At 74.9% G+C, this 112,017-nt stretch carries 101 protein-coding genes and 1 pseudogene (2 of these 102 running past the window's edge); 43 read left to right on the forward strand and 59 right to left on the reverse strand.

Annotated features, from left to right (window positions below; genetic code table 11):
• The 4 genes from ACZ45Q_RS12485 to ACZ45Q_RS12500 all read left to right on the forward strand — a co-directional run.
• Positions 1-559 carry the 3' end of a hypothetical protein gene (locus ACZ45Q_RS12485; protein ID WP_468258909.1) on the forward strand. It extends 836 nt beyond the left edge of the window, so only the last 559 of its 1,395 coding nucleotides appear in the window; its start codon lies beyond the left edge, outside the window; its stop codon occupies positions 557-559.
• Positions 560-657: 98 nt separating this feature from the next.
• Positions 658-1,569, forward strand: a complete 912-nt coding sequence (locus ACZ45Q_RS12490) for a polysaccharide pyruvyl transferase family protein (RefSeq protein ID WP_468258912.1) — start codon at positions 658-660, stop codon at positions 1,567-1,569.
• Positions 1,570-1,628: 59 nt separating this feature from the next.
• The gene (locus tag ACZ45Q_RS12495) at positions 1,629-1,928 is read left to right on the forward strand and encodes a DUF3040 domain-containing protein (protein ID WP_468258914.1); all 300 of its coding nucleotides are present in this window, start codon (positions 1,629-1,631) and stop codon (positions 1,926-1,928) included.
• 60 nt (positions 1,929-1,988) lie between these two features.
• Positions 1,989-2,189, forward strand: coding sequence for a hypothetical protein (locus ACZ45Q_RS12500; protein WP_468258917.1), 201 nt, complete (start codon positions 1,989-1,991; stop codon positions 2,187-2,189).
• Positions 2,190-2,354: 165 nt separating this feature from the next.
• On the opposite strand, the gene ACZ45Q_RS12505 is transcribed toward ACZ45Q_RS12500, so the two are convergent.
• From ACZ45Q_RS12505 to ACZ45Q_RS12560, 12 genes and pseudogenes are all read right to left on the reverse strand, one after another.
• Positions 2,355-3,251, reverse strand: coding sequence for a glycosyltransferase family 2 protein (locus ACZ45Q_RS12505; protein WP_468258920.1), 897 nt, complete (start codon positions 3,249-3,251; stop codon positions 2,355-2,357).
• Positions 3,248-4,162 (reverse strand): glycosyltransferase family 2 protein, encoded by a 915-nt coding sequence (locus ACZ45Q_RS12510; protein ID WP_468258923.1) that lies wholly within the window; start codon positions 4,160-4,162, stop codon positions 3,248-3,250. Before ACZ45Q_RS12510 ends, ACZ45Q_RS12505 begins: the two co-directional genes overlap by 4 nt.
• On the reverse strand, positions 4,159-5,124 hold the full coding sequence (locus tag ACZ45Q_RS12515) for a glycosyltransferase family 9 protein (RefSeq protein ID WP_468258925.1): 966 nt from the start codon (positions 5,122-5,124) through the stop codon (positions 4,159-4,161). The genes ACZ45Q_RS12510 and ACZ45Q_RS12515 overlap by 4 nt, the downstream gene beginning before the upstream one ends.
• Entirely contained in the window at positions 5,121-6,503 is a 1,383-nt protein-coding gene (gene rfaE2 / locus ACZ45Q_RS12520) for a D-glycero-beta-D-manno-heptose 1-phosphate adenylyltransferase (protein WP_468258927.1), read from the reverse strand. Before rfaE2 ends, ACZ45Q_RS12515 begins: the two co-directional genes overlap by 4 nt.
• Positions 6,496-7,104 (reverse strand): D-sedoheptulose-7-phosphate isomerase, encoded by a 609-nt coding sequence (locus tag ACZ45Q_RS12525; protein WP_468258929.1) that lies wholly within the window; start codon positions 7,102-7,104, stop codon positions 6,496-6,498. Before ACZ45Q_RS12525 ends, rfaE2 begins: the two co-directional genes overlap by 8 nt.
• Positions 7,104-8,321, reverse strand: coding sequence for a glycosyltransferase (locus ACZ45Q_RS12530; protein ID WP_468258931.1), 1,218 nt, complete (start codon positions 8,319-8,321; stop codon positions 7,104-7,106). Before ACZ45Q_RS12530 ends, ACZ45Q_RS12525 begins: the two co-directional genes overlap by 1 nt.
• On the reverse strand, positions 8,318-9,271 hold the full coding sequence (locus ACZ45Q_RS12535) for a glycosyltransferase (RefSeq protein ID WP_468258934.1): 954 nt from the start codon (positions 9,269-9,271) through the stop codon (positions 8,318-8,320). The genes ACZ45Q_RS12530 and ACZ45Q_RS12535 overlap by 4 nt, the downstream gene beginning before the upstream one ends.
• Complete coding sequence (locus ACZ45Q_RS12540; RefSeq protein ID WP_468258936.1) at positions 9,268-10,266, reverse strand: glycosyltransferase family 9 protein; 999 nt, start codon at positions 10,264-10,266, stop codon at positions 9,268-9,270. Before ACZ45Q_RS12540 ends, ACZ45Q_RS12535 begins: the two co-directional genes overlap by 4 nt.
• Before the next feature lie 206 nt (positions 10,267-10,472).
• A pseudogene (locus tag ACZ45Q_RS12545) lies at positions 10,473-11,063 on the reverse strand (D-glycero-alpha-D-manno-heptose-1,7-bisphosphate 7-phosphatase); the annotation flags it as partial.
• Complete coding sequence (locus tag ACZ45Q_RS12550; protein ID WP_468258938.1) at positions 11,060-12,064, reverse strand: glycosyltransferase family 2 protein; 1,005 nt, start codon at positions 12,062-12,064, stop codon at positions 11,060-11,062. The pseudogene ACZ45Q_RS12545 and the gene ACZ45Q_RS12550, both read right to left, overlap by 4 nt.
• The gene (locus ACZ45Q_RS12555; protein ID WP_468258941.1) at positions 12,061-13,701 is read right to left on the reverse strand and encodes a carbamoyltransferase family protein; all 1,641 of its coding nucleotides are present in this window, start codon (positions 13,699-13,701) and stop codon (positions 12,061-12,063) included. Before ACZ45Q_RS12555 ends, ACZ45Q_RS12550 begins: the two co-directional genes overlap by 4 nt.
• A gap of 183 nt (positions 13,702-13,884) precedes the next feature.
• The gene (locus ACZ45Q_RS12560; protein ID WP_468258943.1) at positions 13,885-14,847 is read right to left on the reverse strand and encodes a UDP-glucuronic acid decarboxylase family protein; all 963 of its coding nucleotides are present in this window, start codon (positions 14,845-14,847) and stop codon (positions 13,885-13,887) included.
• A 151-nt stretch (positions 14,848-14,998) separates the two neighbouring features.
• On the opposite strand from ACZ45Q_RS12560, the gene ACZ45Q_RS12565 reads away from it, so the two are divergent.
• The 3 genes from ACZ45Q_RS12565 (at position 14,999) to ACZ45Q_RS12575 (ending at position 17,061) form a co-directional block, all read left to right on the forward strand.
• The gene (locus tag ACZ45Q_RS12565; protein WP_468258946.1) at positions 14,999-15,784 is read left to right on the forward strand and encodes a polysaccharide deacetylase family protein; all 786 of its coding nucleotides are present in this window, start codon (positions 14,999-15,001) and stop codon (positions 15,782-15,784) included.
• Between the two features lie 51 nt (positions 15,785-15,835).
• Entirely contained in the window at positions 15,836-16,276 is a 441-nt protein-coding gene (locus ACZ45Q_RS12570) for an SRPBCC family protein (RefSeq protein WP_468258949.1), read from the forward strand.
• Positions 16,277-16,353: 77 nt separating this feature from the next.
• Positions 16,354-17,061, forward strand: a complete 708-nt coding sequence (locus ACZ45Q_RS12575) for a bleomycin resistance protein (protein ID WP_468258952.1) — start codon at positions 16,354-16,356, stop codon at positions 17,059-17,061.
• Here ACZ45Q_RS12575 and ACZ45Q_RS12580 read toward each other — a convergent pair.
• From ACZ45Q_RS12580 to ACZ45Q_RS12600, 5 genes are all read right to left on the reverse strand, one after another.
• Positions 17,058-18,209: an XdhC family protein gene (locus ACZ45Q_RS12580; RefSeq protein ID WP_468258955.1), complete on the reverse strand. Its 1,152-nt coding sequence runs from the start codon at positions 18,207-18,209 to the stop codon at positions 17,058-17,060. The two genes, ACZ45Q_RS12575 and ACZ45Q_RS12580, sit on opposite strands and share 4 nt — an antisense overlap.
• Before the next feature lie 48 nt (positions 18,210-18,257).
• The gene (locus tag ACZ45Q_RS12585) at positions 18,258-19,715 is read right to left on the reverse strand and encodes an NCS2 family permease (protein ID WP_468258957.1); all 1,458 of its coding nucleotides are present in this window, start codon (positions 19,713-19,715) and stop codon (positions 18,258-18,260) included.
• A 204-nt stretch (positions 19,716-19,919) separates the two neighbouring features.
• Positions 19,920-22,304, reverse strand: coding sequence for a xanthine dehydrogenase family protein molybdopterin-binding subunit (locus ACZ45Q_RS12590; RefSeq protein WP_468258959.1), 2,385 nt, complete (start codon positions 22,302-22,304; stop codon positions 19,920-19,922).
• 2 nt (positions 22,305-22,306) lie between these two features.
• Positions 22,307-22,897, reverse strand: a complete 591-nt coding sequence (locus ACZ45Q_RS12595) for a (2Fe-2S)-binding protein (RefSeq protein WP_468258962.1) — start codon at positions 22,895-22,897, stop codon at positions 22,307-22,309.
• Complete coding sequence (locus ACZ45Q_RS12600; protein ID WP_468258964.1) at positions 22,897-23,787, reverse strand: FAD binding domain-containing protein; 891 nt, start codon at positions 23,785-23,787, stop codon at positions 22,897-22,899. Before ACZ45Q_RS12600 ends, ACZ45Q_RS12595 begins: the two co-directional genes overlap by 1 nt.
• A gap of 378 nt (positions 23,788-24,165) precedes the next feature.
• On the opposite strand from ACZ45Q_RS12600, the gene ACZ45Q_RS12605 reads away from it, so the two are divergent.
• Both ACZ45Q_RS12605 and ACZ45Q_RS12610 read left to right on the forward strand, forming a co-directional pair.
• Positions 24,166-25,869, forward strand: coding sequence for a PucR family transcriptional regulator (locus ACZ45Q_RS12605; protein ID WP_468258966.1), 1,704 nt, complete (start codon positions 24,166-24,168; stop codon positions 25,867-25,869).
• A 271-nt stretch (positions 25,870-26,140) separates the two neighbouring features.
• The gene (locus tag ACZ45Q_RS12610) at positions 26,141-26,914 is read left to right on the forward strand and encodes a hypothetical protein (protein WP_468258968.1); all 774 of its coding nucleotides are present in this window, start codon (positions 26,141-26,143) and stop codon (positions 26,912-26,914) included.
• Positions 26,915-27,194: 280 nt separating this feature from the next.
• Here the strand turns inward: ACZ45Q_RS12610 and ACZ45Q_RS12615 are convergent, their stop codons facing one another.
• The 4 genes from ACZ45Q_RS12615 to ACZ45Q_RS12630 form a co-directional block, all read right to left on the reverse strand.
• Entirely contained in the window at positions 27,195-27,818 is a 624-nt protein-coding gene (locus tag ACZ45Q_RS12615) for an Rv1733c family protein (RefSeq protein ID WP_468258970.1), read from the reverse strand.
• Between the two features lie 546 nt (positions 27,819-28,364).
• The gene (locus ACZ45Q_RS12620; protein ID WP_468258973.1) at positions 28,365-29,171 is read right to left on the reverse strand and encodes a rod shape-determining protein; all 807 of its coding nucleotides are present in this window, start codon (positions 29,169-29,171) and stop codon (positions 28,365-28,367) included.
• Positions 29,168-29,542 carry a TraR/DksA family transcriptional regulator gene (locus ACZ45Q_RS12625; RefSeq protein ID WP_468258976.1) on the reverse strand — a complete coding sequence of 125 codons (375 nt, stop codon included), beginning with the start codon at positions 29,540-29,542 and terminating at the stop codon, positions 29,168-29,170. Before ACZ45Q_RS12625 ends, ACZ45Q_RS12620 begins: the two co-directional genes overlap by 4 nt.
• 49 nt (positions 29,543-29,591) lie before the next feature.
• Complete coding sequence (locus ACZ45Q_RS12630; RefSeq protein WP_468258979.1) at positions 29,592-29,921, reverse strand: TraR/DksA C4-type zinc finger protein; 330 nt, start codon at positions 29,919-29,921, stop codon at positions 29,592-29,594.
• A 343-nt stretch (positions 29,922-30,264) separates the two neighbouring features.
• On the opposite strand from ACZ45Q_RS12630, the gene ACZ45Q_RS12635 reads away from it, so the two are divergent.
• The 4 genes from ACZ45Q_RS12635 to secD all read left to right on the forward strand — a co-directional run bounded on the left by ACZ45Q_RS12635 (position 30,265) and on the right by secD (position 34,722).
• The gene (locus ACZ45Q_RS12635) at positions 30,265-31,227 is read left to right on the forward strand and encodes a sensor histidine kinase (RefSeq protein ID WP_468258981.1); all 963 of its coding nucleotides are present in this window, start codon (positions 30,265-30,267) and stop codon (positions 31,225-31,227) included.
• A gap of 2 nt (positions 31,228-31,229) precedes the next feature.
• Positions 31,230-31,904, forward strand: a complete 675-nt coding sequence (locus ACZ45Q_RS12640) for a response regulator (protein WP_468259499.1) — start codon at positions 31,230-31,232, stop codon at positions 31,902-31,904.
• Positions 31,905-31,963: 59 nt separating this feature from the next.
• On the forward strand, positions 31,964-32,356 hold the full coding sequence (locus ACZ45Q_RS12645; RefSeq protein ID WP_468258983.1) for a hypothetical protein: 393 nt from the start codon (positions 31,964-31,966) through the stop codon (positions 32,354-32,356).
• Positions 32,357-32,433: 77 nt separating this feature from the next.
• A complete protein-coding gene (gene secD / locus ACZ45Q_RS12650) occupies positions 32,434-34,722 on the forward strand; it encodes a protein translocase subunit SecD (protein ID WP_468258986.1) in 2,289 nt (762 codons plus the stop codon).
• 42 nt (positions 34,723-34,764) lie between these two features.
• Here secD and ACZ45Q_RS12655 read toward each other — a convergent pair whose 3' ends face one another.
• A complete protein-coding gene (locus tag ACZ45Q_RS12655) occupies positions 34,765-35,586 on the reverse strand; it encodes a GntR family transcriptional regulator (RefSeq protein WP_468258989.1) in 822 nt (273 codons plus the stop codon).
• A gap of 201 nt (positions 35,587-35,787) precedes the next feature.
• Between ACZ45Q_RS12655 and ACZ45Q_RS12660 the strand changes: the two genes are divergently transcribed.
• Both ACZ45Q_RS12660 and ACZ45Q_RS12665 read left to right on the forward strand, forming a co-directional pair.
• Complete coding sequence (locus ACZ45Q_RS12660) at positions 35,788-36,633, forward strand: (2Fe-2S)-binding protein (RefSeq protein WP_468258992.1); 846 nt, start codon at positions 35,788-35,790, stop codon at positions 36,631-36,633.
• Positions 36,634-37,000: 367 nt separating this feature from the next.
• On the forward strand, positions 37,001-38,053 hold the full coding sequence (locus ACZ45Q_RS12665; RefSeq protein ID WP_468258994.1) for a DUF2637 domain-containing protein: 1,053 nt from the start codon (positions 37,001-37,003) through the stop codon (positions 38,051-38,053).
• A gap of 110 nt (positions 38,054-38,163) precedes the next feature.
• Here ACZ45Q_RS12665 and ACZ45Q_RS12670 read toward each other — a convergent pair whose 3' ends face one another.
• From ACZ45Q_RS12670 to ACZ45Q_RS12680, 3 genes are all read right to left on the reverse strand, one after another.
• On the reverse strand, positions 38,164-38,616 hold the full coding sequence (locus ACZ45Q_RS12670; protein ID WP_468258997.1) for an ATP-binding protein: 453 nt from the start codon (positions 38,614-38,616) through the stop codon (positions 38,164-38,166).
• Between the two features lie 182 nt (positions 38,617-38,798).
• Positions 38,799-40,541, reverse strand: coding sequence for a pyruvate dehydrogenase (locus ACZ45Q_RS12675; RefSeq protein ID WP_468258999.1), 1,743 nt, complete (start codon positions 40,539-40,541; stop codon positions 38,799-38,801).
• An 85-nt stretch (positions 40,542-40,626) separates the two neighbouring features.
• Positions 40,627-42,384, reverse strand: coding sequence for a protein phosphatase 2C domain-containing protein (locus ACZ45Q_RS12680; protein WP_468259002.1), 1,758 nt, complete (start codon positions 42,382-42,384; stop codon positions 40,627-40,629).
• Between the two features lie 155 nt (positions 42,385-42,539).
• Between ACZ45Q_RS12680 and ACZ45Q_RS12685 the strand changes: the two genes are divergently transcribed.
• Positions 42,540-43,022, forward strand: a complete 483-nt coding sequence (locus ACZ45Q_RS12685; RefSeq protein ID WP_468259004.1) for a DUF456 domain-containing protein — start codon at positions 42,540-42,542, stop codon at positions 43,020-43,022.
• A gap of 42 nt (positions 43,023-43,064) precedes the next feature.
• On the opposite strand, the gene ACZ45Q_RS12690 is transcribed toward ACZ45Q_RS12685, so the two are convergent.
• From ACZ45Q_RS12690 to ACZ45Q_RS12710, 5 genes are all read right to left on the reverse strand, one after another.
• Positions 43,065-43,577: a methylated-DNA--[protein]-cysteine S-methyltransferase gene (locus ACZ45Q_RS12690; protein WP_468259007.1), complete on the reverse strand. Its 513-nt coding sequence runs from the start codon at positions 43,575-43,577 to the stop codon at positions 43,065-43,067.
• Positions 43,574-44,962 (reverse strand): DNA-3-methyladenine glycosylase 2 family protein, encoded by a 1,389-nt coding sequence (locus ACZ45Q_RS12695; protein ID WP_468259010.1) that lies wholly within the window; start codon positions 44,960-44,962, stop codon positions 43,574-43,576. Before ACZ45Q_RS12695 ends, ACZ45Q_RS12690 begins: the two co-directional genes overlap by 4 nt.
• Before the next feature lie 115 nt (positions 44,963-45,077).
• Positions 45,078-46,193, reverse strand: coding sequence for a ribosome small subunit-dependent GTPase A (gene rsgA / locus ACZ45Q_RS12700; protein WP_468259012.1), 1,116 nt, complete (start codon positions 46,191-46,193; stop codon positions 45,078-45,080).
• Positions 46,194-46,467: 274 nt separating this feature from the next.
• The gene (locus ACZ45Q_RS12705) at positions 46,468-47,946 is read right to left on the reverse strand and encodes a cellulose binding domain-containing protein (protein WP_468259015.1); all 1,479 of its coding nucleotides are present in this window, start codon (positions 47,944-47,946) and stop codon (positions 46,468-46,470) included.
• A gap of 186 nt (positions 47,947-48,132) precedes the next feature.
• The gene (locus ACZ45Q_RS12710; RefSeq protein WP_468259018.1) at positions 48,133-49,452 is read right to left on the reverse strand and encodes a radical SAM protein; all 1,320 of its coding nucleotides are present in this window, start codon (positions 49,450-49,452) and stop codon (positions 48,133-48,135) included.
• 132 nt (positions 49,453-49,584) lie between these two features.
• Between ACZ45Q_RS12710 and ACZ45Q_RS12715 the strand changes: the two genes are divergently transcribed.
• A complete protein-coding gene (locus tag ACZ45Q_RS12715; protein WP_468259021.1) occupies positions 49,585-50,841 on the forward strand; it encodes a D-arabinono-1,4-lactone oxidase in 1,257 nt (418 codons plus the stop codon).
• Positions 50,842-50,916: 75 nt separating this feature from the next.
• Here ACZ45Q_RS12715 and ACZ45Q_RS12720 read toward each other — a convergent pair whose 3' ends face one another.
• The 3 genes from ACZ45Q_RS12720 to ACZ45Q_RS12730 all read right to left on the reverse strand — a co-directional run bounded on the left by ACZ45Q_RS12720 (position 50,917) and on the right by ACZ45Q_RS12730 (position 54,246).
• Positions 50,917-51,447, reverse strand: a complete 531-nt coding sequence (locus tag ACZ45Q_RS12720) for a hypothetical protein (protein WP_468259023.1) — start codon at positions 51,445-51,447, stop codon at positions 50,917-50,919.
• The gene (locus ACZ45Q_RS12725; protein WP_468259025.1) at positions 51,444-53,174 is read right to left on the reverse strand and encodes a PHP domain-containing protein; all 1,731 of its coding nucleotides are present in this window, start codon (positions 53,172-53,174) and stop codon (positions 51,444-51,446) included. The genes ACZ45Q_RS12720 and ACZ45Q_RS12725 overlap by 4 nt, the downstream gene beginning before the upstream one ends.
• Positions 53,175-53,463: 289 nt before the next feature.
• Entirely contained in the window at positions 53,464-54,246 is a 783-nt protein-coding gene (locus ACZ45Q_RS12730) for an isocitrate lyase/PEP mutase family protein (protein ID WP_468259027.1), read from the reverse strand.
• 121 nt (positions 54,247-54,367) lie between these two features.
• Between ACZ45Q_RS12730 and ACZ45Q_RS12735 the strand changes: the two genes are divergently transcribed.
• The gene (locus tag ACZ45Q_RS12735) at positions 54,368-54,907 is read left to right on the forward strand and encodes a hypothetical protein (RefSeq protein WP_468259030.1); all 540 of its coding nucleotides are present in this window, start codon (positions 54,368-54,370) and stop codon (positions 54,905-54,907) included.
• A 7-nt stretch (positions 54,908-54,914) separates the two neighbouring features.
• Here ACZ45Q_RS12735 and ACZ45Q_RS12740 read toward each other — a convergent pair whose 3' ends face one another.
• Positions 54,915-56,054, reverse strand: coding sequence for a glycoside hydrolase family 43 protein (locus ACZ45Q_RS12740; protein WP_468259032.1), 1,140 nt, complete (start codon positions 56,052-56,054; stop codon positions 54,915-54,917).
• Between the two features lie 146 nt (positions 56,055-56,200).
• Here ACZ45Q_RS12740 and mmuM point away from each other — a divergent pair, with 146 nt between their 5' ends.
• Positions 56,201-57,115: a homocysteine S-methyltransferase gene (gene mmuM / locus ACZ45Q_RS12745; protein WP_468259035.1), complete on the forward strand. Its 915-nt coding sequence runs from the start codon at positions 56,201-56,203 to the stop codon at positions 57,113-57,115.
• A gap of 177 nt (positions 57,116-57,292) precedes the next feature.
• Here the strand turns inward: mmuM and ACZ45Q_RS12750 are convergent, their stop codons facing one another.
• Positions 57,293-58,825, reverse strand: a complete 1,533-nt coding sequence (locus ACZ45Q_RS12750; RefSeq protein WP_468259038.1) for a carboxylesterase/lipase family protein — start codon at positions 58,823-58,825, stop codon at positions 57,293-57,295.
• A 212-nt stretch (positions 58,826-59,037) separates the two neighbouring features.
• On the opposite strand from ACZ45Q_RS12750, the gene ACZ45Q_RS12755 reads away from it, so the two are divergent.
• Positions 59,038-60,192: a hypothetical protein gene (locus ACZ45Q_RS12755; RefSeq protein ID WP_468259040.1), complete on the forward strand. Its 1,155-nt coding sequence runs from the start codon at positions 59,038-59,040 to the stop codon at positions 60,190-60,192.
• Entirely contained in the window at positions 60,189-61,598 is a 1,410-nt protein-coding gene (locus ACZ45Q_RS12760; protein WP_468259042.1) for a hypothetical protein, read from the forward strand. Before ACZ45Q_RS12755 ends, ACZ45Q_RS12760 begins: the two co-directional genes overlap by 4 nt.
• Positions 61,599-61,635: 37 nt before the next feature.
• On the opposite strand, the gene ACZ45Q_RS12765 is transcribed toward ACZ45Q_RS12760, so the two are convergent.
• Positions 61,636-62,289 carry a hypothetical protein gene (locus ACZ45Q_RS12765; RefSeq protein WP_468259045.1) on the reverse strand — a complete coding sequence of 218 codons (654 nt, stop codon included), beginning with the start codon at positions 62,287-62,289 and terminating at the stop codon, positions 61,636-61,638.
• Between the two features lie 90 nt (positions 62,290-62,379).
• Here ACZ45Q_RS12765 and ACZ45Q_RS12770 point away from each other — a divergent pair, with 90 nt between their 5' ends.
• A complete protein-coding gene (locus ACZ45Q_RS12770) occupies positions 62,380-62,778 on the forward strand; it encodes a VOC family protein (protein WP_468259047.1) in 399 nt (132 codons plus the stop codon).
• An 84-nt stretch (positions 62,779-62,862) separates the two neighbouring features.
• Here ACZ45Q_RS12770 and ACZ45Q_RS12775 read toward each other — a convergent pair whose 3' ends face one another.
• The 3 genes from ACZ45Q_RS12775 to ACZ45Q_RS12785 are packed head-to-tail and all read right to left on the reverse strand — an operon-like array spanning position 62,863 to position 65,789.
• Complete coding sequence (locus ACZ45Q_RS12775; protein ID WP_468259050.1) at positions 62,863-63,543, reverse strand: helix-turn-helix domain-containing protein; 681 nt, start codon at positions 63,541-63,543, stop codon at positions 62,863-62,865.
• A 13-nt stretch (positions 63,544-63,556) separates the two neighbouring features.
• A complete protein-coding gene (locus ACZ45Q_RS12780; protein ID WP_468259053.1) occupies positions 63,557-64,492 on the reverse strand; it encodes an AraC family transcriptional regulator in 936 nt (311 codons plus the stop codon).
• Between the two features lie 19 nt (positions 64,493-64,511).
• Positions 64,512-65,789, reverse strand: a complete 1,278-nt coding sequence (locus ACZ45Q_RS12785) for a YihY/virulence factor BrkB family protein (RefSeq protein WP_468259055.1) — start codon at positions 65,787-65,789, stop codon at positions 64,512-64,514.
• An 86-nt stretch (positions 65,790-65,875) separates the two neighbouring features.
• Between ACZ45Q_RS12785 and ACZ45Q_RS12790 the strand changes: the two genes are divergently transcribed.
• The 15 genes from ACZ45Q_RS12790 (at position 65,876) to ACZ45Q_RS12860 (ending at position 80,957) form a co-directional block, all read left to right on the forward strand.
• Positions 65,876-67,522, forward strand: coding sequence for an acyl-CoA dehydrogenase family protein (locus tag ACZ45Q_RS12790; RefSeq protein ID WP_468259058.1), 1,647 nt, complete (start codon positions 65,876-65,878; stop codon positions 67,520-67,522).
• Between the two features lie 301 nt (positions 67,523-67,823).
• Positions 67,824-69,116, forward strand: a complete 1,293-nt coding sequence (locus ACZ45Q_RS12795; RefSeq protein WP_468259061.1) for a GAF domain-containing protein — start codon at positions 67,824-67,826, stop codon at positions 69,114-69,116.
• A 182-nt stretch (positions 69,117-69,298) separates the two neighbouring features.
• Positions 69,299-70,615 carry a hypothetical protein gene (locus tag ACZ45Q_RS12800; RefSeq protein WP_468259063.1) on the forward strand — a complete coding sequence of 439 codons (1,317 nt, stop codon included), beginning with the start codon at positions 69,299-69,301 and terminating at the stop codon, positions 70,613-70,615.
• A 37-nt stretch (positions 70,616-70,652) separates the two neighbouring features.
• Positions 70,653-71,240, forward strand: coding sequence for a GNAT family N-acetyltransferase (locus ACZ45Q_RS12805; protein ID WP_468259065.1), 588 nt, complete (start codon positions 70,653-70,655; stop codon positions 71,238-71,240).
• A 127-nt stretch (positions 71,241-71,367) separates the two neighbouring features.
• Positions 71,368-71,451, forward strand: a complete 84-nt coding sequence (locus ACZ45Q_RS12810; protein WP_360558067.1) for a putative leader peptide — start codon at positions 71,368-71,370, stop codon at positions 71,449-71,451.
• 138 nt (positions 71,452-71,589) lie between these two features.
• A complete protein-coding gene (locus ACZ45Q_RS12815; protein ID WP_468259068.1) occupies positions 71,590-73,287 on the forward strand; it encodes a nitrite/sulfite reductase in 1,698 nt (565 codons plus the stop codon).
• Positions 73,284-73,463: a hypothetical protein gene (locus ACZ45Q_RS12820; protein ID WP_468259070.1), complete on the forward strand. Its 180-nt coding sequence runs from the start codon at positions 73,284-73,286 to the stop codon at positions 73,461-73,463. Before ACZ45Q_RS12815 ends, ACZ45Q_RS12820 begins: the two co-directional genes overlap by 4 nt.
• Entirely contained in the window at positions 73,460-74,170 is a 711-nt protein-coding gene (locus ACZ45Q_RS12825) for a phosphoadenylyl-sulfate reductase (protein WP_468259073.1), read from the forward strand. The genes ACZ45Q_RS12820 and ACZ45Q_RS12825 overlap by 4 nt, the downstream gene beginning before the upstream one ends.
• 110 nt (positions 74,171-74,280) lie before the next feature.
• Entirely contained in the window at positions 74,281-74,817 is a 537-nt protein-coding gene (gene cysC, locus ACZ45Q_RS12830) for an adenylyl-sulfate kinase (protein ID WP_468259502.1), read from the forward strand.
• On the forward strand, positions 74,814-75,758 hold the full coding sequence (gene cysD / locus ACZ45Q_RS12835) for a sulfate adenylyltransferase subunit CysD (RefSeq protein WP_468259075.1): 945 nt from the start codon (positions 74,814-74,816) through the stop codon (positions 75,756-75,758). The genes cysC and cysD overlap by 4 nt, the downstream gene beginning before the upstream one ends.
• Positions 75,759-75,760: 2 nt before the next feature.
• Positions 75,761-77,116 (forward strand): sulfate adenylyltransferase subunit 1, encoded by a 1,356-nt coding sequence (locus tag ACZ45Q_RS12840; RefSeq protein ID WP_468259078.1) that lies wholly within the window; start codon positions 75,761-75,763, stop codon positions 77,114-77,116.
• 263 nt (positions 77,117-77,379) lie between these two features.
• Complete coding sequence (locus tag ACZ45Q_RS12845) at positions 77,380-78,489, forward strand: aliphatic sulfonate ABC transporter substrate-binding protein (protein WP_468259081.1); 1,110 nt, start codon at positions 77,380-77,382, stop codon at positions 78,487-78,489.
• A gap of 36 nt (positions 78,490-78,525) precedes the next feature.
• Positions 78,526-79,320, forward strand: a complete 795-nt coding sequence (locus ACZ45Q_RS12850) for an ABC transporter ATP-binding protein (protein ID WP_468259084.1) — start codon at positions 78,526-78,528, stop codon at positions 79,318-79,320.
• Positions 79,307-80,200 (forward strand): ABC transporter permease, encoded by an 894-nt coding sequence (locus ACZ45Q_RS12855; RefSeq protein WP_468259087.1) that lies wholly within the window; start codon positions 79,307-79,309, stop codon positions 80,198-80,200. Before ACZ45Q_RS12850 ends, ACZ45Q_RS12855 begins: the two co-directional genes overlap by 14 nt.
• Before the next feature lie 7 nt (positions 80,201-80,207).
• The gene (locus ACZ45Q_RS12860) at positions 80,208-80,957 is read left to right on the forward strand and encodes a sirohydrochlorin chelatase (RefSeq protein ID WP_468259090.1); all 750 of its coding nucleotides are present in this window, start codon (positions 80,208-80,210) and stop codon (positions 80,955-80,957) included.
• Between the two features lie 63 nt (positions 80,958-81,020).
• Here ACZ45Q_RS12860 and ACZ45Q_RS12865 read toward each other — a convergent pair whose 3' ends face one another.
• The 3 genes from ACZ45Q_RS12865 to erm(O) all read right to left on the reverse strand — a co-directional run bounded on the left by ACZ45Q_RS12865 (position 81,021) and on the right by erm(O) (position 83,943).
• A complete protein-coding gene (locus ACZ45Q_RS12865) occupies positions 81,021-81,575 on the reverse strand; it encodes a DUF1697 domain-containing protein (RefSeq protein WP_468259093.1) in 555 nt (184 codons plus the stop codon).
• A 326-nt stretch (positions 81,576-81,901) separates the two neighbouring features.
• Positions 81,902-83,167, reverse strand: a complete 1,266-nt coding sequence (mgt, locus tag ACZ45Q_RS12870) for a macrolide-inactivating glycosyltransferase (RefSeq protein WP_468259095.1) — start codon at positions 83,165-83,167, stop codon at positions 81,902-81,904.
• Complete coding sequence (gene erm(O), locus ACZ45Q_RS12875) at positions 83,164-83,943, reverse strand: 23S rRNA (adenine(2058)-N(6))-methyltransferase Erm(O) (RefSeq protein ID WP_468259098.1); 780 nt, start codon at positions 83,941-83,943, stop codon at positions 83,164-83,166. The genes mgt and erm(O) overlap by 4 nt, the downstream gene beginning before the upstream one ends.
• A gap of 726 nt (positions 83,944-84,669) precedes the next feature.
• Between erm(O) and ACZ45Q_RS12880 the strand changes: the two genes are divergently transcribed.
• Positions 84,670-85,533 carry a phosphotransferase enzyme family protein gene (locus ACZ45Q_RS12880; RefSeq protein ID WP_468259100.1) on the forward strand — a complete coding sequence of 288 codons (864 nt, stop codon included), beginning with the start codon at positions 84,670-84,672 and terminating at the stop codon, positions 85,531-85,533.
• A gap of 10 nt (positions 85,534-85,543) precedes the next feature.
• On the opposite strand, the gene ACZ45Q_RS12885 is transcribed toward ACZ45Q_RS12880, so the two are convergent.
• Together ACZ45Q_RS12885 and ACZ45Q_RS12890 are read right to left on the reverse strand one after the other, a co-directional pair.
• Positions 85,544-86,266 carry an exonuclease domain-containing protein gene (locus tag ACZ45Q_RS12885; RefSeq protein ID WP_468259102.1) on the reverse strand — a complete coding sequence of 241 codons (723 nt, stop codon included), beginning with the start codon at positions 86,264-86,266 and terminating at the stop codon, positions 85,544-85,546.
• A 114-nt stretch (positions 86,267-86,380) separates the two neighbouring features.
• Complete coding sequence (locus ACZ45Q_RS12890; RefSeq protein WP_468259104.1) at positions 86,381-87,628, reverse strand: SAV2148 family HEPN domain-containing protein; 1,248 nt, start codon at positions 87,626-87,628, stop codon at positions 86,381-86,383.
• A gap of 377 nt (positions 87,629-88,005) precedes the next feature.
• Between ACZ45Q_RS12890 and glgX the strand changes: the two genes are divergently transcribed.
• Positions 88,006-90,126: a glycogen debranching protein GlgX gene (glgX, locus tag ACZ45Q_RS12895; protein WP_468259106.1), complete on the forward strand. Its 2,121-nt coding sequence runs from the start codon at positions 88,006-88,008 to the stop codon at positions 90,124-90,126.
• Here glgX and ACZ45Q_RS12900 read toward each other — a convergent pair.
• Positions 90,123-91,457 (reverse strand): MFS transporter, encoded by a 1,335-nt coding sequence (locus ACZ45Q_RS12900; protein ID WP_468259108.1) that lies wholly within the window; start codon positions 91,455-91,457, stop codon positions 90,123-90,125. The two genes, glgX and ACZ45Q_RS12900, sit on opposite strands and share 4 nt — an antisense overlap.
• A gap of 81 nt (positions 91,458-91,538) precedes the next feature.
• On the opposite strand from ACZ45Q_RS12900, the gene treY reads away from it, so the two are divergent.
• Complete coding sequence (gene treY, locus ACZ45Q_RS12905) at positions 91,539-93,929, forward strand: malto-oligosyltrehalose synthase (RefSeq protein ID WP_468259109.1); 2,391 nt, start codon at positions 91,539-91,541, stop codon at positions 93,927-93,929.
• Between the two features lie 92 nt (positions 93,930-94,021).
• On the opposite strand, the gene ACZ45Q_RS12910 is transcribed toward treY, so the two are convergent.
• The 3 genes from ACZ45Q_RS12910 to ACZ45Q_RS12920 form a co-directional block, all read right to left on the reverse strand.
• Positions 94,022-94,501 carry an SSI family serine proteinase inhibitor gene (locus ACZ45Q_RS12910; RefSeq protein ID WP_468259111.1) on the reverse strand — a complete coding sequence of 160 codons (480 nt, stop codon included), beginning with the start codon at positions 94,499-94,501 and terminating at the stop codon, positions 94,022-94,024.
• Positions 94,498-95,850, reverse strand: coding sequence for a M14 family zinc carboxypeptidase (locus tag ACZ45Q_RS12915; RefSeq protein ID WP_468259505.1), 1,353 nt, complete (start codon positions 95,848-95,850; stop codon positions 94,498-94,500). The genes ACZ45Q_RS12910 and ACZ45Q_RS12915 overlap by 4 nt, the downstream gene beginning before the upstream one ends.
• 185 nt (positions 95,851-96,035) lie before the next feature.
• A complete protein-coding gene (locus tag ACZ45Q_RS12920) occupies positions 96,036-96,587 on the reverse strand; it encodes an FHA domain-containing protein (RefSeq protein WP_468259114.1) in 552 nt (183 codons plus the stop codon).
• A gap of 173 nt (positions 96,588-96,760) precedes the next feature.
• Between ACZ45Q_RS12920 and treZ the strand changes: the two genes are divergently transcribed.
• Positions 96,761-98,506, forward strand: coding sequence for a malto-oligosyltrehalose trehalohydrolase (treZ, locus tag ACZ45Q_RS12925; protein WP_468259118.1), 1,746 nt, complete (start codon positions 96,761-96,763; stop codon positions 98,504-98,506).
• A 211-nt stretch (positions 98,507-98,717) separates the two neighbouring features.
• On the opposite strand, the gene ACZ45Q_RS12930 is transcribed toward treZ, so the two are convergent.
• From ACZ45Q_RS12930 to ACZ45Q_RS12970, 9 genes are all read right to left on the reverse strand, one after another.
• Positions 98,718-99,656, reverse strand: a complete 939-nt coding sequence (locus tag ACZ45Q_RS12930; RefSeq protein WP_468259121.1) for an aminoglycoside phosphotransferase family protein — start codon at positions 99,654-99,656, stop codon at positions 98,718-98,720.
• A 73-nt stretch (positions 99,657-99,729) separates the two neighbouring features.
• Positions 99,730-100,857, reverse strand: coding sequence for an aminopeptidase P family protein (locus ACZ45Q_RS12935; RefSeq protein ID WP_468259124.1), 1,128 nt, complete (start codon positions 100,855-100,857; stop codon positions 99,730-99,732).
• Between the two features lie 170 nt (positions 100,858-101,027).
• Positions 101,028-101,600: a PDZ domain-containing protein gene (locus ACZ45Q_RS12940; protein ID WP_468259127.1), complete on the reverse strand. Its 573-nt coding sequence runs from the start codon at positions 101,598-101,600 to the stop codon at positions 101,028-101,030.
• Between the two features lie 101 nt (positions 101,601-101,701).
• On the reverse strand, positions 101,702-103,885 hold the full coding sequence (cyc2, locus tag ACZ45Q_RS12945; protein WP_468259129.1) for a germacradienol/geosmin synthase Cyc2: 2,184 nt from the start codon (positions 103,883-103,885) through the stop codon (positions 101,702-101,704).
• Positions 103,886-103,994: 109 nt separating this feature from the next.
• Positions 103,995-104,642, reverse strand: coding sequence for a ScbR family autoregulator-binding transcription factor (locus ACZ45Q_RS12950; RefSeq protein ID WP_468259132.1), 648 nt, complete (start codon positions 104,640-104,642; stop codon positions 103,995-103,997).
• 98 nt (positions 104,643-104,740) lie between these two features.
• Positions 104,741-105,697, reverse strand: a complete 957-nt coding sequence (locus ACZ45Q_RS12955) for an ABC transporter substrate-binding protein (protein WP_468259135.1) — start codon at positions 105,695-105,697, stop codon at positions 104,741-104,743.
• Between the two features lie 85 nt (positions 105,698-105,782).
• Positions 105,783-106,448 carry an ABC transporter permease gene (locus tag ACZ45Q_RS12960; RefSeq protein ID WP_468259138.1) on the reverse strand — a complete coding sequence of 222 codons (666 nt, stop codon included), beginning with the start codon at positions 106,446-106,448 and terminating at the stop codon, positions 105,783-105,785.
• On the reverse strand, positions 106,445-107,149 hold the full coding sequence (locus tag ACZ45Q_RS12965; protein ID WP_468259140.1) for an ABC transporter permease: 705 nt from the start codon (positions 107,147-107,149) through the stop codon (positions 106,445-106,447). The genes ACZ45Q_RS12960 and ACZ45Q_RS12965 overlap by 4 nt, the downstream gene beginning before the upstream one ends.
• Positions 107,146-108,270, reverse strand: coding sequence for an ABC transporter ATP-binding protein (locus ACZ45Q_RS12970; RefSeq protein WP_468259143.1), 1,125 nt, complete (start codon positions 108,268-108,270; stop codon positions 107,146-107,148). The genes ACZ45Q_RS12965 and ACZ45Q_RS12970 overlap by 4 nt, the downstream gene beginning before the upstream one ends.
• A 184-nt stretch (positions 108,271-108,454) precedes the next feature.
• On the opposite strand from ACZ45Q_RS12970, the gene ACZ45Q_RS12975 reads away from it, so the two are divergent.
• Positions 108,455-109,441, forward strand: a complete 987-nt coding sequence (locus tag ACZ45Q_RS12975) for an NAD-dependent epimerase/dehydratase family protein (protein ID WP_468259145.1) — start codon at positions 108,455-108,457, stop codon at positions 109,439-109,441.
• A gap of 3 nt (positions 109,442-109,444) precedes the next feature.
• Here the strand turns inward: ACZ45Q_RS12975 and ACZ45Q_RS12980 are convergent, their stop codons facing one another.
• Complete coding sequence (locus tag ACZ45Q_RS12980; protein ID WP_468259148.1) at positions 109,445-110,557, reverse strand: sensor histidine kinase; 1,113 nt, start codon at positions 110,555-110,557, stop codon at positions 109,445-109,447.
• Between the two features lie 2 nt (positions 110,558-110,559).
• On the reverse strand, positions 110,560-111,303 hold the full coding sequence (locus ACZ45Q_RS12985) for a response regulator transcription factor (protein ID WP_468259151.1): 744 nt from the start codon (positions 111,301-111,303) through the stop codon (positions 110,560-110,562).
• Positions 111,304-111,502: 199 nt separating this feature from the next.
• Between ACZ45Q_RS12985 and ACZ45Q_RS12990 the strand changes: the two genes are divergently transcribed.
• A protein-coding gene (locus tag ACZ45Q_RS12990) for a glycosyltransferase family 2 protein (protein WP_468259158.1) crosses the window boundary here: on the forward strand, positions 111,503-112,017 show its 5' portion. The gene runs 268 nt beyond the window's last position; the window shows 515 of its 783 coding nt (coding positions 1-515); its start codon is at positions 111,503-111,505; the stop codon falls past the right edge of the window.

The following is a 112,017-nucleotide window of genomic DNA, read 5'->3' on the forward strand; positions in this document are numbered from 1 at the left end:
CCAGCGGCTGCTCGACGACCACCCCGACGACGACCGGGCGGACGCGGCCCGCAAGGGGATCAGGAAGGCCGTCCTCGGTCTCCAGCTCGACCGTGTCGAGCGCCTGCTCGCCGGCCCGGTCGGCGCGGACGGCGGCTACTGCGCCCGGCCCGCGAAGTACGAGGGCGCGCCCGCCCGCCGCAAGGGCGCGAACCCCGCGGTCTTCCGGGGCGCCGCGACCTACACGGACAAGCTGCCCGGCGGGTGGCGCGTCACCGACCCGGCCAAGGCGTCGCTGATCGTGTGCGCGGAGGAGACCGGTCGCGGCGCCGCCGTGGAGACCTGCGCCTACCGGGACCACGAGCGGCGCATCCGGAACGTCACCTTCTACAAGATCGGGATACGGGTGAAGGTGTACGAGCTGCGCACCGGCAAGCGGGTGACCGACCGCACGGTCCAGCTCGGCGGTTCCAGCTGCCCGGGGATCATCACCTACTACGGGTCGGCCCCGTCGTACGAGTACGTGGAGCCCGCCGCGTCCGACATCCGCCGGGCGTTCGGGCCGGTCGTCGGGCGGTGACCGCGGTGCGGGGCGGCCGGGGCCGACCGGCCGGCGGCGGGGATCGACCGGCCGGCGGCGGGGATTGACCGGCCGGGGGCGGGGCACCCGGGGGCACTGTGCACGGACGACGCAAGATCCTGGTGACCGGCTGGTTCAGCTTCCTGCACGGGGAGGCCACGGCCGGGGACGTACTGGCGCTGCACCGCGTGGAGGAGGTCCTGCGGCGTGCGGGGCAGGCGTACGACGTGGTGTGGAGCCCCGGCTTCCGGGCGGACGGCCCGCACTTCGCGGACCTGGACCCGGCCGCGTACTCGCATCTGGTGTTCGTGTGCGGCCCGTTGCACGGGCCGCAGGTCGAGGAGGTGCACCGGCGGTTCGCGCACTGCGTGCGGATCGCCGTCGGCACGTCGGTGATCGACCCCGGCTCCGCCGCCGTCACCGGTTTCCACCGCGTGCTGGCCCGTGACGCCCCCGGCGCCGAGCCCTCCCTCGACCTCGCCGCCCGCGCCCCGGAGCCGCCCGCCCGGCCCGTGGTCGGCGTGATCCTCACCCACGGACAGCGCGAGTACGGCCGGCAGCGGCGGCACGACCAGGTCGCCGAGGCGGTGACCGGCTGGCTGGCCGGGCGGGACTGTGCCCGCCTGGAGCTGGACACCCGGCTGGACACGCACGACTGGCGGCTGTGCGCGACGCCGGACCAGCTGGAGGCGGTGCTGGCCCGGCTGGACCTGGTGGTCACCGACCGGCTGCACGGGCTGGTGCTGGCGCTGCGGGCCGGTACCCCGGCGCTGGCGGTGGACCCGGTGGCGGGCGGCGCCAAGGTCACGGCCCAGGCCCGTGCCTGCGGCTGGCCCGCGCTGATCGCCGCGGAGCAGGTGGCGGCGGGGGCGCTGGAACGCTGGTGGGACTGGTGCCTGACCACCGGCCGGGCGGAGGCCCGGCGGATCGGCGCGGCCTTCCGCGCGGACGGCGCGCCGGACTCCGCGGACGGTCTGCTCGAGGCGCTCGGGCTGCGGCCGGTCGGTTAGGCGCCGTGGCGGCGCGGGCACTCGGTGGGGCGTCGGTCCACCCCCTTCTGGAGGACACCGTGAGCATCGGCCGGCTTCCCGATCACGAGCAGCGCGCTCTGGACGAGATCGAGCGCGAGCTGCGCCGCGACCGCCGGCTCGACCGGCGCCTGCGCACCTTCCGGCCCGGCCTCTTGGCCCGGCCGGCGGCCTACCGCCCGCGCACCCCGACCGTTCTGCTGCTGCTCGCCCTGTCCGTGACGCTGATGGTGGCGGGCATCGTCACCTCGGAGCCCGGCGTGATCTGGGCCTTCGCGGCGGTGTGGCCGGTGACGCTGTTCGCCGTGTTCCGGCTGCTGTGCCGCTGGACGGAGGGGTGAGGCGGGCGGTTGTTTGCCCGGGAGGGCGCACGGGGACCCGGGGCGCAGGAGGTGGTCGACGTGCCCGAGCCCGGAAGCAAGAAGTACGACACCCGGCGGGCCAGGGCCCGCAAGGAGGCGGAGCGGTCGGGGATCTCCGACCAGGACGCCGGCCGTGCGGCCGAGGAGGAGCTCCAGGAGGGCGAGGGCCGGCGCAGCCGCGGCCCGCGGACGGAACGCGGCCGGGGCCCGAAGGGCGAACGCCCCGCCGGCTCCGAGTAGCCCCCCGAGGTCCCTGCCGTCGCAGTAGCACGAGTCCCTGGCGTCGGACGACCGTGGGCGTCGGACGACCGTGCGGCTCGTACGTGCGGCCCCGTGCTCCGGCACGGGGCCGCACGCGTCGCCCGGGGTCAGTCTTCGGGTCGTCGGTCGTCGGTCGTCCGGGCGTCAGCCCGTGTAGCTGCGTGCCGTCGAGGCGCGCTGTTCCGGTTCCAGCAGGCGCAGCCGGGCCTCGACCTCGGGCGGCAGGACCCGGCGCTCCCGCAGGACCCACGGCAGGGCGGCCGTCGCCTCGGCGAAGGCGCGCAGGGACGCGGTGTCGCGCGGGACCGTGCGGGCCAGGTGCAGGGTGCGGCGCAGGGCGGGCCCCGCCGGTCGGCGCAGCCAGGTGAACCACAGGGTGTTGCGGATGCCGTGTGCCCGGCGGAGCGTGGAGTCCCGTACCACCGAAGGCTGGTGATGGATCGTCAGGTGGTCGGCGTACGTCAGCCACCAGCCGTTCGCCGCCAGGTCGGCGGCGAGCAGTTCCTCCTCGCCGCCCAGCCACAGCCTGGGGTGGAAGCCGCCCGCGGCGCGGAAGGCGTCGGTGCGCAGCACGGTCGCGGCGGCCAGGAAGGAGCCGAGCGCGGGGCCGGGCAGCCAGTCGGGGCCGGGCACGGGCGAGTCGCGGAGTTCCTGGACGATGGGGTCCTCGGTGCCGTCCGGTTCGACGAGGATGCGGGCCGTCACCGTGCCGAGGGCGGGGTGGGCGTCGAGCAGGTCGGCGGCCCCGGACAGCGAGCCGGGCGCCCACCAGGAGTCGTCGTCGCAGAACGCCACGTAGGGTGTGCGGACATGACGGATCGCCAGGTTGCGGCCGACGGCGCCGAGGTTGCGGCCCGGGCGCAGCAGTTCGACCCGCGGGTGGTGGCGGGCGACGGCGGAGGCGGTGCCGTCGGTGGAGCCGTTGTCGGTGACGATCACCGGGGGCCGCTCCGGCAGGCCGGCGAGCCGGTCGAGGGTGCGCAGGAGTTCGTCGCGCCGGTTGTGGGTGATGACGACGACGGTGGTGCGGGGATCGGTCATGCGGTGGCTCCGTCCAGGAGTCGGGCGGCGCGCTCCACGTGCGGGGGCAGCGGCCGGCGGGCGCTCAGCGCGGCGGGCAGCCGGGTGAGCGTCTCGCGCAGCGCGCGCCGGGCGTGCGGGTCGCGGCGGGCCTCGGCGGCCAGGGCCCGGGTGCGGGCGAGGGCGTACGGCAGGGGACGGCGCAGCCAGGCGGTGAGCAGTTCGTTGCGGCGTACGACGGCCGGGCGGCCGGTGCGCGGGCCGGGGTCCGGATGGTGGTGGGCGGTCACCTCGGGGCAGTGGGTGACACCCCAGCCGCGGGCGGCCAGGTCGTAGGCGAGGAGGGTCTCCTCGGCGCCGAAGAACAGCAGCTGGTGGTAGCCGCCGGCGTCGAGGTACGCCTCCCTGCGGACGACGGCGGCGCAGCCGAGGAAGCCGAGGACCTGGGTGCCGGGCAGGTCGGTCGCGGTGCCGAGCGGGGAGGAGGCCAGCACGTCGTTGAGGGGGTCGGGGGCTTCGCCGGGGCCGACCAGGGTGCGGGCGGAGAGCAGGCCGAGCCGCGGGTGCTCGTCGAAGAGGCGGGCTGCGGTGGCCAGCGCGCCCGGCGCCCACCAGGAGTCGTCGTCGCTGAACGCCACATAGGGCGTGTCCAGGGCTCGGACGCCGTGGGTGCGGGCCAGGGCGCCGCGGTTGAAGGGCAGGGACAGCACCCGCACGTGCGGGAAGTCGCGGGCCACCATGGCGCGGGTGTCGTCGCCGGAGGCGTTGTCGACGACGACGATCCGGGGCCGCTCGGGGAGGGCCTGAAGGTGGCGCAGGGTGACGGCGAGACGCGCGGAGCGGTCGCGGGTGGCGATGACGACGCCGACCGGCGCGTGGCCGGCCCGGACGGCGGACCGCTGCTCGCGGGTGGTCGACGGAGTGTGGTTCATGGTGTCTCGCTCAGGGCGTCGAAGGCGTCCAGGACCTCGTCGGCGGTGATCCGCAGCAGGGCGGGGTCGGTCCGGCGGCCGTGCGGGTCGCCGTCCGGGCCGGGGTGCCACAGGGCGCGGTGCCTGGGGTGCGGCGGCGGGCCCCAGCGGCTGGGCGGCACCGGGCCGAACAGGGTGACGGAGGGCGCGGCGTGGGCGACGGCGAGGTGGGCGATGCCGGTGTCGCCGCTGACGACGGCGCGGGCGTCGGCGACCAGGGCGGAGAGCCGGTCGTGGGGCAGGCCGCCGCCGAAGACGTCGGTGTCGGGCAGGTCGGCGGTCTTGGCCAACCGGGCCACCAGGTCGCCCTCGTCCGCTCCCCCGGTCACGACCACCCGCAGGCCCCGCTCGCGCAGTGCCGCGGCGACGGCCGCGTACCGCTCGACGGGCCAGCAGCGCGAGGGGGCGCCGGCGCCGGGGTGCAGGACGACGGCGCCGGGGGCCGGGGACGGTCCCGGCGGGCGGGGCAGCAGCAGGTCGGCGGGGTCGGCGTCGATGCCGTACGCGGTGAGCAGCCGGCACCAGCGGTCGCGCTCGTGTTCCTCGGCGTACCAGGGCGGCCCGTCGATCTCCGGCGTGCCGGGGTGGGCGAACGCCATCAGCTTCAGCGGGCGCAGTCCGGCCAGCAGCCGGTGGCTGGGCGGCCCGTTGCCGTGCAGGTCGACGGCGACGTCGGGCGGCGGCCCGCTCCAGTCGAGGGCGCGCGGCACCGCACGGCCGGGCGCGGAGGCGGGCAGCAGCCGGTCCACGGCGCCGGTCGCGGCGGCCACCGGCGCGAGTTCCTCCGGCGCGGCCAGCACCAGTTCGTGCCCCGGACAGGCCCGCCGCAGCGCGCGCAGCGCCGGCACCCCGGCGAGCAGATCGCCGAGCCCCAGGGCCCGCAGGACCAGGACGCGGGGCCGGGCGGACGCGTCCGGGGTCATCGCACCCCCTCCGCCGCCCGGGCCATCAGGGCGCTGGAGGAGCGGCCGTCGAGGTAGGGCAGGAGGACGGCCTGGCCGCCCCACTCCTGGAGGAGTCCGGCCTCGGGCAGGTCGGCGCCCGCGTAGTCGCCGCCCTTGACCCAGACGTCGGGGCGCAGATCGGCCAGGAGCTGCTCGGGGGTGTCCTCGTCGAAGACGGCGACGGCGTCGACGCAGGCCAGGGCGCGCAGCACGCGGACGCGGTCGGCGAGCGGGTTGACCGGTCGGCCGTCGCCCTTGCGGCGGCGCACCGAGGCGTCGGAGTTGACGCAGACGACGAGGCAGTCGCCGAGCCGCCGGGCTGCCTGGAGCAGGCCGACGTGTCCGGCGTGCAGCAGGTCGAAGCAGCCGCCGGCGGCGACGACGGTGCCGTGCTGGGCGCGGACCCGGGCGGCCAGGGCGTGCGGGTCGTCGGTGTCCGGCGGCACCGTGCCGGGCGCCGGGGAGTCGGCGGGCGGCAGGGCTCCGGCCCCGCCGGCCGCCACGAAGGCGGTGGCGGCGCTCACCGCGCCCTCGACGGCCTCGCCCACCAGTGCCCCGTCGGCCAGCAGCCCGGCCGCGGTCGAGGCGAACCGGTCCCCGGCGCCGCACGAGTCGCCGTGGTGGGAGGCGGGTGCGGGGACGAGGAGGGGGTGTTCGCCGTAGGAGAGCAGGGCGCCGCGCGAGCCGAGGGTGACGGCGACCGCGGCGACGCGCCAGTCGCGGACCAGGGCGGCGGCGCTGTGGGCGGCGGCGCGCAGGCTGCCGCCGGGGCGGCCGTCCCGCGGCGCGAAGCCGTGCGCCTCCTTCTCGGCGGGCGTGACCAGCCGGGTGCCGGGCACCGGCGGGCCGCCCCGCGGGTGCGGGTCCCAGACCAGCGGGGGCCGGGCGGCCAGTTCCTCGCGGAGGGCGTCGGCGGTGCCGCGGCCGTAGTCGGAGACGAGGACGGCCGGGGCGTGGCGGAGGGCGGCGCGGGCCTCGTCGGTGGCCGCGCGGGCGCGTCCGCCGCCGCGGTCGAGACGGACGACGGGCCGGTCCTGGGCCAGCACCCGGGTCTTCTCGGGCAGGGTCCCGGACGGCGGCAGGGCGATCACCGTCAGCCAGGGGTCGAGGAGCTGGCGCAGCTCGCGGGCGGCCGGGTCGTCGCCCAGTGCGGTGATCAGGGTGACGTCGCGGCCGTCGCGGGCGGCGAGGTAGGCGGCGAGGGCGGCGCCGCCGGGGCGCACGCGCTCGGCGCAGCCCGAGTCGACGGACACCACGGGCACGGGAGCGTCCGGTGCGAGCCGGTCGGCGGAGCCGGTGAGGTCGCGGTCGAGCAGCGCGTCGCCGACGACGACCAGCGGGGTCCTGCGGTCAGCCATGCGTCCCCCTCCGCCGGGCCGGCCGGGACGCGCGGTCCAGGGCGGCGTCGAAGGCCGCGCAGATCATGTGGACGGCGACCAGGTGGATCTCCTGGACGGTCGCCGTGCTGGGCGCCTCCACGCACAGCGACTCGTCGCTGCCCGCCATCAGCGGGTTGGGCGCGGGCCCGGTCAGCGCCCACACCCGGACGCCGGCCGCGCGGGCGGCGTCGGCGGCCGAGAGCAGGTTGGCGCTGGCCCCGGACGTGGACAGCAGCATCAGGACGTCGCCGGCCCGGCCGTGGGCGCGCACCTGGCGGGCGAACACCTCGTCCACGCCGTAGTCGTTGGCGATGGCGGTGGTCGAGGAGGTGTCGGCGTGCAGGGCGATCGCGGAGAACGGCGGCCGGTCGTCGCGGTAGCGGCCGACGAGTTCGGCGGTCAGATGCTGGGCCTGGGCGGCGCTGCCGCCGTTGCCGGCGGCCAGCAGCCGGCCGCCGCCGGAGAGCGTGGCCGCGAGCCGCTCGCCCCAGCGTTCGGTGATGTGCGCGGAGGCACGGAACGCGCCCAGCGCGTCCTGGAGTTCGTCGCAGTGCCCGACGACGGGCGGGTGCACGGTCATCACGCCACCTCCTTGGACAGTGCGTGGTCGGCGAGGGTGAGGCGGTAGACCTGTTCCGCCCCGTCGGCGACCCGCCGCCAGGTGTAGTGCTTCAGGACCCGGTCGCGGCCGGCCCTGCCGTAGGCGCGGCGCAGCGGCGCGTCGGCGAGGAGTTCCCGCGCGGCCCGGGCGATGGCCTCGGGGCTCTGCGGCTCGACGAGGCGGCCGGTGACGCCGTCGGCGACGGAGTCCCGGTGTCCCCCGACGTCGGTCGCCACGACGGGGACGCCGCACGCCATGGCCTCCAGCGGCACGATGCCGAACGGCTCGTACACCGGTGTGCACAGCACCAGGTCGGCGCTGCGCAGCAGTCCGGGCATGTCGGCCGGGTCGACGGAGCCGAGCAGCCGCACCCGGTCGGCGACCCCGGCCCGCCGTGCGACGCCGGCCAGCCGCTGCGCCTCGGGATCGGCGTCCACGGCACCGGCGGGCGGGCCGCCCGCCACCACGAGTTCGGCGTCGGGCACCGCGGCGAGGGCGCGGATGGCCTGGTCGTAGCCCTTGCGGGGGACGAGCCGCCCGCAGGCGAGCAGCCGGTGCCGCTGGCGGCGCGCGGGGGCGCGGCCGGTGTCGGCGCCGGGGTGGAAGTGGGCGGAGTCGACACCGCAGGGCACGACGGAGACCTGGCGCGGGGGCACGCCCATGTCGCCGAGTTCCATCACCTCGTCGGTGCAGGTCGCCAGGACCCGTTCGCAGCTGCGGCCGAGCTGCCGCTCGATGCCGATGCGCTCGTACGGGCTGGTGTCCCGCATGCCCTGGTGGCGCCGCTTGACGGTGCCGAGGGCGTGGAAGGTCTGCACGAGGGGGATGCCGTGCGGCCGTACGCCGATCTGACTGGCCAGGCCGGACATCCAGAAGTGGGCGTGGACGACGTCGGGCCGCTCCCGGGCCCAGACGCGCGCCAGGTGGGCGCCGAAGGCGGGCATGTGCGGGAACAGGTCGTCCTTGGCCAGCGCCTCGGCCGGTCCGGCCGGCACGTGCTCGACGACCGCGCCGCCGGGCAGCGGGACCCGGTCGGGCAGGTCGAGCGAGTCGCGGCGGGTGTAGACGGTCACGTCGTGGCCGCGCCGCGCCAACTCCTCGGTGAGGCGGGCCACGTAGACGTTCTGCCCTCCGGCGTCGACGCCGCCGAGCGCGGCGAGCGGGCTCGCGTGCTCGGACACCATGGCGATCCTCATCGGGTCACCTCCTTCAGCAGCCGCTCCCAGTCGTCCAGGAAGCGGGACAGCCCGTAGCGGGCCAGGGCCGCCGCACGGGCGCCCTCGCCGACCGTGCGCGCGTGCAGCGGGTCGGCGAGGAAGTCGCGTACGGCGTCGGTCAGTACGTCGATGCGGTTGGAGACCACACCGGCGCCGGGCGGCACCGCCTCGGTCACCTCGGTGGTGGCGAGGGCGACGACGGGCATGCCCAGGTGCATGGCTTCGAGCAGGGACAGTCCGAGGGAGGTCCAGCGGACGGGGTGGACGTACACCCGCCGCCGGGCCAGCTCCGTGTGCAGCTCGCTCTGCGGGACGTCCTGGGTGCGGCAGCGGTCGGGGGGTACGCCGATGTGCTCGGCGAGCCCGTCGGTGCGCATGCCGAACACGTCGAGCGGGGCGGCGCGGGCGAACTCGGGCAGCAGGTCGGTGCCGGTGGTGCGGCCGCGCCGGATCGGCTCGTTGACGACGACGGCGGCCCGGTCCAGTTCGCCGGTCCAGCGGGGGCCGGGGTCCACGATGCCGTGCTCGATGACCGTGGTCTCCGTCGTTCCCGCGTCCCACATCAGCCGGTTGAAGTGGGTGACGTGGACGAGGGCCCGGACGTCGGGCAGCCCGGCCGCCGGGTGGCGGGTGTCGGGCACGTCGCCGTGGGGGGCGTTGTGCTCCAGGTACACCAGCGGCGGGCGGCGGCCCAGCCACCGGTCGACCAGCTCGAGTTCGTGCGGGCGTTGCAGCACCACCAGGTCGATGTCCTCGTCGCGCAGCCGCTCGGGCGGGACCTCGATCACCGACTCGGGCCAGTCCCAGGTGCGGGCGCGGCCGAGGCCGTCGGGTCCCCGGTCGGGGGTGACGGGGACGAGGTAGGTGTGCGGGCCCTGCACGAAGGCCGTGGTCCACGAGCCGTGCACGTGCCAGATCAGGATCCTCATGTCTCCCCCACGAGCTTCTCGACGGCGGCGACGACGTCGGTGGCGGTGACCGTGTTCAGGCACGGGTGGCCGGCCACGGGGCACTCCCGGGCCCGGGTGTCGGCGCAGGGCGCGTCCTGGTCGCCGAGCAGGACGTACGGCACCCCGTACGGCCGCCAGCGCTCGGCCGGGACGACCGGGGCGAACAGCGACACCACGGGGGTGCCGACGGCGGCGGCCAGATGGGCGGGGGCGGTGTTGCCGGTGACGACGACGCTCGCGCCCGCGAGGACGCCGGAGAGTTCCGGGGCCTCGGTGCGGCCGCCGAGGTCGGTGCCGTGCTCGCCGGCGACGTGGGCGGTCAGGTCCCGTTCGTCGGGTCCGCCGGTGACCAGCACCCGGTGCCCGGCCGCGGCGAGTTCGGCGACCGCCTCGGCGCTGCGCTCGGGGCTCCAGGCGCGGGCGGGGACGCTCGCGCCCGGGTGCAGGACGACGTAGGGGCCGGGGCCGGTGAGCCGGGCGGTGTCCGGCGGCTCGTGCACCCGCAGCCGGCCGTCGTCGGGCCGCGGGAACCCGGCCGCCTCGGCGAGGTCGAGCGCGGCCTCGGCCTCGTGGGCGTGCGGGGCCCGCTGGTGGCGCAGGTCGAGCAGGGCGCCGGGGTAGTCCACGCTGTCGGCCGCCAGGTACCGGACGCCGGCCAGCCGCAGCAGCAGCGCGGTGGGCAGCGGCGACTGGTGGAAGGAGGTCAGGATCAGCCCCGTGTCGGCGCCGGTGCCGGCGATCCGGTCCACGAGGGCGTCGATCCCGGCCTGGTCGACCGGTGGCGGCCGGAACCCGGCCCACGGCGCGTCCCACACCAGGACCTCGTCGACGCCGGGCAGCAGCCGGGCGGCGGGGGCGCCGCGCGGGCCGCACAGCAGGGTGACGTGGTCGGCGCGGGCGGCGACGGCCCGGACGGCGGGTCCGGCGAGCAGCACGTCGCCGAAGCTGTCGAGTCGGGTGACGAGCGCTCTCATCGCGGCCTCCCACCGGTGTCCACGGTCTCGCTGCCGCCGGACAGGCCGGCGCTCCGCCGCTCCCGCCGGCCGCCGGCTCCGTCCGGGCGCCCGGCACCGCCACGGGCGGCACGGAGGCCGGGGCCGGAGCCACCTACGCCGGTGGCGGGGCCGGGAACGCCGGTGCCGGCCTCGGGGGCGCCGGTGTCGCGGGTGTCGGTGCCGGCGCCGGTGGCGCGGGCGGTATCGGCGGGCCGTTCGTCCGCCGGGACCCGCCCGTGCGGCAGGTCGCCGTCGAGCACCGCGCGCACGGCGGTCAGCAGGTCCGGGGCGACGTGCTCGGCGGCGGCCGTCTCCTCCGGACGGGTGCGGTCGTTCGGCACGAGGATGCCGGTGGCGCCCGCCCGGCGCGCGGCCTCCACGTCGGCGCCGATGTCGCCGATCAGGACGCAGTCGGCGGGGTGGGTGCAGATGCGGCCGGCCGCCCACAGCACCATGCCGGGCCGCGGCTTGCGGCACGGGCAGCCGTCGTCGGGGCCGTGCGGGCAGACGGCCCACACGTCGAACGGGCCGAGCAGCTCGTCGACGCGCCGGTTGACGCGGCGGACGTCGGCGTCGGTGAGCAGCCCGCGGGCGATGCCGGACTGGTTGGTGACGACGCCGGTCGCGACGCCGCGCCCGCGCAGCAGGGCGACCGCCTCGCGGGCCCCGTCGACCGGCCGTACCCGGTCGGGGTCGCCGTTGTAGGGGACGTCGTGGACGAGGGTGCCGTCGCGGTCGAAGAGCACGGCCTTCACCGGGTCGTGACGGGCGCTCATGCCGCCACCTCCCGCCAGGCCGGTGCCGACCGGTGCCGCAGCTCCCCGCCGAGCCGGTGCCAGGTGGCGGCGGGCGGGATGAGGGCGCTGGTCACGAGCATGGTCGTGACCTCCTCGCGGGTGCGCGGCCCGGGTGCGATGCGGGCCCAGGCGAACTCCGCGGTGCCCGCCGCCCAGCCGAGCCCGGCGAGGGCGGCGGCCCGGGGCCGGCCCGCGGCGGCGAGCAGGAGCGCGGCGGCACCGGCGGCGGTGATGGCCGCGTGCCGGCGGATGCGCCCGCGGGGCGCGACCGCCTTGGCCCACCAGTCGGGGCCGTGCAGGCGCCGCATCAGGGCGTCGTCGGCGTTGCCGCGCTGCTGTTTCAGGGACACCCAGCGGGACGCGGAGCGCACCGGGTGCCGGGTGGTGCGCCGGCCCTGCCGGATGCGCCACCCGGCGTCCAGGACGCGCAGCGCGAGGTCGGCGTCCTCCCGGAAGGCGCGGGTGAAGCGCTCGTCGAAGCCGCCGACCTGCTTGAGCGCGTCGGTGCGGTAGGCCATGTCGGCGGTGATCCAGCGGGCGGTGGCCAGCCCGGCCGTGCCGCGCTCCCAGTCGGTGGGGCGGCGCTCGCCGGGCAGCGGCACGGCGATCACGCCCTGGACGCCGGCGGTGTCGGGGGCGGCCTCGCCGAGGTCCTGGACCAGTTGGTCGCACCAGTGCGGGCCGACCTGGACGTCGTCGTCGAGGAAGGCGGTCCAGGGCGCGGTGACCGCGCGCAGGCCGGTGTTGCGGGCGGCGGCCGGTCCGCGTCCGCCGCTGCGCAGCACGACGGTGCGCTCGCGCAGCTCGCCGAGGACGCTCAGGGCGTGCTCCAGCGCGTCCGGGTCGGTGTCCGGGCCGGGCCGGTCGTCGACGAGGACGATCTCGTCGGGGCGGGGTCCGGTCGCGGCGGCCAGCGCGGCCAGGCAGTCGGCCAGCGTGTCGCGGGCGAGCGTGGGGATCACGACGGCGTAGCCGGTCATGCGAACGCCTTCCCCCGGCGCACCGCGAACGGGCCGATGGCCAGCAGGTCCACGGGCGCGGAACCGAAGCACTCCAGGGCGTCGCGCGGGTCGTCGACCATGGGCCGCCCCGCGGTGTTGAGGCTGGTGTTGACCACGACGGGCAGCCCGGTGCGCTTCTCGAAGGCGTTCAGCATGCGGGCGACGAGCGGTTCGCGGCGCTCCTCGACGGTCTGGATGCGGGCGGTGCCGTCGACGTGGACGACGGCCGGGATGCGGTCCCGCCAGGCGGCGGCGACGTCGTGCACGAAGAGCATGTACGGGCTCGGGACCGGCCCGTCGAAGATCTCGGTGGCGCGGTCGGCCAGCACCATCGGGGCGACCGGCCGGAACTCCTCGCGGCCCTTGACGTGGTTGAGCCGTTCCAGGTTCTCGGCGCGACCGGGGTGGGCGAGCAGGGAGCGGTGCCCGAGGGCGCGCGGCCCGTACTCGCTGCGGCCCTGGAACCAGGCGACGATGCCGTCCCGGGCGAGTTCCTCGGCGACGGTCTCGGCGATGTCGTCCGGCTCCTCGTAGGGGATCGCGGCGGTCTCCAGCCAGGCGCGGATCTCCTCGTCGCTCCAGCCGCGGCCGAGGTCGGCACCGGGCATCGGCTCGGGGGCGGTGCCCTCCTGGGCGGCGGCCACGTGCAGGGCGCCGCCGAGCGCGGTGCCGGCGTCTCCGGCGGCGGGCTGCACCCACACGTGCCGGTACGGTCCGCGCCTGGCGATCGTGGAGTTGGCGACGCAGTTGAGGGCGACGCCGCCGGCCATGGTCAGCGCCTGGCCGCCGGCCTCGCGGTGCAGCCAGTGGACGAGGTCGAGGAGGAGTTCCTCCAGCACGGCCTGGGTGCTGGCGGCCAGGTCGGCGTGATCGCGGGTCCAGTCCTCGCCCTTGGCGCGCGGCGGGGCGAGGGCGGCCCAGTCGACGCCGTGGGCGCGGAAGCCGCCGTCGCCGGTGGCGTGCACCTGCTCGCGCAGCCGGTCCAGGAAGCGGGGGGTGCCGTAGGAGGCGAGGGCCATCACCTTGTACTCGTCGCTGCTGCGCAGGAAGCCGAGGTGTTCGGTCAGCTCCTCGTAGACCAGGCCGAGCGAGTGCGGCAGGGCCTGGGCGGCGAGGGTGTCGAGCTTGCCGTCGCGGTAGCGGCCGGCCAGGTGGGAGGCGGACTCGCCGCGGCCGTCCAGGACCAGCACGTCGTTGTCCGGGTGCGGGGAGGCGGGCCCCGCGGAGGCGGCGTGGGCCACGTGGTGCGGGACGAAGACGACCTGGTCGGGGTCGAGTCCGGGCAGCGCCTCGGCGAGGAACTCGGGGGCGCGGCGGGCGTACTCCAGGCGCAGCGGGTCCCAGGGGTCGTCCAGGCCCATGTCCCGGGCGGGCCGGGCCAGCTTGGGGTCGAAGGAGTAGGCGACGGCGTCCAGCTCCTCGGGCCGGACCCCCGCGTGCTCCAGGCACCAGCGGGCCGACAGCTCCGGCACCTCCCAGGCGGAGAAGGGCACCGGGCGCTTGCCGTGCTTGCGGCGGCTGAAGCGCTCCTCCTCGGCGGCCGCAACGGTCCTGCCGTCGACGACGAGGGCGGCGGCAGGGTCGTGGAACAGGGCGTTGATACCAAGGATGCGCATGTGGGGTGCTCCGTCCCGGAGGCTGTGGGTCGTGCCGAAGGTCAGGTCTCTGGGACCTCTCTGGTTTCTCAGGTCTCTTCTCTCTGGGCTCGCGGGTCCCGCACCGCAGCTGTCTCAAACACTTGGAGACAGCTCAATTCCGGGTATGAACCGAAAAGACACGCTACGTAGTGATGTGCGGGCCTAGGCCGCCACGGCGTGGGCGAACCAGCCGATGGTGCGCTCCAGCCCCTCGCTCCAGCCGACGCGGGGCCGCCAGCCGAGGCGCTCGCGGGCCAGGGTGGTGTCGGGCCTGCGGCGGCAGGGGTCGTCGACGGGGCGTTCGACGAACCGGATGCGGGAGCCGGAGCCGGTGAGGTCGATGATCCGGCGGGCCAGTTCCAGCATGGTGATCTCGTCGCCGCCGCCGATGTTCACGGGCCCCGTCTCCCGGGAGGCGGCGAGGGCGAGGACGCCGTCGACGGTGTCGTCGACGTAGCACAGGGAGCGGGTCTGGCCGCCGTCGCCGGCGACGGTCAGCGGCATGCCGTCCAGCGCCTGGGCGATGAACGTGGGCACGGCACGGCCGTCACCGGTGCGCATGCGGGGCCCGTAGGTGTTGAAGATGCGCACGATCGCGGTGTCGGTGCCGTGCACCCGGCGGTGGGCGGTGACCAGGGCCTCGGCGAACCGCTTGGACTCGTCGTAGACACTGCGCGGGCCGATGGGGTTGACGTTGCCCCAGTAGCTCTCGCGCTGCGGGTGCTCCAGCGGGTCGCCGTACACCTCGGAGGTGGAGGCGAGCAGGAAGCGGGCGCCGTCGGCGTGGGCGCGCTCCAGGGCGTTGCGGGTGCCGGTGCTGCCGACGTCGAGGGTCTCCAGGGGCAGCCGCAGGTAGTCGGCGGGCGAGGCCGGACAGGCGAAGTGCAGGACGAGGTCGAACCGCCCGGGCAGGGCGCGCAGGGCGGCCGGGTCGGTGGCGTCGGCCCGGACGAAGCGGAAGCCCCGCCGGCGTTCCAGGTCGGCGATGTTGCTCCGGGAGCCGGTGGCCAGGTTGTCGAGGCAGACGACGTCGGTGCCGGCGTCGAGCAGCCGGCCGCACAGGTGGGACCCCACGAAACCGGCTCCGCCGGTCACCAGGGCCCGGCGCCAGGGGTGTCCGTCCACGGGACTCTCCTCACTCTCGTCACTCTCACCGTCACTTCGGTGACGGCGCGAGTAACCCGGTGACGGCTCCCATACCTCGAACCCGCATTCGACAGCCCGTTCGGAGACCCCACTATGAACTGCGTATATACTCTGCGTGTATAGTCCCGGCATGCCTTCTCTGACCAGGAAGACGACGAAAACGGGGACCGGGTTGCGGGCGGCGACTGCGCTGCTGGCGGCCCTCTGCGCGGGCTCGGCGCTGGCCGGCTGCACCCGTCTGGAGACGACCAAGCCCAGCTCGGTGCGCGCGGCGGCGGGGGCGCAGGCCGGCGCGCGCCTGGGGGCCGTGGACTGCCGCAAGGCCAAGTGCATAGCCCTGACGTTCGACGCGGGCCCCAGCGAGAACTCCGCCCGGCTGCTCGACATCCTGAAGGACAGACAGGTCCCGGCGACGTTCTTCCTGCTGGGCAAGCGCCACATCGACACCTATCCGGAGCTGGTGCGGCGCATGGCCGACGAGGGCCACGAGGTGGCCAGCCACACCTGGACGCACAAGATCCTCACGCGGAGCACACCGGAGGAGATACGCGAGGAGCTGCGCAGACCGAACGAGGAGATAGAGCGGCTGACCGGCCACCGTCCGACGCTGATGCGCCCGCCGCAGGGCCGCACCGACGAGACCGTGCACGCGATAGCGCGCGAACTGGGCCTCGCGGAGATCCTGTGGACGGTGACCGCGAAGGACTACACGACCACCGACTCCGAGCTGATCACGCAGCGCGTCCTCGCCCAGTCCTCGCGGGACGGCATCATCCTGCTGCACGACATCTACGACGGCACCGTGCCGGCCGTGCCCGGGATCATCGACGCGCTCAAGGAGCGCGGGTACGTCTTCGTGACGGTGCCGCAGCTGCTGGCGCCGGGGAGGGCGGAACCGGGGAAGGTCTACCGGTGACCCGGCCGGGCGCGAGGTGAGGGACGGCGGACGACTCCCTACGATCGTGCCGTGGTCACCTTCTCCCTCGAACGCACGGCGCCGCTCCCCCCGGCCGAGGCGTGGCGCCGGCTCACCGCGTGGCATCGCCACGGCGAGACCGTCCCGCTGACCCGGGTCACCGTCTCCACTCCCCCGCCCACCGGCCCGGGCACGGTGATCGTGGCCCGCACGGGCATCGGCCGGCTCGCGGTCGACGACGTGATGGAGGTGACCGCCTGGCAGCCCCCCGAGGGCGACAGCCCCGGTCTGTGCCGGCTGGACAAGCGGGGCCGCCTGGTCCGGGGCTGGGCGGAGATCGAGGTCGCACCCGGCCCCGGCGGCCGGGCCCGGGTGCGCTGGCGCGAGGAACTGGACGTCCGGGCGCTCCCCGCCGCCTTCGACGGCCTGCTGGCCCGTTCGGGCCGCCACACCTTCGGCCGCGCGGTCAACCACCTCCTGCGGCACCCGTGAGGGGCCGCGCGCCGAGGACCGCCCCGCCTCCCGGAAAAGACCGTCCCACATTAGTCAAGTTTGACTAAAGTGGGCGCATGGGAGAGACGACCGTTCCGATGCTGCCGTGCCGCGAGATCCGGCCCGTGCTCGACTTCTACACCGCCCTCGGCTTCGAGGTGATCTTCGAACAGCGCAGCCCCAACCCGTACGCCGCCGTCCGGCGGGGCGGCATCGAGCTGCACTTCTTCGGGATGCGGCAGTACGACCCGGCCGCCTCCCACAGCACCTGCTACGTCCGTACCGACGACGTCGACGGCCTGCACCGCGCCTTCCGCGCCGGACTCAAGGCGGCGTACGGCCGGGTGCCGACCCGCGGGCTGCCGAGGATCGGGGCGCTGCGGGACACGACGTTCGGAATGCGGCAGTTCCTGATGACCGACCCGGGCGGCAACTGCGTGCGGGTCGGCCGGCCGCTCGGCGGGGACCAGCACCACCGGCCGGCCCCCGCGGAGACCTTCGCCCGTGCCCTGCACCACGCCACGCTCTTCGCCGACTCCCGGGACGATCCGGCGGGCGCGGCGAAGGTCCTCGACCGGGTGCTGGCGCTGCCGGACGAGCGGCCGACGCCGGTGCAGTTGCTGCGCCTGCTCGTCCTGCGGGCCGACGTCGCCGACCGCCTCGGTGACGCCGGCACCGCGGCCGGCGCACTCGAGCAGGCCGCCGCGATCGGCCTCACCGCCGAGGAGCGGGACACCGTGCGCGACGACCTGGCACGACTGGCGGAGCTGCGACAGCGGGGCTAGGCCACCGATCCGATGCGCCGCGCCGGGGCCGACGGGCCGTCGTGGTGGATGGGGGTGTGCGCGCCCGTCAGGGACACGCCGCTGCCGCCGCGGCGGACCGCGACGATCTCCGCGGCGATCGACAGGGCCGTCTCCTCCGGGGTGCGGGCGCCCAGGTCGAGGCCGATGGGCGACCTCAGGCGGGCCAGTTCCAGGTCCGTCACCCCGACCTCGCGCAGCCGCTCGTTGCGGTCCAGATGGGTGCGGCGCGAGCCCATCGCGCCGACGTACGCCACGGGCAGCCGCAGCGCCAGCTTCAGCAGCGGTACGTCGAACTTGGCGTCGTGGGTGAGGACGCACAGCACCGTGCGGCCGTCGACGTCCGTGCGCTCCAGATACTCGTGCGGCCAGGCGACGACGACCTCGTCGGCGTCCGGGAAGCGGGCCGGCGTCGCGAACACCGGGCGGGCGTCGCACACCGTGACGCGGTAGCCGAGGAACCTGCCGATGCGCACCAGCGCGGAGGCGAAGTCGATCGCACCGAAGACGATCATGCGGGGCGCCGGGACGGAGGACTCCACCAGGAGCGTCAGCGGCGACCCGCACCGCGAGCCCTGCTCTCCGATCTCCAGCGTCCCGGTGCGCCCGGAGTCCAGGAAGGCGCCCGCCTCGGCGGCCACCGTCCGGTCCAGCTCCGGGTGGGCCCCGAACCCGCCTTCGGCCATCCCGTCGGACCGCACCACCAGGGCGCGGCCCCGCAGGTCCGCCGGCCCGCCGACGATCCGCGCCACCGCCGCCGCCTCCCCTCGGGCGGCGGCGGCCAGCGCGGACGCGAGCACCGGACGGGCGGGGCTGTCCGCCCGTACCGGCGTGACGAGGATGTCGATGACTCCGCCGCAGGTCAGGCCGACGGCGAAGGCGTCCTCGTCGCTGTAGCCGAAGCGCTCCAGGACGGTCTCGCCGTCCTCGAGGGCCTGCCGGCACAGCTCGTACACGGCCCCCTCCACACAGCCTCCGGAGACGGACCCGATCGCCGTGCCGTCGGCGTCCACGGCGAGCGCGGCACCCGGCTGGCGCGGGGCGCTGCCGCCGACGGCCACCACGGTGGCCACGGCGAAGTCGCGCCCCTGCTCGACCCACCGGTTCAGCTCTTCGGCGATGTCCAGCATCTGTCGGTCTCCTCAGCGAAGTCGTGTGAACGGGTACCCGGTGAGCGGCTAGTGCACGCCGAGCCAGCTCTCGATGGGGTTGAGGGCGAAGAAGACGATGAAGACCACCGCCAGGGCCCACATGAACGCGCCGATCTCCCGCACCTTGCCCTGGGCGGTCTTGATGGCGACGTAGGAGATGACGCCCGCCGCGACACCGGTGGTGATGGTGTAGGTGAACGGCATCAGGACGACCGTCAGGAAGACCGGGATCGCGGTGGCGCGGTCGGCCCAGTCGACGTGCCGGGCGTTCATCATCATCATCGCGCCGATGACCACGAGGGCCGCGGACGCGACCTCCTGCGGCACGATCGCCGTGACCGGCGTGAAGAACAGGCACAGGGCGAAGAAGCCGCCGGTGACGACCGACGCGAGGCCGGTGCGGGCGCCCTCGCCGACGCCGGTGGCGGACTCGACGAACACGGTCTGGCCGGAGCCGCCCGCCACGCCGCCGATGGCACCGCCGGCGCCGTCGACGAACAGCGCCTTGGACAGGCCCGGCATGCGGCCCTTGTCGTCGGCCAGCTTGGCCTCGGTGCCGACGCCGATGATGGTGGCCATCGCGTCGAAGAACCCGGCCAGCACCAGCGTGAAGACGATCATGCCGACGGTCATCGCGCCGACGTCGCCCCAGCCGCCGAACTCGACGTCGCCGAAGAGCGAGAAGTCCGGCATGGAGACCGCGCTGCCGTGCAGCTCGGGTGCGCCGTTGGCCCACTGCTTGGGGTCGATGACACCCAACGCGTTGAGGACCATGGCGACGACCGTGCCGGTGATGATGCCGATCAGGATGGCGCCGGAGGTGTTGCGCGCCTGGAGCATGAAGATCAGCAGCAGGGTGCCCGCGAAGAGCAGGACCGGCCAGCCCGCCAGCTCGCCGGCGGGGCCGAGCGAGAGCGGGGTCGCCTCGCCCGGGTGGACGAACCCGCCCTTGACGAAGCCGATGATCGCGATGAACAGGCCGATGCCGATGGTGATGCCGTGCTTGAGGGCCAGCGGGATCGCGTTCATGATCATTTCGCGGAGCCCGGTGACCACCAGCAGCATGATCACCACGCCGTACATGACGCACATCGCCATGGCCTGGCCCCAGGTCATCTGGGGTACGACCTGGCCGGCCAGGACTCCGGACACCGACAGGCCGGCGGCGAGGGCGAGCGGCACCTTGCCGACGAAGCCCATCAGGAGCGTGGTGACCGCCGCGGCGAGCGCGGTGGCGGTGATCAGGGCCTTCTGGCCCAGAGTGTGCCCGGCGACGTCCTCACCGGAGAGGATGACCGGGTTGAGCAGGACGATGTACGCCATCGCCATGAAGGTGGTGATGCCGCCGCGGACCTCACGCGCGAGAGTCGATCCTCTGTGGGATATGTGGAAGTACCGGTCGAGCCAAGACCGGCCGGCGGGGACGCGGCTGCCCGCGCCCGCGTCCTCGGCGGTGGTCTTCGGCTCCACTGACTGCTGGGCCATGGTGCCTTCTCCCAAGGTTCATAGGGGCACCCGCAGGGACCGCCGTGACAACGGCCGCGGGATTTGGGATGCACGACCCGGGGGACGGCCCGAGACGAACGGATGTGGGGTGGTACTTCAAGGACCGCGAGCGGAGCGGAACTTGGGGGTGCTCCGGGCGGCGCGGAGGGTGTGACGTTCCGTTGCGCCGCCCGGAGGCTCTGCTCACGCCGTGCCGGTGAGGTGCTCCGGGCGGACCGGCGTGCGGTCGAGTTCCAGCCCGGTCGCGTTCCGGATGGCCGCGAGGACCGCCGGGGTGGACGACAGGGTGGGGGCCTCGCCGATGCCGCGCAGCCCGTACGGCGCGTGGTCGTCGGCGAGTTCGAGCACGTCGACCGGGATGGTCGGCGTGTCGAGGATCGTGGGGAGCAGGTAGTCCGTGAAGGAGGGGTTCCTGACCTTCGCGGTCTTCGGGTCGACGACGATCTCCTCCATCACCGCGATGCCCATGCCCTGGATGGTGCCGCCCTGGATCTGGCCGATCACCGACAGCGGGTTGAGCGCCTTGCCGACGTCCTGGGCGCAGGCCAGCTCGATCACCTTCACCAGGCCGAGTTCGGTGTCGACCTCGACGACGGCGCGGTGCGCGGCGAAGGAGTACTGGACGTGGCCGTTGCCCTGGCCGGTGCGCAGGTCGAAGGGCTCGGTCGGACGGTGCCGCCACTCCTCCTCGACCTCCACGGACTCGCCCTCCAGGACGTCGACCAGGCCGGCGAGGACCTCGCCGCCGTCGGTGACGACCTTGCCGCCCTCCAGGAGCAGCTCGGCGGTCGCCCAGGCCGGGTGGTAGGAGCCGAACTTGCGGCGCCCGATCTCCAGGACCTTCTCGCGGACCAGCTCGCAGGCGTTCTTCACGGCACCGCCGGTGACGTACGTCTGCCGGGAGGCCGAGGTCGAGCCGGCCGAGCCGACCTGGGTGTCGGCCGGGTGGATGGTCACCTGCGTGACGCCCAGCTCGGTGCGGGCGATCTGCGCGTGGACGGTGACGCCGCCCTGGCCGACCTCCGCCATGGCGGTGTGGACCGTGGCGACGGGCTCGCCGTTGATGACCTCCATGCGCACCTTGGCGGTGGAGTAGTCGTCGAAGCCCTCGGAGAAGCCGACGTTCTTGATGCCGACCGCGTAGCCGACGCCGCGGACGACGCCCTCGCCGTGCGTGGTGTTGGACAGGCCGCCGGGCAGCTGGCGCACGTCGGCGCCCTCGCTGGACTCCCACTGGCGCTCCGGCGGCATCGGCATCGCCTTGACGCGGCGCAGCAGTTCGGCGACGGGCGCCGGGGAGTCGACCGGCTGGCCGGTGGGCATGATGGTGCCCTGCTCCATGGCGTTCTTCTGCCGGAACTCCACCGGGTCCATGCCGAGCTTCTTGGCCAGCTTGTCCATCTGCGCCTCGTAGGCGAAGCACGCCTGGACCGCGCCGAAGCCGCGCATGGCGCCGCAGGGCGGGTTGTTGGTGTAGAGGGCGACGGCCTCGATGTCGACGTCGTCGATCACGTACGGGCCGACCGACAGGGACGAGGCGTTGCCGACCACGGCCGGGGAGGCCGAGGCGTAGGCGCCGCCGTCCAGGACGATCCGGCACTTCATGTGCGTGAGCTTGCCGTCCTTGGTGGCGCCGTGCTCGTAGAACAGCTTCGCCGGGTGGCGGTGGACGTGCCCGAAGAAGGACTCGAAGCGGTTGTAGACGATCTTGACGGGCTTGCCGGTGCGCAGCGCCAGGAGGCAGGCGTGGATCTGCATCGACAGGTCCTCGCGGCCGCCGAACGCGCCGCCGACGCCGGCCAGCGTCATCCGCACCTTCTCCTCGGGCAGGCCGAGCACGGGCGCGATCTGCTTCAGGTCGGAGTGCAGCCACTGGGTGGCGATGTAGAGGTGGACGCCGCCGTCCTCCTCGGGCACGGCGAGGCCGGACTCGGGGCCGAGGAAGGCCTGGTCCTGCATGCCGAAGTAGTACTCGCCCCTGACGATCACGTCCGCCTTCTTCGCGGCCTCGTCCGCGTTGCCGCGGATGATCGGCTGGCGGTGCACGATGTTGGGGTGCGGGACGTGGCCGGCGTGGTGGTCGTCGCGGCCCTCGTGGACGAGGATCGCGTCCGGCGCGGTCGCGGAGGCCTCGTCGGTGATGACGGGCAGCTCCCGGTACTCGACCTTGATCTTGGCGGCGGCGCGGCGCGCGGTCTCCGGGTGGTCGGCGGCGACCAGGGCGACGGGCTCGCCGTGGTGGCGGACCTTGCCGTGCGCGAGAACCGGGGTGTCCTGGATCTCCAGGCCGTAGTTCTTCGCGTCGGTGGGCAGGTCGTCGTAGGTGAGGACGGCGTACACGCCGGCCGTGGCGAGCGCCTCGGAGGTGTCGATCGAGACGATCTCGGCGTGGGCGACCGGGGAGCGCAGGATCTGGCCCCACAGCATGTCCTCGTGCCACATGTCGGACGAGTACGCGAACTCGCCGGTCACCTTCAGGGTGCCGTCCGGGCGCAGCGTCGACTCGCCGATGCCGCCCTTCGTCCGGGAACCCTGCGTGATCTTGGTGGGTGCACCGTTGGCCGTCATGGTCAGACCCCCTCGGACTGCCGGGCGGCCGCCAGCCGGACCGCGTCCATGATCTTCTCGTAGCCCGTGCAGCGGCACAGGTTGCCCGACAGCGCCTCGCGGATGTCCGCGTCGGTCGGGTTCGGGTTGCGCTCGAGCATCTCGTCGGCGGCGACCAGCAGACCCGGCGTGCAGAAGCCGCACTGCACGGCGCCGGCGTCGATGAACGCCTGCTGGATCGGGGACAGCTCCTCGCCCTCGCCGGTCTGCGAGTCGGTGCCCTCGGCCTGCCAGCGCTTGGCCTCGTCGAGCGTGGTGCCCTCGCCGCCGCAGGCGCCGGTCGCGCAGCCGCCCGCGGCGCGCTGCTTGGCGAAGTCCGCCAGGCCCTCGACGGTCACGATCTCGCGGCCCTGGGCCTGACCGGCGGCGACCAGGCAGGCGCAGACCGGCACGCCGTCCAGGCGGACCGTGCAGGAGCCGCACTCGCCCTGCTCACAGGCGTTCTTGGAGCCGGGCAGGCCGAGGCGCTCGCGCAGGACGTACAGCAGGGACTCGCCCTCCCAGACGTCGTCGGCCTCCTGCGGGCGTCCGTTGACGGTGAAGTTGACTCGCATTACGCAGCTCCCTCGGTGGCGCGGCGGGCGCCGCGGTAGGACTCCCACGTCCAGGTGAGCGTCCGGCGGGCCATGACCCCGACCGCGTGGCGGCGGTAGCTGGCGGTGCCCCGGACGTCGTCGATCGGGTTGCAGGCGGCCGAGCACAGGTCGGCGAACTGCTTGGCGACCGACGGGGTGATGATCTTGCCGTTGTCCCAGAAGCCGCCCTCGTCGAGCGCCGCGTTCAGGAAGTCCTCGGCGGCCTTCGCCCGGATGGGGGTGGGCGCGGCCGAACCGATGCCGGTGCGGACCGTGCGGGTCCCGGGGTGCAGGGCGAGGCCGAACGCGCACACGGCGATGACCATGGCGTTGCGGGTGCCGACCTTGGAGAACTGCTGCGGGCCGTCCGCCTTCTTCACGTGCACGGCACGGATCAGCTCGTCGGGCTCCAGCACGTTGCGCTTCACGCCCTTGTAGAACTCGTCGATCGGGATCATGCGCGTGCCGCGCACCGACTCCACCTCGACCTCCGCCCCCGCGGCGAGCAGCGCCGGGTGGGCGTCGCCGGCCGGGGAGGCGGTGCCGAGGTTGCCGCCCACGCCGCCGCGGTTACGGATCTGCGGGGAGGCGACCGTGTGCGAGGCGAGGGCGAGTCCGGGGAGTTCGGAGCGCAGGTGCTCCATGATCTTCGTGTACGGCACGGACGCGCCGACCCGCACGGTGTCCTCGCCGACCTCCCACTCGGTCAGGTCACCGATGCGGTTCAGGTCCATGAGGTACTCGGGCCGGCGGTGGTCGAAGTTGATCTCGACCATCACGTCGGTGCCACCCGCAATCGGCACAGCGGTGGGGTGCTCTGCCTTGACGGCGAGCGCCTCCTCCCAGCTGGCGGGGCGAAGGAAGTCCATGACCGGCTCTCTTCTTCTACGTCTCGTGGGTCTCGTGGGGGGATGCGATTGAGCCAATCCGTGTGCGGCGGGCCGGGCTCGTTCATGTGCTGTTCACGTGGAGTGGGCTCAGTACACCGCCCCGTCCTCCACCGGGGTCAGTCGCAGAAACACCGAAGGAGTTGGCTGGCCAGCTCGGGCATCTTGTAGATTCGTATGAACGGAGGTCCCCAGTAACCTCCGCGTCTTCCTGTGGAAACGCGCGACACAGCCGCGTGACCTGCACCACGGCCGGGACGCGGACGGGTATCCGCTCGCCGGCCCGCCGCGCGGGCGCCCGGCCGCGGACCCCCTCCTGAGCAAGAGCATGATTCGAGACAGAGAACGGCGGCGACGAGAATGCGGCTGCGCGCACTGCTGGACACCGACGCGCTGGGCCTCAAGCTGCTCGGCGGCGAGGACGAACTGGACCGCTCGGTCCGGGGCGTGATGACCACCGACCTGCGGGACCCCAGCCGCTACCTCTCCGGCGGCGAGCTGGTCCTCACGGGCCTGGCCTGGCGCCGCGACGCCGACGACTCCGAGCCGTTCGTGCGGATCCTGGCGCAGGCCGGCGTGGCCGCGCTCGCCGCCGGTGAGGCCGAGCTGGGCAGCGTGCCGGAGGACCTGGTGACCGCGTGCGCGCGGCACCGGCTGCCGCTGTTCGCGGTGCACGAGTCGGTGGCGTTCGCGACCATCACCGAGCACGTGGTGCGGCAGGTCTCCGGCGAGCGTGCCGGGGACCTCGCGGCGGTCGTGGACCGGCACCGGCGGATGATGACCTCCGGACCGGCGGGCGGCGGCCCCGACGTGGTGCTGGACCTGCTCGGCTCCGACCTGGACCTGCGGGCCTGGGTGCTGTCGCCGACCGGCCGGCTGATCGCGGGCTCGAAGACGTCCGGCTCCGCGCTGCCCGCGGAGGTGTGCGCGCGGCTGGCGGCGGAGCACCTGGCGGCCGGGCGCACGGGCCGCCGCGCGCCGCACCGGGTGACGCTGGGCTCGACGACGTACAGCCTCTTCCCCGTGCGCAGCAGCTGGGGGCACCGCCCGGCGGCGCCCGGGGGCGGCCGGGCGGTGCAGCCCGCCCGGGACGCGCGCGAGACGGTGCTGTCCGAGTGGCTGCTGGCGGTCGAGGCGGACGCCGGTGACTGGGCCGAGGAGCGGCTGGACCTGCTGCACGGCGTCACCCAGCTGATCTCGGTCGAGCGCGACCGCCGGGACGCGGCCCGCACGGTGCGGCGGCGGCTGGCGCAGGAGGTGCTGGAACTGGTGCAGACGGGCGCGCCGCCCGCCGAGATCGCGGCCCGGCTGCGGGTCGCGGCGCCGGTGCTGCTGCCGGGGCTCGGCGCGGCCCCGCACTGGCAGGTCGTGGTGGCCCGCGTCGAGTGGGACGGCGACGGCCCCGACGGCGGCCGGGCCGCCCAGTCGCTGCTGGAGGAGATCCTCGTCGACCCGGTGGCCACCGGGCCCGAGCACTCCGACCGGATCGCCGTCGCGCACGTCGGCGACGAGGCCGTCGCGCTGGTGCCGCTGCCGGCGGTCGCCGGCGAGCACGACGGCTCCGAGGCCGGCATCCTCGCCGACGCGCTGCTGGAGTCCGTACGGGACCCGCTGTCGGCCGGTCTGGACGGCGACGGGCGCCTCACGCTCGGGGTGAGCGCGGCCGTGCACTCGGCGGAGGGGCTGCGCGGCGCGCTGGAGGAGGCGCGGCACGCCCGCCGGGTCGCCGCCGCCCGGCAGGGCCGGGTGTGCGCGGCCGGGCACCAGGAGCTGGCCTCGCACGTGCTGCTGCTGCCCTTCGTCCCGGACGACGTCCGCCGCGCCTTCACGGCCCGGCTGCTGGACCCGCTGCGGGACTACGACCGCCGCCACCGCGCCGAGCTGATCCCGACGCTGGAGGCGTTCCTCGACTCCGACGGCTCCTGGACGCGCTGCGCCACCCGGCTCCACCTGCACGTCAACACGCTGCGCTACCGGGTGGGCCGGATCGAGCAGTTGACGGGACGTGACCTGTCGCGGCTGGAGGACAAGCTCGATTTCTTCCTCGCGCTGCGGATGAGCTGAAACGGCGGCCAAACATCGGGGCGCCCCGAGTCCCACGACTTTGTGAAATCCTTCACCCACCCTCTTGGCCGGGCGGGCCGATCCGTGCTGAGATGCCGCCACCACTCGGGCTCGACGGCGTGCTTGCAGGGCCGTGTCTTCCGGATCAGCCCGACTCCGGGAGTGCGGGGCCCGGGTACGCCGTCGAGCGGGGCTCGGCGTGCCGGGCCCCGTGATCCCGGGACCGACCGGAAGACACGGCCTAGGGGAGGGCAACGTGGCGCATCCCGCCATGTCTGGTTCTGGCACGGGAACGACCTCAGGTGACGATCCGCTCCAGACCGCGGTGTGGCGGCTGCGCTCGCGCGCCTGCTGGGCCGACGCGGCGGCGCTGCTGCGGCCGGACACCGCGGCCACGGCCTTGCAGCGGGCCGCACTGCTGGTGGAGCGGTGTCTGTACACCGAGCAGGGCTGGGAGGAGGCCGAGGACGCGCTGCGCACCGCGGAGGCGCTGGCCCACGGCGACGAGGAGCGCGGCGCCGCCGCCTGCGAACGGGGACAGCTCGCCTACGCGGCCACGCTGCACGGGGTGCGGGACCGGGCCGACGAGGCGCGCGCGGCGCTCGGCCGGGCGGCGGCGCTGATCCCGCCCGGGGCTCCGGGGCGGGCGCTGCTGGACTTCCGGCGCGGGCTGCTGGCGGAGAACCTCACGGGGTCGCCGCAGGCGGCGCGGGCGGCGTACCGGCGTGCCCACGCCTCGGCCACCGCGCACGCCGATCCTCTCCTGCTGTCCTTCACCTGGCGCCACCTGGCCGGCCTCGCGCTGCGGGACGGCGAGCTGGCCGAGGCCCGGCACGGCTTCGCCGAGTCGCTGCGGCTGCGGGAGGAGCTGGGGTACCTCGTCGGTACGGCGCCCGCGCTGGCGTCGCTGGCGGACACGGAGACCGAGCCGGAGGCGTCCCGGCTGCGGGAGGAGGCCCGCCGGCTGTTCCGCCTGCTGGGCGGCGTCCCGACCTGGCTGGCCCACCAGCTCGCCCCACCGACCCGGGGCGCGGCGACCGCCTGATCCGGCCCCCACCCCCCGACTCCGGGGGCGGCGACCGCCGGAGCCGGTCCCACCGCACCGACCCCGGGCGCGGCGACCGCCCGAGCCGGTCCCACCCCGCGGGCACGAGCACGGCGAGCGGCACGGCCCCAGCGGGCGCGGGCGGCGCCCGCGGGGGACGCGGTGCACGACGGGCGCCGCCACCGTGCGGCGGTGCACCCGCCGGCGACAGGTGCGGCCACCACCTGCGGCCATGGCACCCCCTTCGGCGGGCGGACGGGCGCCGCGACGCCCGCGAGCGTCATGGGGAGGTGGTCCAGCGCCGGGCGGTCTCCGCCCAGGCGGCGTCCCAGGCGGCCAGGTTGCGCCGCCAGAGCAGCAGGGCCGCCGTCCCGTGGGCGGCGACGCCGGTGAGGGCGACGGCCAGGCCGGCGAGGATCGCCCAGCCCATGGCACGGCTGTGGACCTCCTCGCCGGTCAGCGGCGGGCCGGTGAGCGTGCCGTCCGGGCCGACCCAGACCCGGACGGTGCTCTGCGCGGGCAGCCCGGGCCGCACCTCGGTCCGGCCGGTGCGGACCCGGCCCTCCCGGTCGGTGAAGCGGACCTCGACCGGGTAGCGGGTCTCCCGCTCCTCGTCCGAGCCCGGCTCCGGATGGCGCGGGGTGTCGTGCACGAGGACGGCGGTGGTCCGCTGCCGGGCCTGCGCCTGCCGCTCGGCGACATCCCCGTAGTGGCCGTACGCCCGGTCCCCGACGGTGACCATGACGAACGGCGCGGCCACCGCCACGGCCAGCACCGTCACGAGCGCGATCCAGGCCTGGACACGATCGTTCCGGCGGCGCAGGGGGTTGCGCCGCCACCGCCACAGCAAGGGCGGCCGCACCCGCTCGGGCGGCGGCTGGGCAGGGGGAATGGCACCGGCCACGGTGTACCTCCTCGACAGAACACGGACGACGGACTCCATGGGGCCCGGCACCGGACGGGTCACCCGGCCCCGTCCCCGGCCCCGGCCCCGTCCACGGCCGGGGACGGGGCCGGGCGGGGCAGCGCAGCCCGCCCGGGACCGCAGCCGCCCCGGCTCCGAGCGCCGGGGCGGCTGCGGCCTCGGGGCGGCTGGACGGAGCGGGCGCCGGGGCCGGTGGTCCCCCGAGCGGGGCGGGCCGGCTCGGCCAGGACCCTGTCCCGCCGCCCTGCCCCGCCGCCCGGGACCGCAACACCGGGCCGCGGCCCCGGGCGCCGATCCACCAGCCCCGGCGCCTCTCCATCGGCCCGGGCGCCGCTCCACCGGTCACGGGCGACGCGCCGTTCACGCGCGACGCGTCGGTCAGCGCGACGAGGCCGGCGCTGACGGGCGACAGGACCGGCGGTCACGGGCGCCGATCCGGCGGTCACGGGCGCCGATCCGGCGGTCACGGGCGACGAGGCCGGCGGTCACGGGCGACGAGGCCGGCGGTGACGGGCGGCGCGTCGGTCACGGCGGTGGGGAGCCGTCCGCGGTCGACGGGTGGGCGTGGGCCGAGTCCAGCAGGCGGGCGGCGCCGCGGACGGCGGCGGTGTGCGGGGCCGGCACCAGGCGCAGCGGCGCGTGCAGCCGGCCGGCGAGGCGGCAGGTGATCTCGGGCCGCAGCGCACCCCCGCCGGCCAGCAGCGGGCCCCGGCCCAGGGCCTCGACCGTCAGGGACGTACGGTCCTGCCGCAGCATCGACGCCACCATGCCGGCCACCGCCTCGCCCAGCTCCGCCGACGAGGCCGCGTCGGGCAGGTCGCCCGTGCCCAGCGCGGCGCGGCGCGCGTCGAACACCTCGCCCTCCACCAGCAGCACCACCTCCGTCAGATGGGCGCCGACGTCCACCACGAGCAGCGGCCGGGACAGGTCGGCGCCGGCTCCCAGCGCGACGGCCCGGGCGCCCGGCACGGTCAGCACCGCCCGGGGCCGCAGCACCTGTGCCGCGGCGCGGGCCCCCTCCCGGAAGGCGACCCCGGCCAGCACGGGCGCGGTCACCACGACCAGGGGCCGCCCGAGGCGGGGCAGCCGGTGGCCGAGGAGCCGGTCGAGCATCCGTGCCGTGCCGTCGACGTCGACGATGGTGCCCCGCTGGACGGGGTGGCCGGCGCCGGCCCCGGGGAAGGTCACGGTGGGCACGTCGACGATCAGTCCCCGGCCGGCGATCCAGGCGCGGGTGCGGGCGCTGCCCAGGTCGAGGGCGACGCCGCAGCCGGGCCGCCCCGCCGCCCACCGGTGCCCGGCGACGCCGCGGGGCCGTCGCGTCGCGGTCACCGGCCGGCCTCCCGTACCTGCTGGCACCGGGCGCAGTAGCGGGCCTGCGGCACGATGAGCAGCCGCTCGCGGTCGACGGGCCGCCGGCACAGGTGGCAGGTGCCGTAGCGGCCCTCGGCCATGCGCCGCAGCGCGGCCTCCACATCGGCGAGGACCATGCGCGCGGACGCGGCGAGCCGCACCCCGACCTCGGCCTGCGCGGCGGAGCACCGGCGGCGCAGGTCCTCGTCGCGGGCGGAGACGGCGAGCTGCCGCAGCTGCTCCTGCCGGAACAGGCGCTGCTCGTGCAGGTTCTCGCGGAGCGCCGCGAGGTCGTCGGGGGACAGCGGCGACCGGCGCGTGCCGTGGCCGTCGATGGTCTGATGGTTCACCGGTTCACCCCTCGGGCAGGGCGGGACAGGGAAGGCGTGCGACGTATGTTCAGGCGCCGGCGCGGCGCTGGCAGGCCACGCAGTGGCGCGTGTACGGCAGGATCTCCAGCCGCTCCGGCGGTACGGGCTTGCCGCAGCCGAGGCAGGTGCCGTAGGTGCCGGCGTCGACGCGGTCGAAGGCCTCGTCGATCTCCTTGAGCACCCGCTCGACGGCGGCCTGCTGGGCGGACAGCAGCGGGTCGTCCGCCGACCGGGCGCTGTCCCCCAGGGCGCGCAGCTGGGTGAGCCGGGTGCTGCGCGCGTGCTCCAGGCGCTGGCGGGCCTCGTGGGCGGTGAGCCGTTCCGGGCGGGGTTCGGTGCGGGAGGCGTCGAGCGACACGGCGGTTCCCTTTCTCGGGGCGACGGCCGGGCCCGTACGGCCGAGCCCGCACGGCCCGGCACGGCAGGACCGGGCGCGTACGGCTCAGCACGCCGGGCAGGCGGCAGAATGCACGAAAGCGCAGACCTCGTCCGGCCTGCGCACTTCCCACTGTGGCCGGGCCGGCGCCCGCTGCCCATCGGTCGCGGACCCCATTTGTGCGGGGGCGCGGTATGCACACGCGCGTGGGTGGGCCGTGACCGGGAAATGGGGGTCGGACCCCATCGACCCGGCGCCGTCGGACCGGGCAGGCTGGTCGGCGGCCCGGTCGGAACCCTGCGCAGCGTAAGGAGGCATCACCCCGGTGTCCCTGTTCTGGCGGATCTTCGGGCTCAACGCCGTCGTGCTGGGCACCGCCACCGCGCTGCTGCTGTGGGCTCCGGTGACCGTCTCGGTCCCGGTGCTGCTGACCGAGGCGGTCATCCTGGTCGGCGGGCTCGCCGTCATGCTGGTCGCCAACGGCGCCCTGCTGCGCTGGGGGCTGCGCCCGCTGGGCCGGCTCACCGGGCTGATGACCACCGTCGACCTGCTGCGCCCCGGTCAGCGGCTGCCGGTGCCCGGGTCCCGGCGGGGCGGCGAGGTCCCGGAGCTGATCCGCACCTTCAACGCCATGCTGGACCGCCTGGAGCAGGAACGGGCCACGTCCAGCGCCCGGGTACTGCTCGCCCAGGAGGCCGAGCGCCGCCGTATCGCCCAGGAGCTGCACGACGAGGTCGGGCAGAGCATGACCGCCGTCCTGCTGGTGCTCAAGCGCGCCGCGGACGAGGCCGCCGAGCCCCTGCGCGGGGAGCTGCACCAGGCGCAGGAGATCACCCGGGAGAGCCTGGACGAGGTGCGCCGGCTGGTGCGCCGCCTGCGGCCCGGCGTCCTGGAGGACCTGGGTCTGGTCAGCGCGCTGACCTCGCTCACCCACGACTTCGCCACCCACACCGGCCTGAGGGTGGTGCGCCGCTGCGAGCCGGATCTGCCCGCCCTGGACCAGGAGACCGAGCTGGTGCTGTACCGGGTGGCGCAGGAGAGCCTGACCAACGCGGCCCGCCACGCGGACGCCGCGCGCGTCGACCTGAGCCTGCGCCGCGCCGGGCCGGCGGTGGTGCTGGAGATCGCCGACGACGGCCGCGGCATCGAGGCCGCCTGCGAGGGCGCCGGCATCCGCGGCATGCGCGAGCGGGCCCTGCTCATCGGCGCCGCTCTGGACATCACCTCCGCCCCCGGCGCCGGCACCCGCGTCCGGCTGACCGCACCCGTCCCGAGGAAGCAGCGGTGACCATGCCCGAACCGACCCGAACCGACCCGTCGCCGATCCGCATCCTGCTCGCGGACGACCACGCCCTCGTACGGCGCGGGGTGCGGCTGATCCTCGACCGGGAACCGGACCTTCAGGTGGTCGCCGAGGCCGGGGACGGCGCGGAGGCCATCGAGGCGGCCCGGGCCACCGACGCCGACCTCGCGGTGCTGGACATCGCGATGCCCCGGCTGACCGGTCTCCAGGCCACCCGTGAGCTGGCCGCGCTCCGGCCGGGCCTGCGCATCCTGATGCTGACCATGCACGACAACGAGCAGTACCTGTTCCAGGCGCTGAAGGCCGGGGCCTGCGGCTATGTGCTCAAGTCCGTCGCCGACCGCGATCTCGTGGCCGCCTGCCGGGCCGCGATGCGCGACGAGCCGTTCCTGTATCCCGGTGCGGTGACCGCCCTGATCCGCAACTACCTGGAGCGGGTCCGGCACGGCGAGGAGAGCGCGGAGCACGTGCTCACCCCGCGCGAGGAGGAGGTCCTCAAGCTCGTCGCCGAGGGCCACTCCTCCAAGGAGATCGCCGAGATCCTGTTCATCAGCGTCAAGACCGTCCAGCGCCACCGGGCCAACCTGCTGCACAAACTCGGCCTGCGCGACCGGCTGGAGCTGACCCGCTACGCCATCCGGGCCGGCCTCATCGAGCCCTGACCGGCGGACCTCGACCACCGACCGGCCCGGCAGGGCAGACCCAGGACAGGGGGCGGCGCATGCGCCGGGCACGCCACAGCGCCGCCGCGCTCACGACGCTGCTGGCGCTGCTGCTGACCCTGCTGCCCGCCTGGCCGACCGCCGCACCGGCCGCCGCCTCCACCGTCTCCGCGGCCTCCGCCGCGCCGGCCGGGGCGGCGGGCCTGGGCGACAGCGGGCCCCGCGCCGACGACTCGTGCGCCGCGCCCTGCACCGGCCAGGTCAGGGCCCGGCACGAACCGTCCGGGGAGCGCGGCGGTCCGCCGTGCGCGCCGGCGGCCGTTGCGGCCCGCCCGGCCGTCGCGCCGGCCGCCCACGGGCCGGCTCCCGTGCCCCGGGCCCCCGCGCCCGTCTCCCCCGGCCGTACCCGCCACGACCACGGACGTGCTCCTCCCGCGCCCTGCGGCACCTGAAGCACCCGACATCTTCCCTGTCACTTTCCGCCGCGGTCGGCCGACCGCCACCGCGGCGTGCCCGCCGGAGGACATCCGTGAAACGTTCCCTGCGCGTCCGTGCGCTGCTCGCCCTCGGGGTGATCGCCGTGTCGCTGTACCTCGCCGTCACCGTGCCGGTCCGCCTCGGACTCGATCTGCGCGGCGGCACCCAGATCGTGCTGGAGACCCGCTCCACCCCGGCCGCCGAGGCCGACCGGGAGGCCACCGACCGCACCGTGGAGGTGCTGCGGGGCCGTATCGACGCGCTCGGCGTCGCCGAGCCGACCATCGTCCGTTCCGGCGACCGGCGCATCGTCGTCGAACTGCCCGGGGTGCAGGACCCGAAGAAGGCGGCCGAGGTCCTGGGCCGCACCGCCCAGCTGACCGTGCACCCGGTGCTCGGCACGGCCGCCGAGAAGACGCCGGAGCGGCCGGCGTCCGACGGCGAACGCGTCCTGCCGGACGATTCCGGGCAGCCGCTGCGGCTGGCCGCCGCCGAGCTGACCGGCCAGGACGTGGGCAGTGCCGACGCCCGGTTCGACCAGCAGGGCGGCGCCGGCTGGCACGTCACCGTCGACTTCGAGGGCGCCGGCCGCGACGCGTGGGCGCGGCTGACCGGTGAGGCCGCCTGTCATCCGGCCGGGGATCCGCAGCGCCGGGTCGCCATCGTCCTCGACGACAAGATCATCTCCGCGCCGCAGGTCGATCCGTCGGTCTCCTGCGGGGCGGGCATCACCGGCGGCTCCACGCAGATCACCGGCTCCTTCACCGACGCCGAGGCGCGGGAACTGGCGCTGCTGGTCAACGGCGGGGCGCTGCCGGTGCCGGTGGAGACGGTCGAGCAGCGCACCGTGGGCGCCACCCTGGGCGAGCGCGCCGTCGCGGCCGGGGCGTGGGCGGCGGTCATCGGCACCGCGCTGACCGCGCTGTTCATCATCGGCGTCTACCGGCTCATGGGCCTGCTGGCCACCGTGGCCCTGGCCTGCTACGGGCTGATCTCCTACGCCGCGCTGGCCGCGCTCGGCGCCACCCTGACCCTGCCGGGGCTCGCCGGGTTCGTCCTGGCGATCGGCATGGCCGTGGACGCCAACGTCCTGGTGTTCGAACGGGCTCGGGAGGAGCACGCGGCACGGCGCCGGCCCAGCCCCCGGTCGGCACTGACCGCCGGGTTCCGCGGCGCCCTCGGGGCGATCGCCGACTCCAACGTCACCACGCTGATCGCGGCCGTGCTGCTGTTCTTCCTGGCGTCGGGGCCGGTGCGCGGCTTCGGCGTGACGCTCGGCATCGGCGTCCTCGCCTCGATGGTCAGCGCCCTGGTGATCACCCGGGTGCTCGCCGAGTACGCCGTCGGCCGCCCCTGGGTCCGCCGGCGCCCGCGCCTGACCGGCCTGGCGACGACGGGGCCGGTCCGCGACCAGCTGCTGCGGCGCGCGCCGTTCCTGATGGCCCGCCCGCGGCGCTGGCTGGCCGCCTCCGCCGCCGTCCTGGTCCTGGCCGGGTCGGGCATCGCCGTCCGCGGCCTCGACCTCGGCGTGGAGTTCACCGGCGGGCGGCTCATCGAGTACGCCACCGGCTCCCCCGTCGACCCCGAACGGGCCCGGTCCGCCCTCGCCGACGCGGGGTTCCCGCGGGCCGTCGTGCAGTCCTCGGGGGACGGCGGGCTCACCGTGCGCACCGAGGAGCTGACCAACGCCGAGGCGGACCGGGTCACCGAGGCCGTCGAGGGGCTCGGCGGCGGCGCGGAGAAGGTGCGCGACGAGCTGATCGGCCCGAGCCTGGGCGAGGAGCTGCGCCGGGACGCGCTGATCGCCCTGGTCGCGGCCCTGGGCGCCCAGCTGCTCTACCTCGCCGTCCGGTTCCGCTGGCTGTTCGGCACGGCGGCGGTGGGCGCGCTCGCACACGACGTGGTGATCCTGGTCGGGGTGTTCGCCTGGCTGGGCAAGCCGGTCGACGGGGTGTTCCTGGCCGCGCTGCTCACCGTCATCGGCTACTCGGTGAACGACTCGGTGGTGCTGTTCGACCGGGTCCGGGAACTGCTGCGGCGGGAGCGGAAGACGCCGTTCGACCGGCTCGCGAACCGGGCGATCCTCCAGACGCTGCCGCGCACGGTCAACACCGGCATGGGCGCGGCGCTGATCCTGGTGGCGCTGGCGGTGCTCGGGCGGGACTCGCTCACCGACTTCGCGCTCGCCCTGCTCATCGGGGTGGCGGTCGGCACGTACTCCTCGGTGTTCACCGCGGCGCCGCTCGCCGTGGAACTGCACGGCCGGTCCCCGGCCCGCCGCACCCGCGGTCCGGCCCCGGCGCCGGCCGGTGCCCGCCGCGAGGAGGCACCCGCCCCCTGACGGCCCCGCGGCGCCGGCCGGCCGGCGGCCGGGCGGCGCCGCTCAGCCCGGTGTGCCGAAGTGCTCGTCCACCAGCACCCGCACCGCGTCCAGGTCCTGGGCGATCAGCGCGTCCAGCAGGGCGGTGTGCTCGTGGGCGTCGGCGACCAGGTCGGCCCGTCCGCGCGCCGACGGCGGCCCGGCCTGCGCCCACTGCGCGCGGCGGTGCAGGTCCTCGGCGACCTGGACGAGCTGCCCGTTGCCCGACAGGGCCAGCACCGCACGGTGGAAGGCGCGGTCGGCCTCGGCGTACGTCGCCCGGCAGCCGGCGGACGCCGCCCGGACGGTGGCCTCGGCCAGCGGGCGCAGCTCCGCCCAGCGTTCGGCGGGCACCGTGCGGGCCAGCCGCAGCAGCACCGGGACCTCGACCAGGGCGCGGACCTCGGCCAGCTCGGCGAGTTCCCGCGTGTTCCGTTCGACGACCCGGAAGCCGCGGTTGAGGACGACCTCGACGGCGCCCTCCAGGGCGAGCTGCTGCATGGCTTCCCGTACGGGGGTGGCCGAGACACCGAAGCGTTCGCCGAGCGCGGGCGCGGAGTAGACCTCGCCGCGCCGCAGCTCGCCGGCGAGCAGCGCGGTGCGCAGGGCGTCGAGGATCTGCCCGCGCACCGAGGTGCGCCGCACGGGCGCGCGGGGCGGGGGCGGTTCGGCGTGGGTGTGTTCGCCGCGCACCGGCGCCGCCGTGTCGGCCCCGCCCCGGCCGCGCGGCGCCCCGGCGGCCCGGTCCGCGTCCCCGCCCCGCGGCTGCGGCGGCACGCGCGCCGCCTCCCGCGCGCGGCTTCGGGCGGCCTCCGTCTCGGCGGAGCCCTGGGCGCCCTGCTTCACGGGTCCTCCCGGGGGACATGTCGGAACGTTTCGGTAGGTGGGGCGATGGCGGCTGTTGTCACCGGTCCGTCGAGCACGATAGGCGGATCGGCCGTCTGTTCCTATCCCGGGGATCACATCCGCCGGAATCATGGGTAAGGTAAGGCTTACCTGAAGCAGCCAGGTGCCTTCCGAGTACCCGACCTGGATCGGTGGTCCCGCATGCCTGTGCCCCGCTCGGCCGTCGCGGACGCGTACGCGCGCCTGACCGAGGCCCTCCCGGGTCTGGCCGTCGCCGAACTCGCCGCCGGACAGCCGGCCCCGCGGGGCGGCGGCTGGGTCCGCGCCGCCTCGCTCGCCGAGGGCGGGGCCGGCCTGGAGTCCTTCCTGGCCTGGGACGACGCGCAGGTGCTGCGGGACTACGGGCAGCGCGCCCGGCCGGACGTGGTCGCGAGCTTCGGCCTGCACCGCTACGCCTGGCCGGCCTGTCTGCTGGTCACGGTGCCGTGGTTCCTGCACCGCCGCGTCCCGCGCTACCCGGTGACGCACGTGTCGTACGACCGCACCGCTCCCGGGCTGCCGCTGGGCCGTATGGCGGTGAGCCCGGCCGGCTTCGCCTGCCTGCCCGGCGACCCGGCCGCCGCGCTGCCCGGGGCCCGTGTGGTGCCGGACGAGGAGGCGCTGCGCGCCGAGGTGCGGGCGGCGATCGCCGAGCACCTGGAGCCGGTGCTGTCCGGCTTCGGGCCGCGCATGCGGCGGCGCGGGCGCGCCCTGTGGGGCATGGCGACCGACGAGGTGGTCGAGGGCCTGTGGTACGTCGCCCATCTGCTGGGCGAGCAGGAGCGGGCGCGGCGCGAACTTGAGCTGCTGCTGCCGGGCGCGACCCGGCCGTACGTCGGCACCGCCGCCTTCCGGGAGCTGAAGGGCCCCGACGGCGAGCCGCTGCACACCCGGGACCGTGCGAGCTGCTGCATGTTCTACACGCTGCGCCCCGAGGACACCTGCGCCACCTGCCCGCGCACCTGCGACGCGGACCGGGTGAACAAGCTGCTCGCCACCGCGAGCTGACGCACCGCCATCTCGAGCCGACGCACCACCACCGATAACTGACACTCCGTCATCGCGCACGCCCGCGCCCGCCCCGGCGCCCGGGCCCCCGCGCGCACCGACACCATCCGCGCGGGGGAATCCGGCGCACGCGACGCCCTTTCACACCTTCCCCACGCGTCGCTACGAGTTTCCTCGGAACCATCCGTACGGGTACTCTTATTCGAACTCAACTCCCGCCCCTCAAGCGGCAGTTCGAGCAGAATGCCGTCCTGGGCACCCCTGAGGACATCTCCTGGCGGCCTCTTGCCGCGAAACCCCCTGAGGGCCGGTGGGCTTGGGCCACTATGGCGGGCGTTACGCCCTATCCCAAGGCAAGGGACCCCAGATGAGACTGACCGACATATCGCTGAACTGGCTGCTTCCGGGCGCCGTACTGCTCCTGGGCATGCTGGCGGCGGTGGCGGTACTGGCGCGCGGCAAGCGTGCCTCGGGGAAGGACACGAGCGCGGACGACTCGTGGGAGCGTGCCGAGGAGCGCCGCCGGCGCAAGGAAGCCGTCTACGGCACCGTCTCCTACGTCCTCCTCTTCTGCTGCGCCGCGGTCGCCGCGGCCCTCTCCTTCCACGGTCTGGTCGGCTTCGGCGAGCAGAACCTCGGTCTGAGCGGCGGCTGGCAGTACCTGGTGCCGTTCGGTCTCGACGGCGCCGCGATGTTCTGCTCCGTGCTCGCCGTGCGCGAGGCCAGCCACGGCGACGCGGCGCTCGGCTCGCGCATACTCGTATGGACGTTCGCCTTCGCCGCCGCCTGGTTCAACTGGGTGCACGCGCCGCGGGGCGCCGGACACGCGGGGGCCCCGCACTTCTTCGCGGGCATGTCCCTGTCGGCGGCGGTGCTGTTCGACCGGGCGCTGAAGCAGACCCGCCGGGCCGCGCTGCGCGAGCAGGGCCTGGTGCCGCGCCCGCTGCCGCAGATCCGCATCGTCCGCTGGGTCCGGGCGCCCCGGGAGACCTACCGTGCCTGGTCGCTGATGCTCCTGGAGGGCGTGCGCAGCCTGGACGAGGCGGTCGAGGAGGTCCGCGAGGACAAGGCTCGCAAAGACCAGGAGCGGCAGCGCCGGCGCGAGCAGGAGCGCCTGGAGCGCGCCCGGCTGAAGGCGATCAGCCGGGGGCACCGTGGAGTTCCCGGCCGTGGCGCACGCCAGGTCGAGGTCGAGGTGCAGGCGGTCGAGCGCGGCTCCGACCGGGTCTCCGCGGAGCCTGCCATATCGGCGCCGTCCACGCCCGAACCGCTGCCCGTCCGCCGGCGTCCCTCCCTCCAGCCGGTCCGCGGCGGTGACGCCGTCACCGTCGACCTGACCGCGGAGGACGACACCCAGGCCCTGCCGCGGCTCGACTCCCTGGAGCGCAAGCTGAAGGACCTGGAGCAGCAGTTCGGTTAGCCGCTTCCCGCCCGGCGCCCGTCAGCACCACGTCAGCTCCTCCCCGAACCCGGGGCGTGATCCGGCCCGGCCGGAGCACGCCCCCTCGGCGTCTCGCCGGACCGCCCGGTTCAGGCGGCCCCGGCCGTGACGGCGGACAGTTCGAACCAGACCGACTTGCCCACGCCGTGGGCCCGCACCCCCCACGCGTCCGCGAGGGACTGCACCAGGAACAGGCCCCGGCCGTGCGTGCTGTCGTCGCGGGCGGGTACGCGCGGGCGCGGGAAGCGGCCGACGAAGTCGCGCACCTCCACCCGCAGTCCGTGGGGTCCGACGGTGGCCGTCAGGACCGCGTCGTGGTCGGTGTGCACCAGCGCGTTCGTGACCAGTTCGCTGGTCAGCAGCTCGGCGACGTCCGACTGTTCCGCACATCCCCAGCGCCCGAGCATCTCGCGCAGCGCCCGGCGGGTCTCGGGCACCGCCCTCAGATCCGACCGTCCGAGTCTGCGCCTGATCCGGGGCGCGCCCTCCCCGTTGTCGTCGGCCTTCTCCTCAGCGACCGCCGAGGAGATCCCGACAGCCATGGGACCGCCTCCTCGTGCCTGACTCACTCTGTCCCCCGTCCGCGTGCGGATGCCGCATTCCCTTCTGGTCGAACACGTTCACGGGGGATCCTTGCCCGATCGGGCACCGGACAGTCATCCCGAATGCCGAGGGCCGGGTGTTCGGCCAACGGATGGCCGAACACCCGGTCCGGTGCGGCGCGTCACGGCCGCGGCACGTTGCGCAGATTCGAGCGGGCCATCTGGAGCATCCGCCCGACGCCGCCGTCCAGCACGATCTTCGAGGCGGACAGCGCGAAGCCGGTGACCATCTCGGAGCTGATCTTCGGCGGGATGGACAGGGCGTTGGGGTCGGTGACGACGTCCACGAGCGCCGGGCCCTTGTGCCGGAACGCGGCCTTGAGCGCGCCGGCGAGCTGCTTGGGCTTCTCCACGCGCACGCCGAAGGCACCGCAGGCCTCGGCGACGGCGGCGAAGTCCGGGTTCTTGTTGGTGGTGCCGTACGAGGGGAGCCCGGCGACCAGCATCTCCAGCTCGACCATGCCGAGCGAGGAGTTGTCGAACAACACGACCTTCACCGGCAGGTCGTACTGGACGAGGGTGAGGAAGTCGCCCATGAGCATGGTGAAGCCGCCGTCGCCGGACAGGGAGACGACCTGCCGCCCGCGGTCGGTGAACTGGGCGCCGACGGCCATCGGCAGCGCGTTCGCCATCGAGCCGTGCGAGAAGGAACCGATGATGCGGCGCCGCCCGTTGGGCGAGAGGTAGCGGGCGGCCCAGACGTTGCACATGCCGGTGTCCACGGTGAAGACGGCGTCGTCGTCGGCGATCTCGTCCAGCATCGCGGCCACGTACTCGGGGTGGATCGGCACGTGCTTGTCGACCTTGCGGGTGTAGGCCTTGACCACGCCCTCCAGCGCGTCGGCGTGCTTCTTCAGCATCCGGTCGAGGAACCTGCGGTTCTTCTTCTCCTTCACCCGCGGGATCAGACAGCGCAGGGTCTCCCGGGCGTCGCCCCACACCGCGAGGTCCAGCTTCGAGCGGCGGCCCAGGTTCTCGGGGCGGACGTCGATCTGGGCGATCTTCACGTCGTCGGGCAGGAAGGCGTTGTACGGGAAGTCCGTGCCGATCAGGATCAGCAGGTCGCACTCGTGGGTGGCCTCGTAGGCGGCGCCGTAGCCGAGCAGGCCGCTCATGCCGACGTCGTAGGGGTTGTCGTACTGGATGAACTCCTTGCCCCGCAGTGCGTGCCCGACCGGTGACTTGATCTTCCCGGCGAGTTCCATCACCTCGGCGTGCGCGCCGGCGGTGCCGCTGCCGCAGAACAGGGTGACCTTGTCCGCGTCGTCGATCAGCCGGACCAGCCGGTCGATCTCCTCGTCGCCGGGCCGGACGGTGGGCCGGGAGGTGACGAGGGCGGTCTCGGGGGCCTCCTTGGGCGCCTGCTGTCCGGCGAGGTCGCCGGGCAGGGCGACGACGCTGACGCCGGAGCGGCCGACGGCGTGCTGGACGGCGGTGTTCAGCACCCGTGGCATCTGCTGGACGCTGGAGATCAGCTCGCAGTAATGGCTGCACTCCTGGAACAGCCGGTCGGGGTGGGTCTCCTGGAAGTAGCCGAGCCCGATCTCGCCGGCGGGGATCTGCGAGGCGAGGGCGAGGACCGGTGCCATGGAGCGGTGGGCGTCGTACAGGCCGTTGATCAGGTGCAGGTTGCCCGGTCCGCAGGAGCCGGCGCACGCCGTCAGCTTCCCGGTGATCTGGGCCTCGGCGCCGGCCGCGAAGGCGGCGGTCTCCTCGTGCCGTACGTGCACCCAGTCGATCCTGGAGTTGCGGCGCACGGCGTCCACGACGGGGTTGAGGCTGTCGCCCACGACGCCGTAGAGCCGCTCGACGCCGGCGCGGGTGAGGATGTCGACGAACTGTTCCGCAACGGTCTGCTTGGCCATGACCTTCGCTGAGCCCCTTCGGTCGCCCGGCGGACCCGGTGGTGATCCGCTCCGGTCCCCCTCCATGGAGACACAGGGCGCGCCGTCACGCCTCCCATACGGCGGCGGCCGTACGGTCGTCGGCGTAGCCCTTCACCCTGGTGCGGCCGTCGGCGAGGAACTCCGTCAGACCCGGCACCGCGGGGCCCGACCACCTCCTCGCCAGGTGAGCGGCGAGCTCCGGCTCGCCGTGCAGCGGATCGGCGAGGCCCGCCGTGCACATCATCAGGACATCACCCGGGCGGGCGACGGAGGCGCGGAACCGGAAGGGTTCCCGGGGCGGCTCCGGGCGCGGCTCGTCGTAGGGGCTCGGGGGCGTCGGGATGCCCAGGTCCATGGTGAGCCGGTCCCCTTCGGGCGTCTCGGCGGGCAGCGACCCGAAGCCCACGACCGGCTCGCCGGCGGTCTCGGCGGGCCGCGGTTCTATGTCCTGCCAGTCGCCGTTTCGCAGGCGGAACAGTCCGCCCGCTCCGACGCCGAAGAACACCCGGGTGCGGCAGTGCGGGTCGGCGGGCAGCAGCAGGCAGCGCAGGGTCGCGGTGTACGCCTCCGGCGGCAGGCCCTGTTCGGCGGCGGAGGCGCGGAGCCTGCCGAGGCTGCGGTCGGTGAGGCGGTGCAGGCCGGACTTCAGATCGCCGCGCCGTGCGGCCCTGAGGTCCTCGGCGAGCCGGACGTGGCTGCGGCCCACGGCCCGGCCGATCCAGCGGCAGACCTCCGCGGCGGCGCGGTGCGCCCCGGCGGTGGCCCGGGCGCCGGTCGCCATCGCCACCAGGACCAGCGCCTGCTCGCCGGCGCCGAACCGTGCCGTCAGCAGCGCGTCGCGCCGCGGATCGCCCCGGTACCGCGCGGAGTCCCCGCGCACGGAGAGGGCCCGCAGCGTGCACGTCCCGTACCGGGCCCCGTCCAGCACGGTGTCCGCGACCAGATCCGCGAGCCCGTCGGGATCGGCGGACGGCAGCGCGGTGGGTTCGGGGTCATAGGTGGGCGGCCCCGACCCGACGTACTCCCGAGCCCCTGGGGCCCTGTTCCCGGGCGGGGCGTCGGGCGGGGCTCCGGTGAAGGAGGCACCGGTGCCGAGCCCGGGCGCCTCGGTGCGCGCGGGCGGCCCGGAGACAGGGGGCGACTCAGGGGCGGGGGGCGTCTCGAAGGCCGAGGGCGGCACCGGGGGCGCGGATGACGGGGGTGCCGGGGGTGACGCGGGTGACGGGTCGGGCGGCGGGGCGACAGTCGGCGGTGACGAGGGCGGCGCGGACGGTGGCGGCTCGGGCGGTCGCGACGGGGATGAGGTGCGAGGGCCGGGGACGGCCCCGCCGGGTGGGGCCGCAGCGGGACCGGGAGTGCCCGTCCTGGGGTCGGGTGGGGCGGGGGCGGGCCGGCCGGGGCCCGGAGGGAAGGTCAGCGGGCCGGTGGGGGTGGGGGGCGGTGGCTCCCAGGGGGCGCGCGTGACCGGGGCGGCGCCCGGCATGGGCGGGGCGGGCGGCCGGGGCCGGCCGGTGGGGGGCGGGGCAGGGGGCGTCGGGGGGTGTGGGGCGCCGGGGCGGGGCGGAGGCGTCTCGGGAGCGCCGGGCGGCGCGCCGGGCGGCTCCCCCGGCGCGTGTGCCGGGGGACGGTCCGCCTCGTGCCCGGCGTCCCCCCGGTCGCCGGTGCGCGGCGCGGGGACGCCGGCGGCGCGGGCCGCCGAGGCGAACCGGTCGTCCAGGGAATCCGCCGTGGGCGTCGGGCCCGTGTCGCCGGTGGAGTCGTCGTACAGCTCGCGCCACCAGTCGTCCTCGCGGCCGGTGGGCCTTCCCCCCTGCTGGCTCATGCCCGTCATTGTCCACGGCACGGCCCGGAGGAAAACGGGGCATCGGGAAAATCCGGACGAGCACGGAGCGCACGACGGCGTGTCGGGTGAGTCACCGAACACGGATGCGATCCGCCGGACCTGCGCCGCCACGGCCGCGGGCGCACCCTGGTCAGATGGGAGTGGTGGAACTCCTGCTGGTCGGCCTGGTCATCCTGCTCGGGCTGTGCGGGGTGCTGCTGCCCGGCGTGCCCGGCTCCTGGCTGGTGTGGGCCGCGGTGCTGTGGTGGGCGCTTCAGGACCCGCGGCCGCTCGCCTGGTGGGTGCTGGTGGGCGCCACCGTGGTGCTGCTCCTCTCGCAGGCGGTGCGCTGGGGGCTGCCGCCCCGGCGGCTGAGGGCGGACGGCGCGGACGGCCGCCTGATGGCGTACGCCGGGGCCGGCGCGCTGCTCGGCTTCGTGCTGATCCCCGTGCTGGGCGCCGTCCCCGGCTTCATGGGCGGCGTCTACCTGGCCGAACGGCTCCGCCTCGGCCGTCACGGGGAGGCCCGGACGGCCGTGCGCACGACGATGCGCTCGGGCGGCTGGAGCGTGCTGGCGGAACTGTTCGCCTGCCTGCTGATCACGGGGGCGTGGCTCGGCGCGGTCCTCGCGGGATGAGCCGCCGCGCCGGGTCACCGCGCCGGGCCGCCGCGCCGCCGTTCAGGCCGGCGGGAGCACGCCCTCCAGCGTCAGCAGCCGCGTCTTGCGGTCCAGGCCGCCCGCGTAGCCGGTGAGCGACCCGTCGGCGCCGATCACCCGGTGGCAGGGGCGCAGGATGAGCAGCGGATTGGCGCCGATCGCGCCGCCGACGGCCCGTACCGCGGCCCGGGAGGCGCCGACGCGCGCCGCGATCTCGCCGTACGTCGTCGTCGCGCCGTACGGCACGGAGTCGAGGGCGCCCCACACACGGGTGCGGAAGGCGGTGCCCTCGGCGCGCAGCGGCAGCCGGAACTCCCTCAGCTCCCCGGCGAAGTAGGCCTCGAGCTGCTCGGCGGCCCGGCGGAAGGGGCCGGGGTCGTGCCGCCAGTCGTCCCGGACCTCGCGCCCGCCCTTCTGGCCGGGCACGGACAGGGAGGTCAGGGCCCCGTCCGGGCCGGCGGTGAGCAGCAGCGGGCCGACGGGGCCGTCCAGCCGGGTCCAGTAGGTCGCGGAAGCGTTCACGGTCGTGGTCACGGTTGCTCCAACTCTCCTGCTGCGCGCAGGTGGTGCAGGGCGTACGAGCGCCAGGGGCGCCAGGTGTCGGGGAGGTCCGCGCCGGGCGGGGCGACGTCCGGGTCGCCGAGGGCGCGGACGCGGATCTCGGCGGCGGTGCGGGCGTCGAGTCCGGGCACGGCGAGCAGCGCCTGCCCGGCGTCGTCCCGGTCGGCGCCGGGGTCGAGGCGTACGGCGCCGTCGGCGAGGGCGGCGGCGAGCGCGCCCAGGGTGCCGTCGGGCTCGGCCTCGGCGAGGACGGCCGGTTCGGGGAACAGGTGGGTGAGGGTGCCGCAGGGGGCGTCCAGCCTCTTGCCGTACCGCTGGACCAGCCGCTCGGCCTCCGCGCGCCCGGCCAGCGCGCGCACCGCCAGTTCGTCGGGGTCGGCGGCGCCCGGCGAGCGCAGCCCGGGGCGGGCGGCGACCAGCGGGGCGAGCCGGGGATCGGCGCCGAGCCGCTCGTCGACGGCGTACGGGTCGGCATCGAGGTCGAACAGCCGGCGCAGCCGTCCGGCGGCGGTGGTCAGGTCACGGGGGTCGGTGAGGTGCAGGCGGGCGTCGAGCCAGCCGCCGCCCGTGCGCGGGGTGCCGGGCCGTTCGTCGACGGCGGCGATGCCGGTGCCGTACGGCAGGCGCAGGGTGCGCCGGTACACGCGGCGGCCGGGCGGGCCGGTCACCTCCTCGACGCCCGCGACGGCCTCCCGCTGGAGCAGGTCGAAGACGGGTCCGGCCTGGTAGGGGCCCCGGTGGGCGAGCCGCAGCGGGATGCCGGCGGCCGGGCTGCCGGTGCGGCGGGCGGCGCGGGCGCCACCCGGCGCGGCGGCGCGCAGGGCGCTGGGGGTGGCCGCGTAGACGGCCCTGATCGTGTCGTTGAACTGCCGCACGCTGGCGAATCCGGAGGCGAACGCGATCTCCGTGACCGGCATGGCGGTCGTCTGGAGCAGCACCCGGGCGGTGTGCGCCCGCTGGGCCCGGGCCAGCGCCACGGGCCCGGCGCCCAGCTCGGCGGTGAGCTGCCGCTGCACCTGCCGGGCGCTGTAGCCGAGCCGTGCGGCGAGCCCGGCGACGCCCTCCCGGTCGACCACGCCGTCGCCGATCAGCCGCATGGCCCGGCCGACGACGTCGGCGCGGACGTTCCACTCGGCCGAGCCCGGCACGGCGTCCGGGCGGCACCGCCGGCAGGCCCGGAAGCCCGAGCCCTGCGCGGCGGCGGCCGTCGCGAAGAACCGCACGTTGCGCCGTTTCGGCGTGACCGCCGGGCAGCTCGGCCGGCAGTAGATGCCGGTCGTCTCGACGGCGAAGAAGAAGACGCCGTCGAACCGGGCGTCCCGGCTCCGCACCGCCTCGTACCTGCTGTCCTCGTCCATCACAGGGTCCAGTCTCCACCGGCCCCGGACCCGGGGCTGGCGGAAATCGGACATCGCGCCCGGGGGAACCGCCCCGCCCCCTCGGCCACGCCCGGGCGGTGCGGGGCCGCGTCGCTCAGCGGTGGCGGCCGCGCTTGGCCTCCATCGCCGCCCTGCCCGCGGCGCCGCGGCGCTTCCACTCCTTGCGGAGTTCGGCGCGCATCCGGGCGTCGGTCTTGGCGACGATGTGCTGGTTCTCCCGCAGCAGCTTGCGGTAGCTCTCCAGCCGCCGCACCGGCAGTTCCCCGGAGTCGATGGCGGCGAGCACCGCGCAGCCCGGCTCGCTGTGGTGGGCGCAGTCGTGGAACCGGCACCGGGCGGCCAGCTCCTCGATCTCGGCGAAGACCTGCCCGACGCCGCCGCCGGCGTCCCACAGGCCGACGCCGCGCAGTCCCGGCGTGTCGATCAGCACGCCCCCGCCGGGCAGGGCGAGCAGGTTGCGGGTGGTCGTGGTGTGCCGGCCCTTGCCGTCCACGTCCCGGACGGCCTGGACGTCCATGACGTCCGTGCCGAGGAGGGCGTTGGCGAGGGTGGACTTGCCGGCGCCGGACTGGCCGAGCAGCACCGCCGTACCGCCGGCGACGACGGCGGCCAGCACGTCCAGGCCCTCCCCGTGCGTGGCGCTGACGGTCAGCACCGGCACGCCCGGCGCGGTCGTCTCCACGTCCTGGACGAGGTGGGCGAGCGTGGCCGGGTCGGGCACGAGGTCGGCCTTGGTGAGCACGACCACGGGCTGCGCCCCGGACTCCCAGGCGAGCGCCAGGAAGCGTTCGACACGGGCGAGGTCGAGTTCGGCGGCGAGGGACACGGCGACGACGGCGTGGTCGACGTTGGCCGCGAGGACCTGCCCCTCGGAGCGCTTGGAGGAGGTGGAGCGGACGAAGGCGGTGCGGCGCGGCAGGTAGGTGCGCACGTAGCGCGGGCTGCCCGAGGGTTCGACGACGGCCCAGTCGCCGGTGCACACGACGCGCAGCGGGTCGTGCGGGGTGACGAACGCGGTGTCGGCGCGGACGAGCCCGCCGGCGGTGATCACGTCGCACTGCCCGCGGTCGACCCGGACGACCCGTCCGGGCAGCAGCCCCTCGGCGGCGTACGGGGTGAACGCGTCGGCCCAGTCGTCGTCCCAGCCGTAGGGGGCCAGCGCGGAGAACACGGTGGACGAAGCAGGGGAGGAAGCGGTGGAGGAAGTCAACGGTGACCCTTCACAGGGTGGCCCCGGCGTACGAGAAGGGTGAGGTCAGCCGGCGGCCACGGAGGTGGACTTGATGGATTCCCGGATGCGGGCGGCGCCCGTCGCAATGACAGCCATCGGTCGACACCTCCTCGTTCACTCGCGTGCTCTGACGAACACCGGAACTCTAGGGCGCGGCGCACGCCGGGCGCCACCGGTTTTTCCGCCGCTCTCCCCCGCGCGCCGCCGAAGCCGCGCCCCGCCGGAGCCCGCGCCCCGCTGGAACACGGCCCCGCTAGTGGCAGTCGTGGCCGTTCAGGGTGAAGTCGCCCGGCGGGGAATTCTTGCCGCGCCAGGAGGCGACGAAGCCGAAGGAGAGCCGGCCGCCGGCGGGAACGGCGGCGTTGTACGCGGCGGCGGTGGCGGTGACGCGGGAGCCCTGCTGGTGGTGGCCGGCGTCCCACAGCTGGCGGACCCGCTGGCCGTCGGGGAAGGTCCAGGCGACGCGCCAGGAGTCGAGGGCGCGGGCGGTGGTGACGGTGACGGTGGCGTGGAAGCCGTCGGGCCACTGGTCGACGAGGTCGAAGTCGACGCGGCAGGCGGGCGGCTCGTCGTGGCTGGGCGTGGGCCGGGCGGCGGTGGCGGACGCGGTGCCCTGCGGTCCGGGGTCCGGGGCCGGTGGGTCCGTCCGCTCGGGGGCGGTCCGTGTCGTCCCGGGGCGCGGTGTCCCGCGGGACGGGTGCGGGGCCGTGGAGCGCGGGCGGTCCGACAGCGAGGGCGGGGGCGGCAGGGACGGCACGGGGTCGGCGACCGGGCGGCTGTCGGCGGCGTTCTCGCCGCCCCGCCCGCCGAGGGGCATCAGGCTGACGCCGAGCGCGAGCAGGGAGACCAGCGCGGCGGTGACGAGCAGACCGCCCCGCAGGGCGCGGGCCCGGGGCGTGCCGTCGTCCGGCGGGGTGTCGTCGGCGGGCGCGGGAGGTCCGGCGCCGAGGCGGGCGTCGGCGGCCCGGCGACGCCGCTCCAGGTAGTCGAGGCCGCCCCAGCCGATCACCCCGCCGGCCAGGGCCGCGGGCAGGCCGGTCCCGTCCGCGCGCAGGCAGGCGGCGGCCTCGGCGCAGTCGGCGCAGCCGGCGAGGTGGCGGGCGAGGTCGTCGGGGGTGTCGGCGTCCGGGGACCGGGTGACGGCGTCCAGCAGCCGGGCGTAGCCGCGGCACCGCGGGTCCTTCGGCGCGTCCCGGTGGCCCTGGCGGCAGCGGTCCCGGAACACCGCGCGGACCTGGGCGAGTTCGCCGGACAGGGTGGCCGGGTCGAGGCCGAGCCTGCGGGCCACCAGGGTCGGCGGGAGCGACTCGACGTCGGCCAGCCACAGCAGTTCGGCGTCCGGTGCCTGCATGTCCCGCAGTCCGCGCAGGGCGAGCGGGCGGCGCGGGGGCGGTCCGGTGTAGCGGGCGGCCGGGCCGGAGCGGAGCCACCGTCGCAGACCGGGGTCGAGGTCGGCGCCCCCGCCGTCCGCCTCCCAGGCCGCGGCGGTGGTGCGGACGGCGGTCAGCAGCAGCGGGATGCCGGGCAGCCGGGCCGGGCGGCGGGCCGCGTGTCCGGCGGGGCCGGCCGCGCCGCGCAGCTCACGCATGCCGCGGGCGAGCGCCTCGGTGGCGAGCCGGTCGGCCGCCTCGGCGCCGACGGCGCACAGACCGGCGTAGGTCCGCACCGCGTCCCGGTACTCGGCGAACCGCTCGGCCTCGGCGGCGTCCTGGGGGATCGGCAGGTCGGGCATGGGACTCCTGCATCCACGGGCGAGGCCAATTCCCCGTCGGGGCAAGCGCGTTGCTGGGGGGCCTCACGGCAGGGGCAGAGCTTGTCACGCCTCGGGCACACCTGACAAGCGGCGCATGTGAGGGGCCGGCCCGGCTCCCGGTACGTCGTACGGGAGCCGGGCCGGAACGTCTCGGCGGCCGGTGGATCAGACCTCGACGGGCTCGTCCGCGGGCAGGCTGTCCATGAAGGAGCTGACGGAGAAGACCGCGTTGCCGGCACCGGGCGGGCCGTAGCCGGGGGGCGAGGAGAGGCCGAAGTCCTCCATGGTCTGCCGGTAGGCCTGGAGCAGCCGGATGTGGTACTCCAGCGGCGCGCCCTGCGGGTTGGCCTTGCCGAGCGGCGTGGTGGGCTCGGGGCACCAGGTGGTGAAGCGGGGCGTGATGCCGTGCGACATGAAGAAGCGCAGGCCCTCGGTGGTGGAGGCGATGGCCTCGTCGACCGTGGTGAAGCCGAACGGCTCGGCCATCTCCACGCCCGCGACGAAGTTCGGGATGACGTTGCGGGCGCCGAAGACGTCGGCGGAGTCGAGGATGCGCCGGTGCCACTCATCACGGCCGACGTACCGCTCCTTGCCGGGGCAGTACATCTTGAACAGGTACTCGTCCCACACCTCGTAGTTGGGGTGGTAGATCTGCACGCCGTAGTCCTTGAAGCGCTGCACGTCGTCCTTGGGCAGCGCCTGGGCGACGACCTTGCCGATCCAGCGGCCGGGGAAGCGCTCCTCGATGGCCTTGGCGTAGTGGCCGTAGAAGTCGGCCTCGTCCCGTCCGGAGACGGTCTTGGTGATCGCGCCGCCGGTGAGGGTGTAGGCGGTGGAGGCCTTCGCCGTGTCGTACCGGTCGATGATCTCCAGGGCCTCGAGCACCTCCTCGGCGTCCTTGACGCCGGTGTAGGGCCGGCCGGCCGCCTTGTGCTGGCGCCAGTTGTGGTTGATGTCGCAGTACTGGCACTCCTCCTTGGCGCCGAAGTACTGGCAGACCCGGAAGACGGTGAGGTAGATCAGGTAGCCCCACTGGATGGTCGGGGCGACCTCCATGACCGACTTCCCGTTGGACAGGGTGTGCCGGTAGTACTCGGGCATGGGCGGCACGCCGACGTCGGCGATCCGCCGGCCGTCGAGGTAGAGCCCGAGGACGCCGTCGTCGTTCGCGGCCACGCGGTAGGGCGAGGCGGGGTTCACCCGGACCGAGACGACGGTGCGGCGCAGGTCGTAGGGGCCGCCGGTGAGGATGATCTCCTCGGGCGGGCGGCGCAGCGCGGCCTCGCCCAGTTCCGGCAGGGTGCCGTGGTCGAAGGAGAAGATGAAGTACGACTTCGGCTTGACCTCGCCGCCTTCGTTGTCGCTGAGGGCGGACGCGTCGAAGGCGACCCCGCCGCGGAGCAGGTCCTCCTTGAAGACGGCTTCCCGCGGCACGTGCGGAAAGCGCTCCATCAGATCCTCGACCAGCGCGGTACGGCTGCCCATCCCGTGTCTCCTCCCGGTTCCAGGCGTTCGACTTCTCACGGTATGCCCCCGCCCGTGCCCGGTCCGCGCCGGGTCCCCCCAGCCCGCCGGGTAGGTTCCCTCGGAGAGGATCACCGAGGGAGGGCCGGCGCGATGTCCGAGACCATGAGGAACTGGGCGGGCAACATCACCTACTCGGCCGCACGGGTGTGGCGGCCGCGCACGGTCCGCGAGCTCCAGGAGCTGCTGCCCGGCCGCGAGGGGACGGTGCGGGTGCTGGGCAGCGGCCACTCCTTCAACACCGTCGCCGACCCGGGGCCGGAGGGCGTGCTGGTGTCCCTGGCCGGTCTGCCGGCCGAGATCGACGTCGACACCGCGGCCCGGACGGTCCGCGTCGGCGGCGGCGTCCGGTACGCGGAGCTGGCCCGCCGGGTGCACGCGCGGGGGCTGGCGCTGGGGAACCTGGCGTCGCTGCCGCACATCTCCGTCGCCGGGTCGGTGGCGACCGGCACGCACGGCTCCGGTGTGACGAACGGCTCCCTGGCGTCGGCGGTGCGCGAGGTGGAGGTCCTCCTGGGCGACGGCCGCCGGGGCACGATCGGCCCGGACGACCACCGCTACGGCGGGGCGGTCACCTCGCTGGGCGCCCTCGGCGTGGTCGTCGCGCTCACCCTGGAGCTGGAGCCCGCCTACGAGGTCGAGCAGCACGTCTTCACCGAGCTGCCGCTGGACGTGCTCGACGAGGAGACGTTCGAGACGGTGATGGCGTCGGCGTACAGCGTGAGCCTGTTCACGGACTGGCGCGCGCCCGGCTTCCGCCAGGTGTGGCTCAAGCGCCGCACCGACCAGCCGCTGCCGGATGTCCCGTGGGCGGCGCCCGCCACGGAGAAGATGCACCCGGTGCCGGGCATGCCGGCCGTGAACTGCACCGAGCAGTTCGGGGTTCCGGGCCCCTGGCACGAGCGGCTGCCGCACTTCCGCGCCGACTACGTGCCGAGCAGCGGTGCCGAGCTCCAGTCGGAGTACCTGATGGCAAGGGAGCACGCGGTGCCGGCCCTGCACGCCCTGGACGCCATCCGGGAGACGCTGGCACCGGTGGTGCAGACCTGCGAGGTGCGCACGGTGGCGGCCGACGAGCAGTGGCTGAGCCCCGCGTACGGGCGGGACTCGGTCGCGGTGCACTTCACGTGGGTGGCGGACACCGCGGCGGTGCTGCCGGTGGTGCGGCGGGTCGAGGCGGCCCTGGACGGCTTCGAGCCCCGCCCGCACTGGGGGAAGGTGTTCACGGCGGAACCGGAGACGCTGCGCAAGCGCTACCCGCGGCTGTGGGACTTCAAGCAGCTGATCCGGCCGTCGGACCCGTCGGGCGTGTTCACCAACGCGTTCCTGCGCCGGACGCTGGACCTCTGAACCGAGCGGCAGGCCTGCCACCCTATCGGCAGGGCCTCGGACCTCGCCGGCGGGGCGGGTGGCCCCGCCGGCGTCTCAGTGGTCCGCGCAGCACGGGGTGGGGTCGGGGAACTCGAACGGGACCAGTCGGCCGCCCGCGGCGGGCGTCGCGGCCAGCACCAGCCGGCCCCGCTGCCACTGCGGGCGGACATGGTCACGGGTGACCAGGGGCGTGTCGCCGGGCGGCGGGTCCGGGCTGCCCAGGACGGTCACCCGGTCGATCGCGGAGCGGGCGAGCAGCTCCGCGACCGTCAGGGTGCCGGTGAGCGCCTCGGCCCCGGGGTAGAGGACGGCACGGCCGGCGGCGTCCGGCGCCGCGTCCGCCGGCCGGTACCCCTGGGCCGCGAGGTGCGCGCGGGTCGTGCGCAGCACCGGCTCCGAGGCCACCGCGAGGGACAGCGCGATCCGCGGCCGGTGGCCGCGCACCAGGTGCGTGCAGCCGAACGTGTCCCCGGGCAGGGAGAGTTCGGCGGCCAGCGCACGGAGCAGGTGGTCGGCCGCACGCAGCTCGGCGGTGCCGGTGTCGACGCCGACGACGTACGGCGGCGGGGACTGCGGGGCGGTCACGACGGCAGGACCCACACCGGGTTGGAGTAGAACCACAGGTCGCGCCACGGGTCGGCGTCGCCGACGACGTCGATGGCCGGGCCCGCCGGGTCGACGGCCGCGCCCATCGCGCCGACGGCCGACCGGTTGCCGTCGGTGCCGCGCAGACGGACGTAGAGGGGGCGGTCGACGCGGCCGAGGTCGTAGGTGAGGCGGACGGTGCCGGCGGACTTGTTCACCTCGTAGGACTTCACGACCCGGGCCGTGGGCGCGGTGAAGGTGTCCTTGTCGGCGGCCTCGCCGGTGACGTCGCCCTGGATGACGTCGACGCGGGCCAGCGTGGGCTGGAAACCGGCCCAGTTGGGGCCGCCGGCCAGGGCGACGTCCACGCTGAGCGTGACCTTGGTGCCCTTCCGGACGTGCAGCGCGCCGCCGAGCGTGGCCCAGCGGCCGCCGCCGGTCAGCCGGACGTCGAGGCCGCTGATGAGCTGGCCGTGGTCGACCCAGACGCGGCCGGCGCGGATGCCGTCCATCACGGCGGCGTAGGAGAAGCGGTCGGCGCCGACGTGGGTGCGGCTGTACTGGCCGGGCCAGTAGTCGCCCTGGCCGAGGTCGATCCGCCCGGCGTAGACCGGGTCCTCGTAGCGGCCGTCGGCCTTGAAGTCGCTGTTGGGGCCGCGGACCGTGGTGTCGGCGTAGACCTGGTGGGAGTCGGAGTTGGCGGTGATCCACCAGGGCTTGCCCTCGGCGAGCAGGCTGTCCCACAGGCCGCCGACGGTGGCGGTCATCCAGTCGAAGCCGCCCCAGGTGCGGTAGCTCTCCAGCGGGTAGCCGGGGAAGGAGTTGGCGCTCGGTCCGCCGTCGTAGATGCCGCGGGCGCGGCCCATGCCGAGCGGTTCGGGCAGGCCGGCGGCCTGGTGGCCGGGCGCGCCCTCGAAGCCGACGGCGATCTGCCGGTGCCCGCCGGTGGCGTCGCGCCAGGCGCGGATCTCGTGCGGGGAGTCGATGCCCTTGCGGGCCGGGTGGTTGGCCAGCATCAGGGCGTCCCGGACCCGGCGCCGGCGGACCTGGTCGGCGAGGAAGGTCAGGCCGGCGATGGCGAGGGCCTCGTTGGCGGGCGTCGAGGCGGTGGCGCCCTTGACGCCGCCGTCGTAGTCGGTCTCGAACTGCTTGAGGACCTCGACCTCGTGGCGGCCTGGGTGGACGAAGACGGTGCCGTGCTCGGCGGCGGGGATGTTCCACTCCAGGCCCTGGAAGACGAGGGTGTCCTCGTAGGCGTCGCGGGCCTCGCGGATGTCCGGGTTGACCTTCTCGACGCCGATCCGGGCGTGGGTCTCGCTGCCGTGGTCGGTGATGACCAGCCAGTCCATGCCGTGTCTGGCGCCCTGGCGGACCTGGTCGACGACGCGGTACTTGCCGTCACTGCTGTACTGCGTGTGGATGTGGTGGTCGCCGGCGAGCCACAGGAAGCCCTTGCCGCGCCGGTTGTGGCCGCGGCCGGCCGCGTGGTCGGGGGCGGCGGCGTGGGCGGGGGCGGCCCCGGCCGGCGCGAGGACACTGCCGGCCGCGAGCCCGGCGCCGAGCAGCCCGGCGCGGCGCAGCAGGGAGCGGCGCGACTGCTGTTCGGGGGTCAGGGCCTCGTCGGGGACGGAGGTGTCGAAGGCCGCGGGCAGCGGTGCGGTGCTCTCGTGCCCGTGGTGGTGGTCGTGTCCGTGCCCGTGGTGGTGGTGCGCGTGCCCGTGTCCCATGGTGTGCCTCCCGAGTGCCGCGGCCTTCTCGCGGCTGCCGTCCGCGGCGCGTTGTCGCCGCGTGGGGAGGATCGATGCGGAAGATGAACGTTGAACGGCTGTGGTGTGAGGGACAGATGCCACGGACACGGCGGGTCACCTCCCCCCGTGCACCCCCTCCCCGCCGCCGCCCGGCACCCCTGCCGCTGCGCCGCGTCCAGGTCACCGGTGGGTGCAAAGGCACAGCCGGCCCGGGTACAGGCGGTGGAGGTGCCGCACCCGGCGCCGGAGCACCGGCCCCGCGAAGCCGCTACGCCCCGGTGTCCCGGCTGAGGGCCTGCACCTCGGCGTACGTCGGGGCGCTCCCGCCGGGCGCCCGGCCGGCCCGGATGCCGGCCATCGTCTCCAGAGCGGCGCCCAGGGCCCGCCGGTAGAGCAGCGAGCCGAGGCTGACCCGGCGTACGCCGAGGTCCGCGAGGTGCGCGAGCGTGGGACCGCCGGGGGTGTGGAGGACGTTGAGGGGCGCGTCGAACCGGCCGACGAGCGCCGCGATCCGCTGGGGGTCGGTGAGGCCGGGGACGAAGAGCCCGTCGGCGCCGGCCTCCCGGTACAGCTCGAGGCGGCGCAGCGTCTCCCGGCCGGTGCCCTCCGCGTCCCGGCCGCCGTCGCCGAGCCAGTACGTGTCCGTGCGGGCGTTGACGAAGAGGCCCGGGACGGCCGCCTTGACGGCGGCGATCTTGGCGGCGTGCCGGCCGGCGGGCCCGAGCCCGTCCTCCAGGTTGATCCCGGCGGCGCCGACCGCGGCGAGGTGGCGGGCGAACTCGGCCACCTCGCCGGGGTCGTCGCTGAAGCCGCCCTCGGCGTCGACGGAGAGCAGGAACGGCGCCGAGCCGAGGGTCAGTGCGAGGCCGAGGGTGTGCTCCCGGGTCGCCGCCGCCCCGTCGGGCAGCCCGGCGGCCGCCGCGACGGCGAGGCTCGTCGTGCCGATCGCCCGGAAGCCCTGCGCCGCGAGGGCGACCGCGGAGGCGTGGTCCCAGGCGTTGGGGAGCAGCAGGGGCTCGTCGGTGTGGTGGAGGGCCGCGAAGTCGGTCATGCGCCAACGCTAGGCGGGGTTCGGTTCGGTGACGGCCGAACAGTACGCGCCGCCGGCCGGGGGGCGCCGGTGGCGACCGGGGTACACGAGCGACACGTTTCTCTCACATCCGAGGGGTGACATGGCGAGGACCGAGCAGCGCGACGACGGCCGCCCGAGGCGCAGACGGCGGGACAGCCTGTGGGCCGTCGGACTGACCGCCCTGGCCGTGGGGTTCGTCCTGCGGCCGGCGTTCGGCGGCGCGTCGGCGTGGCCGTACGCCGCGGTGGGGGCCGCCTCGGCCGCCGCTTGGCTGGTGTGGCTGGTCCGCCGCCGGCGGCGGCACGACGCCGCGGCCGCCGGGACGGAGCCGGACGACGTGCCCGCCATGGAGCGGCAGATCCTCCAGGGCGCGCCGCCGCCCCGGGACCCGGAGCGGCGGCGGGCGATGGCGGCGCTGGTGGACACCCGCCGGCGGAAGCTGCGCCGTCACCGCTGGTGGGCGTTCCCCCTGCCGGCGCTGATCTTCTTCGGCACGTCCGCCCTGTGGTTCGCGGCCGGCTCCGTCACGGCGGGCACCTCGATGCCGGCGCCGGCGGTGGTGTTCCTGGGCTGGCTGGTCTGGCACCACCGCCGTTTCGACCGCCGTCTGACGCAGCTGCGGCGCCGGCTTCCGAGCTGAGCGGCCGTCAGCGCCGTTCGGTGTCGGCGACGGGGACGCCGAAGTCGGGGGTGCCGTCCGGGTTCCAGTGCAGGCGCTGCACACGGGTGTGCCGGTTGGGGTCGTCGAGCGGGTCGCCCGCGATCTCCTTGTACGGGCGGGCGTGGTAGACGAGGACGTCGGTGCGGCCGTCCTCGGCGACGGTGAAGCAGTTGTGCCCGGGACCGTACTGCCGGGTGGTGTCGTTGCTGGTGAACACGGGTACCGGCGACTTGACCCAGGCGGCCGGGTCCAGGAGGTCGGCGTCGGCGCGGGCCGTCAGCAGGCCCATGCAGTAGTTGGCGTCGGTGGCGCTGGCGGAGTAGGTCAGGAACAGGCGCCCGTTGCGGGCGATGACGGACGGCCCCTCGTTGACCTTGAACCCGACGCACTCCCAGTCGTACTCGGGCGTGGACAGACGCACCTGAGGGCCTTTCAGGGTCCACGGGTTCGCCATCTCCGACAGCCACAGGGCGGTGTTGTTGTCCATGCCGGGCTCGTGCTGCGCCCAGGCCAGGTAGCGGGTGCCGCGGTGGGTGAAGGTGGTGGCGTCCAGGGAGAAGGTCTCCCAGGCGGTCCTGAGCTGCCCCTTCTCCACCCAGGTGCCCCGGAACGGGTCGGGGTGGGCGTTCTCCAGGACCCACATGCGGATGTCCCAGACGCTCTCCGCGGGGGCGGCGGCGAAGTAGATGTACCACCTGCCGTCGATGTGGTGGATCTCCGGTGCCCAGATGTGCGCCCCCATGGCGCCGGTGGCGTGCCGCCTCCAGATGACGGCCTCACCGGCGGTCGCGAGGCCGTTCAGGGTGCGGGAGCGGCGCAGGACGATGCGGTCGTACTCGGGGCTGGTGGCCGTGAAGTAGTACCAGCCGTTGCGGTGGCGGTGGATGTGCGGGTCGGCGCGGTTGCGGACGAGGGGGTTGACGTAGGGGGCGGCCGGCCCCCGACGGCCACCGTGCGCGGCGGCGGAGCCGGCGGGTACGGCGGACCCGGCGGGTGCGGGAGTGGCGTGCGCGGCGGCGGGGACGGCCGCCAGGGCACCGGCGGCACCGGCGGCGGCGACCCCCTTCAACAGCAGGCGGCGGCCGGGGACTTCGGGGACTCCGGGCAGATCATGGGCACGGGTCATACGGGCTGCCTCTCGAAGCGCGGGGGACGACGGCCGGTCTCGGCGAGCCGGTCTGTTCGACATATCGAATGCCATCTGAAATGGCGAACGACGGAAAGGTAAGGGCGTACCGGGAGGAGGTCAACGGGTTGGGCTAGCGTCGAGTCATGACCAGCGATTTCGCCGACGCCCTGGCCGCCGGTCCGCTCGTGCTCGACGGCGGCATGTCCAACCAGCTGGAGGCGGACGGCCACGACCTGAGCGACGCCCTCTGGTCCGCCCGGCTGCTCGCCGACCGCCCGGAGGCGGTCACCGCCGCCCACCTCGCCTACTTCGAGGCGGGCGCGGACGTGGCGATCACCGCGAGCTACCAGGCCACGTTCGAGGGCTTCGCCGCGCGGGGCGTCGACGCCGACCGGGCGGCGGAGCTGCTGGCCCTCAGCGTGGCGCTGGCCCGGGAGGCGGCCCGGCGGGCCCGCACCCGGCGCCCGCTGTGGGTGGCCGCCTCGGCCGGCCCGTACGGCGCGATGCTCGCCGACGGCTCGGAGTACCGGGGCCGCTACGGGCTCACCGTCGCCGAGCTGGCACGCTTCCACCGCCCCCGCCTGGAGGTGCTCGCGGCGGCCGGCCCCGACGTCCTCGCCCTGGAGACGGTCCCCGACACCGACGAGGCGGCGGCCCTGCTCCGGGCGGTGCGCGGCCTCGGCGTCCCGGCCTGGCTGTCGTACTCCGTCACCGGCGACCGCACCCGCGCCGGCCAGCCGCTGGAGGAGGCCTTCGCGCTGGCCGCCGACGCGGAGGAGGTGGTCGCGGTGGGCGTGAACTGCTGCGCGCCGGAGGACGTGGACGCCGCCCTGGCCGTCGCGGCCCGGACGACGGGCAAGCCGCTCGTGGCCTACCCCAACAGCGGCGAGATCTGGGACGCCGGCTCCCGCTCCTGGACCGGCCGCTCCACTCTCACCGCCGAGCGGGTGGCCCGCTGGCGCTCGTCCGGTGCCCGCCTGATCGGCGGCTGCTGCCGGGTGGGCCCGGAGGCCGTCCGGAGCATCAGCCGCACGGTCGTGGGACCCGGGACGCGTTAGCCGAGTCCGAGCGTTTCACCCAGCCGGCGCCTCGGGCTCGAGAGCCCGTCGAGCCGGTCGAAGCCCGTGGCCGGGCCGAGCAGCACGGCGGCGACCGCCGGCACCCCGCGGCAGCCCCGACACCCCAGCGACGCCCGGCGGTTGCTTCCGGGAAGACCGCCGTTCGCCGCACGCTCCTCACCGGCGCGCCAGGCGCCTCGCCCGCGAGCGTGTACCGGGGCCGTCGGCGTCGGGGGCCGGGTCCCACAGGGCCAGCTCGCGGTCCCGGGGGCCGGACACCGTCCGCGGCGGGCCCGCGTCGAACACGCGGACGGGGTGGGTGGCGTCCCACGCCTCCCAGCCGGGGTCGCCCCCGGTCGCGAACCGCACCCACGCCCCGTGCAACGCCTCGGCCAGCGCGCCCGGCGCACCCTCCCCCGCCAGTTTCCGCGACTCGGGAGTCTCGCCCGTGTCGAAGACGAAGCCCAGTTCGAGGGCGTGGCAGGCGCCGAGGCCGGGCCGGTTGGAGGGCCAGGCGAACTCGTACACGTAGGACGCCGAGCCGGTGCGCGCGTCGGCCAGGCGGTGCAGCGGCCGGCGCAGCAGGTGGTCGGTGACCATCTGGCCGACGATCTCGGCGGTGCCCGCGCCGGGGTGCAGGTCGCGGTAGCCGCGGGTCACCTCGGGGCCGCAGCGGCAGCGGGCGCGGGCGCCGGCCAGGGCGACGGCACCGAGCCGGTCGATGCGCTCCAGGAGCCCGCCGGGGACCAGCCAGAGCCGGTACTCGTCGCGGGTCCAGCCCATCAGCAGGTCGGCGCCGGGGGCCGCGCCGCCCTCGGCGAGGGCTTCCAGGGGGTCGCGGGGCACGAGATCGCCGTCGACGACGATGCCGAAGGCGGGGCCGCCGAGCACGGGGCTGCTGAGCCTGCCGACCTCGGCCTGGGTGCGCAGCAGCAGGTCCCGGTCGACGGCCGCGAAGGCCTCGGCGGTGGCGGGGACCTTGAGGCGGCCGGCCATGCGGCGGACCATGCGCCGCACCTTCTCGCGGTCGGCGGCCTCGGGAGGCCCGCTCTGGAGCACCGCCCGCCGGAACAGTCCGCGGGCCCGCGGCGCGGCGAGCAGGGCGCCGACGCTGATGGCCCCGGCGGACTGCCCGGCCAGCGTCACCCGGTCGGGGTCGCCGCCGAAGGCGCCGATGGACTCGCGGACCCACTCCAGGGCGGCGAGCTGGTCCCGCAGTCCGGGGTTGGCGGGGGCGTCCGGGAACAGCCCGTAGCCCTCCACGCCCAGTCGGTAGTTGACCGACACGCAGACGACGCCGTCCCGGGCGAAGGACCGGCCGTCGTACACGGGCACGGCCGACGATCCCCTGGTCAGCGCGCCGCCGTGCAGCCACACCAGGACGGGCAGCCGCGCCCCGGGCCCCGGTTCGGGCGTCCAGACGTTCAGGTTGAGGCAGTCGTCGCCGGGGATCTCCGGGTCGGACAGGTACTGGGCGAAGGCGTCGGAGTACGGCGGCTTGGGCGCCGTCGGCCCGAAGGCGCCCGCGTCCCGCACCCCGTCCCACGGCTCGGGCGGCACGGGCGGCCGGAACCTGCGGGCGCCGAAGGGCGGCGCGGCGTACGGGACGCCCCGGAAGACGGCGACCCCGTCCTCGTACCTGCCGCGCACCGCCCCGTAGGGCGTGGCGACCACGGGGCCGGCGGGCCCCGTCCGGTCCGTCACCGTCATACGACACCAGCCCCTTCACCGCGCGCCGCACTCCGTGCACCCTGCACCGGTGCACGTCAGAGCGTCTCACCGACCGGATGTATTCCCGTGCATTCCCCTGCGGACGTACAACCTTTCGAGGCCGGTCCCGGTCCCATGACCCGAGCACGCGGCCGGCGCGCCGGTCCCGGGGGAGGGCGGCCCGCCGGCGTTCCACGACGTACGGAGGGTCCGTGTCACGCCCTGTAAGACGCCCCGCGCTGCCGGCCCTGGTGGCCGGTCTGCTGCTGGCCCTGGGGACGGCGTCCCCGGCCGCCGCGGCGGAGGAGGACGAACCGCGCTTCGACCGGGCCGTCGAGGAGGTCACCGCCGAGCCGGGGACGACGTTCGAGCTGCCCGGAGGGTTCACCAACGGCACCGGCCGGACGCTCGGCACCGTCTACGTGCGTGTCGACCTCGGCGGCTACCTCTCCTTCACGGAGGAGTTCGGCAACTGCTGGTACGAGGAGGACTGGGAGACGCTCCTCGTCGACGCCATGACCTGCCGGCTGAGCGGCACGGCGCGGCCCGGCCGCTCCTACGACCTGGACCTCGGCACCGTGAAGGCCGACAACGCGGCGTCCCGCGAACAGATCCACTACGTCGCCACCACCGACGACCTCACCACCACGCTGCCGGACGGCGCACGCCGGGGCTCCGGGCCGACGCTGGGCTTCACCGAGCGCGCCCGTCCCGACGAGCACGTGCGGCCGGCGCAGGACTCGCCGTACGTGTACACGGACGTCAGGACCGGCCTCTCCCGGGACCTCGCGGTCAACGAGGTGACGCTGCGCGGCAAGCCGGGCGATGTCGTCGAGGCCGACTTCTACTTCGTCAACAACGGCCCCGGGAGAAGCTCGGCCGTCTTCGACGACGAGTCGGACAACGACACGGCACGCGTCGTGGAACTGACGGTGCCGCCCGGCGTGAAGGCCGTCGACGTCCCCACATCCTGCCGGGGCAAGGAGCCGGGGTTCACGGACCAGGGAGCACCGGGCGCGGCCGGTTACACCTGTGTCCAGGACCGCCTCGACAAGCGCCGCACCATGCCCCCCGGGCAGTTCGAACACTTCCCCTTCGCCTTCCGCATCGAGCGGGCGGACGGCCGGGCCGGCGAGATCAGGATGCCGGACCGCGACGAGTTCGTCGCCTCGGACGCCGACCTGTCGAACAACTCGGCCGCCATCAAGGTCGACGTCACCGGAGCCCCGACCCCCTCGGGGGGCGTCGGAGTCCTCCTGCCCCATCTGCTCACCGGCGGTCTCGCCACCGCCGTGGCCCTGGGCGGCGGCGCCCTGTGGCTGCGGCGCCGGTCCGCGGCCGCCCGCACCTCCCGGGAGACCCGATGAACCGCGGCCTGCGACGCTCCCTCGGCGCCGTCGCCACGACGTGCGCCCTGCTGGTCACGGCGCCGGCCTCCGCCGGCACCGGCCGCCCGGACGAGAACACGGACGCCACCACCGGTCCCCTCGTCGTCATCGTCGACCCGCTGTCGCAGATCCGGCTTCCCGGCCGGGCGCACCCCAACGACGTCTGGGTCTCCAACATCGGGCGGGCCGATCTCACCGACGTCACCGTGACCGTCGACGCCTCCGCCCTCGAAGGCGTCTCGGACGACGTCGAGGTGCCCTGCGATCCCGACGGCGACCTGATCGGTGTCTGCGAGGACCTGGGGCCGGTGCGGCGGGGCGTGCCGGTCGGGGTCGGTCAGGTGCGGGTCGGTCTCGCCAAGGCGTCCGCCGCGGACACCACGCGGCAGGTGCGGGTGACGGCCACCGCGGGCGACGGTTCCCAGGGCATGCAGCGGTTCCCCGTTCAGGTGATCGGTACGGGTCCGGTGTTCGACCGGGCGCCGGCCGCCCGGGAACGGCTCGACCCCGGCGGGACGCTGCCGCTGCCGGGAGGCTTCACCAACTTCAGCCGCAGCCGCCTGGAGGCGGTGGAGGTGTCGCTCACCCTTTCGCCGGGCCTGTCCCTCACCGAGCGCTTCCGGAACTGCCTGTGGCGGACCCCCGACGAGAAGGGCGTCGATGCGACCGTGCGCTGCAAAGTGGTGGGCCCCTTCGCCCCGATGGCCTCCTACGACTTCGACCTCGGCACCGTACGGGCCGCCGACGACGCGACGCGGGAGCGCATCACGTACGGCGTGAGGTCGGTGGAGGCCGACGCTCCCCTGGCTCCCCTCGGCCTGGACGACGAACGCAGGGGCGACGGACCCACCGAGCTGACGGCCGTTGCCCGCACCGGCGCCACCACGTCCCTGCGCGCGGACGCGAACGAGAACGAGCTGGCCAGCGCGATCGACGTGGCCAGCACCGCGGACTTCGTGGTCGACGGGGCGACCCTGCGCGGCCGGCCGGGGGACGTGGTGCGGGGCGAGTTCGCGGTACGCAACGCGGGGCCCGGTTCCCGCGGTGCGACGCGCAAGGAGGAGGAGGCGCGCATCCGGGACGCGGTGTGGCTCTCCGTTCCGCCCGGAGTGACGGTCGTGAAGGCCCCGCCGGACTGCTTCGGGTACAAGAAGGATCCTCCCGGCACCGACTCCGGGACCTGGCTCGGTCTGGGCAAGCCGAAGGGACGTGCGTACGGCTGCGGGAGCGGGGCGTACCTCGAAGCCGGGAAGGAGCTGCGCTTCGCGTTCGAGTTCCGGATCGACTCGCGGGAGCCGGGATCGGGTTCCGTGACCACCATGTTCCGGGCGGACGACCCCCGTCCCGGCAACAACACGGCCCGCGTGGAGGTCGAGGTGCCCTGACCGGCGGTCGTCGAGGTGCCCTGACCGGCGGTCGCCGTCACCCGCCGGCGTCCACGTCGTTGTCCGGCGCCCCGTCCCCCACCGGCGGCAGGTCACCGCGTTCCACGGCGGGGCCGGCGGGCGGGAGGAGGTCCTCGGCCTCGGCGGCGTCCGGGCGGTGGGCGGCCTCGGCCGCCGCGCGCAGGACGTCGCGCGGCACGGCGCCCTGGTCGGCGTTCACGCGCACGACATGGCCGTCCGCGGGCCGGGTGTACTCGTGCTGGTGCGCACCGGCGCGGTACCAGCCGTCGCCGTCGCGCTCGCACACCTCCCACCGCTCACCCCGCCCGCAGTCACCGGCGTCGGCCGAGTCCCGGTCGACGAACAGCCGGATCTGGGCGCCCTTCTCGGAGACGTACACCGCGGAGAAGCCATCGCCGCCGTACACGCCGACGGACTGCTCGGCCGGCGCGTAACCGGGGGCCTCGGTGACGTAGACCAGCTCGGGCGCCACACCCAACGCGCGGGCCCGCGCGGCGAGTTCGGCGGACGGGGAGGCGGAACCGGTGCCGGCGGGCGACCCGGCTTCGGCGCCGGAAACGGAGCCGGCCCGGTCGGTCCCGTCGGCCTGCTCGGTGCCGCAGGCGGTGAGAACTAGCGGCGCCAGCAGCAGCACGGGCAGGACGCGCGGGACGCGTACACGACAGATCATGCCGCCATCCTGCCAGCACCCGGCTCCGGCCCTCGGCCGGTGTCCGTTTCCTTCAAGACCCGCCCCCACCGCCCTCCCTACGGTGGCCCCATGACCGCACGATTCAACGCCATCGGCCTCGTCGTCTCCGACATGGCCGCCTCCGTGACCTTCTACCGCCGTCTCGGCTTCCCCTTCCCGGAGGGGGCCGAGGAGCAGCCGCACGCCGAGGCCGAGTTGCCGGGCGGCATCCGGCTGCTGCTCGACACCGAGGAGACCGTCCGGTCCTTCCACCCCGGGTGGCAGCCGCCCGGCGGGGGCGGGCGGGCCTCGCTCGCGCTGCTGTGCGACACGCCGGAGGAGGTGGACGCGGTGTACGAGGAGCTGGTCGGGGCCGGGCACCACGGCGAGCTGAAGCCCTGGGACGCCTTCTGGGGGCAGCGGTACGCCGTCGTGGCCGATCCGGACGGCAACGGCGTCGACCTGTTCGCCCCGCTGCCGGCCGGATAGGGCGCCGGCTCCACCCGGCTGCCGGCCGGGCAGGACACCCACTCCACCCCGCTGCCGGCCGGGCAGGGCCCCGGCTCCGTCCCGCTACCGGCCCAGCAGGGCGCCCGGTGTGAGGCCCGTCAGCTCCTTGACGTCCCTGGTCAGGTGGGCCTGGTCCGCGTAACCGGCCCGGGCGGCCGTCTCGGCCAGGGGGACGCCGCTGCGGGCCAGCGTCAGGGCGCGTTGCAGGCGCAGGACACGGGCCAGGGTCTTGGGGCCGTAGCCGAAGGCCGCCAGCGCGCGGCGGTGCAACTGGCGGGCGCCGACGCCGAGTTCGTCGGCGATCGCGGCGACGGGGCGGCCCGCCTCCAGGGCGGTGACGACGCGCGCCGGCAGCGGGTCGGGCGGTGTGGCGTCGGCCGCCCGGGACAGGGCCACCGCCTCCAGGCCGTCGGCCGGGTCGGCCGCCGCGTTCACCCGGGCCGTCAGCCGGCGCACCTGCGCGGCCGGCCACAGGTCGGCGAGGTCGACGCGCCGGTCGCGCAGCTCGTGCGCGGGGACCCCGAGGAGGGCGGGCGCGGTGCCGGGGCGGAAGCGGACGCCCGCCCAGCGGCCCGTGCCGTCGGTGAGGTGGGCGCGGGTGTCCGGACCGGCGACCAGCAGCCGGCCCTCGTGCCACAGCAGGTCCATGCAGCCGTCGGGCAGCACCCGGCCCCCGCCTGGCCGGACGGGGGCGTTCGTCCACACCACCGCGCCGGTCAGCCGGGAGGCCCGTTCCGCGTACACACGGCCAGGCTACCTACGCCGAGGGCGTGCGGTGCTGCCGCGGGCTGACACCGTAGGCCCGCTTGAAGGCGGTGGACAGGGCGAAGGCGCTGCCGTAGCCGACCTGGCGGGCGATCGCGGCCAGGGTGTCGTCGGTGGCGCGGAGCCGGTCGGCGGCGAGCGCGAGGCGCCAGCCGGTCAGGTACGTCATCGGGGGCTCGCCCACCAGTGCGGTGAAGCGCCGGGCCAGCGCGGTCCGCGAGACACCGGCCTCGGCCGCGAGCGAGGCCACCGTCCACGGGTGGGCCGGGGCGTCCTGGAGCAGCCGCAGTGCCCGGCCCACGACGGGGTCGCCCAGGGCCCGGTACCAGGCCGGCGCCTGCGCCCGGGGGCGGGCGAACCAGGCGCGCAGCGCGGCGATGACCAGCAGGTCGAGCAGGCGGTCGAGGACCACCTCCTGGCCCGGCTCGTCCCGCGTCACCTCCGTCATCAGCAGCGGGGTGAGCGGGCAGTCCCAGTCGTCGGCGGTGAGGGACAGCAGCGGCGGCAGGGCGTCCAGCAGCCGGCCGCCGATCTCGCCGCGCACCAGGTAGCTGCCGATGAGCAGCACCGTGCCGGCCTCGGGCCGGTCGCCCCAGCTGCGGACGCCCAGGTCCATGGAGCCGTTGAGGGGGCGGCCGTCGGGCCGGCGGCATTCGGCGCCCGGCAGGATCAGCGCCTGCGGCGCCGTGTCCGGGTCGTCGGCGCAGGTGTACGGCTCGGGTCCGCGCGCGACGGCGAGGTCGCCGGCCCGCAGCCGCAGCCGCTGGCCCGTCTCCGGTACGACCCAGGCGTCGCCGCGCACCACGAGGATCACCGTCAGCGGCGCCCGGTCCTCGACCCGAACCGCCCACGGCGGGTCGAAGCAGGCGCGGATCATGAACGCGCCCCGGGCGCGGGGCCCCTCCAGCAGACCGGCGAGTGCGTCCATGGCGTCAGCGCAGGGGCGGCTACGGCGCGTCCGGCCGGTGGCCGGGCAGGTCCTGGTCGGACGGCTTGGGCCCGGACAGGTCGTGGCCGGACGGCCGGCGGCCGGTCGGCCCGGGCACCGACGAGTCACCGCCGGGCGCCTTCTCGGCGGACGCCTTCGACCCGGACGCCTTCTCGCCGGACGCCTTGTGGCCGGACGGATGGTGCCGGGCGTGGGTCCGCAGCCGGGAGGTGACGTCCTCCGGCGGCAGGAACCGGGACCAGCGCTCGGGGAACTCGGAGGGCATGTCCGGGTCGGCCTCGCCGTCGGCGGCGGCACGGGCCACGTACTCGGCGACCTGCGCCTGCCGCAGCCGCTCGTTGGCCTCGCGGGCGGCGGCCGTGGCGGCGGCCGGCCAGACCCGGTCGATGGCCGCGTTGACCGCGGCCCCGACGAGCACGGCGAACGCGGACACGCCGATCCACAGCAGGACGGCGACGGGCGCGGCCAGCGAGCCGTAGATGGTGGGGCCCTCGACGGTGCTGGTGAGGTAGATGCGCAGCAGGAAGCTGCCGAGCACCCACATGGCGAGCGCGACGAGGGCGCCGGGCACGTCCTCGATCCACGGGGAGCGGACCGGGACCGACACGTGGTAGAGCGTGGTGAGGAACGCGATGGACAGGACGATGACGACCGGCCAGTAGAGCACCTGCACGACGGTCGCCGACCACGGCACGACCCGTACCACCGCGTCCGGCCCGGCCACCATCAGCGGCAGCGCGACGGAGCCGATCAGCAGGGCGACGAGGAAGAGCAGGAAGGCCAGCAGGCGGGTCTTGACGATGCCGCGCACGCCGTCGAGGCCGTACATCACGGTGATGGTGTCGATGAAGACGTTCACCGCGCGCGACCCGGACCAGAGGGCGAACAGGAAGCCGAGGGAGATGACGTCGGGCCGGCCGCCCTTCATCACGTCGTCCAGGATCGGCTCGGCGATCTCCGCCACACCGCGCTCGGACAGCACCGTGCGGGAGGCCTCCAGGATGTTCGCGCGCACGCTCTGCGTGGTGTCGGCGCCGGTCCACAGGTCGACGTAGCCGAGCAGTCCGATGACGCTGAGCAGCAGCGGCGGCACCGAGAGCAGGGTGAAGAAGGCGGCCTCGGCGGCCAGGCCGAGGATGCGGTACTCGATGCAGGAGTTGACGGTGTCCTTCAGCAGCAGCCAGGCGGTCCTGCGCTTGGAGACGTTCCGGTAGAGGGCGCGGGCCCGGTGGAGGCGTCCGGAGGGTCGCTCGGGGGGTTCACTTGCTGGCTGCACGTCCTAAAGGTATCCGCCGCGCGGGACACCACTCACCCGCGGAGGGCACCGGACACGGGCGGCCCGGAACGGGGTACGTTCACGTCATGGCAGGCGACAGCACCCACACCGTGACGAACCAGGCCCCGCCGCTGGCCGGGTACGACGTGTTCACCGCCGACCGGGCCCTCGTCGCGGCGGTCGAACGGCATCTGGCACCCGAGCTGCGCGGGGAGGCGCTGGCGGAGCTGTCGGGCCTGGGGCACAGCTGCGGTTCGGCGCAGGTGCTGGAGTGGGGCGCGGAGGCGAACGCGAACCCGCCCCGGCTGCGCACCCACGACCGCTACGGACACCGCGTCGACGAGGTCGACTTCCACCCCGCCTGGCACCGGCTGCTCGGCAAGGGCGTCGCGGCGGGGCTGACGGCGGCCTGGGACCGGCCGGGCGGGCACGTGCGGCGCGCCGCCGCCTTCCTGATGTGGACCCAGGCCGAGGCCGGCGTCGGCTGTCCGCTGTCGATGACCCACGCGGCCGTCCCCGCGCTGCGCACCGATCCGGCGCTCGCCGCGGAGTGGGAGCCCCGGCTGACGTCCACGGTGTACGACCGGGGGCTCAGGCCGGCGCACCTGAAGGCGGGCGCGCTGTTCGGGATGGGCATGACGGAGAAGCAGGGCGGCAGCGACGTACGGGCGAACACCACCGCCGCCCGGCCGCTCGCCGAGGACGGCGCCTACGAGCTGACCGGGCACAAGTGGTTCTGCTCGGCACCGATGTCGGACGGCTTCCTGGTGCTGGCGCAGGCGCCGGGAGGGCCGACCTGCTTCCTGGTGCCGCGGGTGCTGGCCGACGGCACCCGCAACCCGTTCCTGATCCAGCGGCTGAAGGACAAGCTGGGCAACCGCTCCAACGCCTCCGCCGAGGTCGAGTTCGCCGGGACCTGGGCGCGCAGGGTGGGCGAGGAGGGGCGTGGGGTGCGCACCATCATCGGGATGGTGGCGGCGACCCGGCTGGACTGCGTGCTGGGCTCGGCGGGGCTGATGCGGCAGGCGGTGGCGCAGGCGGTGCACCACTGCACGTACCGCGAGGCGTTCGGCGGGCGGCTGGTCGACAAGCCGCTCATGCGCAACGTGCTGGCCGACCTCGCGATCGAGTCGGAGGCGGCCACCGTCCTCGGGCTGCGGCTCGCGGCGGCCTACGACCATGCCGCCGGCGGCGACGAGCGGGAGCGGGCGCTGCTGCGGCTGGCGGTGCCGGTGGCCAAGTACTGGGTGACCAAGCGCTGTGCGCCGGTGGCGGTGGAGGCCGCCGAGTGCCTGGGCGGCAACGGGTACGTCGAGGAGTCGGGGATGCCCCGGCTGGTGCGCGAGTCGCCGCTGAACTCGATCTGGGAGGGCGCGGGCAACGTCCAGGCGCTGGACGTGCTGCGGGCGTTGCGGCGCGAGCCGGCCGCGCTGGACGCGTACCTGACGGAGGTGGGCGCGGCGCGCGGCGCCGATCACCGGCTGGACGCGGCGATCAAGGGGCTGCTGACCGAACTGGCCGATCTGGAGGGGGCCGAGGGGCGGGCCCGGCGGCTGGTGGAGCGGCTGGCGCTGGTGCTCCAGGGGGCGCTGCTGGTGCGGTGGGCGCCGCCGGAGGTCGCCGACGCGTTCTGTGCCGGGCGGCTGGGCGGCGACGGGGGCGCGGCGTTCGGCACGCTGCCGCCGACGCTGGATCTGGCCTCGGTGGTGGCGCGGGCCCGGCCGGTGTCCTGACCCTCGCGGGAACCGCGCGCCGCGCGGGTCACGTCCTTCGGGGCATGGGCCGACCGCGCGAGTCGTGGCGGGGGTGGTGCTGCGCCGACACGGCACCACCCCCGCGTCACTGGCCTACGAGGCCGCGAGCGCCGCTCGGGACGGCGCACACCAAGTTTCGGCCACCGGGGCGGCGGTCCACCAGAGTTGCAAGGGGTTGCAACTTGCCGGTGACTGTGTGCGGACTGTGCCCACGGCACAAGGGCAAGCGGTCATCATGAGACCAACGACCGGTACGGAGTCCGCAGGAGGACGAGGACCAGTGGCGCTCTCGCCCATGGACGTGACGCAGTTCGCCGCCGTGGACACGACGCGTGCGGCTCGGGTGCTCAGCGAGGTCCGCGCGGCCCGGCTGTCGGGCGGGCGGGCACCGGTGGCGCCCCGCCCGGTGATCGAGCAGTCCTGGGAGCGGATGCTGCGCAGCGGTGTCGACCCGGAGCGCGACCGCCGGTCCGGGCTGCTGTCGCACGAGGAGCTTCAGCGGCGGCGGGAGGCCTCGGCGCTGCGGCATGTGCTGCCGGTGCTGCGCGAGGGGCTGCTGTCGGTGGCGGACGTCGCCCACCACATCATGGTGGTCGCCGACGGCGAGGGCCGGGTGCTGTGGCGGGAGGGCAGCGCCCCGGTGCTGCGCAAGGCCGACGTGCTGGGCTTCGAGGTGGGCGCGGACTGGCGGGAGGACGTGGTCGGGACCAACGGCGTGGGCACGCCGGCGGTCACCCGGCGGCCCGTGCAGGTGTTCGCCTCGGAGCACTTCGTGCGCTCGCAGACGACCTGGACGTGCGCCGGGGCGCCCATCACCGACCCGCGCGACGGGCGCCTGATCGGCGTGGTCGATGTGAGCGGGCCGCTGGAGACCATGCATCCGGCCAACCTGGCCTGGGTCGCCTCGGTGGCCAAGCTCGCCGAGGCCCGGCTGCGCGAGTTGCACGTGCAGTCGCTGGAGCGGCTGCGGGCGGTCGCGGCGCCGGTGCTGGCCCGGATCCCCGGCCGCGCCCTCGTGGTGGACCGGGACGGCTGGACCGCGGCGGTGACGGGGATGCCGTACACGGGCCGGGTCACGCTGCCCAAGTCGCCGGGGGCGGGGCCGCGGTGGGTGCCGGGGCTCGGGCCGTGCGCGGTGGAGCCGCTGGGCGACGGCTGGCTGGTGCGGGTGGCGGCGCAGGACGGGGGCGGGGGCGGGGCCACCCGGATCGTGCTGGACCTCGGGCATCCGCGCCGCTGGTCGGTGGAGGTGCTGGGCGGCGCGGGGCCCTGGGCGCACGAACTGAGCCCCCGGCACGCGGAGTTGCTGTATCTGCTGGCCGTGCAGCGCGGTGGCCGCAGCGCGGCGGGCCTGGCCGCGGACCTGTTCGGCGATCCGGCCCGCACGGTGACGGTGCGGGCCGAGATGTCGCGGATACGGCGGTACCTCGGGGGGCTGCTGGAACACCGGCCGTATCGTTTCTGCGAAGGTGCGGAGGTCGAGGTGCGACTCCCCGACGACCCTCGCGACCTGCTGCCCCACTCGCTGTCACCGGTGGTGGCGGAGCACCGCCGCCCGGCACCCGGCCCGTGACCCGCCCGTGACCGGTCCGGCGGGCCGGGGAACCCGACAAGGCGGTTTCTTCTGCATATTTGCAGCGTCCACGTCCCCCGCGCCCCTTCGCTGCCGTAGCATCCCTCTACGGACCGCCCGCACCGCGCCCGGTCAACGCTCCGACCCCCGGGCGCAGTTGGACCGGCCTCCGTGGAGGTTGTATGAAGCATCGCGGCAGACACCGCCGGCGTCGGCGGGGCAGGGCGCTGCGCGCGGCCCTGGCCGGGGCGGCCCTGGCCCTGACCGGTGCCGCGACGATGATCAGCGCCTCGCAGGCCACGGTCGCCGACGACCCCGGCCGCCTGAAGCCGCTCGCCGCCGCCGACCGGGCCCCGATGCGGCTGACGGAGCACCGGGTGCCCGAGCGCTGGCTCGACCGGCTGTCCTCGGCGATGGGCCGCCCCGTGGACCTCGGCACTGCCCTCGCCGGCGCGGACCGGACGCTGCGGGACGCCGACGACTGCCCGGCCGCGGAGCGCGAGGCGCTGCCCGTCGCCCCCGCCGCCACCCGCGCCTACTGCTGGCGGGAGGCCGACACCCGGGGCTGGCTGCCCGGCGCCGTGGCCGCCTCGGGCGACGGGGACGAGGACTCCGGGGTGATCCTCTCGGCGTGGTCCCGCGACGGCGACGGCCCCGCGGAGCAGGGCCTGGCGCGGGTCTCCTTCGTCGCCGCCGGCGACCCGGTGCCCGCCGCGGACGCCCCGGACCGGCCGCGCCACGTCTCGGCGCTGCTGGCCGTCCCGGTCGACGGCGGCCACGACTACCGGGGGCTGGCCTCGCCCGTCTCGGGGATGGTCCGGTACCAGGACAAGCTGCTGGTCACCGCCGGCCCCGGGGACGGCAACGCGCTGTACGTGTACGACCTGGACCGCATCCAGCGGACCACCGCCGACGCCGACGCCGTGGGCCGGGTGCCCGGCGGCTGGGCGGCCGCCGGGCACGAGTACGTCCTGCCGGCCGTCGCCGCGTACCGGCCGGCCGCGGGGCCGGGGGCGGCCCGTCCGCACACGCTCTCGCTGGACCGCAGCGGCCCGCGGCCCTCACTGGTGGCGGGCGAGTGGGTGCCGGCCGACGGCGACCGCCCCACCCGCCTGTGGCGCTACGCCCTCGCCACGGAGCCCGGCCGGGCCGGACTGCCCGCCGCCGACGCCCGCGGGCGGACGGAGCCGCAGGAGGCCTACGAGACGGGGGCGGCCGGCGTCCGGGGCGTGCTGGCGCACCGGCCGTCCGGCGCCGCGGACCCGGACTGGTACCTGGGCCGCGCGGCCGACGACGGGCCGGACGGCCGGGGCACGCTGGTGCGGCAGAACGCCGACGGCACGCGCGCCACGGAGTGCGGCGCCGACCGCTCGCAGCAGTGCTGGACCCCGGGCGCCGGCCCGCTGGCGTACCGGCCGGAGACCGGCGAGGTCTGGTCGCAGTCGGGGCGGGTCCTCTTCGCCGTGCCGCTGACCTCGATCGACGGGTCACTCGGTTAGTCGACAGATCCGGACGCCGGATGGTTTTCTGACCGCTATGACCAACATCGCCGTGACCACCTGGTCGCTGGAGCAGACCGATCCGAGTGATCTGCTGCCGGCGGCCGGGCCCGAGGGAGACGTCCGGATCGTCCGCTCGGAGGTGCCCTCACCCGAGTTCAGCCGCTTCCTGTACGCCTCCGTCGGCGGCGACATCCGCTGGACCGACCGGCTGGGCTGGACGTACGCCCGCTGGGAGGAGCACCTGGGGCGGCCGGGCGTGGAGACCTGGGTCGCCTACGACCGGGGCACGCCCGCCGGGTACGTGGAACTGACCCCCGGGGACGACGGCGTGGTGGAGATCGAGTACTTCGGGCTGATCCCGGCGTTCCGCGGCCGCGGCATCGGCGGCCACCTGCTCTCCTACGGCACCGCCCGCGCCTGGGACCTCGCCGACCGGTGGCCCGGGCTGCCCCCGACGAAGCGGGTGTGGCTGCACACGTGCAGCAAGGACGGCGAGTACGCGATGGACAACTACCGGCGGCGGGGCTTCCGGCTGTTCGACACCAAGGTCGAGGAGGAGCCGGACGTTCCGACGCCGGGCCCCTGGCCGGGAGCGTTCCCGTCCGGAGACGGACGGTCCTGACCTGCGCCGACACGAACCCGCCCGGGCCGTGTGACCGACACCACCCTTGTCTCACCGTGCGAGACAAGGGTGTCCGTATTTTGGACAATGCTGGACTGTGTCCAGATCGCCATGACACGCTTCCGTCATGCCTGGATCTGGAATCGCCTTGGTGAGTCGGCGCCACGTCGACCTCGGCCGCATGTCCAGCGCCATCTGTCCGGTGCGCTGAGAGCACTCCAGCAGCACACAGCAGCACCGGAACCCCCACCTCGCACTTCTCCCCCGCGCAATGCCGCGCCCCCATGCCCGTGCGCGCCAAAGCGCAGGTCAGAGTCTCTTTCCGCCTGTCCCGAAGGACGTATCCACCATGGCCGCCACCCCGCAGAACCCTGCCGCCGCGACTCCCCGCCGCAAGGTGAGCCGTCACCGCGGCGAGGGTCAGTGGGCCGCGGGTCACTTCACCCCGCTCAACGGCAACGAACAGTTCAAGAAGGACGACGACGGTCTCAATGTGCGGACACGCATTGAGACGATCTACTCCAAGCGGGGCTTCGACTCCATCGACCCCAACGACCTGCGCGGCCGTATGCGCTGGTGGGGCCTGTACACGCAGCGCAAGCCCGGCATCGACGGCGGCAAGACGGCGGTGCTGGAGCCGGAGGAGCTGGAGGACAGCTACTTCATGCTGCGGGTCCGCATCGACGGCGGCGCGCTGACCACGCGGCAGCTGCGGGTGATCGGCGAGATCTCGCAGGAGTTCGCGCGCGGCACCGCCGACATCACCGACCGGCAGAACGTCCAGTACCACTGGATCCGGATCGAGGACGTGCCCGAGATCTGGAACCGGCTGGAGGCCGTCGGCCTGTCCACGGTCACCGCCTGCGGCGACACGCCCCGCGTGATGATCGGCTCCCCGGTGGCGGGCATCGCCGAGGACGAGATCATCGACGGGACTCCGGCGCTGGAGGAGATGAAGCGCCGGGTCCTGAACAACAAGGCGTACTCGAACCTGCCGCGGAAGTTCAAGACGGCCATCTCCGGCTCGCCGGTGCTGGACGTGGTGCACGAGATCAACGACGTGGCGTTCGTCGGCGTGCGACACCCCGAGCACGGGCCGGGCTTCGACCTGTGGGTCGGCGGCGGCCTGTCCACCAACCCCAAGCTGGGCGTCCGGCTGGGCACCTGGGTGCCGATCGAGGACGTGCCCGACGTCTACGAGGGCGTGCTGTCGATCTTCCGCGACTACGGTTACCGCCGGCTGCGCACCCGCGCCCGGCTGAAGTTCCTGGTCGCCGACTGGGGGCCGGAGAAGTTCCGCCAGGTGCTGGAGGACGAGTACCTGGGACGCAGGCTGGCCGACGGCCCGGCGCCCGAGGAGCCGGTGAGCCGCTGGCGCGACCACGTCGGCGTGCACCGGCAGAAGGACGGCCGCTACTACGTGGGATTCGCCCCGCGCGTCGGCCGGGTGGACGGCACCACCCTGACGAAGATCGCCGACCTGGCGGAGGCACACGGCTCGGGCCGCGTGCGGACCACCGTCGAGCAGAAGATGATCATCCTCGACGTCGAGGAGGGCCAGGTCGACTCGCTGGTGGAGTCCCTGGAGGCGCTCGACCTCACCGCCCGCCCCTCCTCGTTCCGGCGCGGCACCATGGCCTGCACCGGCATCGAGTTCTGCAAGCTCGCCATCGTCGAGACCAAGGCGCGCGGCGCCTCGCTGATCGACGAACTGGAGCGCCGCATCCCGGACTTCGACGAGCCGATCACCATCAACCTCAACGGCTGCCCGAACGCCTGCGCCCGCATCCAGGTGGCGGACATCGGTCTCAAGGGCCAGCTGGTGCTGAACGACGCGGGCGAGCAGGTCGAGGGCTACCAGGTGCACCTGGGCGGCGCGCTGGGCCTGGAGGCCGGCTTCGGCCGCAAGGTGCGCGGCCTGAAGGTGACCGCCGACGAGCTGCCCGACTACATCGAGCGCGTCCTCAAGCGCTACCAGGCCGAGCGCGAGGACGGCGAGCGGTTCGCGACCTGGGCGGCCCGCGCGTCCGAGGAGGCCCTGTCATGACCGAACGCGCGGCCCCCTTCTACTGCCCCTACTGCGGCGACGAGGACCTGCGTCCCCACGAGCAGGGTCACGGCGCCTGGGAATGCGCGGCGTGCAACCGTGCCTTCCAGTTGAAGTTCCTCGGGCTGCTCGCCCGGGGGCTTCGATCCGACTCCCCCGAGGTGGAATCGATATGACGGCGGTTCAGGAAGAGCGCACCACCGAGGATCTCAAGGCGCTCGCCGAGCGGGCGGGCCGCGAGCTGGAGGACGCCACCGCGCTGGAGATCCTCCAGTGGGCCGCGGACACCTTCGGCAAGCGCTTCTGCGTGACCTCGTCCATGGAGGACGCGGTGGTCGCCCACCTCGCCTCCCGGGCGATGCCCGGCGTCGACGTGGTGTTCCTCGACACCGGCTACCACTTCCCGGAGACCATCGGCACCCGGGACGCGGTCGACGCCGTGATGGACGTCAACGTCATCACCCTCACGCCGCGGCAGACGGTCGCCGAGCAGGACGCCGAGTACGGCCCGAAGCTGCACGACCGCGACCCCGACCTGTGCTGCGCGCTGCGCAAGGTGCGCCCGCTGGAGGAGGGGCTGAAGACGTACGTCGCCTGGGCGACCGGGCTGCGCCGAGACGAGTCCCCGACGCGGGCGAACACCCCGGTCGTCGGTTGGGACGAGAAGCGGCAGAAGGTGAAGATCTCCCCCATCGCGCGGTGGTCACAGGAAGATGTGGCAGCCTACGTCGCCGAGCACGGGGTCCTCACCAACCCGCTGCTGATGGACGGCTATGCCTCCGTCGGCTGCGCTCCCTGCACCCGGCGTGTGCTGGAGGGCGAGGACGCCCGTGCGGGCCGCTGGTCGGGGCGGAGCAAGACCGAGTGCGGGCTGCACGGATGACGACGACCTCCCCGACCGGAGCGACCGCTGCCCGCACCGCGGCCCGGACCACGGCCCCGGCCGCGACCCTGACCGCACCCCCGACCGCACCCCCGACCCAGGAGAACGACGTGACGAGCGGAGCCACCGTCTGGCTCACGGGACTGCCCAGCGCCGGCAAGACCACCATCGCGCACGAACTGGCCGGCCGGCTCCGCGCCGAGGGCCGGCGCGTCGAGGTGCTCGACGGCGACGAGATCCGCGAGTTCCTCTCGGCGGGCCTCGGCTTCTCCCGCGAGGACCGGCACACCAACGTGCAGCGCATCGGCTTCGTCGCCGAGCTGCTCGCCCGCAACGGCGTCACGGCGCTGGTCCCGGTGATCGCGCCGTACGCCGACAGCCGTGACGCGGTCCGCAAGCGGCACGAGGCGAACGGCACGGCGTACGTCGAGGTGCACGTGGCGACGCCGGTGGAGGTGTGCTCGGTGCGGGACGTCAAGGGCCTGTACGCCAAGCAGGCCGCGGGCGAGCTGACCGGGCTCACGGGCGTCGACGACCCCTACGAGGAGCCCGTGGCGCCCGACCTGCGCGTCGAGTCGCAGGACCAGACCGTCCAGGAGTCCGCCGCGGCGGTGTACGCCCTGCTGAGCGAAAGGGGACTGGCATGACGACGTCCGTCGCGACGGTGAAGGACGGCGAGGGCACCGACAGCCCGTACGCCCTCTCCCACCTCGACGCGCTCGAGTCGGAGGCGGTGCACATCTTCCGGGAGGTGGCGGGCGAGTTCGAGCGGCCGGTGATCCTGTTCTCCGGCGGCAAGGACTCCATCGTCATGCTGCACCTGGCGCTGAAGGCGTTCGCCCCGGCGCCGGTGCCCTTCTCGCTGCTGCACGTGGACACCGGGCACAACTTCCCGGAGGTCCTCGACTACCGGGACCGCACGGTCGACAAGCACGGGCTGCGGCTGCACGTCGCCTCGGTGCAGGACTACATCGACCGGGGTGTGCTCAAGGAGCGGCCCGACGGCACCCGCAACCCGCTCCAGACCCTTCCGCTGACCGAGAAGATCCAGCAGGAGCGGTTCGACGCGGTGTTCGGCGGCGGACGCCGGGACGAGGAGAAGGCCCGCGCCAAGGAGCGGGTGTTCTCGCTGCGGGACGAGTTCTCCCAGTGGGACCCGCGCCGCCAGCGCCCCGAGCTGTGGAACCTGTACAACGGCCGCCACTCCCCCGGTGAGCACGTCCGGGTGTTCCCGCTGTCGAACTGGACCGAGCTGGACGTGTGGCAGTACATCGCCCGGGAGGGCATCGAGCTGCCGCAGATCTACTACGCGCACGAGCGCGAGGTGTTCGCCCGTTCCGGCATGTGGCTGACGGCCGGCGAGTGGGGCGGGCCCAAGGAGGGCGAGACGGTTCAGAAGCGGCGGGTGCGCTACCGCACCGTCGGCGACATGTCCTGCACCGGCGCCGTCGACTCCGACGCCGACACCATCGAGAAGGTGATCGCCGAGATCGCCGCCTCCCGGCTCACCGAACGCGGCGCCACGCGTGCCGACGACAAGCTCTCCGAGGCCGCGATGGAAGACCGCAAGCGCGAGGGGTACTTCTAGCCATGACCAGCACCACCGAACCCACCGAGCCGCTGTCGGTCGAGCAGCTGTCGGCGACCACCCTGCTGCGGTTCGCCACCGCCGGCTCCGTCGACGACGGCAAGTCCACCCTGGTCGGGCGGCTGCTGCACGACTCGAAGTCGGTGCTGGCCGACCAGCTGGAGGCCGTCGAGCGTGCCTCGGCCGGCCGCGGCCAGGACGCCCCGGACCTCGCGCTGCTCACCGACGGCCTGCGCGCCGAGCGCGAGCAGGGCATCACCATCGACGTGGCCTACCGCTACTTCGCCACGCCCCGGCGCCGGTTCATCCTCGCCGACACCCCCGGGCACGTGCAGTACACCCGGAACATGGTCACCGGCGCCTCCACGGCCGAGCTGACGGTGGTCCTGGTGGACGCCCGCAACGGCGTCGTCGAGCAGACCCGCCGGCACGCCGCCATCGCCGCGCTGCTGCGCGTCCCGCACGTGGTCCTCGCCGTCAACAAGATGGACCTCGTCGGCTACGAGGAGAAGGTGTTCGCGGCGATCGCCGAGGAGTTCACGGCGTACGCCACCGAGCTGGGCGTCCCCGAGGTCACCGCCATCCCGATCTCGGCGCTGGTCGGCGACAACGTGGTGGACCCGTCCGCGCACATGGACTGGTACGGCGGCCCCACCGTGCTGGAGCACCTGGAGACCGTCCCGGTCAGCCATGACCTGGCGCACTGCCACGCCCGGCTGCCCGTGCAGTACGTGATCCGGCCGCAGACCGCCGAGCACCCCGACTACCGGGGCTACGCCGGCCAGATCGCCGCCGGCACGTTCCGCGTCGGCGACCCGGTCACCGTCCTGCCCTCGGGCCGGACGACGAAGGTCGCGGGCATCGATCTGCTCGGCGAGCCGGTCGACGTGGCCTGGACCCCGCAGTCGGTGACGCTGCTGCTCGAGGACGACATCGACGTCTCCCGCGGCGACCTGATCGTGCCCAGCAAGGACGCGCCGGCCACCACGCAGGACATCGAGGCGACCGTCTGCCACGTCGCCGACCAGCCGCTGACCGTCGGTCACCGGGTGCTGCTCAAGCACGGCACCCGCACGGTGAAGGCGATCGTGAAGGACATCCCGTCCCGGCTGACACTGGCCGACCTGTCCCTGCACCCGCACCCCGGGCAGCTGACCGCCAACGACATCGGCCGCGTGAAGATCCGCACCGCCGAGCCGCTGCCGGCCGACTCCTACGCCGACTCCCGCCGCACGGGCTCCTTCATCCTGATCGACCCCGGCGACGGCACGACGCTGACCGCCGGCATGGTCGGCGAGTCCTTCGCCGCGCCGGAGCCGGTCAAGGACGAGGCCGACGACGACGGGTGGGACTTCTGAGCATGGGCCCCCACGACTTCTCCTCGACGTTCGCCAAGGAGGGCGGCCGGGTCGGCAGCGGCGCCCCGGTCTGGGGGTCCCCCCGAACGGAGTTCGGGCAAGGCCAGGGCGGAGTGGCGCGATGCGGCCGGTGAACCGCGCCCGCCCGCGCCCCCGCCCCCCGCTCCGCCGAAAACCCGCCGACCTCCCGGCCACGGCCTGACCGACGCGTCCCGCGTCCCGGGCAGACCGTGACCGCCGGGCCGACGAGAGGAACCCCTCCCGTGTCCGCCACCACCGCCCCGCACCGCGTCCTCGCGGCCCTGGTCGCCCTGCCGCTGCTGGTCCTGGCCGGCTGCGGTTACGGCTCCCAGGCGAAGGAGAGCAGCGCGGCGAAGATCGCTCCCGGGGCGAAGAAGATCGACGGTCTGGACGAGGTGACGATCGGCTACTTCGGCAACGTCACCCACGCCACGGCCCTGGTCGGCAACCGCAAGGGGTTCTTCCAGAAGGCGCTGGGCGCGACGAGGGCGAAGTACGCGGTGTTCAACGCCGGGCCCTCCGAGATCGAGGCGCTGAACTCCGGTTCCGTCGACATCGGCTGGATCGGACCGTCCCCGGCGGTCAACGGCTACACCAAGGCCGGCGGCAGGAACCTGCGGATCATCGGCGGTTCGGCCTCCGGCGGGGTGAAGCTGGTGGTCGACCCCGAGAAGATCCGATCCGTCGCGGACGTGAAGGGCAAGCGGATCGCCACCCCGCAGCTGGGCAACACCCAGGACGTGGCCTTCCTCGACTGGGCCGCGGACCAGGGCTGGCGGATCGACCCGATGACCGGCAAGGGCGACGTCACGCTCGTGCGCAGCGACAACAAGGTCACCCCGAACGCCTTCCGCTCCGGCGCGATCGACGGCGCCTGGGTGCCAGAGCCGACCGCCTCCCTGATGGTCGCCGAGGGCGGCGAGGTGCTGCTGGACGAGGCGTCGCTGTGGCCGGAGGGGAAGTTCGTCACCACGAACATCATCGTGTCGCAGGAGTTCCTGAAGGAGCACCCGAAGGCCGTCGAGGCCGTGCTGCGGGCCTCGGCCGAGACCAACCGGTGGATCCGGGACCACCCCGAGCAGGCCAAGGCCGTCGCCAACGAGCAGATCGCCGACGACGCCGGCAAGGCGCTGCCCGCCGAGGTCCTCGACCCGGCCTGGGCCTCGCTCCAGGTCACCGACGACCCGCTGGCCGCCACCCTCGCCGCCCAGGCCCGGCACGCCGTCGAGGCCGGCCTGCTGAAGGACCCCGACCTCACCGGCATCTACGACCTGACGCTCCTCAACAAGATCCGCCAAGCCGAGGGCGAGCCCCCGGTGGACGACGCCGGGCTCGGCGTCCGGCAGCAGTAGGCCCGGACCACGACCACTGACCAGGAGGTGACGACCATGGCCACGACCACGACCCTCGCCAAGGCCGACGAGGCCGCCGGTACCGCCGAGCGGGCCGCCCGGATCGAGCACGTCTCTAAGTCGTTCGCCGGCCCCGCCGGGCCGCAGCTCGTGCTGGACGACATCAGCCTCGACGTCGCGCCCGGCGAGTTCGTCACCCTCCTCGGGGCCTCCGGCTGCGGCAAGTCGACGCTCCTGAACCTGGTGGCGGGGCTCGACAGGCCGAGCGCCGGCACGATCGAGACCGACGGGCGGCCCGCCCTGATGTTCCAGGAACACGCCCTGTTCCCCTGGCTGACCGCCGGCAAGAACGTCGAACTCGCCCTGAAGCTGCGCGGCGTGCCCAAGCCGGAGCGGCGCGGCCGGGCCGAGGAACTGCTGGAGCTGGTGCGGCTGAAGGGCGCGTACGGCAAGCGGGTGCACGAGCTGTCCGGCGGTATGCGCCAGCGCGTGGCGATGGCCCGCGCCCTCGCCCAGGAGAGCCGGCTGCTGCTGATGGACGAGCCGTTCGCGGCACTGGACGCGATCACCCGGGACGTGCTGCACGACGAACTGACCCGCATCTGGCGGGAGACGCGGCTGTCCGTGCTGTTCGTCACGCACAACGTCCGCGAGGCCGTCCGGCTCGCCGAGCGCGTGGTGCTGCTGTCCTCCCGCCCGGGCCGCGTCGCCCGCGAGTGGACGGTCGGCATCCCGCACCCGCGCCGGATCGAGGACACGGCCGTGGCGGAGCTGTCCGTCGAGATCACCGAAGAACTGCGTGGGGAGATCCGCCGCCATGGCCAGCACTGACACCTCCGTGAAGGACGGCGGCAACGACCTCGCCGGGCTGGAGGCGGGCCTGGACGCGCTGGAGACGGTGCACAGGGCCCGCACGCCGCTGCGGCAGACGCTCACCGAGAAGGTCCTGCCGCCCGTCGTCGCCGTCGCCCTGGTGCTGGCGGTGTGGCAGGCGCTGGTCTCCTTCCGCATCGTCGACGACCCGACCAAGCTGCCCGCCCCGGCCGACGTGTGGAACGTGCTGCGCGACGCCTGGCTGAAGGGCGAGCTGCTCGGCTACATCTGGACGTCCGTCTCCCGCGGCCTGCTCGGCTTCTGCCTCGCCCTGCTGATCGGCACGCCGCTGGGCCTGCTGGTGGCCCGGGTGAAGGTCGTCCGCGCGGCGATCGGCCCGATCCTGTCCGGCCTCCAGTCGCTGCCGTCGGTGGCCTGGGTGCCGCCCGCGGTGATCTGGCTGGGCCTGAACAACCAGATGATGTACGCGGTGATCCTGCTCGGCGCGGTGCCGTCCATCGCCAACGGCCTGGTCTCCGGCGTCGACCAGGTGCCCCCGCTGTTCCTGCGCGCGGGCCGCACGCTCGGCGCCACCGGGCTGAAGGGCACCTGGCACATCACCCTGCCCGCCGCGCTCCCCGGCTACGTCGCCGGACTCAAGCAGGGCTGGGCGTTCTCCTGGCGGTCGCTGATGGCCGCCGAGATCATCGCGTCCTTCCCCGACCTCGGCATCGGCCTCGGCCAGTTGCTGGAGAACGGCCGCAACGCCAGCGACATGGCCATGGTGTTCGAGGCCATCGGGCTCATCCTGGTCGTCGGCATCGCCATCGACCTGCTGATCTTCAGCCCGCTGGAGCGCTGGGTGCTGCGCAGCCGCGGACTGCTGGTGAGGAGCTGAGACACCGATGCACCGTCCGGTCCGCCCCGTCCTTCTGGTCGTCGCCCACGGCAGCCGCGATCCGCGGCACGCCGCGACCGTGCACGCCCTGGTGCGCCGGGTCCGCTCGCTGCGCCCGGAGCTGCGGGTGGAGACCGGCTTCCTCGACTTCAACGTGCCGTCCGTGCCGGGGGTGCTGGAGTCGCTGGCCACGGAGGGGGTGCGCGACGTCGTCGCGCTGCCGCTGCTGCTGACCCGTGCCTTCCACGCCAAGGCGGACATCCCCGCGGTCCTCGCGGACGCGCCGCCGCGGCTGCGGGTCCGGCAGGCCGAGGTCCTCGGTCCGTCCCCGCTGCTGCTGTCGGCGCTGGAGCGGCGGCTGTACGAGGCGGGGCTCACGCCCGCCGACAAGTCCTCGACCGGGGTCGTGCTGGCCTCGGCGGGGTCCACCGACCCGGAGGCGATCGCAGTGATCGCAGATATCGCGCGGGAGTGGCGGCACACCGGTTGGTGCGCCGTGCGGCCTGCGTTCGCCTCCGCATCCCTTCCCCGTACCGAGCAGGCGGTGCGCGAACTGCGGGAGCTGGGCTGCGACCGCGTCGCCGTCGCCCCCTACGTGCTGGCCCCCGGGTTCCTGCCGGACCGCATCGCCCGCGGCGCCGCCGAGGCGGACGTCCTCGCCGACGTCCTCGGCCCGGCACCGGAGGTGGCCCGGGTCCTGCTGGACCGCTACGACGCGGCCCGGACACCGGTGCCGCTGACGGCCGGCGCCGCCTGACCCGCGCGGCGCCAAGGCGGGGTACGTCCGCGGGACGGTGCCGGCCGCTCCCTGCCGGGGCGGCTAGTCCGCCGGGGCGGTGAGTTCCACGAGCTTGGTGACGGTGTTCCAGTTGCGGGTGGTGGCGATCAGGCCCTTGGTGACGCGGGGCCTGGCGAGCTGCTCGGCGAGTGCGGAGCGGCCGAGGCCGTTCGGGACGTACAGGTACAGGGCGCGGTCGCCGAGGCGGAACTCCTCGGGCAGGAAGGCCGTCCGGTCGATCGCCGCGAAGCGCTCCTCGCCGGGCGGTGCGGAGAAGTAGGTCACGTGGAGCTGCTTGGGCTCCAGGCCGGCGGCCGGGAACGGGCAGGCGTCGGCGATCGCCTTCAGGTAGGCGTGGTCGCGCACGAGCACGTCGACGGCGAAGCCGAAGCGCTTCTCGATCGCGGCGCTCAGCTCGGCGGCGAGGGACTCCTCGTCCCCGTGGCCGGAGCTGAACACGGCCTGCCCGCTCTGCAGATGGGTGCGTACGTCCCCCTGGCCCAGCTCCGCGATGAGGGCGCGCAGGTCGGCCATCGGGACCTTCTTGCCGCCGCCCACGTTGATCCCGCGCAGCAGCGCCGCATACGTCGTCGTCATGCGCCCACCCTAGAGCGGCCGTCGTGCCCCGTGGGGGCGGGCACGACGGCCGCCGGTCCGCACCCGCGGACGGCGAAACTCTGACCGATGCCGGGCGGGCTCGGCAACCGCTACACGCGGCTGTGACTTGTTCAACAACGTTGCGGAAGGGCCCGGTGGCCGGTGCGGCCGGCGGCGGATGCCGGCCCTCGCCCGCGACGAATCGGCTCGGGCCGCCGCGGCGGCGCCGGTCTCCCGGGACGAGGGGGAACCGGTCCGGGTCCGACCCGGTCACGCGCCGAGGGCCCGCCGGTCGTCCGACGGGCCCTCGGCCGCGCTGTGTGCTCCTAGGCCCGGCGGGCGGGCAGCTCCGCCTCGATGAGGTCGGCGGCGCGGCGGGTGCCGCCCTCCCGGGCCGTCCGCGCCTGGTGCTCCGCGAGGTGGCGGGCCACCTCCGGGTCGTCGACCAGCGCGAGCGCGGCCTCGCGCAGCGTCTCGGCCGTGGCCTCCTCGGCGGGCACGTGCCGGGCGACGCCGAGGGCCTGGAGCATGTCGGCGTTGCCGAACTGGTCCACGGCCTGCGGTACGGCGATCAGCGGCGTGGCGGTGGCCAGGCCCTCCTGGCTGCCGCCCGCGCCCGCGTGGGTGACGAACAGGTCGGCCTCCTTGAGGACCGCCAGCTGCGGTACCCAGGAGCGCACGTCCACGTGGGCCGGTATGTCGCCCAGTTCCGCCGGGTCGACGTGCCGGCCGATCTGGAGGACCAGGTGCCAGCCGGGCAGGTCACCGAAGGCCTTGACGCACTCCCGGTAGAACGCGGGCTGCTTGGTGAAGGCCGAGCCGAGGGAGACGAGGACGACCTTCTCGGCCCCGGCGGGCCGCTGCCAGCCGCCCTCGGCGCCGCGGTCGCCCTGGCAGGCGCCGACGAAGGAGTACACGGTCTCGTCGACCCGGTCGGCGTGCGGCTGGAGTGCCTTCGGGATCAGCACGAGGGAGCGGTCGGGACGGCCGGCGAACGGGTCGGGGTGCAGGCCGATCCCGTTCTCCTCCAGCCAGGCTTGGAAGCGGGCGTAGTAGGCCTGTCCGCGTGCGGTCTTCCTCGGCTCCTCCCACATCGGTTCGGCGACCTCCTTCTCGTAGCCCTCCCAGGCGACCATGCAGGGCGACAGGGAGATCGCGGGCACGCCCCAGCGGTGGGCCAGGACGCGGGCCGGGTAGGAGGCGATGTCGTACAGGACGAGGTCCGGCTCGTCCCCTTCGTAGGCCGCCGCCAGCTGCGGCAGGGCCTGGATCGCGTCGTCCAGGAACGGCTCGACGTTGTCCAGCAGGGTGGTGCCCCAGGCCTCCGGGTCCGCGTCGGGGCCGGGCAGCGTGGACTTCCAGAGCCTGGGTTCGGCGCCGGCCTCGGCGACCTTCTCGGCGAAGGACGGCGGGATCGCGTAGGTCACCCGGTGCCCCCGCGCGACGAGTTCGCGGATCACCTCGAGGCTGGGGTTCACATGGCCGTGGGCGGCGATGGAGAACATGGCGATGTGCGCGGGAGTGGTCATACCGGGACTGTACGCGAGACGAGACGTCTCGTGCAACTTTCTTGGGGACTCCGGACGTGTCATGGGCACAGCTCCTCGTACAGCCGCAGCCACCGCTGAGGCGCCACCTCGCCGACGAGCACACCGGTGTCCAGGCGTGCGGCCCGGAACGCCGCGTCCACCCGGCGCCCGGGGTGGGCGCGCCGCAGGGACGCGTGCAGACAGCCGCCGACGCCGGAGAAGCCCAGTTCGACGAGGTCGCGCCAGCCGCGGTAGGCGGCGGCGTCCAGCAGCGGGGTGCGGCGCCGCTCGATCCGTACGATCCCCGCGTCGACGCGGGGTACGGGCCGGAAGCCGCAGCGGTCCACCCGGCCGGCCAGCCGCCATGCGTAGCGCGGCCAGGTCCGCACCGTCAGCAGGGTCCAGCGGCCGTAGTCGCCGGTGCGCTTGCGGGCGTACTCGAGCTGGGTCAGGAGGGTGGCCTCGGTGAGGGCGGGGGCGCGCAGGCACCAGTCGACGACGTCCGCGGTACGGGAGAAGGGCACGTTCCCGGCGACCGCGAAGGGGGTGTGCGGCGGGCGGGCGGCGAGGAAGTCGCCGGCGACGACACGGACGTGCGGGGTGCGGGCGAAGCGGGTGCGCAGCGCGGCCACGAGCCGTGGGTCGATCTCGTGGGCCCACAGCTCCCGGGAACGGCGGGCGAGCGGTTCGGTCAACGCGCCCTTCCCGGCACCTACTTCGAGCAGGAGGGGTGGGCGGGCACCGTCGGGGACGGCGATCCGGGCGAAGCGCCGGGCGGCGGCGCGGTCGGCGAGGAAGTTCTGGGAGAGCGCACGGGAGGTGTGCGTGGGGCGGGCCATGGCCTGCGGTCCTTGTCTTCCGTGAAGGGAAAAGGGCAGCTCGAGGCCCTGACCGGAAGACGGAGAAAGGGGGAGCAGGCGGAGGACGCCACGCCGGACCGACGGGCGGCGCGGACGGTGCCGGCCGCGCCGGCAGCGGGCGGACGGCGCCGCGCCACGGCCGCCGGGCGGGCGGCGCCGCGTCGCGTCGGCGGGCGGCTCGGGCCTGCCCGCGCGGGATCAGCGGGCGGTGCTCCCCGGGCCGGTCAGGGCTCCGGGGCGGCGACGCATCCGGATGGAGTGCGTGCAACCCCGGCCGTGACCGGTGATGAAGATCGCGTTGTTCGCTGCCACGAGGGGCACGTTAGGCGCCCGTCGTGACGGCAAGCAAAGGGTTTTCCCAAGGGCAGGGACGGGGACGCCCCTTGGCCTTGCGCCCATGTGCCGGTCCTGCCAGCCGAGGGACCGCGCGCCGGGCCCCCTGAGCCGGAGGCCCGCGCCCGGACCCTCGGCCGGAGGCCCGCGCCCCGGCCTCCTCATCCGAGAGCTCGCGCGCCGGACTCCTCAGCAGAGGGCGCACGTACCAGCCGCCCTCAGCCGGAGGCCCGCGTGCGGCGTCGCCTCCGCCGAGGGGTCCCCGCACGCGGCGGGCCACCGCGCACACGCCCCGACCTGTGCGAATGGGACACTGGCCGCCGGCCGGCCAGGACCGGCGGCGCGAGACGGAGTCGAGGACGGAGGCGGACGATGGACGAGGCACGGGCGCGGGAGGTACTGGCCGCGGCGGGCGTACTGCCCGGAGCGGCAGGAGAGGCGCGGCTGCTCTCCCTCGGCGAGAACGCCGTGTTCGCCGCCGGTGACCTGGTCGCCAAGGTGGGCCGCGACGCCGAGCTGCTGGACCGGGCACGCCGGGAGCTGGAGATCGCGGCGTGGCTGGAGGAGTCGGGTGTCCCCGCGGTGCGGGCCGCCGAGCCGTCGGCGCTGCTGGTCGAGGGGCACCCGGTGACCGTGTGGCACCGGCTGGCCGACCCGGTGCGGCCCGCCGGACCCCGGGACCTGGCCGGGCTGCTGCGGCTGGTGCACGCACTGCCCTCCCCCTCCTTCGCGCTGCCGCCCCGCGAGCTGCTGGGCGGCGTGGAGCGCTGGCTGCGGCTCGCGGGCGACGCGATCGACCCCGCGGACGCGGCCTATCTGCGCGAGCGCCGCGACGGATTCGCGTCGGCCGCCGCCGCGCTCACCCCGCACCTGCCGCCGGGTCCGATCCACGGCGACGCGCTGCCCCGCAATGTGCACGTCGGTCCCGACGGTCCGGTCCTGGTGGACCTGGAGACCTTCTCCTCGGACCTGCGCGAGCACGACCTGGTGGTCATGGCCCTCTCGCACGACCGCTACGGGCTGCCGGGCGAGGCCTACGCGTCCTTCACCGGGACGTACGGCTGGGACGTGCGCGACTGGGAGGGCTGTGCGGTGCTGCGCGGGGCCCGGGAGACGGCCAGCTGCGCCTGGGTCGCCCAGCACGCGCCGGGCAATCCCGAGGCACGGGCCGAGTTCGAGCGGAGGGTGGCCTCCCTGCGGGACGGGGACCCGACGGTGCGCTGGTACCCGTTCTGAGCGCCGGGCCTCAGACCGGCTCGCCGGCCGGTTCGCGCAGCGGCCAGGTGCCGTCCACGACGGCCGAGGCGTCGCCCTTGCGGCGCAGGAAGCTCTGGAAGTCCGCCGCCCAGGCGGCGCACCACTCGATCTGCCGGCGGTGCAGCTCCGCCGGGCCGAGGGCGGCCACCTTGGGGTGGCGGCCGGCTATCGCGCAGGCCAGCCGGGCGGCGGCGAGGGCGTCGGCCGAGGCGTCGTGGGCGGCGTCGAGCGGCACGCCGTACTCGGCGCAGACCGCTTCCAGGTTGCGCTTGCCGCGGCGGTAGCGGTCGACGAAGCGGTCGATGGCGTACGGGTCGACGACCGGGGCCGGGTCCAGGCCGCCCAGCCGGTCGCGCAGCGACGGCAGTCCGTGGCGCCGCAGCTCGGCGGCGAGCAGGGTGAGGTCGAAGGCGGCGTTGTAGGCGACCACGGGGACGCCCGACGTCCAGTAGGACACCAGGACGTCGGCGATGGCGTCGGCCACCTGGTCGGCGGGGCGGCCCTCGGCCACCGCGCGCTCGGTGCTGATGCCGTGCACCGCCACCGCGTCCGCCGGGATCGGGATGCCGGGGTCGGCCAGCCACTCCCGGTGCCCCAGCGGCTCCCCGCGCCTGACCTCGATGACGGCTCCCGTCACGATGCGCGCCTCGCGCGGGTCGGTGCCCGTCGTCTCCAGGTCGAAGCCGATCAGCAGCTCCCGGTGCCAGCCCATGGGCTGCCCCCCTTCTTCATGGTGCGTCCCCCAGTGGTCCCCACCCTCGCACGCGCCACTGACAATCGGAGGGCCGCGTTCCGCTCGACCCCGGCAGCCCGGCCCGCCGGACCGTCAGGACACGGGCCGCGAATCCGCCCACATCAGCTCGAACTCCTCGCGGTAGGTGGAGAAAAGTCCGCCTTCGTCCTCCTGGCCGGACTTGACGACCTTTCCGGTGTTCCGCCCGTTCCGCAGCACGAACACCGGCGCCTCCATCCCCCGGGTGCGGCGCAGGTAGGACTGCACGACAGCGATGCCGTCGGCGCCGTCCCCGTCGACCAGGTAGGCGGTGAAGCGGGGCGTCTCGTCGAAGACCTGGATCTCGAAGGCGCCGGGGTCGCGCAGCCGGGAGCGCACCCGGCGCATGTGCAGGATGTTGGTCTCCACGGCCCGGCTCAGCTCGCCCCGCTTGATGCCCAGTTCGCGCTCGCGCCGCTTGACGGCGCTGGAGGCGGGATTGAGGAAGAGCAGCCGCACCCGGCTGCCGGCCTCGGCCAGCCGCACCAGGCGGCGCCCGGAGAAGTTCTGCACGAGCAGGTTCAATCCGATACCGATGGCGTCCAGGCGCCGGGCCCCGCCGAAGATGTCCTCGGCAGGGAACTGGCGCAGCAGCCGGACCCGGTCCGGGTGCACGGCGACCACGTCGGCGTACCGGTCGCCCACCAGGTCCTCGACCGCATCGACGGGCAGCCGGCGGGCGGAGGGCACCTCGCCGCCGGATCCGAGGACCTCCAGCAGCCGGGCGGCGGCCCGCTCGGCCTGGCTGAGGACCGCCTCGGACAGCGCCCGGTTGCGGGAGACGACGTTCCGGGTGACCTCCAGCTCGTCCAGCGCCAGTTCCACGTCGCGGCGCTCGTCGACGTACGGCTCGAAGCAGGGCCAGTGCTGCACCATCAGTTCGCGCAGCTGGGGCAGGGTGAGAAAGCTGAGGACGTTGTCGTCGGCCGGGTCGAGCAGATAGCCCTTGCGGCGGCTGACCTCGCGCACGGCGACCGCCCGCTGCACCCACTCCTGCCCGGCCGGCCCGGCGGCGGCGACCACCCAGTCGTCGCCGTGCACGGGTTCGTACACCGGCCGCAGGACGGCGGCGACCACCGCGCGCAGCCGCTGTTCGACCAGATTCAGCCAGATGTAGGCCCGGCCGGCCCGCTGGGCGCGGGTGCGGACCTCGCGCCAGTTCTCGGCGTCCCAGTCCAGCTCCGGGCCGATCGCGCCCGCGCTCATGGGCCGCGCCAGGGACACCGCACCGGGCGGGACGTCCGTGGAGTTCCCCTCGTGACCGTCGTCACCAGGGGGCAGCTCCAGCCCTCCCGAGCCCACCCGCGCACCGCCTTCCGCTCCCCCGGGCACTCCCCGGTCAACGATCAAGGAAGAGTACTCCGGGAGCGGTCCCGGACGCAGCCTCATGCACAGGCTCGTCGGCTCAACTACCGCTTTGTCCCTGCCCGTTCCGATCATGGGCGGCGCGGGAGTGAGCGGATTCATAGCGGTCGGCGCCCGTCCCGGCCGTGGTCCCGGCCGCCGGGTGGCGGTGCGGTCGGCCGAAAACGGTTCTCTGTTCGCCGCGTGACCTCCGGCTTCCCCGGCGGGACACCCGGCGGGAGGAGCGGAGGTGCTAGGTGGACACCCCACTTTCCGGGGAGACTCGTCAGCCAAGGCGTCCCCACCGGCGCCCCTCACCTGAAAGAGTCGTGTCCATGCAGGTCTGGCCTGGAGAGGCGTACCCACTCGGTGCCACGTACGACGGCGCCGGCACCAACTTCGCGGTCTTCACGGAGGCCGCCGACCGAGTCGAGCTGTGTCTGCTGCACGACGACGGCTCCGAGACGGCGGTCGAACTACGGGAGAGCGACGCGTTCGTACGGCACGCGTACGTGCCGGGCGTGATGCCGGGGCAGCGGTACGGCTACCGCGTGCACGGCCCCTACGCCCCGGAGCGCGGCCTGCGCTGCAACAGCGCCAAGCTGCTCCTCGACCCGTACGCGCGTGCGATCAGCGGTGAGATCCAGTGGGGTGAGGAGGTGTACGGCTACCACTTCGAGGACCCCGATCGGCGCAACGACCTGGACTCCGCCCCGCACACCATGACCTCGGTCGTGGTGAACCCGTACTTCGACTGGGGCGACGACCGGCGCCCCCGGACGGAGTACCACCACACGGTGATCTACGAGGCCCACGTCAAGGGCCTCACCATGCGGCATCCGGGGCTCCCGGAGGAACTGCGCGGCACCTACGCGGGCCTGGCGCACCCGGCGCTCATCGAGCACCTGACGGAGCTGGGCGTCACCGCCCTCGAACTGATGCCCGTCCAACAGTTCGTCAACGACCACCGCCTGGTGGACATGGGCCTGAACAACTACTGGGGCTACAACACCATCGGCTTCTTCGCCCCGCACAACGCCTACGCCTCCTGGGGAGACCGGGGCCAGCAGGTGCTGGAGTTCAAGTCGGCGGTCAAGGCGCTGCACGAGGCCGGGATCGAGGTGATCCTCGACGTGGTCTACAACCACACCGCCGAAGGCAACCACCTGGGCCCGACGCTGTCGTTCAAGGGCATCGACAACCCCTCGTACTACCGGCTGACCGAGGACCCCCGGTACTACATGGACACCACCGGGACCGGCAACTCGCTGCTGATGCGGTCCCCGCACGTCCTTCAGATGATCATGGACTCGCTGCGGTACTGGGTCACCGAGATGCACGTCGACGGGTTCCGGTTCGACCTGGCGGCGACCCTGGCCCGGCAGTTCCACGAGGTGGACCGGCTGTCGTCGTTCTTCGACCTGGTGCAGCAGGACCCGGTGGTGTCCCAGGTGAAGCTGATCGCCGAGCCGTGGGACGTGGGCGAGGGCGGCTACCAGGTGGGCAACTTCCCGCCGCTGTGGACGGAGTGGAACGGCAAGTACCGCGACACGGTCCGGGACCTGTGGCGGGGCGAGCCGCGCACCCTGGCGGAGTTCGCCTCCCGGCTGACCGGCTCCTCCGACCTGTACCAGGACGACGGCCGCCGTCCGCTGGCCTCGATCAACTTCGTCACCTGCCACGACGGCTTCACCCTGCACGACCTGGTGTCGTACCACCACAAGCACAACGAGGCCAACGGCGAGGACAACCGGGACGGCGAGAGCCACAACCGGTCGTGGAACTGCGGGGCCGAGGGCGACACCGACGACCCGGCGGTGCTCCAGCTGCGGGCCCGGCAGATGCGGAACTTCATCGCGACCCTGCTGCTCTCCCAGGGCGTGCCGATGATCAGCCACGGCGACGAGTTCGCCCGCACCCAGCGGGGCAACAACAACGCCTACTGCCAGGACAACGAGCTGGCCTGGGTGCGGTGGCCGGACGGCGAGGAGGACGGCGCCCGGCAGCTGCTGGACTTCACGCGCGCGATGGTGTGGCTCCGCAGGGACCACCCCGTCTTCCGCAGGCGGCGCTTCTTCCACGGGCGGCCCGTGGAGGGCACGCACGACGAGCTGTCGGACATCGCCTGGTTCACCCCGGAGGGCAAGGAGATGACCCAGCGGGACTGGAACTCGGCGCAGGCCTCGGCGCTGACGGTGTTCCTCAACGGCAACGCGATCTCCGAGCCGGGCGCGCGCGGGGAGCGGATCACCGACGACTCGTTCCTGCTGATGTTCAACGCCTCGCCGAAACCGCTGGATTTCGTCCTGCCGGTGAACCACGGCCGGCAGTGGCAGGTGGTCGTCGACACGGCCGTCCCGGACGCGGTACCGCCGGGCACCGGCCGGAAGGTGCAGGCCGGCGACCGGCTGACCCTGGTGGACCGGAGCCTGGTGGTGTTGCAGCGGCCGGTCTAGTCCGACGGGCGGGCGGAGGCGTCCGGTACGCGCGTGGGGGCGGCCGTTCCGGACGCGTCCGGTACGCGCGTGCGGGCGGCCGATTCCGGGCCGGTGGCGCTCGGCGCCGGGCGCGCCGCCAGGGCGAGGAGACAGGCCAGTGCGGCGGCCAGGCTCGCCACCGCGAAGGCCGCGGCCGGGCCGTGGGACTCGGCGAGCCGGCCGGTGCCGGCCACCGCGAGCGCCTGGCCGCCGACGACGGCGCTGGTCGCGAACGCCATCGCCTCGGCGAGCCGGGCCCTGGGCACCGTCCGCTCGGTGAGGGCGAACACGGTGATCAGGTGCGGGGCGTAGGCCACGCCCAGGACGGTGACGACCGCGTACAGCGCGGCCAGGCCGTCCGTCCACAGCAGCGGCAGGGACAGCAGGAACGCGGTCCCCGTGGCCGCCCGCCAGCGGGCCCGCAGCCCGATGCGGGCGGGCACGGCGGCCATGGCCAGGCCGGCGCACGCGCTCATCACTCCCATGGCGGCGTACACGAGCCCGGCCTGCTCCGCCTGGCCCAGCCGCGCGGTCAGCGCGGTGATCCCGGCCTGGCAGGCCCCGAACATCGCCCCCTGGAGGGCGAGGGAGCAGCGCAGGGCGTGCACCGGGCGGGGCATCCGGGGCCGGGCACGCGTGCGTGGGGCGCCGGACGGTTCCCCGGGGCCGGAGGGCGCCGCCGCCCGCGCCGTCGGGTGCAGCGCGAACGCCGTTCCGCAGGCGGCGACCAGCAGGGCGGCGCCGGCCAGGGCGTGGGCGGGGTGGGCCAGGACCGCCGCCAGGCCGACCAGGGCCGGGCCGAGCACGAAGGAGACCTCGTCGAGCGTGCTCTCGAGGGACAGGGCGGCGCCGACGGTCCGCTCACCGGCGCCGGACCGGCGGGCGAGGGCGACGAGGCGGGCCCGGGCCAGTGGTCCGATCAGCGGCACGCTGGCGCCCGCGGCGGCGCCGAGGGCGGCCAGCAGCGCCGTCGGCGCGTCCGCGAGCGCCCCGGCCACGAGGGCGGCGACGGCGAGGGCGTTGAGGAGGCTGAAGACGAGGACGACCGTGCGCTGGCCGCGCCGGTCCGCGAGCCGGCCCACCAGCGGGCCGCAGGCCACCTGCCCGACGGCGAGCGCGCCGCCGGTCAGCCCCGCGGCCGTCAGCGAACCGCTGGTCCGGGCCACCAGCAGCACGCTGCCGAACTGGATCGTGGCCGTCGGCAGCCGCCCCAGGAAGGACACCACCGGCAGCCACGGCCCCGTCAGGCCGATCACCCGTCGGTAGCTCTCCAGTGCGCCGTGCCGCCCCGTGTCCCCGCTGTCGTCCATCGCCCGACGCTAGCCGCGCCCGCGTCCCCCCGTGGAGGGGCCGATGACACGAAAGGCGGCGGGGCGGGTACGTAGCTTTCCATGACACTCGAGCGCCCCGCCCCGGCGGCACCCACCGCCCCCACCGCCACCTACCGGCTGCAGCTCCAGCCCGCCTTCCCCTTCGCGGCCGCCGCGGCGGCCGTGCCGTACCTGGCCTCGCTCGGCGTCTCGCACCTGCACCTGTCCCCTGTGCTCGAGGCGGTCCCGGGCTCGGCGCACGGCTACGACGTCGTCGACCACGCGCGCGTGCGCGAGGAGCTGGGTGGCGAGGAGGGGCTGCGGGCCCTCGGGCGCACCGCGCGGGAGCACGGTCTGGGCCTGGTGGTGGACATCGTGCCGAACCACATGGCGATGTCCCCCCGGCACAACCGCGCCCTGTGGGAGGTGCTGCGGGAGGGGCCGAAGTCGCCGTACGCGCGGTGGTTCGACATCGACTGGGAGGCGCAGGGCGGCCAGGTGCTGCTGCCGGTGCTCGGCGGTCCGCTCGGCGACGTGCTCGGCGACCTGCGTGTCGACGGCGACGTGCTGTGCTACTTCGACCACCGCTTCCCGCTGCGCGAGGGCACCGCGGACCTGCCGCTGCCGCAGCTGCTGGACGCGCAGTGGTACCGCCCGGTGTGGTGGCGGCTGGCCCGCACGGAGCTGAACTACCGGCGGTTCTTCAGCATCTCGGAGCTGATCGGGGTGCGGGTGGAGGACCCGGAGGTGTTCGAGGCGACACACGCCACGATCCTGCGGCTGCTGCACGAGGGCGTGATCGACGGGCTGCGCGTCGACCACCCCGACGGCCTGGCCGACCCCGACGCCTACCTGGACCGGCTGCACCTGGCCACCGGCGGGCGGTGGACGGTGGTGGAGAAGATCCTCGCGGACGGGGAGCACCTGCCCGCCTCGTGGCCCGTCGCGGGCACCACCGGCTACGACGCCCTGCGCCACGTCGACGGGCTGTTCACGGACCCGGCGGGGCACGGGGAACTCCTCGGGCAGTACCGGCGGTTCGCGGCGCCGCAGACGGACCGGGGCGGCGACTGGGCGGCGACGGCGCGGCGGGCGGCGTACAAGGTGCTCACGCACGAACTGGCCGCCGAGTGCGACCGCCTCACCCGGGTCGCGCACCGGCTGTGCGTGGCGTCGCCGGACCCCGCCCTGCGGGACCGGGCCCCCTGGGCGCTGCGCACCGCCCTCCAGGAACTGCTGGTCCGGCTGGAGGTCTACCGGCCCTACGAGTCGGTGGACGCGGCGTCGGTGGTCACCGAGGAGGCGGCGGCCGAGGCGCGGCACGCGTTCGTCGTACCGGAGGAGGCGGGGGCCGTCGACGTCGTACGGGACCTGGTGCTCGGCCGGGCCGGGGACGGGCCCGATCAGGTGGAGCTGCGCACCCGGTTCGCGCAGACGGCGTCGGCGCTGCGCGCCAAGTCGGTGGAGGACACGGCGTTCTACCGGTACGTGCCGCTGCTGTCGGCGACCGAGGTGGGCGGGGACCCGGCCCGGCCGGCGGTGTCCCCGGAGGAGTTCCACGCCTATTGCGCGCGCGTGCAGCGCGACTGGCCCACGACCGGGACGGTGGTCTCCACGCACGACACCAAGCGCAGTGCCGACGTGCGCGCGGCGCTGGCCGTGCTCACCGAGTGCCCCGAGCGGTGGGCGGCCACCCTGGCGGAGGTGACGCGGAGCGGGGAGGGCGTGCCGGACGCGCAACTGGCGTGGGCGGCGTGGCAGACGGTGTTCGGGCTCGGTCCGGGCGCGGGCGACGCCGGCGGCGAGCGGGTGCGGCAGGCGATGCTGAAGCACGTCCGCGAGGCCGGTATGTACACCAGCTGGACGGAGCAGGAGCCGCCGTACGAGGAGGCGGTGGACCGGTTCGTCGCCGCGGGCCCGTGCGGGGCGCCGGGCGGGCACGTGGCCGCGCTGCGCGCCGCCCTGGAGCCGCACGTCCGGGCCAACGTGCTGGGTACGGCCCTGGTGCACCTGACCATGCCGGGGGTGCCCGACGTCTACCAGGGCACGGAGAACGAGTACCGGGCCCTGGTGGACCCGGACAACCGCCGGCCGGTGTCCTTCCCGCCGCCCGAGGAGGACGAGAAGGCGGCGGTGACCCGGGCGGCGCTGGCGCTGCGCGCGCGGCGGCCGGCGGCGTTCGGTGACGCGGCGACGTACGAGCCGCTGCCCGCCGAGGGGCCGGCGGCGGCCCACTGCACCGCGTTCGTGCGCTCCGGTGCGGTGCTCACGGCCGTGACCCGGCTGTCGCTGCGGCTGGCGGAGGCGGGCGGCTGGCGGGACACGCGGCTGACGCTGCCGCCGGGGCGGTGGGCCGACGTGCTGGCGCCGGGACGGAAGTTCACCGGGCACGCGCGCGTGGCGGAGCTGTTCGCCTCGCTGCCGGTGGCGTTGCTGGAGCGGGTCGACGCGACGGGCGGGGAGGACGGCTGACCGAGGCCTCCGTGTCTCTGCGGGGGGGGGCGGGCACGGGCCCTTGCGGGGCGGGAGCGGGCACCGGCCGGGCGCCCGCCCTCGCCGGTGCGTCAGCGGTCCTCGTCCAGTGCGAAGACCGCGCCCGTGCGGGCCGCCATCACACAGGAGTTCGGGAAGGTCTCGGTGTACTCCACCGGCCGGCCCTTCCACTGGCCGCGCGCATGAGCGGTGACCGGGGCGTAGACCATCGGGCAGTGGCCGTCCCTGAGCGGGATGGCGGCGAGATCGCCGTCCGCGGCGGCCAGGTCGGCGCAGGCGCCCGCCGCGCGGACGTGCCCCCGCGGCGGGTCGCACAGCAGCAGGGCGCCCTGCGCGACGTCGTCGGGGTTCTCGCCCCGGGCGACGGTGAGGAGGAGCCAGTCGTCTGCGGACCCGGCGGGTGCCGAGGCCTGCCCCCGGGCCTGAGCCGAGGCCTGCGCCCAGGACTGCGCCGAGGCCTGTGCCTGTGCCGGGACGGCGCCGGCGACGAGGAGTGCGGCGGCGGTGAGCAGTCCGCCCCGGACCGCTCGCGCGGTGGTGGTGTGCGTCATTCCCGGTGCATCGGCACGGCGGCCCCGCAGCCCCAGCCCGGATCACCCGAACGGGAACCGGTGGGGGCGTGCCGTACGGCCAGTTCGAACGCGGCGAGCACGGTGCGCGCCTGGTACTCGGCCTGGCGGGCCACCGGTATCCAGCGCGCCGCGCAGCCGTCCCGGTAGTCGGCGCACCACCGGTCGACGAGGGCGTCCAGTTCCGGCAGGACCTCCGCCGGGTCGCGGCCGGCCGAAGTCACCAGCTGGTGCAGCAGCCCGGCGGTGCGCAGCGCGAGCCGTCGGCCGGCGATGCGCAGGGCGACCAGGTGGGCGGTGCTCAGCGGCGGCAGGGGGCGGCCGGTGCCGTCGTCGGTGTCGGGGTCCCAGGCGTCGGCGAGCCGGGGGCAGACCATCAGGTAGTCGTCGACGGGGGCGAGCAGCCGGGCGGTGTGCTCGGTGGGGGGCAGGTGGGGCCGCAGACGGGCGAGGAGCCGCCGCAGGACCCGGGTGTCGTGGCGCAGGGTGCGGCTGACGCTGCGCAGCACGCCTTCGGTGTCGGTGGGCGGCGAGCCGTCGGCGACGGCGGCCACGCCCCACATGGGGGCCTCGACGACGGCGGTGACGGTGCCGTAGCGCTGCGGGTGGCACCAGGTGGACTCGACGGCGGCCTCGGTGATGGCCGCGGTCAGATCGCCCCGGCGCGGGGGCGGTATGCGGTAGACGGCGGGGCCGAGGCCGGGCCAGTAGAGCGTGTCGTAGGCGCCCAGTTCGCGCGGGATGCCGAGGCGGGCCGCGGTGTGGGCGAGGCGCTGGGCGAGACCGGGCAGGTCGTGGGTCAGTTCGACGAAGCCGCCGCCGACGTCGACGCCGTGCAGGGAGCACTGGAGGAAGGGGCGAAGTTCCTCGTGGAGGGCGAGCAGGGCGCGGGTCTCCGGCAGGGCGGCGCGGGCGGCGCCGTCGGGCAGCCACTCGGGCTGTTCCAGGAAGCCCGGCCGGAAGAAGTTCCGCACGTAGCGGCCGAGGCTGTACGGGCCGGAGAGCCAGCCCTCGTTGTGCCGCAGGCCGTCGGGGTCGAGGCACAGCAGCAGGTTCCAGGTGGCGTCGGCGCCCTCGGTCAGCCGGTGGTCGGCCAGGACCCGTTCGGCCAGGCGCAGGGCGGTGGCGCCGCCCACCGGTTCGTTGGGGTGCGGTCCGGCGACGACGAGGACCTGACGGCTGCCGTGGCCCACGGACAGCAGCAGCAGCGGGGTGCCCGCGCGGGAGGTGCCGACGCGGCGCAGCCTGACCTGGGCGGGGTGGCGGGCGGCGAGGGCGGTGGCCCGTGCGCCCAGGTCGTCGACGGTCGGATAGCGCAGGAGGGGCGTCAGGGCACACCTCCCACGATGCGGCGCCGCCGGTTCACCTGCTGTGCGCGGTGTACGCACAGTCAGTCACGACTTGGGGGGCGCGTCAACACCGCGCGGGGCAAAGGGATTTCGGCCACAGCCCCGCGTGACCGTACGTGAAGCGCAGGCCAAGGCCGGGACGGCCGCAGGCTCCAGTCCGCCGCGCTCTAGTCCGCCGCGAGGCGGAACATCATCTGGCCGAACCCGATCTGGTCGCCCTCGCGGACGACGGCGGCGCCGATGACCCGCCGCCCGTTCACGGTCGTGCCGTTGGTGGAGCCCAGGTCCCGCAGGACCCACAGGCCGCCCTGCCGGCTCAGCTCGGCGTGCACCCGGGAGACCGTCTCGTGGTTCAGCCGCAGACCGCTCGCCGGATCGCGTCCTATGCGCAGCGGGTGTCCGGTGCCGGGGTGGGGCAGCAGCAGCTTGGGCAGCCGCTCGGCCCGCCAGGCCGCGCGCAGCCGGACGCCGAACCCGGAGACCGCCTCGACGGTGCCGAACACCAGGCGGGAGACCCTGCTCTCCCGGGGCAGGTCGGCGGTGAGCGCGGCCAGCTCGTCGGGGCGGCGGGCGGCGAGCGCCAGCTCCATCCGGCGCATGAAGGTGTCGTGCGACAGCCGGCCCAGGGCGACCCCGTCCCGGAGCACCTTCAGCGCCTTGTCGCGCTCCGCGTCGGAAAGCCGCGCGGGGTACGTGTTGAACTCGAAGGACGACGTCACACGCGTGATTGTCGGTCAGCGCGGCCGGGGTGTCCAGAAAGCGGGTGAACGCCCGGCACACGCGCGTACCGGGCGGGACCCGCCGTGAAAGGGCATGTTCCCCGGCGGATCGATCTTTTTTGCAGGACGATGGACGGGCTACATCACGGTGAGCAGACGAAGGGGAACCGTCCGTGCAGTTCGAGGTGTGGGCACCGAAGGCCGACCGTGTGACGCTCCACTGCGACGGGGCCGTACGCCCGTTGGAGCGCGATCCCGAGCGGCCGGGCTGGTGGCGGGGGGAGGCACAGGCCCGGGACGGTTCGCGGTACGGCTTCGCGGTGGACGACGGCCCGGTCCGCCCCGACCCGCGCTCGCGCCGGCAGCCGGACGGCCCGGACGGCCTGAGCGCCGTGGTCGACCACGGCCGGTACGCCTGGCGCACCGACTGGGCCGGACGGCCGCTGCCCGGCGCGGTGCTGTACGAGCTGCACGTCGGCACGTTCACGCGCGAGGGCACGCTGGACGCGGCGGCCGGTCGGCTGGAGCACCTCGCGGGACTGGGCGTCACGCACGTGGAGTTGATGCCGCTGTGCCCCTTCCCCGGCCGGCACGGCTGGGGGTACGAGGGGGTGTCGCTGTGGGCGGTGCACGAGCCGTACGGCGGCCCGGAGGCGCTGAAACGCTTCGTCGACCGGGCCCACGAACTGGGGCTCGGGGTCGTCCTGGACGTGGTGCACAACCACCTGGGGCCGTCCGGCAACTACCTGCCCGTCTTCGGCCCGTACTTCACCGACACCCACCAGACACCGTGGGGCTCGGCGGTGAACCTGGACGCGCCGGGCTCGGACGAGGTGCGCGCCTATCTCGTCGGCAGCGCGCTCGCCTGGCTGCGGGACTACCGCGTCGACGGGTTGCGGCTGGACGCCGTGCACGCGCTGGTCGACACGCGCGCGTGCCACTTCCTGGAGCAGTTGTCGACCGCCGTCGACGGCCTCGCCGCCGAGACCGGCCGCCCGCTGTTCCTGATCGCCGAGTCGGACCTGAACAACCCGCGGATCATCACCGCGCGCGCGGAGGGCGGCCTCGGGGTGCACGCCCAGTGGAACGACGACTTCCACCACGCCGTGCACGTCGCGCTGACCGGGGAGTCGCAGGGCTACTACGCCGACTTCGCGCGCGATCCGCTCGCCGCCCTCGCCAAGACGCTGACCGGGGGCTACTTCCACGACGGCACGTACTCCAGCTTCCGGGGCCGCAGCCACGGCCGCCCGCTGGACCGCACGCGCGTGGCCGCCCACCGGCTGCTGGGCTACAGCCAGACCCACGACCAGGTCGGCAACCGCGCGCAGGGCGACCGGCTGGCGGCGCTGGTCTCCCCCGGGCTGCTGGCCTGCGCGGCGACGCTGACGCTGACCGCGCCGTTCACGCCGATGCTGTTCATGGGCGAGGAGTGGGCGGCGGGCACGCCGTGGCAGTTCTTCACCGACCACACCGATCCCGAGCTCGCGGAGGCGGTACGCCGGGGCAGGCGGCGGGAGTTCGCCGCGCACGGCTGGCGGGAGGAGGACGTGCCCGACCCGCAGGACCCGGCGACCCGCGAGCGCTCCTGCCTCGACTGGTCCGAACCGGAGCGCGAGCCGCACGCGCGCGTCCTGGCCTGGTACCGCACCCTCATCGCCCTGCGCCGCGAACGGCCCGACCTGACCGACCCCGACCTCGCCGACACCAAGGTGGCCTACGACCGGGACCGGCGCTGGCTCGCCTTCCGGCGCGGCGACCTGAAGGTGGCCGTCAACCTCGGTGCGGAGCCGGCGGAGATCCCCCTGGGCAGCCGCCCCGCCCGCGTCCTGGCCGCCTGGGAGCCGGTCGAGGCCCCCGGCCCGGACGGCGTCCTGCGGGTCCCTGGAGAAACGGGCGTGGTCCTGCTTCAGGAGTGACACCGCGCCTCCACGCGCCGGCGAGCGCCCGGCGGACCGCGCGCGGTCGTGGGCGCCGGGTGGACAGCGGCGCGTCGGCGTCGGGTGCCCCGTGGACGGCGGCGCGCCGGTCGTGGGGGCCCGTGGGCAGCGGCGCGTCGGCGTCGGGTGCCCCGTGGACGGCGGCTCGGCGGACCGGTAGGGGCGGTCGGCGGGTCGGGGTGCCGTGCGGTCAGAAGGCGTCGTCGGACGTGTCCCCGCGCAGGTCCGTCACCCGTTCCAGCAGGATCGGCTCCCAGGCGTGGCGGAGCCGGGTGCGCAGGACCGGCGGCGGTGCGGCGGAGCGGCCCGCGAGGGCCTCGGCGAGAGCGGCCACGGCGTCGCAGCGGGCCAGCCACAGACCGCGCAGGCAGGGGCGGGCGCCGTAGCCGGCGAGGGTGGCGGCGCGGACGGCGGCGGGCGACCCGACGGCCGCCGCGAGCCCGGCGATGTCCTCGGCCGGGTCGCCGACGGCGGCGTCGGCCCAGCCGAGCACCCCGCGCACCCGGCCGTCGGCGCCGACCACGAGGTGCTCGGCGGCGAGCCCGTGGTGGACGAGGACCGGCACCCCGGGCTGGGCGGCGAGCTGCGCCGCCGCGGCCGCGGTGAGCTGGGCGAGCCGGGCCGGGTCGAACTCGTCGGCCACGGCGAGGGCGCGGGCGGCCCGCTCGGCGTCCTTGCGCAGCCTCTCCAGCGGGCGCGGCCCGGCCCGGGGCACCCCGAGCGCCTCGGCCTGACGGACCGGTACCTCGCGCAGCCCGGTGAGCAGCCCCGCCAGGTCGGCCTCCCCGACGGCGGACACGTCGTGCACCTCGCCCGAACCGCCCGGCACCCTGGCGTCCAGGGTGTAGGTCAGCCCCGGTGCCCACTCGCCGTGGGCGACGCTCGCCGGCACCGCGACGGGCAGGTGCGGGCGGACCAGGTCGCGCACCCGCAGTTCGCGGCGCTGCCGCAGGGCCGCCTCCCGGTCCGGGGCCAGCCGCAGCACATGGCGGTCGCCGACCCACCAGGTGGCGGGCCGGGCGCCCGCGGCGACGGGCCGGACGTCGGGTCCGCCGGCCCGGCCCTCCTTGAGCAGGGAACGGACCAGCCGGCGGACGGTGTCCTCGGTGGGGGTGGGTGCCTGGGTCATGGTCGCGCCGTCGTCTTCCAGGGGCTGGGGAAGGTGCCCGGGGTCCGGGGAGCCGGGCGGTGCCGGTGGCCGGTCAGTCCACGAGGACCAGCTCCCGCGCGGTGTCGTTGAGCCGCCGGCCGCCGTCCGCGGTGACCGTGACGATGTCCTCGATGCGCACCCCGAACCGGCCGGGCAGATAGACGCCGGGCTCCACGGAGAAGCACATGCCGGGCACCAGGGGCTGCTCCTCGCCCTCGATCATGTACGGCGGCTCGTGGGTGGTGACCCCGATGCCGTGACCGGTGCGGTGGATGAAGTACTCGCCGTACCCGGCCGCGTCGATGACGGCGCGGGCGGCCCGGTCCACGTCCTGGCAGGCGGCGCCGGGCCGCACCGCCCGGAAGCCGGCCTCCTGCGCCTCGCGCACCAGGTCGTGCACCCGGCGCTCCTCGTCGGTGGGTTCCCCGACGTGCACGGTGCGGGAGGTGTCGGAGCCGTAGCCGTCCCGCAGGCCGCCGAAGTCCAGGACGACCATGTCGCCGCGCTCGATGACGCGGTCGCCGGCCTCGTGGTGGGGGTTGGCGCCGTTGGGCCCGGAGGCGACGATGGTGAAGTCGACCTGGGAGTGCCCGAAGCCGCGCAGCAGCTCGGCCAGGTCGGCGGCGACCTCCGCCTCGCGGCGCCCGCCGAACGGGACCGTGCGGATCTCCTCGAACGTCGCGTCGGCGGCCGCGCCCGCCGCCGCCAGCAGCTCCAGCTCGGCCGTGTCCTTGACCGCGCGCAGCATCGGCAGTGCCTCGGTGAGGGAGGCGTACGAGGTGCCGGGCAGCGCGCTCTGGAGGCCCAGCAGGTGCATCGCCCAGGTGTTGTCGCTGACGCCGAACCGTCCCCTGCCGTCGAGCAGGCCGGCGGTGACGGCGTAGGGGTCGGTGCCGTCGGTCCAGTCGCGCAGCTCCAGGGCGGGCGCGCCGGAGGCCTTCGCGGCGTCCGGCGCCTCCAGGGCCGGGACGACCAGGACCGGGTCGCGGCCGGGGGCGAGCACCAGCAGGGTGAGCCGCTCGGTGGCCGCGGGGGGCGCGTAGCCGGTGAGCCAGACCAGGTCCGGCCCCGGCGCCACGAGGAGCCCCGCCAGTCCCGCCTCCCCGGCGGCCCGCGCGGCGCGCTCCATGCGGGCCCGGTAGTCGTCGGTGGTGAACGGGGCGGAACCGGTGCCGGTCATCCGGACCTCCTGAACGGGTGAAGGGACCACGGGCAGCATCCTGCCCGCACCACGGGGGCGACGCGAGCCGATTGGCGGGCCCGCGCCTCCGAGCATGCCCCCGCAGGTGACGACACCGCTGCGTGGCCACCCCCGTCGCGTGACCACGCCCCGTCGCGTGACCACACCCGTCACGTGACGACGCCGGGTACGACCGTCAGCTGCTGGTAGCCGCCGCTCGCGTGCCGCACGGTCAGCTTGACCTCGGTGCCCGGCCGGGCCCGTGCGACGGCGCGGGCCAGGTCGGCGGCCGCGTCGATGCGGGTCGTGCCGAACGCCAGCAGGACATCGCCGCGGACCAGGCCCGCCGAGTAGCCGGGGCCGGGCACATGGACGCCGACCACGAGGGCTCCCGGCCGCTCGTCGTCCACGGCCTCCACGCCGAGCGTCGCGCCGGCCACCGCCCGGGACGGTGCCGCCGTGCTCGGGGCGGGCACGGGAGCGGACGGTGCGCCCGGGCCCGGGTGCACCGCCTGCTGCCTCGCTTCGGCCAGCTTGCTCATGCCGATCACCCCGGCGCCCACCGTGCCCAGCCCGATACCGGCCAGGACCAGCAGCGTTCCGGCGAAGAGGCCGGACAGCACGGTGGTGAGCCGGCGCCGGCGCCGCCGTCCGGGCCGCGGACGGCGGTCGGCTTCCGGTGCGGGGCCGCCGCCCCGCTCCCGGCCCGGCATCGGCTTGGGACGCAACGCAGTCTGTTCCATGGATCGCCTCCGCCAGGAGCCCTACCCGGCGCGTCGCCGCCCGACGTGCCACGAACGAGTGAGACCGGCCCGCGGTCGGGAACGGCGGGGAGCGGCCCGCGTCAGCCGAGCACCGGCTGGGCCGTGCTCCGCGGCACGGGCACGACCGGGGCACGGTCCGGCAGGAAGCCGTGCGTGCGGCCGGCCAGGTACTCCGCCTTGTAGCGGGGGACCTCGCGGTGCCAGTTGAGGATGCCCGCCATCCAGTTCCGCAGGTCGTCGACGTAGCCCCGCATGATCTCCCGGGCCTCGTCCGAGAGCCCGAAGTCGTCGTAGACCACGGGCAGTTCATGGGCGACGACGTGCTCGAACTGGCGCATGCGCTGGGTCATCAGGTCGTGCACGATGCTCAGCGCCCTCGGGTAGTCGATGCCGAAAAAGTTCTGCACGACGAGGATCGCGTTGTGGATCTCGCCCTCGTACTCGATCTCCTTCTGGTACGAGAAGACATCGTTGAGCAGGCACGCGTAGTCGATCGCCGCGTTCTCCAGGGAGCGGACGGGGCCGCTGCGGTAGACCTCGGGCGGGACCGCGGGGCCGTGACCGGCCCGGCACAGGCCCAGGGTGAGGTCGGAGCCGAAGGTGGCGCGGCGCATCTCCAGGTAGTCCACGGGGTCCGGGACGCGGTGGTGGAGCTGGTTCGCCACCTCCCACACCCAGGCCTCGGTCATGGTGTCCACGGCCGTCCTCAGCGGCCGCCGTTGCTCCGGTGTCATGTGGGCGGTGGTGCGCGCCCAGAGGTCGATGAGGGAACGCTCCATCGCGTTGGCGGGCGGCGGCACCGGCTCGCCGTCCAGCGGCATGCACGCCGACAGCCGGGCCGTGGTCAGCCGGGCGGCGGCGAGGTCGCGGCGGTGGCCGAAGACCAGCGGGTAGTAGTCGTCGCCGTAGGTGCCGAAGGCCAGCCAGCCGGAGGCGAGGTCGAGTTGGTCCTGGGTGGCGTCCGGGTCGAGTCCCGCGGCGCACAGCGGAAGGTCGCAACTGGCCAGTTTGTCCTCGTCCCACACGCCCTCGCTCAGCATGCCCATCTCGGCCGCCCAGCGGAACAGGTGCCGCCTGGACCCCTCCAGGGCGGGGCTCAGAGCCAGCGGGAACGGCATGTAGATGTCGGGGATCCGCGAGGGGCCGACCTTCTGGAACGGCACGTGGGTGTGGGAGCGCAGGCGTTCCGCGCCGGCCGCGGCGAGCAGTGCGCGGACGTCGGCGGCGGAGGTGCCGGGCCCGGACGGGGACGGCGGGCCGGTGCCCGAGCGGGCCCTGTCGTTCATGTACCGGCTGGAGCGCATGTGCCATTCGTGGCCGCCCGACTGCCAGTCCTGAAGTCCCTTCGCGTACGCCCCGACGGCGGCGACCTCGGCGGGGGTCAGGCCCGCCTCCAGGGCGAGGGCGGGCACCTCGGTGAACGCGGTGTGCTCGAACTGGTGCAGACGGGAGGTGAGGACGTCGTTGACGGTGTCGGCGGCCTCCTGGGTGGTGCAGCCGAAGAAGGTCTCCAGGACGAGCACGCCGTTGCTGAGTTCGCCCTCCTCCTCAACCTCGCGCTGGTAGGAGAACAGGTCGTTGCGCAGGTGGACGCCGTCGGAGAAGGTCTCCATCAGCACCCTGAGCGGCCTGGACCCGGCGACGCGGGCGGGGACTTCGGCGGTCGCGTACTCCACGAGCCCGGCCGACCAGGGGGCGCCGCCGACCTTGCGGCGCATCTCGATGTACTCGACGGGGTTGGCGATCCGCCCTTCGTTGATGTTGGACAGCTCCCACAGGGACTCGTTGAGCAGGTGCTCGGTCGCGACGGCGAAACGGCGGCGCCACCCGGCCGACATGGCCGGCACCGTGCGCGCCCACAGGTCGGCGAGGCCGGCCTCGACCGGGTTCTCCGGCTCGGGCACGGCGGTGGTGAGGTCGAGCGGCATGAACAGGGGGAGCCGGTCCAGGTGGGCCTTGCCGCCGGGGCGGTCCTGGGTGCGTTTGAACTTCTCCAGGAAGTGGTCGTCGAAGAAGAAGACCCACACGTACCAGTCGGTGATCAGCGACAGGGCCGGACCGTCGCAGTCGGGGTGGGTGTAGGCGCAGAGCAGGCCGTAGTCGTGTGCGTCGAGGTCGGCCTGGTCCCAGACCCCGGAGCCCTCCAGCATGCCCATGTCGCGGGCCCACGCGGTCGAGTGGGCCCGGGCCTCGTCGAGGTGGGGGTTGAGCCGCGCGGGATACGGCATGTAGAAGTGCGGGAGTTCGAAGGGCTGCTGCGTCATGGCCCGGGGCTACCCACGGGTCTTCGAGGGCATCCGCGGGGCGGGACATGATCACACCATCGCGTGAATCACCGCGGAAACACCACGGTGGCACCGCGGTCCGGCCCGGTCACGCCGCGGCGCACTCCCGTTCCAGCCGGGCGGCGAGGCCGGCGTAGCGGGCGCGCCGGGGCACGGGGACCAGGCCCCGGATGATCAGGCGCCACATCTCGGCGACCCGGCGCGGCCGGCGGGAGACGGGTTCGAGGGCGCGGCACACCACGTCGCTGCCGACGAAGGAGGCGACGAGGGCCTGGGCGACGGCGTCCACGTCGATGTCCGGGTGCAGATCCGCCTCGTGCACCGCGCCGACCAGCCGGGTGGAGGCCAGTTCCTTCCACTCGGTGTACGGGTGCCGCAGCGGGGGCCGCACCTCGTGCCCCTCGGTGGCCAGCCGCAGTCCGGCCCTCAGTATCGGCCCTTCGACGGACAGCCGGGCGATGCCGAACGTCAGCCGCATCAGCGTCTCCAGGGACGAGTAGCCCCGGCCGTCCAGCTCCCTGGCCAGCCGCCGGGACGTTCTCGACTGAAGTTCGAGGATGGCGTGGGCGAGGTCCTCCTTGGCGGCGAAGTGGAAGTACAGAGCGCCCTTGGTGACGCGGGCGTGCGTCACGATGTCGCTCAGACTGGTCGATTCATAGCCGTGACGGTCGAACAGGTCGGCGGCGGCCATGATGATCGTCGCGCGCGTCTGTTCGGCGCGTAGCTGCCTCGCCATCGGCGGAAACTCCTGCGCTGGAAAGGAAGGGGTACTCCCCGTCTCACCCCCCGGTAACACCCCGTACACGATAACTCACCGTTCGGCCGCCGGAGACGTCAGCCCAGACCCTGCGACTTCAGCCAGGCCTTGGCCACGTCCATCGGGTCCTTCTTCTCCAGCTGGATCTGCGCGTCCAGGTCCATCAGCGTCTTGGTGTCGAGCCGGGCGGAGACGGCGTTCAGGGCGTCGACGCCCTTCTCGGGGAGGTCGCCCTCGCGGACGAGGGGCTGCACGTTCTGGAAGCCGAAGAGGTTCTCCGGGTCCTTCAGGACGACGAACTTCTCCTTCGTGATGGCCGGGTCCGTGGTGAAGATGTTCGCGGCCTGGACGGTGTTGTCCTTCAGCGCGGTCTGGGTCAGCGGGCCGCCCGCGTCCAGCGCCTTGAAGGACTTGAACTCCACGCCGTAGACCGACTTCAGGCCTTCGAGCCCCTGGTGGCGGGTCTGGAACTCGGGGGGCCCGCCGATGACGAGTTCGCCGGCGACGTCCTTGAGGTCGCCGACGGAGGACTCGGCGGTCAGTCCGTACTTCTCGGCGGTCTCGGCGTTGACGGTGACGGAGTCCTTGTTCTGCGCGGCCGACGGCTGAAGCAGCGTCAGCTTGCCGTCGAGCTTCTTCTCGATGGCCGCCGTGGTCTCCTCGACCGTCTTCGGCGTGGCCTCGGCGTCGAGGTAGGCCAGCAGGGCGCCGTTGTACTCCGGCAGCACGGTGACGGAGCCGTTCTTCATCAGCCCGTACGTCGTCTCGCGGCTGCCTATGTTGTGCTTGTAGGTGACCTTGACGCCCTTGGCCCGCAGCGCCTCGCCGTAGATGTCGGCGAGCAGGGTGGACTCGGCGAAGTTGTTGGAGCCGACGACGACGGTGCCCGCCTCCGCCTGCTCCCCGGCGAGCGGGTTGTCGGAGGTGTCCTCGGAGCCGCAGCCGGCGAGCAGGGCCGCCGCGGCGGTGAGCGCGACGGCCGCCGCGCCGGTGTGCCTCGTTCTGGACCTGCTGCTCTTCGCGCTAGAAGTCATCTGTCGATCCAATCCAGCCGTTTGTCGGTCGGTCAACAACGGCGGGGTCACGGTTTGGCGGTGGGCGGGCCCGCGGGCGGGGCGGTCAGCGTCGGCGCACTCCGGGGGAGACGGCCAGCCGGCCGGCCGCCCAGAACACGGCGAGCGTGACCAGTGCCAGGGCGGCGACCAGGGTGGCGCCGCCGACGACCTTCTCGTAGTCGCGCTGGTAGAGGCCGTCGATGATGTACCGGCCGACGCCGCCGAGGCTGACGTAGGCGGCGATGGTGGCCGTCGACACGATCTGGATGGCCGCCGAGCGCAGACCGCTGAGGATCAGCGGCAGGGCGACCGGCAGTTCGACCTGGAAGAGGATGCGTCTCTCCGTCATGCCCATGCCCCGGGCGGCGTCCACCGGGGAGGGGTCGACGGAGCGCACCGCCTCGTAGGTGGTGACCAGGATGGGCGGGACGGCGAGGACGACCAGCGGGATCATCACCGGGAGCAGGCCGATGCCGAGCAGGACGGCCATGAGGACCAGCAGGCCGAAGCTGGGCAGGGCGCGGGCGGCGGTGGCGACGAACGCGAGTGCGTTGCCGCCGCGTCCGGTGTGCCCGGTCAGCAGGCCGGCGGGCAGGCCGATGGCGGCGGCGAGGGCGAGCGCCAGCAGCGAGTACTGGACGTGTTCCGCCAGGCGGCGCGGGATGCCGTCGTAGCCCTGCCAGTGGGCGCCGTCGGTGAAGAAGGCGGAGACGAAGTTCAGGACGTTCACCGGGCCGCGGCCTCCTCGGCTCCGGGCAACCCCGGCCGGCGGGCGGACCCGCGGCGTGTGCCGCCGCGCGGCATCCACGGCGTCAGCAGGACGCGCAGGGCGACCAGCAGGGCGTCGCACAGGACGGCGAGGGCGGCGGTGGTGAGCACCGAGTTCACCGCCAGCACGGGCCGGTCGTACTTCTGGGCCGCCGCGAGCAGGTTGCCCAGGGCGCCCTGGTTGCCGATGAGGGCGCCGACGCTGACCAGGGAGATGCTGGAGACGGTGGCCACCCGCAGCCCGGCGATGATCGCGGGCGCGGCGATCGGCAACTGCACCTGCGCGTAGCGCCGCAGGGGCCCGAAGCCCATGGCGGTCGCCGCGGCCAGGGTCTCCTGCGGCACCGAGCGGACGCCGTCGACGATCGCCGGGACCAGCACCACCAGGCTGTACACGGCCAGCGGGATCATCACCGTCAGTTCGGTCTGTCCGGTGTAGTCGATGAGGACGACGAAGAAGGCCAGGGACGGGATGGCGTACAGCACGGTCGTCACGCCGAGCACGGGCGGGTAGAGCCAGCGCAGCCGGACGCACAGCTGGGCGAGCGGCAGCGCCAGGAGCAGACCGGCCAGGACCGGCAGCAGGGCCTCGCGCAGGTGCAGTCCGATCAGGCCGAGGTAGGTGTTCTGGAGGTCGCTGGGGATGTCGAAGAAGCCGTTCATCCGGCGGCCCTCGCGTCGGTGCGCTCCCCGGTGTGGGCGTCGCGGATGGCGGCGCCGATGGCCACCTGGGAGGCGACGCCGGTGACCCGGCCGTCGGCGTCCACGGCGACGGCCCAGCCGGTGGGCGACAGGACGGCGCAGTCGAGGGCGGCGCGCAGCGAGTCGGTGCCCGGCGTGAACGGCCGCCCGTAGGGCAGCAGCCGGTCGGTCCGGACGTCCCCGGCGGTGAGGTCCTGCGGCTCGCTCCAGCCCAGCGGCCGGCCGTCGGGGTCGGTCACCAGCAGGTACGGGGCGGCGCCCGCGGCACTGATGATCTCGGCGGTGGCGTCGGCCGGCACGACCGGGCCGGTGGTCAGCTCCAGACCGGCGGCGGGGAAGAAGGACAGCCGCCGGATGCCTCGGTCGGCGCCGAGGAAGTCCTCGACGAAGGCGTCGGCGGGGTCGGAGAGGAGTTCGGCGGGCGGCGCGTACTGGGCGAGCCGGCCGCCCTCGCGCAGGACGGCGACCGTGGTGCCGAGCTTGATGGCCTCGTCGATGTCGTGGGTGACGAAGACGACGGTCTTGCCCAGGTCCGCCTGGAGGCGCAGGAGTTCGTCCTGGAGTCCCTTGCGCACGACCGGGTCGACGGCCGAGAAGGGCTCGTCCATGAGCAGGACGGGCGGGTCCGCGGCGAGTGCCCGCGCCACGCCGACGCGCTGCTGCTGGCCGCCGGAGAGCTGGTACGGGTAGCGCTTGGCGAGGGAGGCGTCCAGGCCGACCCGCTCCATCAGTTCCGCGGCCCGGTGCCGTGCCTTCTGCCTGCCCCAGCCGAGCATGCGGGGGACGGTGGCGATGTTGTCGACGATCGTCCGGTGCTGGAAGAGGCCGGCGTTCTGGATGACGTAGCCCATGGACCGGCGCAGGGTGGTGACGGGCCGGCGCTGGACGTCCTCGCCGTCGAGGAGGACGGTGCCCTCGGTGGGCTCGACCATCCGGTTGATCATGCGCAGGGTCGTGGTCTTGCCGCACCCGGAGGGCCCGACGAGGACCGTGATCGAACGGTCGGGTATCTCCAGCGACAGCCGGTCGACCGCCACCGTGCCGTCCGGGTACCGCTTGGTGACTGATTCCATCCGTATCAAAACGCCGAATACCCTTCGGTGGGCGGACAACTCGGGAGGTTCTGGCCAGGGTTGTGCGGGCGGTTGCCGGGAAAGTCTAGACGCCGGTGACCACGGAACCATGGGCGCCACCAGCCCTTACGGAAGGGTGACGGAGCGGCGCGGGTCCGGTGTCCGGGGCCGGGGACGGTTCTAGCGTGGACGCATGCGAGTGCTGGTCACCGGCGGTGCCGGGTTCATCGGGTCCCATGTCGTCGAGGCGCTGCGGGCGCGCGGGCACGGGGCCGTGGTGTACGACGTCCGCGACGATCCGGCGTCGGACGTCCGGGACCCGGACGCCGTGGGGCGGGCGCTGGCGGGGGTGGACGCCGTCTGCCATCAGGCGGCGATGGTGGGTCTGGGGAACGGCTTCTCCGACGCGCCCGAGTACGTCTCCCGCAACGACCTGGGCACCGCCGTGCTGCTGACCGCCATGGCCGGGGCGGGGGTGCGGCGGCTGGTGCTGGCCGGGTCCATGGTGGTGTACGGGGAGGGCCGGTACGCCTGCCCCCGGCACGGGGCCGTCCGGCCGGGGCCGCGGGCGGTCGCCGACCTGGAGGCGGGGCGGTTCGAGCCGCCGTGCCCGGTGTGCGGGGCGGAGCTGGCGCCGCAGCCGGTGGCGGAGGACGCGCCGGCCGACCCGCGGAACGTGTACGCGACGACGAAGCTGGCGCAGGAGCACCTCGCGGCGGCGTGGGCCCGGGCCACGGGCGGGACGGCGGTGTCGTTGCGCTACCACAACGTGTACGGCCCCCGGATGCCCCGGGACACCCCGTACGCGGGGGTCGCCTCCTTCTTCCGCTCCGCGCTCGCCCGGGGCGAGGCGCCGAGGGTGTTCGAGGACGGGCGGCAGCGGCGGGACTTCGTGCACGTCCGGGACGTGGCCGCGGCCAATGCGGCCGCGCTGGAGGCCGCTTCGGCGCCCGGTGCGCTCACGGCGTACAACACCGGCAGCGGAGTGCCGCACACGGTCGGCGAGATGGCCCGCGCGCTGGCCGCCGCGCACGGCGGGCCGGAGCCGGTGGTGACCGGCGAGTACCGGCTGGGGGACGTGCGGCACATCACCGCGGACTCCGCCCGGCTGCGCGCGGAGCTGGGCTGGCGGCCGGCGGTGGGCTTCGACGAGGGCATGCGGGAGTTCGCCCGGAGCTGAGGCTCAGCCGCCGGCGGAGGGCAGGGTGACCTCGAAGCGGCAGCCGCCGGCGACGTTGCGGACCGTGGCGCGGCCCCGGTGCGCCTCGACGATGCCGCGGACGATGGCCAGGCCCAGGCCGGCGCCGGCGGGCGGCGTACGGGCGTGGGTGCCGCGCCAGCCGGTGTCGAAGACGCGGGGCAGGTCCTCATCGGGGATGCCGCCGCAGCCGTCGGTGACGGACAGCACCACGCCCTCGGGCGAGCGTTCGGCGGCGACGGCGACGGTGCCGTCGGCCGGGGTCCGGCGGATGGCGTTGACCAGCAGGTTGCCGAGCACCCGGCTCATCTCCCGGCCGTCCACCTCGACCGGCACCTCCTCGACGCGGTCCCCGACGAGCCGTACGCCCAGTTCCCGGGCGAGCGGGTCGGCGCCGGCGAGGGCGTCGCCCACCAGGTCGTACAGGGACATCCGGGTCGGCGACAGGCTGAGGGCGCCCGCGTGGATGCGGGAGAGTTCGAAGAGGTCGCCGACCATGTCGTTCAGGCGCTCCACCTCGGTGCGGATCTGCCTGAGATAGCGGTCGGGGTCGGCGGCGACGCCGTCCTCCAGCGCCTCGGCCATGGCGCGCAGTCCGGCGAGCGGGGTGCGCAGGTCGTGGGAGATCCAGGCGACCAGCTCGCGCCGGGAGGACTCCAGGGCCCGCTCGCGGTCCCGGGACTCGGCGAGGCGGGCGCTGGTGGCCTCCAGCTCCCGGCTGAGCGCGGCGAGTTCGGCGGTGGCGGGGCCGTCGGGGGCGGCGAAGTCCCCGCCGTCGCCGAAGGAGCGGGCGGCCAGCGTCAGGGCGCGGCTGCGGGCGACGACCCAGCGGCCCAGCAGCAGCGCGGTCACCAGGGAGACGACGGCGGCCATGGCGACGACGGTGGTGACGACGGTCAGGTCGTGCGGGGAGAGGAACATCGCCTGGCAGACCGCGAGGGTGCCGGCCAGCATGGCGGTGACGGCGACGGCGGCGACCACGGCGAGGTGCGCGGTCAGCGAGCGCCGCCGGATCAGCAGGAGCACGCCGGCGCCGAGCAGGCCGGCCGCGGTGGCGCCGAGGAAGGCGAACAGGGCGATGAGCAGGGTGTCGCGCACGGTCACTCCCCGCCGTCACGGGCACCGCCCAGGGCGCCGGGAGAGGGTTCGAAGCGGTAGCCCACGCCCCACACCGTCCGGATGAGGCGGGGCCGGGCCGGGTCGTCCTCGACCTTGCCGCGCAGCCGGCGGACGTGGACGGTGACCGTGGACAGGTCGCCGAAGTCCCAGCCCCACACCTCCCGCATCAGCTCCTCGCGGCCGAACGCCCGCCCGGGGTGGCGCAGGAAGAACGCCAGCAGATCGAACTCGCGGATGGTGAGGGCGAGTTCGGCGCCGTTCTTGAACGCGCGGCGGGCCGCCGGGTCGAGCCGGAGCCCGGCCGCGTGCAGGGTCGGCGCCGAGGGGCCGGGCGGGCGGGTGCGGCGCAGCACGGACTCGACGCGCAGGACCAGTTCCCGGGGGCTGAAGGGCTTGGTGACGTAGTCGTCGGCGCCGACCTCCAGACCGAGGATGCGGTCGTCCTCGTCGCCGCGGGCGGTGAGCATGATGACCGGCACGGCTCCCGCGCCACGCATCCGGCGGCAGACCTCCAGGCCGTCCATGCCGGGCAGCATCAGGTCGAGGACCACCAGGTCGGGGCGGTTGGCGGCGGCCAGCGCCAGAGCGTCCGGCCCGTCGCCGGCCCGGTCCACCACGTATCCGGCCCGGTCCAGGTAGCCGGTGACGATCTCGGCGACGGTCGGGTCGTCGTCGACGACGAGGACCCGGGCACCGGCCCCCGCTCTCGGCTGCTGCTGCTCCATGCCGCCAGCCTCGCACCACGCGGCCGGATGCGCGGCGGCGGGTGCCGGACGTCCTCGATTCGTAAGGAGCGGACGTCCGTGTTCCGTACGGAGCGGACGTCCGTGTTTCGTGGGGAGCGGACGTCCGTGTTTCGTGGGGAGCGGACGTCCGTGTTTCGTAAGGAGCCGATGGGTGATATGTCTGGTTTGCGTTCGTAGGGTGAGAGCCGTGACGACCTCTCCCCCGGAACCCCCCGAACCACCCGCCCGCGCAGCGTCCCCGGCCGCCGGTCCCCCGCGCGCCGCCGAGGCGGACGCCGGCGTGGACGTCGTCCTGCCCTGCCTCGACGAGGCGGAGGCCCTGCCCTGGGTGCTGGACCGCGTGCCGGCCGGCTGGCGTGCCGTCGTCGTGGACAACGGCTCCACCGACGGTTCGGCCGCCGTCGCCCGCGCACTCGGTGCGACCGTGGTGCACGAGGAGCGGCGCGGGTTCGGCGCCGCCTGCCACGCGGGGCTGACCGCCGCCACGGCCGACGTGGTCTGCTTCTGCGACTGCGACGCCTCGCTGGACCCGGCCGACCTGGTGCCGTTCGTCCGGGAGGTCCGCTCGGGCGGGGCCGACCTGGTGCTGGGCCGGCGCCGGCCGGTCGACCGGGGCGCGTGGCCGGCGCACGCGCGGGTGGGGAACCTGGTGCTCGCGCGCATGCTGCGCCGCCGTACCGGACTGCGGCTGCA

The sequence above is a fragment of the Streptomyces sp. NPDC031049 genome (genome assembly GCF_055571015.1).

What these genes read in the sequence shown, in the direction of transcription:
- ACZ45Q_RS12505 (WP_468258920.1), bottom strand. Translation starts at nt 3,251, where the DNA reads ATGACCGATCCCCGCACCACCGTCGTCGTCATCACCCACAACCGGCGC.
- ACZ45Q_RS12510 (WP_468258923.1), bottom strand. Translation starts at nt 4,162, where the DNA reads ATGAACCACACTCCGTCGACCACCCGCGAGCAGCGGTCCGCCGTCCGG.
- ACZ45Q_RS12515 (WP_468258925.1), bottom strand. Translation starts at nt 5,124, where the DNA reads ATGACCCCGGACGCGTCCGCCCGGCCCCGCGTCCTGGTCCTGCGGGCC.
- rfaE2 (WP_468258927.1), bottom strand. Translation starts at nt 6,503, where the DNA reads ATGGCTGACCGCAGGACCCCGCTGGTCGTCGTCGGCGACGCGCTGCTC.
- ACZ45Q_RS12525 (WP_468258929.1), bottom strand. Translation starts at nt 7,104, where the DNA reads ATGACCGTGCACCCGCCCGTCGTCGGGCACTGCGACGAACTCCAGGAC.
- ACZ45Q_RS12530 (WP_468258931.1), bottom strand. Translation starts at nt 8,321, where the DNA reads ATGAGGATCGCCATGGTGTCCGAGCACGCGAGCCCGCTCGCCGCGCTC.
- ACZ45Q_RS12535 (WP_468258934.1), bottom strand. Translation starts at nt 9,271, where the DNA reads ATGAGGATCCTGATCTGGCACGTGCACGGCTCGTGGACCACGGCCTTC.
- ACZ45Q_RS12540 (WP_468258936.1), bottom strand. Translation starts at nt 10,266, where the DNA reads ATGAGAGCGCTCGTCACCCGACTCGACAGCTTCGGCGACGTGCTGCTC.
- ACZ45Q_RS12550 (WP_468258938.1), bottom strand. Translation starts at nt 12,064, where the DNA reads ATGACCGGCTACGCCGTCGTGATCCCCACGCTCGCCCGCGACACGCTG.
- ACZ45Q_RS12555 (WP_468258941.1), bottom strand. Translation starts at nt 13,701, where the DNA reads ATGCGCATCCTTGGTATCAACGCCCTGTTCCACGACCCTGCCGCCGCC.
- ACZ45Q_RS12565 (WP_468258946.1), top strand. Translation starts at nt 14,999, where the DNA reads ATGCCTTCTCTGACCAGGAAGACGACGAAAACGGGGACCGGGTTGCGG.
- ACZ45Q_RS12575 (WP_468258952.1), top strand. Translation starts at nt 16,354, where the DNA reads ATGGGAGAGACGACCGTTCCGATGCTGCCGTGCCGCGAGATCCGGCCC.
- ACZ45Q_RS12580 (WP_468258955.1), bottom strand. Translation starts at nt 18,209, where the DNA reads ATGCTGGACATCGCCGAAGAGCTGAACCGGTGGGTCGAGCAGGGGCGC.
- ACZ45Q_RS12585 (WP_468258957.1), bottom strand. Translation starts at nt 19,715, where the DNA reads ATGGCCCAGCAGTCAGTGGAGCCGAAGACCACCGCCGAGGACGCGGGC.
- ACZ45Q_RS12590 (WP_468258959.1), bottom strand. Translation starts at nt 22,304, where the DNA reads ATGACGGCCAACGGTGCACCCACCAAGATCACGCAGGGTTCCCGGACG.
- ACZ45Q_RS12595 (WP_468258962.1), bottom strand. Translation starts at nt 22,897, where the DNA reads ATGCGAGTCAACTTCACCGTCAACGGACGCCCGCAGGAGGCCGACGAC.
- ACZ45Q_RS12600 (WP_468258964.1), bottom strand. Translation starts at nt 23,787, where the DNA reads ATGGACTTCCTTCGCCCCGCCAGCTGGGAGGAGGCGCTCGCCGTCAAG.
- ACZ45Q_RS12605 (WP_468258966.1), top strand. Translation starts at nt 24,166, where the DNA reads ATGCGGCTGCGCGCACTGCTGGACACCGACGCGCTGGGCCTCAAGCTG.
- ACZ45Q_RS12610 (WP_468258968.1), top strand. Translation starts at nt 26,141, where the DNA reads ATGTCTGGTTCTGGCACGGGAACGACCTCAGGTGACGATCCGCTCCAG.
- ACZ45Q_RS12640 (WP_468259499.1), top strand. Translation starts at nt 31,230, where the DNA reads ATGCCCGAACCGACCCGAACCGACCCGTCGCCGATCCGCATCCTGCTC.
- ACZ45Q_RS12645 (WP_468258983.1), top strand. Translation starts at nt 31,964, where the DNA reads ATGCGCCGGGCACGCCACAGCGCCGCCGCGCTCACGACGCTGCTGGCG.
- ACZ45Q_RS12660 (WP_468258992.1), top strand. Translation starts at nt 35,788, where the DNA reads ATGCCTGTGCCCCGCTCGGCCGTCGCGGACGCGTACGCGCGCCTGACC.
- ACZ45Q_RS12665 (WP_468258994.1), top strand. Translation starts at nt 37,001, where the DNA reads ATGAGACTGACCGACATATCGCTGAACTGGCTGCTTCCGGGCGCCGTA.
- ACZ45Q_RS12670 (WP_468258997.1), bottom strand. Translation starts at nt 38,616, where the DNA reads ATGGCTGTCGGGATCTCCTCGGCGGTCGCTGAGGAGAAGGCCGACGAC.
- ACZ45Q_RS12675 (WP_468258999.1), bottom strand. Translation starts at nt 40,541, where the DNA reads ATGGCCAAGCAGACCGTTGCGGAACAGTTCGTCGACATCCTCACCCGC.
- ACZ45Q_RS12680 (WP_468259002.1), bottom strand. Translation starts at nt 42,384, where the DNA reads ATGAGCCAGCAGGGGGGAAGGCCCACCGGCCGCGAGGACGACTGGTGG.
- ACZ45Q_RS12685 (WP_468259004.1), top strand. Translation starts at nt 42,540, where the DNA reads ATGGGAGTGGTGGAACTCCTGCTGGTCGGCCTGGTCATCCTGCTCGGG.
- ACZ45Q_RS12695 (WP_468259010.1), bottom strand. Translation starts at nt 44,962, where the DNA reads ATGGACGAGGACAGCAGGTACGAGGCGGTGCGGAGCCGGGACGCCCGG.
- ACZ45Q_RS12705 (WP_468259015.1), bottom strand. Translation starts at nt 47,946, where the DNA reads ATGCCCGACCTGCCGATCCCCCAGGACGCCGCCGAGGCCGAGCGGTTC.
- ACZ45Q_RS12710 (WP_468259018.1), bottom strand. Translation starts at nt 49,452, where the DNA reads ATGGGCAGCCGTACCGCGCTGGTCGAGGATCTGATGGAGCGCTTTCCG.
- ACZ45Q_RS12715 (WP_468259021.1), top strand. Translation starts at nt 49,585, where the DNA reads ATGTCCGAGACCATGAGGAACTGGGCGGGCAACATCACCTACTCGGCC.
- ACZ45Q_RS12725 (WP_468259025.1), bottom strand. Translation starts at nt 53,174, where the DNA reads ATGGGACACGGGCACGCGCACCACCACCACGGGCACGGACACGACCAC.
- ACZ45Q_RS12730 (WP_468259027.1), bottom strand. Translation starts at nt 54,246, where the DNA reads ATGACCGACTTCGCGGCCCTCCACCACACCGACGAGCCCCTGCTGCTC.
- ACZ45Q_RS12735 (WP_468259030.1), top strand. Translation starts at nt 54,368, where the DNA reads ATGGCGAGGACCGAGCAGCGCGACGACGGCCGCCCGAGGCGCAGACGG.
- ACZ45Q_RS12740 (WP_468259032.1), bottom strand. Translation starts at nt 56,054, where the DNA reads ATGACCCGTGCCCATGATCTGCCCGGAGTCCCCGAAGTCCCCGGCCGC.
- mmuM (WP_468259035.1), top strand. Translation starts at nt 56,201, where the DNA reads ATGACCAGCGATTTCGCCGACGCCCTGGCCGCCGGTCCGCTCGTGCTC.
- ACZ45Q_RS12750 (WP_468259038.1), bottom strand. Translation starts at nt 58,825, where the DNA reads ATGACGGTGACGGACCGGACGGGGCCCGCCGGCCCCGTGGTCGCCACG.
- ACZ45Q_RS12760 (WP_468259042.1), top strand. Translation starts at nt 60,189, where the DNA reads ATGAACCGCGGCCTGCGACGCTCCCTCGGCGCCGTCGCCACGACGTGC.
- ACZ45Q_RS12765 (WP_468259045.1), bottom strand. Translation starts at nt 62,289, where the DNA reads ATGATCTGTCGTGTACGCGTCCCGCGCGTCCTGCCCGTGCTGCTGCTG.
- ACZ45Q_RS12770 (WP_468259047.1), top strand. Translation starts at nt 62,380, where the DNA reads ATGACCGCACGATTCAACGCCATCGGCCTCGTCGTCTCCGACATGGCC.
- ACZ45Q_RS12780 (WP_468259053.1), bottom strand. Translation starts at nt 64,492, where the DNA reads ATGGACGCACTCGCCGGTCTGCTGGAGGGGCCCCGCGCCCGGGGCGCG.
- ACZ45Q_RS12790 (WP_468259058.1), top strand. Translation starts at nt 65,876, where the DNA reads ATGGCAGGCGACAGCACCCACACCGTGACGAACCAGGCCCCGCCGCTG.
- ACZ45Q_RS12800 (WP_468259063.1), top strand. Translation starts at nt 69,299, where the DNA reads ATGAAGCATCGCGGCAGACACCGCCGGCGTCGGCGGGGCAGGGCGCTG.
- ACZ45Q_RS12805 (WP_468259065.1), top strand. Translation starts at nt 70,653, where the DNA reads ATGACCAACATCGCCGTGACCACCTGGTCGCTGGAGCAGACCGATCCG.
- ACZ45Q_RS12810 (WP_360558067.1), top strand. Translation starts at nt 71,368, where the DNA reads ATGCCTGGATCTGGAATCGCCTTGGTGAGTCGGCGCCACGTCGACCTC.
- ACZ45Q_RS12815 (WP_468259068.1), top strand. Translation starts at nt 71,590, where the DNA reads ATGGCCGCCACCCCGCAGAACCCTGCCGCCGCGACTCCCCGCCGCAAG.
- ACZ45Q_RS12820 (WP_468259070.1), top strand. Translation starts at nt 73,284, where the DNA reads ATGACCGAACGCGCGGCCCCCTTCTACTGCCCCTACTGCGGCGACGAG.
- ACZ45Q_RS12825 (WP_468259073.1), top strand. Translation starts at nt 73,460, where the DNA reads ATGACGGCGGTTCAGGAAGAGCGCACCACCGAGGATCTCAAGGCGCTC.
- cysD (WP_468259075.1), top strand. Translation starts at nt 74,814, where the DNA reads ATGACGACGTCCGTCGCGACGGTGAAGGACGGCGAGGGCACCGACAGC.
- ACZ45Q_RS12840 (WP_468259078.1), top strand. Translation starts at nt 75,761, where the DNA reads ATGACCAGCACCACCGAACCCACCGAGCCGCTGTCGGTCGAGCAGCTG.
- ACZ45Q_RS12850 (WP_468259084.1), top strand. Translation starts at nt 78,526, where the DNA reads ATGGCCACGACCACGACCCTCGCCAAGGCCGACGAGGCCGCCGGTACC.
- ACZ45Q_RS12855 (WP_468259087.1), top strand. Translation starts at nt 79,307, where the DNA reads ATGGCCAGCACTGACACCTCCGTGAAGGACGGCGGCAACGACCTCGCC.
- ACZ45Q_RS12860 (WP_468259090.1), top strand. Translation starts at nt 80,208, where the DNA reads ATGCACCGTCCGGTCCGCCCCGTCCTTCTGGTCGTCGCCCACGGCAGC.
- ACZ45Q_RS12865 (WP_468259093.1), bottom strand. Translation starts at nt 81,575, where the DNA reads ATGACGACGACGTATGCGGCGCTGCTGCGCGGGATCAACGTGGGCGGC.
- mgt (WP_468259095.1), bottom strand. Translation starts at nt 83,167, where the DNA reads ATGACACGTCCGGAGTCCCCAAGAAAGTTGCACGAGACGTCTCGTCTC.
- ACZ45Q_RS12880 (WP_468259100.1), top strand. Translation starts at nt 84,670, where the DNA reads ATGGACGAGGCACGGGCGCGGGAGGTACTGGCCGCGGCGGGCGTACTG.
- ACZ45Q_RS12885 (WP_468259102.1), bottom strand. Translation starts at nt 86,266, where the DNA reads ATGGGCTGGCACCGGGAGCTGCTGATCGGCTTCGACCTGGAGACGACG.
- glgX (WP_468259106.1), top strand. Translation starts at nt 88,006, where the DNA reads ATGCAGGTCTGGCCTGGAGAGGCGTACCCACTCGGTGCCACGTACGAC.
- ACZ45Q_RS12900 (WP_468259108.1), bottom strand. Translation starts at nt 91,457, where the DNA reads ATGGACGACAGCGGGGACACGGGGCGGCACGGCGCACTGGAGAGCTAC.
- treY (WP_468259109.1), top strand. Translation starts at nt 91,539, where the DNA reads ATGACACTCGAGCGCCCCGCCCCGGCGGCACCCACCGCCCCCACCGCC.
- ACZ45Q_RS12910 (WP_468259111.1), bottom strand. Translation starts at nt 94,501, where the DNA reads ATGACGCACACCACCACCGCGCGAGCGGTCCGGGGCGGACTGCTCACC.
- ACZ45Q_RS12930 (WP_468259121.1), bottom strand. Translation starts at nt 99,656, where the DNA reads ATGACCCAGGCACCCACCCCCACCGAGGACACCGTCCGCCGGCTGGTC.
- ACZ45Q_RS12935 (WP_468259124.1), bottom strand. Translation starts at nt 100,857, where the DNA reads ATGACCGGCACCGGTTCCGCCCCGTTCACCACCGACGACTACCGGGCC.
- ACZ45Q_RS12940 (WP_468259127.1), bottom strand. Translation starts at nt 101,600, where the DNA reads ATGGAACAGACTGCGTTGCGTCCCAAGCCGATGCCGGGCCGGGAGCGG.
- cyc2 (WP_468259129.1), bottom strand. Translation starts at nt 103,885, where the DNA reads ATGACGCAGCAGCCCTTCGAACTCCCGCACTTCTACATGCCGTATCCC.
- ACZ45Q_RS12950 (WP_468259132.1), bottom strand. Translation starts at nt 104,642, where the DNA reads ATGGCGAGGCAGCTACGCGCCGAACAGACGCGCGCGACGATCATCATG.
- ACZ45Q_RS12955 (WP_468259135.1), bottom strand. Translation starts at nt 105,697, where the DNA reads ATGACTTCTAGCGCGAAGAGCAGCAGGTCCAGAACGAGGCACACCGGC.
- ACZ45Q_RS12965 (WP_468259140.1), bottom strand. Translation starts at nt 107,149, where the DNA reads ATGAACGGCTTCTTCGACATCCCCAGCGACCTCCAGAACACCTACCTC.
- ACZ45Q_RS12975 (WP_468259145.1), top strand. Translation starts at nt 108,455, where the DNA reads ATGCGAGTGCTGGTCACCGGCGGTGCCGGGTTCATCGGGTCCCATGTC.
- ACZ45Q_RS12985 (WP_468259151.1), bottom strand. Translation starts at nt 111,303, where the DNA reads ATGGAGCAGCAGCAGCCGAGAGCGGGGGCCGGTGCCCGGGTCCTCGTC.